This is a genomic window from Microcystis sp. M144S2 (genome assembly GCF_020246065.1).
Classification (GTDB): domain Bacteria; phylum Cyanobacteriota; class Cyanobacteriia; order Cyanobacteriales; family Microcystaceae; genus Microcystis; species Microcystis ichthyoblabe_A.
The window spans coordinates 57,672-173,014 of record NZ_JADBTR010000011.1 but is presented as its reverse complement, the minus strand read 5'-3'; the positions used below and the strand labels follow the sequence as shown (position 1 = coordinate 173,014).

Below are 115,343 nucleotides of genomic sequence, written 5' to 3'. Positions count from 1 at the left end.
TCCTAGCAATAATTGATGGTAAAGCTGCGATGAAAGCAGGGCTTCTCTCTTTCGGGTGTAGACTCCAAGCTCTAGGGTTGGTGAGGTTAATCCTCAGATAATCCGTCTGTTTGAGCTTCTCAGAAACCATAATTTCCCAAGAATCTAATTTTCCCTTTCCAGTCCAGATATTTAGGGCTGTTTTCATCCCTTCTGGCCAATTTTTTACAAACTGCTGCCGATATTCATTATACCAGATGATAGGCAGGGGTAATAACTCATCAAACCGGTTACATTTGAGCAAATATAGGCGACTTCCAAAATATTTAAATTCATAAAAACCTTGAGGATTTAATTTGCCCGTATCTGATTCAAAAAACTTACCATCAGAGGTGGGCGGTCCTGTCATAGGACGGACAAACATAATCCGAGGATTTGCTTCCATCAGATCAATTCCTTCAGCAATCCATTTGTAGCCTAGCTCTTGGTACATCATCATATCGCTATCAAAATGCAGCAGATAGTCACTCTGACATTCTTCTATCTTAAAAATCGAGCCAAGGATCGGATAGCCTTTATAGTTATGAGTAGGTTTTATGGCACTGCCGAAATGTTTTAGATATAGTCGTTCTTGATACTTGGCATCGTAATTAAAATCTACAATCCGGTCAACCACCCCCTTATGCAGCAAAGTTTGCGCACATTGGCGTAAATCTTCCATCGTACCAATACCAGGACGATCAACTTTTTCCCCACTTAAAGCAGCCGTGTCTATGGCTAACACTTTTTCTTGAAAGGGAAAATTACACATCTTAACTATATGGGGGATAGTAAGCATCATAAATGGTAAGTCGGTCCGCGCTACAAAAAACCAAAGCGAACAAGTGGGAGATGCCATTAATCTTGCCTCTAACCATTTAGATATGGGACGGGGCTTATTATAACATCTTCACAGCTTTTTTTACCCCTTTTGGCAGTTTAAACCCCACCCCAGTTCCTAGTCTTATAGAGTTAGTTGACAAGACTGGGGTTTATGAGGTAATTTTTTAGAAGATGCCCAACTCGGACGATTTATATCTAAGTATTTTATGACTTTCCCCTTTGTCTCGATTATTATTCCTGTTTTTAATGATGTAGAGCACCTGAAAACTTGCCTAGAAGCTCTTGAGCGGCAAATATATCCTACGGACGATTGGGAGATCGTTGTTGTCGATAACGGGCCCGATGATAGCATTAAAGATTGCGTGGCTCGATTTCCTCGATCTTCTTATCTGGTAGAAAGCATCCCCACGCAATTTGCTGCCCGCAACACGGGGATTAGGGAGTGCCGGGGTGAAATCATTGCTTTTACTGATGCTGACTGCCTTCCCGATGCCCACTGGCTGAGAGAGGGGGTAGAGGAGTTGGTCAATACTCCTAATTGTGGTTTGGTTGCAGGTCATATTGAGGTTTTTCCCGAAATCGAAGGCAAGGCCAATGCGGTTGAGCTTTTTGAGATGATCACAGCTTTATCCCAAGAAGAATTAGTTACGAAGATGAAATTTGGTGCAACTGCTAATATTTTTACTTTTAAACAGATTTTTGAAACCGTAGGATTTTTCAATCTCTCTCTTCCCTCGGGGGGAGATTTAGAATGGGGACGGCGAGTCAGTAGAGCAGGTTATCAAGTAGTTTATGCGCCAAAAGCCCTAGTCAAACATCCTGCTCGCAAAACTTGGCCTTCCTTAAGGTCTAGAACCATAAGGGTCATGGGGGGATTGCATCAGATCAATTTAATCAGTTACCCCCATCGGTCTAATTTAAACCGTTTCCGGGGCTTAATCCGTGATATTTGGCGAGATTGGCCTAACCTGAACGATTTTCTGGCTATCTACAAAGATGCCAGAATTCCCAACCAAAAGGATCGGATCAAGGTGGCCTTGGTTACTTTAGCAGTAAAGTGGACGAGGATTTCTGAGAAAGTTAGACTGTTTTTAGGGGGAGGATTAAAGACGGACTACAATAGGGATTTACAAGCAGTGGGTATTAAGTCAGAAAATATTTGATGTATAGGGGTTTTCCCTCGCCTGAAGTCAGTTCTTATACCCCCTCTTTAGGAATCGGCAGAGGAATTGTTTACGTCTTATTGGGGCTTGCCAGAGCTGATAACTTTTGTTTAATTTTAATCAGGATAGTTTTAATTTTATTCTTGAATAGATTAGAATTTTTGGTAGATATTTGAGTTTGGGTGATTAAATTTTCTGCTATCCTAATCCTCAACAACTTGGCGGTATCTTCAGAGATTTTATTTTCTAGGTAACTTAGCGCATTGCCTAAGGCATCATCTTGAAAATCTGGACAAAAAATGTTAGTATTTCCTTGCACTCGACTGACGAAAATGAGCCCCTTAATATAGGCAGTTGCTAGAGTTTCTAAATCTAAATCAGATGGCACAAAGTATTGCAAGATATCTTGGAGAGTCTCCTCACTTTCTGCCGCCGCTAAAGCGACACCATAGTTAAAAAAAACGGCTCGATTACGGAGCTGATTGTAGTAAGAAATATCAATGGGGGGATAGACGTTTTCTAGCTGAATCAGGCGCGGATCTTCCCTGGTTAAGCAATCCAAAACCTGTAAGATTCCTTTTAAGACCCTGAGTCCTTGCCGACTATGAGAGCTACAATTCTGACGGTATTGAGCTAAAAAATCAGGAATATGCAGTAATTTCTGACGGGATCTGGCGAAGCGAATCCAGATATCCCAGTCTTCACCCCCCGCAGTACCATCGAAATTGAACCAGCCTACTTTTTGCAGAGACTGCGAGCGCATCATGATGCCCGCAATCCCCCCCCAAGTATTGTGTTCCAGAATATTGGGCCAGCTAGGAACTTTACTTTGGTCGAGCTGGCCTAGTATAGTCTGGCCATCTTCCGCCATCATCCAAACGTTAGAGGCCACAGCGGCTGCTTCGGGGTTTTTACTCAAGCTTTCTACACACTTGGCCATCATTGACGGAGCCAGCAGATCATCGGCATCTAAAGTGATTAGAAATTCGCCCCTTATCAAAGCGCTGCCGTTTTTCCTGGCCGCTACTTGCCCCTGTCGCTCTTGATATAAATACTTAATCCGCTGGGGATATTTCTGGGCATATTGTTGGGCTACCTGATGGGTGTTATCGGTGGAGCCATCATTGATAATAATTATCTCATGGTTTTGATAAGATTGTCTCAAAACAGATTCCACTGCTTGAGCAAGTAGGTGTCCATGCTGATAACAGGGAATTAATACAGAAACTTTGCCAAGCTCAAAAGGGGAATCGTTCTCTAGCATATCTTGCACTTATAGGGGTTTAATCTCGGGTTTGCGTGATAAACCTTTGATTTTTTTGCTTAGCCTACTTTTCCAAGTGCGGAAAATTGTTGTCAGGTGATCGCGGATCACATATTGCCAGCGCCAGGGCCAAGATAAATTCTTCAGCCTGTACTTAAGAAACAGATCGCGATTGGGCATATTTGGCCCGTGACCAAAGCCTGCCCAGTGGGTATATAGTATTCTTTTCCCATTTACCTTGTGAGTATTATCGGCAAACTCTATCTTGAATTTTGCCCACTCGGAGCCTAGATCGGGGATAGCCTCAGTAATGGCTTGGGTTTTCAGCCCCTTAATATCCACACAGTAGTTGACAAAGGGCTGGACAATACAATGGTCGGCAAAATGCTGTCTGATTGTGGCTGCTTGTTCAGCCAACTCTTGAATATCATCTAGGCTAAAAGCCCCCCGGGAAGAGATAAAAGAGCCTGCGTTGAAACCGTTTGCCCTATACTCTCGGATCATTTTATCTCTAAACTCCCCCTCTTTATAGACCTGATCGAATATACCTCTATAGTAGTACATAAATTCGACTTCAGAGTTGATATAGGTTCGGAACAGCTCTTGTAAGCTATCTAAAACAATAATGTCAGAATCTAGAAAGATAAAATGCTCTAGGGGTCCCCAGAAGATGGAAAAAATACGAAATCTGTGATTATGTATATCCTCGATACCCCTTACTTTTGCTCCCACTCCATCTAATAGCTCCAAGTTTATATCGCGATAAAAATTGAAATTGTATTTCTGAGAAATTTTACTGAGTTGGGATATATTATCATTAAAAGGTATAATATACAGAGGGCATTCAGGATCATAAGTCCTGAGACTTTCTAAGAAAGGAATCATCCATTCCAAAACCTGATCATTAGCTAAACAGTATATACCTACTTGTCCAAGCGTCTTCATGGGTAAGATTTATCAACGAGTTTACGCTATTCTACTAAGGGAAACTTTTCTTGTCAATGTCAGGGGAAAGGAAAATCCTGAACGCTTACGGCCAAGTAAATTGTGGCCAGGGCTACAAGTCCGTCAAGATACAAAGTTAGTATTTTGTTCCTTCCCTGTTCCCTCCTTTCAAGCCACGAGGACTCTAAGGACAGGCAAGATTTCAACCTAATTCGTTGCTAGGTCTTGCCGGAGCCGGTCTCTAAATCGGTTAACTGTGATATAAGTATTTTTAGATGCGAGCATGAGAAACTTATGAGCAACGGAATCTGTACTTTGGCTAATGATCGGGTTTACGATCAGCTAGTGGCTTTGCTGAATAGCATTGAGGCGAATGGGGGAAAAGACTTACCAGTCTGTGTCTACCCCTACGATGACCAAACCGAGGAAATTGCCAAGTTAATCGCTCAACGCCCCCAAGTTGAACTGTATCGCGAGCGGGAGTCGATGGAGAGGTGGGATAATTTTGCCAAGGCAGCCTGGGATTCCCATCCTACTGCCCGCCTCAGGTGGCAGCAAGCGGGAAGCAATGGCTATCATCGTTTTGGTACCCATCGTCGCTACTGTGCCTTTGACGGACCCTTTGACCGATTCCTCTATATGGATGCGGATACCTTACTTTTGTCTCCCATAGACTATTTCTGGGAAAAGCTAGACGATTATGATTGTGTTGTCTACGACTATCAGTATAAAGATACCTCCCACGTCTATGAAGTTAGTTCGCCAAAGTTACTGAAAATATTCTCCGAAGAACGGATCAAAAAAGAGATTTTCTGTTCAGGAATCTATGCTTCTAAAAAAAACTTATTTGAGGAAGAAAAGAGAAATTGGATTTTGGAACAATTCCGTTCAGGAGAGTCAGAGGTTATTTATCCCATGGCCCCAGATCAGACCCTTCTCAACTATATGATGATGAGAACAGGTACTTCTATATACAATTATGCTTTGAATACTCCTCCAGAAAAGAGAGTAGGTAACTGCGTTACCGATCCCAAATTTGTCGAAAAAGATAATTTACTGTATGACAAAGGATATAGGTTGATTTACCTTCATTATATTGGGATTTCCAGCAGTTTATTTACTAGATGTTGCCAGGGAGAAAATATAGATTTTCCCTATCGTAGTTTATTTTTATATTATCGCTATCTCTACGAACCTGAAAATTATCCTCAATTTAAATCCAGTCCCGTGTGGTACAATCAACCTAAAAGTTTAGGAAAAAGAATGAAGGAAAAATTACAGAGAATAGCCCGTAAAGTTTTTTCTAACTAATAATAAGGGGTTAACTTGTGACAGAAAAAATAGTAGGTATGCTCAGCAGCTATCCCAATTTAAATCAGGGAGATTGGCTATGGAAACAAACTCCTTATCCAATGGGAGTTTGGGGTAATATTTCCCTACAAGCTAACGCTCCTGAGCCAGATTACTTGTTGCTTTATCAGTTTGATTTTCCGCAACCAAAGAAAGAGCAAGACGGCTGGAAAAATTGGCTCAAAAAACCAGCAAAGCCACAGCTGGCACTTCCATCTATTTTGGGGAGAGTTCCCAAGGAACGCATTATCTATCTCTTAAGAGAACCGCCCTTACCGGAAGTGTTATCGACCAATATGGAAAATTACCGCATCGCCAGCGAGTATTGTGGCTATGTATCAGGTCCGGATGATTACGCACCTCAACCATACTATATGCCTGCCGACTGGCACATAAGCAACAGCTTTCGGGATCTGGCCGATTTGCCCTGTCCGGAAAAAATTCGCCTCTGCTCTTGGATTACCTCTGGAACTACCCGCACAGCCAATCATCGCCACCGTTTGGCCTTTATGCAGCTAATCAAAGATAACGAACTTCCTTTCGATTTTTATGGGCGAGGTTTGCCGGACTGGACGGGTTCGAGAGGCTCGGTACAAAATAAATGGAATGTCCTAGCTCCCTACTACTACAATCTAGCCATAGAAAACTACGCACAGAGCAGGTGGTATATCAGCGAAAAGCTCTGGGACCCGCTATTAGCTTGGTGTTTACCTATTTATTACGGTGGAGCGGATGCAGAGAAACTATTGCCACCGAAAAGTTTCTTACGCCTGCCCAGTTTGGATCAAAAAGGAGTTGATTATTTGCGAGAGGTCACTTCTAGTTTGGATGCTTGGCACGAAGCGAAAGAAGCGATCGCCGAAGCGAGACAAGTTATCCTGTATGAGCTGAATCTACTTAACTGGCTCTCTAATTTCGTGGTATCCTAAATGCCAATGGTTCTCTTGGGTTCTGCTGGCAAATCGGGCGTTGCTGAGTTGAGATATGAATCTTCTCTTGTGGGATTTTTAAAACCTAGACCCAAACTAACTTTTGGATACGATGCACAGTTGGCATTCATACCTTCATTCAGCAACCCCAATCGTTCTATATGATACCTATTAGCCGCAACCATGAATGCTCCTAAATCAGGACGAAAACCGGGACGGTAGGGACAGAATCTATTTTGTCGAGTACAGGATAAACAAGAGAGCCAAGCAATTGTTAAAACAACTCTTTCGTATATTGGTGGTTAAAAAATGCTGAAAAAAACTATTGGAGTCTATATGCCCTATTTTATGGGAGGAGGTGCTGAAGCTGTGGCTCTCTGGATACTAGAAGCCTTAAAAGAAAAATATGACTTAACTCTTTTCACCTTTTACTATCCAGACTGGGAAAAGCTAAATAAGTTGTATGAAACATCCCTCAGTCCCAAGGAAGTTAACGTTGTTTCCGTATTACCAAAAAGTTGGCAAGGCATCTCAGAGTTTCTCATCAGTAATAATCCTCATTTTCGTCAGATATCCATTCATTTAAGCCTGCGTTATTTAAAAGAAAGAGCCAAAAATTATTCCTTGGTGCTATCAGCTTGTAATGCGGCCGATCTAGGCGTACCAGGAATCCAATATATCCATTGGGTTAAAGTCCTTGAAGGTGGTAAAATACACCAGAATATGCCCTACCTAAATATCTCCAATTTTTCTGTAGATAACCTCAAAAAGAATCTATCTATTTCTAACTCTTTTGATGTAGCCAAAGCAGTCAAGGAAGTTTACGGGCTTGATAGTACCGTTATCTATCCTCCAGTGGTGATTCCTGTTAAGGATATTGCTCGGGAGCAAAAAGAGAATGCTTTTGTAATTAGCGGTAGGTTAACAGTAGATAAAAGTACAGATTTCGGCATTAAAGTCTTAAAAGCAGTGCGGGAGAGAGGATTTTCCATCAAACTCCATATAACTGGGGGCGCTGGGGGAGCTTTTAATAAAAAGTATCAACACTATATTGAACAATTGGTAGCTGAAAATTCCGACTGGATTCAACTGTATAAGGATCTTCCCTATGCAGATTATTGTAATATACTGTACAAATGTAGGTATGGTATCCATCCCAAGAAAGACCAGTTTGGTATCTCCGTAGCCGAAATGGTGAGAGCAGATATCATTCCCTTTGTACAGAAAATAGGAGGTCAAACTGAAATCGTCGGTAAGCACAATACAGAATTGCAATTTAACAGTATGGAAGAAGCAGTAGAAAAGATTATTGCAGTAATTAGTAATGAAAAGAAACAGGAAGAGCTTTTAATGTCCCTCTCCCATCAAAAGTCTCTTTTTTCATCAGAGAAATTTCAAAGGGAAATCAGTCAATTTGTGGATAATTATTTCTCTGACAACGTTTCCGAAACCTAGGCAAGAGATTCTAACGCTTGCACATATATATTATGTGGCTACATCATCCCAAGTCCACAGGCGTTTCGTCGGGATCATCTCACTGGTGCAATGATTATTAATGCTTAGGGCTGTCAAAAACTATAAAACCTTGAACTTTAAACACCAACTAAGTTGAGACCCGTAGTTTTTCCTCCTCTATTTTAAGATGAGTTTTGCCCCATAAGTGATCGGCCAAAACGAGAGGCGCGCTATATTGATCACTATCCTAAAATGGAAGCAGGGGATTTTTGCTTGAATCTATGACTGTAACACTGCTCGCACCACCGGCTGAAATACTTCACCTGTCCGGGATTAGCTGGAAAACCTATGAAACGCTGCTCGCAGAAATGAGCAATCGCCGTCTCCGGCTGACCTACAATCGTGGCAATTTAGAAATCATGGCTCCTTCGACCGGACACGAAAGATTCAAGAAAGTGGCGGGGCGATTTGTTGAGACAATGGCTGAAGAATCAGCAGTCTCGATTTATCCCCTCGGTTCTACCACCTTTAAACGCCCTCAATTAAGCGGTGCAGAACCGGATGAATGTTTTTACATTGATAATATTGAGGCGGTTCGGGGAAAAAAGCGACTGGACTTAAATGAAGACCCGGCACCGGATTTAGTCATAGAAATTGATGTCACCAGCAGTTCTCAAAATCGCCTTCAGGTTTATGCAGATCTAGGCGTGGCAGAGGTTTGGGTTTATAATGGGGAATCTCTGGTTATCCAACAATTACAAAATGGCACTTATATCACCTCCCCAACCAGTCAGTTTTTTCCTAATTTACCCATCTTAGAAATTGCTATATTTTTACAACAAGCTGGCCAGACAGATTACCTAGAGTTAGTAAAAGCATTTCGGAATTGGGTAAGAAGTCAGCTGAAAAAATAAATCTGAACCGGAGTCTCAAAAATGGAAATTAACAAGTTTCCCCTTTTGGGTCGTCGGTCGTCAATACCAAATCAGGTTACACCTCATCGACCCGAAGGTTAATGCGGATGGAGGGACTCGAACCCACACATCGAAAAGATACTAGAACCTAAATCTAGCGCGTCTACCAATTCCGCCACATCCGCAAATATGTCACCCTACCCTATCATAGCATAAGATACTATAGGAAAGATAAAATTTTTTATTCTTAATAATTTTATGCTCTTAGGTTTTGTCTTTCAGTCTCCCGGCCCCGTCCTCTGGGAGATCGGACCAATTTCGGTGCGCTGGTATGGATTTCTCATCGCTATGGCGGTATTATTGGGTGTCACCCTCTCCCAGTACCTCGCCCAAAAAAGAGCGATCGATCCCGATCTAATCGCTGATTTGGCCATTTGGTTAGTAGTGGGGGCCATACCTGCAGCCCGTCTGTACTATGTTCTCTTTCAGTGGCAAGAATACGCGCAAAATCCTGCTGATATTATCGCCATTTGGAAGGGAGGTATCGCCATTCACGGGGCAATTATCGGGGGTTTGCTGGCGGCCCTAATCTTTGCTCGCATTAATCGGGTTTCTCTTTGGCAATTACTCGATCTGGTGGCACCTTCAGTTATTCTCGGTCAAGCGATCGGACGTTGGGGTAACTTTTTTAATTCGGAAGCTTTTGGCAGTCCGACTAATTTACCCTGGCGGTTGTTTATTCCTCCGGCTAGTCGTCCTTTAAAATATATCACCGTCGATTATTTTCACCCCACCTTTCTCTACGAATCTCTCTGGAATCTAGCAGTTTTTGCCCTACTTATCTATCTATTTTTCTGGGGGTTAAAACACCCTAGTAAATTAAAAATTGGCACCCTTACCCTAGTCTATTTTATCGCCTACAGTCTAGGTAGATTCTGGATCGAGGGACTACGCACCGATAGTTTAATGTTTGGGCTTTTGAAAATGGCGCAAATAATTAGTTTAGGAGCGATCGCTGTCGGTCTTTTCGGTTTATTCTGGTTATATAAACTGCAGCGTCCTTTACCGGATGTGGTGGCGACCGTCAGTTATAATCAAAAGTTACCCTAGCTAACCCCGACTATGGATCTAGTAACAATTTTTCAACAGGTTTTAAACGGTTTATCGATCGGTAGTGTCTATGCTATTTTTGCCCTCGGTTACACTTTGATTTTTTCCATTCTAGGAATTATCAATTTTGCCCATGGCGCAATTTTTACCCTCGGTGCCTATTTTACCTACGCTCTAGCGGGGGGAGTTTTCGGTTTTAATGGTTTATTAGCTAATGCCAAATTACCCTTTTCCCTGCCCTTTTTTTTGGCACTCTTGCTAGGCTGTATCCTTTCAGGTTTCACCTCGGTTCTTCTGGAAAGATTGGCCTTTAAACCCCTCCGGGTACGGGGTTCCGATTCTCTCTTAACTCTGGTTTCTAGCCTAGGGGCAGCCGTGGTGATTGTCAATGTCATTCAATACTTATTCGGGGCAGAAATTTATACTTTTCCCGATAGTATTTATGGCAATCTTCCCCCCGCAATTAATTTTGGTACAGCTGATCGCCCCGTGGCAATTCGCACAATTCAGATTATTATTTTTCTGGTTTCAGCAGTTATGGTGGCTTTGCTAACTTATTGGGTTAATTTCACCAAAATGGGCAAAGCTTTACAAGCGGTAGCTGAAGATGTCACCACGGCCAGTTTGTTGGGGATCAATCCCGAAAAATTTATCGTGATTACCTTTTTTATTAGTGGTGCCTTGGCAGGTTTAGCAGGAACTTTAGTCGGTTCTAGTGTTAGTATCGCTGGCCCCTATTTCGGTATTGCTTTCGGATTAAAAGGTTTAGGAGTGATCGTTTTAGGGGGATTGGGAAGTATCCCCGGAGCAGTAATCGGTGGTTTATTATTGGGTATTGCCGAAGCTTTTGTTCCCGCAGAATATTCCGGTTATCGAGAGGCGATCGCTTTTGCTATTCTCTTTATTATGTTGTTAGTTCGTCCCCAGGGTTTACTAGGCAGAAAGTTAATTCAAAAAGTCTAATTCGGTTTAATTAGCCCCGAGAAAAACTGTTTTTCCCGACAAGGAAGATTGATAGGCAGCGTATGCCACTTCTAGGGCATAAAGACTGGCTTGGGGAGTAACATAGAGATGAACCCGATCGAACAGATAATCTAGCACCATTGCGGTATCTTTGGCAAAAAGACCGCGACGGGTTTCCACTTCTAAAGCTTGGCTACCTTCACTATTAATTAACTGCCCTTTTTCCCCTTCAAAAATTAAGCTGCCCCCCTCCCCATGAATAGTGAAAGTTCGCTCATTTTGCCAAAAAACTTCGCCTTTGCCGTAGGTAACTTCAGCAATTAAGCCATTTTTAAATAATAACTGCGCCTCACACAAACAGGCTAGAAAATAATCGGATTCTGGAGCATTCCAATAACGACAATGACAGGATACGGACTCCACTTCCCCAAATAAATTAGTAAAGCGATGGATACGAGAAAGGGCAGCGATCAAAGGAAAACCGAATAAATCCCGATGAAATGTCCAGCGCCGGAGTGCTGGTCTGCCGGGGACGATCGTGGTATAACGGGCTAGGTGGATATTGCCGAGGCTGGCTAAATACTGCTGTTGGGTTTGATGCAGTCCCCCCAAAAGTTCAATATGTTCGACGTGCAGTAATTTGTTCTCGGTTTCGGCTAAGGTGATTAATTCTGCTGCCGCTGCCGGGTGAAAAGCCAGAGGATACTCGACGATAACGTGCTTGCCAGATTTTAAGGCAGTACGGGCGATCGAGGCATGGGCCTGATTAACGTTGGCAATGACAATCAGATCGAGATCGGGATGGCTGGCCAGGCTTACTGCCGAATCTAGGGCAGAAATTTGGTACTTTTGCGAGAAATTAGCGATCGATTCGGGACTATTACCACTAAAATACAGAAGCTGGGCGCGATCATCGGCTTGCAAGCTTTCAGCACGACGTTGAGCGGCGAACCCTGTGCCAACTATACCAATTTTTAAGGGACGATGAGAAGTCATCAGGGGCATTCTGGCGACATTAATTATTGGGAAGTGGGAATTATGAATTATGAATTATAAATTGGAGAGATGGTAGTCGGGAGACCCACTTCGTGTGCCTTGCGGAGGGAGATGGGGAGAATCATCTCCTGACTCCTGCCTCTCGCCTTTCCTAGCTTTATTTTGGCAATTAACTGCTCTATTATCTCAAAAATAGCACTCTAAAAGATGTGGGAGGGTGAATTCATATTTTTAATGGACAACGCCAATTTTTTGCTCCTGTTTAGGCCCCGGATCTTCTAAACTGCCGTCGGTTGTCGGGGAGCATGACGACTAGGGGAAACCACCACGGGAGTTGGCGACACTGTACAGGTTAATTCTAGAGACTGTTCTAAACTAACCACCCGATTGAGTTGTTGCCATTCATTACTAAAAGGAGGCATCGCTAGAGCGCAGGCTTTCCAATGAGCTTCGACGGGAACATCTAGTTGTTGACAAGTGCCACCGCGCCGACCTTGGGTTTGATAGTATCGGCAGTATCGACAGGAAGAAGTAAGAAAGTTTGCGGCTTGCATGGTTTGGCTTTAAAAGGAAGATGATTATAGGGAACTCAAGGGATGACTCTCTTTTCGCTCTGTGTAATATTGTCCTACCCTGTGCCAAGGGGATTTTCCTGACTACCACAGCTAGAACTGATATGCCATATAGTTTTTAGTGATCCCCAAAAAAAATTTTGTTTTTAGAATCTTTTAATAGTTACTTTGCAAAAAGCAGCACTGTCTCAAAACAGAGGAGTTAAACTCAGTTGTGGCCGAGGTTATTGGGTCTAGTATCAGCAATAACAGAACGGGGATCAAGCCTTAGCCGAATAGAATTGATGAATACAGGTTCAATTAAGACAGAAAAGATAGGCCTATTGATTCCCGACTCAAAACCACTCTTTCCACAATACTATAAAAAAATTGAATCTTTTACCCCGCCCGACTGGGCAAAACAAAAAGCACAACATTGCCAACGCTCAAGCTCTCCGGAGGGACTGGGAGACTGACAACGAGGACAAATCGGCCAAGATCGGGTTCTGTGAACTATTTTCTGGCTCCAACTCTCTAAACCGTCCGGTTGCTGGGGATTTTCTGGCGGTTTTTCTGGGGTGACATAACTAGGATGATCTCTGAGGGAATTAGGCGCGATCGCTTCTGGGGGAATTAACTGACTATCTTGCTGCCAACGGGCAGCAGAAAAGCGGATATCGCCCAAGGGAGTCTCTAACTGACTATTAAGCCGTTTTAATAAGCCATAGCGTTGTAAAGACAATTCCTGTGCTAAAGCGGCGCTACTGGTGGCCACCGATAAAACCCCGCGATTGAGGGAAAAAGGCCGGGTTTGCTCCAGCAGACGGGGATTAATAATTTTTGGCCATAATTGCAGCACTTGCTCATAGTGGCGATATTCTTCCCAACCCGCCTGTTGAGTGATAGCCGCCAAAATCTTGTCAAGAGAATGTAAAGACATCTGGAAAATCTAGAGAGTACCACGTTAGACTAGGACGAAAAAAACCCCTAACTTTTTAGCATAACCTTTAATACCCTCATGAAATCCGATCGATCCCCATCCTCCCAAGATTTGCCTCTCTCGATCGTCCATCAACCCAGTTCAGCCATCGATCCCGCTCAGGAACCAGAATACCTAGAAGCTTCTGTCATTAACGTCTATCCCCCAGCTAAAGATGTCTTTTTTACCCCTTGGGGTATCCGGGCAATGGTGATCTTTTTGATTGCTAATAGTCTCCTTAGTCTCAATCAATGGTTAACCAGCACCACCCCCACGCCGAGGAAAGCTGAGAATTCCCCCCGCGAGCCGCACCAAAATAACTCCCGCCACCTCGATCGATTGATAGCGATCGCTCGTCCAGTACAGAAAACTCCTCAAACCAGTCCGATCGCTAATATTCCCGCTCCTCCCGTTAAAACTAGCCCGATAACTAACATTCCCGCCCCACCAGTGGTTCAGAGTCCCCCCAGAGCTAGAAATCTGACTAACGCCCTCTTACCCCCGAATCCGCCGCCCTCCCTGATGCCGGCCCATCAATTGCCCGTCAGTAAGATCAAGCAATCTTTACCCGTCGCCCCCCCGGATCCCGCTACCCCGCCCGTATCTTCCCTAGTTTCGGCACCACCGCCACCACCGCCCCAAGTCACCCCCGCCCCTTCGACTGCGATCATTAACGAACGAATGTTAGAGGAATTGCGCCAAAGGGAAGAATCACCCGCTAATTTACCCTTTTTTCAACGGGAAAAAGCCCGTCGTCTGGCCGATCAAAACCGACAGGATGCGGCGGAGTTAATGAAACAGTTACCGCCAGAATTACAAGTAGCCCCTTCTCCCAGTAGTCTGGCACCTTCAGAAACAGCCGATCCCCCCCAGTCCCCCGTCCCTAGTTCTATCATTATTGATAGGAGCGGCACTTCGGTAAACTACTAGGGTTGGTATCGGGAGGACGGCAATGGGTTTGTTAGATCGCATGGGCCAAGCAATTCGCGCCCAAGTCAATAGTCTGATTCAGGAAAATCAAGATCCAGAAAAACTGCTGGAAAAGGCGATCTTGGAGATGGAAGGGGAATTGATCCAAATGCGACAAGCCCTGGCGGCAGCTGTCGCTACCCAGAAACGCACCGAGCGCCAACGACAACAACAGGAAAAAGCGGCCCAAACTTGGCACGAACGCGCCCAATTAGCCCTACATCACGGTAACGAAGAACTCGCCCGCCAAGCTCTCAGCCAATGGCAAACCTATCAAAGTCAGATCGCCCCCCTACAAACCTCCCTGCAACAACAGACGGCTATTATACAAAAGTTAAAGAAAGAACTCTTGACAATTGAACGCAAATATGCTGAGATGAAAGCACAGAAAAGCCTTTATGTGGCCAGATTGCGATCAGCGAGTGCCAGTCAAAAAGCCCAAGAAATTATGGGCAGTTTGAACAGCAGTCAGATGGGGACTATTTTCGAGAAATTAGAAGCAAAAGTCTTAGAAGCCGAATCCCAAGCCGATTTAATCCAGTATAAAGACCCCTTAGAGCGACAATTCCAAGATTTGGAGGGACAAAAACAAATTGAAGCGGAATTACTCAAGTTAAAACAAGAAAAGTTGGATGGGTGATGTGGGGTGTAGGGTGTAGGGTGTGGGGTGTGGGCTTCGGCCGTGAGCTCAGCGTTCGACCGAGCTCACGCCGAGGTCCGAACGGGTGTAGGGTGTGGGGTGTGGGGAGAAAAAAGCGTTCGACAAAAGCTCACGCCGAAGTCTGTCTCCTGTCTCTTGACTCCTAACTCCTATCGCCTATCCTAGCTCTCGTGGTTTATATTAGAGAATAAGCCGTTAGGCAAGATAGGAAGTTTTAAGAACAGTTAACTGATTTAGTACACACCGAGAGGAACAAGAGCGTCATGGGTTTATTCGATCGCCTTAGCCGAGTTGTCCGAGCTAACCTCAATGATATGGTGAGCAAGGCTGAAGATCCAGAAAAAATGCTGGAGCAAGCTGTCAGTGAGATGCAAGAGGATCTAGTACAGGTACGTCAAGCGGTCGCTAGAGCGATCGCCGAACAACGACAAACGGAACAAAAATACAGCAAAGACCAGTCAGAAGCCAATAAATGGGAACAAAGAGCCAAATTAGCCCTTGCTAAAGGGGATGAAAATCTCGCCAGGGAAGCTCTTAAACGCAAGAAAGATTGCACGGAAACCGCCGCCATTCTCAAAAATCAACTGGATCAGCAAACGGTACAGGTAGATAGTCTGAGAAAAAACTTGATCGCGCTCGAAAGTAAGATTTCTGAGGCAAAAACCAAGAAAAATATGTTAGTAGCTCGCTCCAGAGCCGCAAAAGCTAACGAAGAACTCCAAAAAACCCTCGGCAGTATCAATACCAGTAGTTCCGTGGGTGCTTTTGAGCGCATGGAAGCAAAAGTTATCGAGTTAGAAGCCAGTAGTCAAGCTTACGGTGAATTGGAGGGCATTGGCATCGAACATCAATTCGCTGCACTAGAAGCGGGTAGCGATGTGGAGGATGAATTAGCAATGCTGAAAGCACAAATGCCTGGCGGAGCATTACCCCCCAGCACAACTTCTAGTCAACCCACTTTACCCCAAGCAACCACCGTCAGGGATTCGGTAGTGGATGCAGAATTAGAGGAATTGCGATCGAAGTTAAAAGAACTGTAAAACTTTGAGAGCGTCGAGACGTACTATCTACGGTACGTCTCTATTTATTAATTTTGTTGTTGAGATAGGGAATATTAATTGCTAGTCATAATTAACCATCACTATTAGGCGGGATGATTTATCTAATTTACGTTCCTCAATTATCGAAGTAATTGCCTTACAAAAAAGAGCCGAACAACAGTACAACCAGGCACAAGCTGAGGTTTTAAAATGGCAAGAAATAGTTAAACTCGCTCTAGATAAAGGTGATAAGTCTCTGGCACAAGAAGCTAATATAAAGAAAAAACATCACATTAATACCGCAAATATTATTAAAAATCAACTGGAAAAACTGAATATCCAAGTTGATAAACTGAAAGAAAAATTGCCAATTTTAGAAAGAAAGATTAACGAAAAAAGTATCGGCAGTATAGATACTATTTACCCTTCAGCTTTTGAGCGCATGGAAGCAAAAAGTTAGAATCCAGTAGTCAAGCTGACGGTGAATTGGTTGACATCGGCATCGAACATCAATTCACGCTAGAAGCGAGTAGCGATGTGGATGATGAATTAGCACTGCTAAAAGCACAAATGTTACTGGGTAAAACTGCCTATCCACCTACCGTCAGGGATTCGGTAGTGGATGCAGAATTAGCGGAATTGCGATCGAAGTTAAAAGAAATGTAAAACTTTGAGATTGTCGAGACGTATTACAGCCCTTCTCATCAATATGAAGTATAGCCTAATCTGGTATCTAAGACCGAAGACTGTCTAATGTTAACCATTTCGGCGTTCCCCAGAACGAAAACTTCGTACCTCATCATTGTAAAAAAAATTCCCAAACAATGCCACTCAAAACCCTTTAATTCTGAAGATAATCCTAAGATTCAGCCCGAAAAAGAGCCAGAAAGGTGAGGATAGCTAGGATGGAAGTGAAAAGCAATTTTGACTCGAAATTATCCCAAGGGATCGATCGCATTTAACGAAACCCTTACCCCAACAGCATAAGACAAGAGAAGGACTTATTAAGGAGAAACCCAGCCATGAAAATCGGCGTAATCAAAGAAAGTGACCAAGGCGAGGCGCGGGTGGCGCTAGTGCCGGATACCGTCGCCCGTTTAGTCAAGGCGGGATTTGAGGTAATTGTCCAAAATGGGGCGGGAATTAGCGCTAACTTTGCCGATAGTGCCTATAGTGCCGTGGGAGCCGCCCTGAGCGAAAACAGCGAATATATCTATGAAACTGCTGATATTATTCTCAAAGTCGTCCCTCCTAGCGATAGCGAGATCGATCGCCTGAAAAATGGTGGTATCCTCATCGGCTTTCTCGATCCCCTGCGGCAACCCCGGCGCATTGCCAAATTAGCCGAGCGCGGGATTACAGCTTTGAGCATGGAATTAATTCCCCGCAGTAGTCGCGCCCAGAGTATGGATGCCCTCTCCTCTCAGGCTAACCTCGCCGGTTACAAAGCGGTACTCCTCGCCGCCGTTGAGCTGCCGAAAATGTTCCCGATGATGACTACCGCCGCCGGGACGATCGCCCCTGCCAAAGTGCTGGTATTGGGGGCAGGAGTTGCCGGATTGCAAGCTTGCGCTACCGCCCGCCGTTTGGGGGCAGTGGTGGAGGCTTTTGATATTCGTCCGCAAGTCAAAGAAGAAGTGCAGAGTGTCGGGGCGAAATTTATTGAAATGCCCCTAGAAGAAGATACCGTCGCCGATAACGGTTACGCCAAAGAGGTTTCTCTTAGCACACAGGAGCGCATTTGTCAAGCCCTAACCGAACCAATTAAGCGGGCTGATGTGGTGATCACCACGGCCCAAGTACCGGGGAAACAGGCTCCGCTGCTAGTCACCAAAGAAATGATCGCCACCATGAAACCGGGGTCGGTAATCGTTGATTTAGCGGCGGAACAGGGCGGAAATTGCGCCTACACCCAACCGGGACGAGAAATCATCGAAAATGGGGTAAAAATCGTCGGAGCCGTTAATCTTCCTGCCACAGTGGCCACCAATGCCAGCCAGATGTACGCCAAAAACCTGCAAATGCTGCTACAACTTCTAGTCAGCAAAGACGGCAGTTTAAACCTCGATTTTGCCGATGACATCATTGATAGTGCCTGTGTCACCCACGCCGGCGAAATCCGCAACCAACGCATTAAATCCGCCCTCAGTGAACAGTTATCCGCTTTTTAGCTATCAGGATTCAGGAGGCAAAAGGCAAAAGGCAAAAGGCAGAAGGCAGAAGGCAGAAGGCAGCTTTATTCTCCCCACACCCCACACCCCACACCCGTTCGGACCTCGGCGTGAGCTCGGTCGAACGCTGAGCTCACGGCCGAAGCCCACACCCCACACCCCACACCCCACACCCTATCCCCTATTTCTTTAACCAATGACTGCCCAACTTTTAACCGCTTTAGTGGTATTTGTCCTCGCTTCCTTTGTCGGTTTCGAGGTGATCAATAAAGTTCCTCCCACTCTCCATACACCCCTGATGTCGGGAGCGAATGCAATTTCAGGTATCGCCGTTGTTGGTGCGCTCCTCATCGCCGGAGGCACGGATTGGCACGAATTAACCGTAATTTTAGGGTTAATTGCCGTTATTTTGGCGATGGTTAACGTGGTCGGTGGTTTTGTCGTTACCGATCGAATGCTGCAAATGTTCAAGAAAAAAGAGGCTAAATCATGAATAATGCCCTTATCACAGGGATCGAGTTATCCTATCTACTTGCCGCCATTTTATTTATCATCGGTCTTAAACAATTATCTTCCCCCGCTACCGCCCGTCAAGGCAATTTTCTGGCTGCGATCGGGATGCTAATCGCCATTATTGCCACCTTAATCAATCAAGAAATCCTCAGCTATGGTTTAATCGCCGTGGCGTTGGTGATTGGCTCAATTATCGGCTTGGTTTCGGCGCAAAAAGTCCCGATGACAGCTATGCCCCAAATGGTGGCGATTTTTAACGGTTTAGGCGGTGCTGCCAGTGCTTTAATTGCCATGGGCGAATACTGGCGTTTACTGCAAAGTGGTGAAAATATTGCCTTTGACTCGATACTGATCGCTATTTTGGGTATATTGATCGGCGGTGTCACTTTTACCGGTAGTGTCCTCGCTTTTGCCAAATTACAGGAATTAATCAGTGGCGCACCCGTAACTTTTCCTTTCCAACAGCCCTTTAACATTCTCTTGCTACTCACCTTTTTAGGGGGTAGTGTCTATCTCTTTTTTGATCCCACCTCGATCGATGTTTTCCTGACCTTGGTGGCACTTTCCTTAATTTTCGGGGCTTTATTCGTGCTTCCCATCGGCGGCGGCGATATGCCCGTGGTTATCTCCCTCTTAAACTCTTTTTCGGGACTTGCCGCCAGCGTGGTCGGTTTTATCCTGATGAATAGTATGCTGATCATCGCCGGTGCTTTGGTGGGTGCGTCGGGGATTATCCTGACTCAGATCATGTGTAAAGCCATGAATAGATCCCTGGCTAGTGTACTATTTGGGGCATTTGGTACAGGTGCTAGTGCCGGAGGCGAAGCGAGCGCCACTTCTAGCCTTGATAAATCGGTTCATGCTATTGATTCAGAAGAAGGGGCTATGATGCTCGGTTATGCGCGTTCTGTGGTGATTGTACCAGGTTACGGCATGGCAGTGGCCCAAGCACAACACGCAGTGCGAGAATTGGCTGAACAGTTGGAAAAAAATGGCGTTGAGGTTAAATATGCTATTCACCCCGTGGCGGGAAGAATGCCCGGACACATGAATGTACTACTGGCCGAAGCTAATGTTCCCTATCCGCAGCTCTACGATATGGATGATATTAATCCTGAGTTTGAGCGCGTCGATGTGGCGTTAATTATTGGGGCGAATGATGTGGTTAACCCCGCTGCCCGTCACGATAAAGCTAGTCCGATTTATGGAATGCCGATTCTCGACGTGGATAAGGCACAGCACACGATCGTGATTAAGCGCAGTATGCGATCGGGTTTTGCCGGGGTAGAAAACGAATTATTCTACAATCCCAAAACCTTTATGCTCTTCGGTAGCGCTCAAGATGTGGTAGCACAATTAGTATCACAAGTCAAAGATTTGTCATAATTCTTAACAAATAGGACGGGGTTTTCACCCCGTCTTTTTTTGATCTGATTTTTCAGAGTTTAAAGATAATCAAGATCTAATTCCCCTTTGCTCACTTTTTCGGTAATTAAAGTTCTGACTAACTCTAATTCTTCCAGGGTTACTTTACCATCAGACCTCATAGCTAGGGCGATTCTTTCCCTTTCCCCTTGAGTGATCACGCCATCAACACTAGCCTGTTCGATAATAGCCCGCAACTTTTCTAGTTCCTGTTGTTCTTCTGCGGTTAACTCTACTTGATTAGGGCGAGATATTTCCATAAAAATTTCTCCTTGAGTGATCAATACAAACTTGATAATTTTTTTCTAAGTAGTAGAACCCATGGCAGTTATCCCCAGTCAGCATCAGGAATTACGGACGATGCCTAATCAGTTTACACTTCATATTTGCTCGGAAACCCTCTCAACAAATACGTTTGTATTAAGAAACATTAATAAAGCTGAGAGCCTTGACTATTGCCTCTGATCTATTCCCTTGCCTCACGGTTAACTTTAATTTTGTTCGACCACTTAGAGTTAGCGAATACATTATAGCAGTTATCTTAATGGTGAGAGAAAAGCTGTAGTATAACTTTGTGTCTTTGTGCTTGACGAAAAAGCTGCCTTGTCCGCTCCAGAAACTAGGTTAATTTAATCTAATTCTACCCCCAAGGCTCGCAATTTTGCCTCTAGCATTTGCCCTCGTTATTCAGCAGTTTCTGCCCGTTTTTGCACTTGCTTGAGTTTCTTTCCTAACTCTACAAAAGTCAAAAATCCCTCGCCATTCGGTTGATAAATCTGACAATCTTCTGGGGATAACTGGAAGCGAATCCCCAAAAGAGGACTAATACCAATTCTCCAAAGTCTGACTACAGAAGTTTAATCCCCCTAAATCCCCCTTAAAAAGGGTGACTTAAATTCGATGTGTAGTTTTCATTTAGAGAAATGGTATAACCCAATTATCGATCACTTCGATAATTTCTAGGTTAGACTTCCTCCCTTGCCAACCCCTAAGATGATTGTGAACGGGATGGAAATTAATTTTGCACGACTACAAAATGTGAGACGGGGAAGATCACGGAGTTACAGAACTGGTTAGGTCAAGATAAAATACCAGTGGTCGCTTTAATATCACCTAAATAGTCGGTTTTTTCTGTTTTTCCCCCGACTATCGGCTGCTACCACTGGTTTGCTGTTGTTTGTTGTTGTAATCCGAGGAAATATAGTTCTTGCGTTCCCAAGCGCCTGAACTGCATTTGTCTCTCTAGTAAAAATTGTAACAGACAATACCCATTTTGTGTAAAAAAAAGTAAACAATTTGGTAAAAAATTATTTTTTGCGGTAATCCTCAACCCTCTGAGGACAGCCCCAGATTACCGTTTCCTGTTTGTAAACCACCATACCTGGCTTTGCGCCCTTGGGTTTATAGACGTATTTGGGACGGGTATAGACGACGGGAACCTGTTCACTATGGCGAGCGCGGCTATAATAAGCGGCGTAATCGGCGGCAAATTGCAGATCGGCGGCTTCTGGAACTGTACCGGGAGTTAAACGGAGTAAAACGTGACTACCAGCGATTTCTTGACTATGAAACCAGATATCGTAATCGCTGGCGCTACGAAAAGTTAGCCGATCATTTTGACGGTTATTTCTGCCGATCCATAATTCTATTCCAGAGGGAGTAGTAAAGCGCATGGGTTCGGATTCTTTGTTATTCGTCCGATTACGCTGGTAATTGCTTTCTAGATACTTCTGTTGGATTAATTCTTCTTGTATCTCGTCTAATGCCTCTAAATCTTCGCCGCTGCTATAATTCTCTAGTTGACTTAAACTCGATCGCACTTGTTCGAGATAATTAATTTCACTGACCACTTCCTCTAATAAAGGTTCCACCGCTAACCGCGCTCTTTTTAATTTCTGATGTTGTTTATAAAAATATTGGGCATTCTGTACGGGATTTCTTTCGGGATCAAGAGGAATAATTACAGGGTTTCCTGTCTGGAAATCTGCCAAAGTAATGCTAGTCATACCCTGCTGTATTTGCTGCAGATTGGCCATTAATAAATCCCCTTGCTCTTTATAGCGATCAGCATGAGCAGATTCTGCTAGTCTTGTTTGAAATCCCGCCGCTTTAGTTTGCAGTTTAGTCAGTAAAGAGATGACTTTTTGGCTTAATTTTTGCTGTAGTTGTCGAAAGCTTTCTTGATTAATTTGGTCGCTATAATAACGGTTTAATAATTCTTGGACATTTTTAGCCGCTGCCAGTATCTCCCCACCGATAACTGTATAACCTTCTCTTGTCCATCCCGGTTGAAAGGTTTTATTTTCGAGCATTTTTAACCATTCTTGCCAAGCTGAAAAGAGCTTTTCCCAATCAGTATTATCTAACTGATCCGTGTTTAATTTCGGGTTAATCTTGGCTTTTTGCAACAGCGATCGAGCGATGACCGGACTAACACCACGATAGGTACTAACTAACTGTTTTTCGATAGTTTTAGGGATTAAACTAACCCTAGCTTGCCAACTGCGCAAGGATTCTTCTAAACTGGGATCTGTTGCCAATAAAACGGGGGGTAGTTGATAGATTTGTCCCGTTTGTACGGTGCGAACACTAGACTGGGTAGCATTGACTTGATGGGCAACGGTGACAATTTGATTGTCAGCCGCAGTTAAAATCACATTGCTATATTTGCCCATAATTTCTATATACAAATGCCACAGAGCCGGATCATCGGGACGTTGGGCAAATTGCAGATCGATGACTCTTTCCCACGGGGCAACAAATGCTAATTTTGTCAGGGCAAAACCATTGAGTTGATGACGCAATTGATCGCTAAAAGTGAAGGTATCGGGGACTTTCGGCGGTGGATCACCAATATGCAGCCGCGCTCCTTGGGGATGCCAAGAAATAATTAACCATCCCTTGCGATCGAAGGTTCGTAAATGGAGGGCGATCGTTTGGCGATCAATTTGATACACTTGTTCTAGTCTGGCTGGCAGCCAAGTGGCGGCAATTTCGGCACAAGTGGCACTGAGGGTGGTAAAGTCTAGGGATTGCATTTTCAGTTATCAGTTATCAGTCATCAGTTATCAGATTTGAGTTTTAAGTGGACAGTGTTATCTAGCAGTTGCCGTTTTCTCTTCACTGATTACTGATTACTGTTCACTGAAAAGCCACCTAACCTCGATCACCTTTTTACTTTTTACTTTTATAAAAGGGTTTTTTAACGACGGTAGCGGGGTAGGTGGTGCCGCGGATTTCCACTTCGATCGCCTGTCCGATCGAGGCGAAAGGTGTGGGAAGATAGGCTAAAGCGATCGCTGTGTTTAAAGTTGGTGATAAAGTGCCACTGGTGACTTTACCCACCACTTCCCCAGCGAATACTACCGGATAATCGTGACGGGCGATATGTTTGCCGGACATCTGCAATCCCACCAAGTGCCGATTCACACCATTAAGTTTTTGGTCTTCAAGGACATTGCGACCGATAAAATCGCCTTTTTCTGGCAGATGAACCAACCAATTTAAGCCAGCCTCTAGAGGACTCGTGCTATCGTCGATATCCTGTCCATAAAGGGCTAAAGCTGCCTCTAAACGCAGGGTATCCCTGGCCCCCAAACCGCAGGGAGTCACCCCTAAATTTAAGAATTCTGTCCAAAGTTGCTGCCCGATTTCAGGGGGGGCCATAATTTCAAAACCATCTTCTCCCGTGTAACCGGTCCTAGCGATAAAAACTTTTTCCCCGAAAAGCTGGCTTTCCCAGTGATTAAATAGCCCAAAATCGCTTAATTTTTCCCCGATCAAGGGCTGTAAAATTGTCGCCGCCTTGGGTCCTTGCAGGGCGATTAAGACTCTTTCTCGCGATAAATCCTTTAATTTGACCCCCGATCCCTCTAAATTGCCTAAAATCCATTCTCGATCTTTATCGGTGGTTGAGGCATTAACAATTAATACGCCTTGGCTTTCGCTTTGGTAGTAAAAGATAATATCATCGATGATGCCACCGTCCGGGTTGAGTAAAACGCTATACTGTGCCTTTCCTGCCCTTAAACGGGCTAAATTAGAGGGAACTAGGGTTTGGAGAGATTGAACCAGATTATCTCCAGTTAAGATAAATTTGCCCATGTGGGAAATGTCAAACATCCCGACACTATTGCGGACAGCATTATGTTCGATTTTTAGGCCGCTAAACTGTATCGGCATCTCCCAACCCGCAAAAGGGGTAAATTTGCTGGTTTGTTGGGCAATTAGGTCGTATAAGGGGGTACGAATAGCGGGGGAAGTTGCTTCTTGATTGGCCACGGTGTTCTCGATCAAATGGTTTTCTGCCTAGAGTAGCATAGCAGTTATCAGTTATCAGTGACCAGTTATCAGTTATCAGTGACCAGTAAACAGTTATCAGTAACCAGTAAACAGTAAATAAGTAGGTAGGCGTTAAAAATTATCAGACACCACCGTTATCAAGGGGGGACTAAGGGTAGGGTTGATTCATGAATCAACCCTACTATGAATCAACCCTAGGACTAAGGGGGGATCGAACCTAAAATCCATTTTTAATTTAATTATAACCAGCTACTTAGTAAACAGTAAACAGTGATAAATCATACTAAATCCGTTGAGTACAAGCTAGTTATGCGGAGAGGCAGTCATGCAAGAGGCACTCATGCAAACGGGAATAAATAATCAGTTTTTAATAACCGGATTTAGGATCACTATCCACTGATAACTAATAACAAAGGCCGAAACTAAAACCTAATTTGTTAAGCTAAAAGCTTTGATGTACTTAGTTTATAACCTTCTTGTTAGGTAGGAGAATTGCCAGATTCTTTCTTTTGCCTCTTGCCTTCAGAAGCTGATTACTGATTACTGTTCACTGATAACTGAAAAAGTTCCCCACTCCCCACTTCCCCACTTCCCAATTCATAATTGCCACTCCCTTAACCTTTCTCGCACTATGTCAATGGGAATTGCGAAACCGCAGCCCAATCTAACGGCATTTTCTAGGGGTTTGGGAGTAGAGGGATCATCACAAAATAAACTCGCTTTCGAAATCACTCCCACCACTTGATTTTTATCGTTTAAAACTGGACTTCCCGACTGTCCAGAAACGACAAACATGGATAAACTTAAGGATTTTTCGTTATTATCATTAACCGTGCCTTTGCTGACAGTCCAATCTTTTTGATTAAAAGGATTACCGATCGAGATTACTGGTTGATTAGGGGCAATTGGTAGCGGTGCTAAAGCTAAAGGTTTTAAGTCTGGGGGGGGATTTTTTACCTCTAATACTGCTAAATCGAGCCAGTCGTCAGGGGGGGTAGTGTGGAGAATTTTAGCTTTTGAACGCTTGCGTATTTTTCCCTGGGGTGGTTGGCTATAATACTCCACAAAAATGCGGGCCCCTGCATCGACTTCTTGACGGGAATTCGTGACCACATGGCGATTAGTCACGATCCAAGCTCTATCTTGATCTCGTTTTAATAACCAACCCGTGCCGATACCATTGTTATTTTTGCCGCGCACGATAATTTTAACAATTGAGCGTTTTAAATTCACCAGAGGATCACTCTTAACACTGGGAATTATCTCTGGCATTTTTAATAATTCGGGATTGTCGTGAATTAATCTTCCCCGTTGGATTTCCTGTAAAATAAATCTAACTTCTGATAAATTGGGATCAATTTCTACGGCCTGCCGACACCAATTTAGACCCTCATCGATCTGACCGCTATTGATATAGGTATAACAGAGATTCTCGTAAATATTGGCATTTTTGGGGCTAATTTGGCGTGCCTGTTGAAAAACTGCCATCGCTTCCCCTAGTTTTCCCTGTTCCGCTAAAGCTTTACCTAAATAATTATAAATATCCCCATCTTTAGGGGCGTAAACTAAAGCCTGTCGATATATTTGCTCTGCTTGCTGCCATTTTCCCTGTTTTCCTAGTACTTCTCCTAATTTTTTGTAGATTTCACCCTGACTAGGTGTCAATTCTAGAGCTTGCTCATAGGCATAACTGGCCTCTTGCCAGAGTTGCTGTTCACTGTAGGCATTTCCCAGATAAAAATAGGCTTTTCCCTGACTAGGATCGAGAAAAACCGCTGCTTGCAGAGCTTTCGCCGCCTCATCCCAACGTTGTAAACTATAGAGGGCTTTTCCTAGCTGAAATTGCGCTTTAAAAGTTGGTTTAATGATAATTGCTTTTTGGTAGGCATCGATCGCCTCTGACCATTTTTCCTCTTGGGCGAAGATATCTCCCAAAGCGACTAAATAATTACTTTGGGAGGGTTCCATCGCTGGTTTATCATTAATGATAAAACCACGATCATAGGCTTCTAAGGCTTCAGAATAGCGTTTTTGACTTTGCAAGACCTGAGCGATTTTTATATGGGCTTGGACTGAATTTTCGTGAAAAGATAAAACTGTTTGGTAAGCAGACAGAGCCGATTCCTTCTCCCCCGCGGCCAAAAGTCGATCGCCTTGCCAAAGATAAGCCAAGGCAATAAGATAAAAAATAGCAAAGGGAGCGGCGACGATGAAGGCAATAATTAAAAATATTTGCAGGGGTTTGCTAGAATAGCGGCGACCGATTTTAATGTCTTTTCTTTTCATTTCTTGGTTAGGATAGACAACAGGCTAGAGGTGGTTCGATAATCGACCTAGACCAATTTAGATGCGCGGGCCGCTTATACATATTTTTCCCCTTTCCTGTTGCCCTTTCCGCAATTCTAGCCCTCCTTCTTTCTAGGGTATAAATGTAATTTTGTCCAACTACTTACCGATTACTGCTGCGAGCGCTGGGTAGGATTAACATAGCGTCACCGAAGGAATAGAAACGGAAACGCTCTTGGATAGCTGCTTGATACAATGCCAGTAGTCTTTCCCGTCCGACTAAGGCACTGACTAACATCATCAAACTGGACTTGGGTAGGTGAAAATTAGTGATCATGCCGTCGATAACTCGCCATTGATAACCCGGATAGACAAATAAATTGGTTTTTCCCTGAAAAGCGGTTAATTTATCGCTCTTACTTTCTTTAATTGCCCCTTCCAAGGCGCGAGCTACCGTGGTCCCCACGGCGATAACCCGGCCACCTCTAGCCTTTGTTTGGGCGATTTTTTCGGCAGTTTCGGCGGAAATCTGCAAAAATTCTTGGTGCATTAGGTGTTCTGTAATATTTTCTACCTCCACGGGACGAAAGGTTCCCACTCCCACATGAAGAGTGATATAGGCGGTATCTATACCCTTCTGGGCGAGCTTATGGAATAATTCGGGAGTAAAATGTAATCCAGCCGTGGGAGCGGCCACAGAACCCTGTTTATCAGCGTAAACTGTTTGATAACGGTCTTCTTCCGCCTCCGATTCGGTGACGTAGGGGGGGAAAGGAATATGACCGTACTCCTCCAACATATCCCAAAAACTGCGTCCGGGATGACGTTGAAATTCTAGCAGACGACCACTGGTGTTCAGATCTCGCTCGATTACTTTCGCTAGCCATAATTTTTCTTTGTCTTCCGTTCGCCCTGTTTTCGGATAAAAAAGGACTTCTGAACCGACTTTAAAGCGTTTTCCTGGTTTCACTAGGGATAACCAACGATGGTCATCCTGTTCTTCCAATAGTAATATTTCTATGGGTGCGCCCGTGGTTTTACGGCCAAATAAACGGGCCGGAATCACGCGAGTGTCGTTGAAAACCAGCAAATCCCCCGGCTCTAAGCAAGTGGGTAAATCCCGAAAAATAGCCAAATTATGACTATTAGGAGAATCTACTACCAAAAGACGGGAACTGTCTCGGGGTTCTGCGGGATTTTGGGCAATTAACTCCGGAGGAAGGTGATAGTCGTAGCTGGAGAGTGATTGGTCAGGGATCATCGTCGTTATCATCATAAAGATCTTCGCAAAAGTTGGGTAATCCTACCCAGGCGAACTTCACTAAATCGGGGATTTCTCCCCTTGGTATCTGGAACGGTTTATCGTCAGACTAGAGATATAACACTAATCGTGACTTTTAGCCAACATCCCAGCGGCCACTATGGACTATCTCTATTTTCTTGCTAACGCTAGTTTAACGCTACGAGTCACCGAATACCTGCGATCGATGACTCATCTACCCTCCTCCGTCATGACGGTTATCCATCAGATTAATGGTTGGGTGGTCAAGGTCAAGTTTAATCAAATGCTTACTCCTTGCCAACACGGGGATTTTCGCGCCTACATGAATGAGTTAGGGATTCCCTATCAACCGGAAATGCGGCTCCAGATGGTTTTTTGGAGTTTGGAAACAGGACAATCCCCCATTGATGTCATGCGTCGTTACCAAGTGGCGATCGTGTCCCATGGTACCCCGGATCAGCAAGATATAGAGGCTTTTCGGCAACAATTTACTAAGGGTTTAGGATACTGTCCGGAAACTCTGGCCTAGAGTTTATTTTCTCTCGGGATGCTCTTCGAGGGTCACTACAGGACTTAAATCGTTGATGTGATCTATTAATTGATACAAGCGTCCGTAACTCTTGCCGTTAAAGTAAAAAACTAGACGGGGTAAATGGTGGCTGGAATCCCGATTCTCTCGTTCTAGAATTTGACTGGGTTCGATTTTGCCCTTAACTACGATATCGCCGAAGTTTTGGTTAATTTGTTCGATCTGTTCCCCGCTTAGTTCGTGATTAAGACGAATAACAAAGGATTCTCCCACAAAACGGCTGGAGTGATACACCCGATAGAAGTGGCGAATTGTTTGACAAGCGTGGTCTAGATCGTTGGTAATAGTATAAAAATTCCGATCTTCGGCGGATATCAGTCCTCTTTTTTGCAGATTTTCACTAATTTGTTCTTGCCAAGTTTGCCAGTAATCCCCATCAGGCTCATCAATTAATACTAGGGGTGCAGGTCCGTATTTACCGGTTTGACAGAGGGTAAGCGTCTCAAAGGCCTCATCTTGGGTGCCGAAACCACCGGGGAATAAAGCTACTGCGTCACTTTCCCGCAGAAAAAATAGTTTTCTGGTAAAGAAATATTTAAAATCGATTAATTTGGCATCATTTATGATATAAGGATTAGCCCCCTGTTCAAAGGGTAGCTGAATATTTAATCCGAAGGAATTTTCCCGGCCGGCGCCTTCATTCCCTGCCTGCATGATGCCACCCCCAGCGCCGGTTAACACCATAAAACCGTATTGACTAATACAACGTGCGAATTCTACTGCGAGACGGTATTCACTGCTCTCGGGTTTGATGCGTGCCGAGCCAAAAATGGTCAGTTTACGAATGTGACGGTAGGGGTAAAATACCTGAAATCCCTTTTCTAGATCTTCGATCGCATAGGTTAAAATTTTCCAATCGAGGCGATCGATTTCCTCCTCGGCAATTCTGACTATTGCTTCCAGAGATCTTTGAATCCATTTGCCATCTTTTAAGTGGGGCAAATGTTGCACCAATTTCAGCAAGTCTTCGGTTAATTGAGAATAGGAGTTGTCCATTTATCAGTTATCAGTTTTGCAGCAATCCAGATATGAATGCTAATTGTACAAAGTATCCACAAGTTAACTTGGTTTGGAGTTTGAAGAATTGCTCAGAAGACAATTCATAATTAAAATCAGCAACGCCGAATCATCTAAGGACTAATATGAATTTGACTGAGAATATAACGCAAGCGATCATAATCATCTTTAAGTAAAACACTTAACTGTCTGCCCACATTCACTAACCATTGTCGATCGGCTTGACGCAATTGATACATCTGACGGATAGAAGCAGCTGCCAAAGCTTCCACGGGAGTATTTTTGACCTGTAATAAAATTCTTAAAAAGTCTAATTGTTCACTAAAATAAACCACTTCTAACGACTCACATTGATAAACTGCCTGATGAATTTGTGGGGGGCGGGGAGGAATATATTGATAGATATAACCTCGACCGGAACCATTGCCATTAAATTGTCCTGATAGGGTTTCAAAACCGACAATAGTTGCCCGAAATTCCGTTTTTAACATAGCGAAAATCTGCGGCTGTTGTTCCCGCAATTCAGCCAAAGATAACCCCAAAGCTCTAGCACGATGTACCGAATCGATCGGGGCAGTGGTGGCAAAGGTGACAATCCCAAAAATCTTATTACCCGTTTCTTCATCGTAGGCTTTTACCCAACTACCAAAAGCAGGCATAAAAGGGAAGTTTAACTCCTCCGGTTCCAAACATTGCGCTAAAAACTCGGTGGTCGTCGTCTCGATAACTTCGGCGATATGATCGGGATGGCGGTTATCCGTGGCCAATTGCGGTAAGGGTGGACGCATGGTTATTTTTTGCCTTTAGCTGGGGCAATAATTAGTTCTTCTAATTCCGAGAGATTAAAGGTGACTAACTTATCCCAGTTGCCCCCCTCAAAAAGAACGGCCACTTTCCCATCGCTTAAACGCTGGGCTAAACCTTCAAATTTATAGTAGGTATCATCGGGATTGGTGACTCGAACGGTACTACCTGGCAAAATCATAGGATTGACGACGAAATTATAATTACTGTCTCTTAGCTTATCAAAAATTAGTTATCGCTCGTCGAGTGTCGGCTGGCAATAAAATGAAATATGATGACGGGATTTGGCATCATCCCCAGAGGACAGACTACTGTTCCCCGCAAATAGCCTTAACTGTGTTGGTAGTATAGTGATGGCCGCCTTAGCCTAAGGAAGACTGCGGCAAAAACAGGATTTGCTGGTAGAAGCACTCTCTGGTCGGGTGCGTCCCGGTCAGCAATTTATTCTCGCCCAGTTACTAAGTCTGATTGACAGTATTGACGAGACGATTGCCCAGTTTGACCGAGAAATTTGTGAAAAAACGTCTGGTTAAACGTTTAGAGAAGCTTGGTTATCAAGTTACTCTTGAGCCTGTTCTGGTTGTCTCTTAAATTGGTCTAGAATATTTCCGAGTTGGGCTGTCGCCTTTTCCTGACTTCAGCCATCTACTGCCGTGGTTTTGTGACCACATTGTCATTTTCAAGTCAGTCAGGAGACAGGAGACAGGTTTTAGGTGTTGGGGGTTGGGGTTTTGGGGTTTTAGTTCAATTCCCCCACTTCCCCATTCCCCCACTTCCCCACACCCGTTCGGCTGAGCTCACGGCCGAAGCCCACACCCCACACCCCTAATTCTTATGAGAGATTCCCTATCGAGCCGTCTAAGAGTACAACAACACTGCCTCAATCAAGTTAAATTAGCCGTGAGAAAGCAGGGCTTTAGCAGTCAACGCTCCTTAGCGAAAGAAGCTGAATTTAGTCTGGCTACTGTCAGCAACTTCCTGACCGGTAAACCGGTAGAACAAGCCACTTTTGAACAAATTTGTCGTCGATTATCCCTCGACTGGCAAGAAATCGCCGCCCTGAATTTTGAGCTAAAAACACCCCCTCAAGACAAAATTCCGGTTAATTCTGCATCCAAGAGCGAAAAATTGGACACATTGCCCCCCTATCCTAATGGGGCTGTTCCCCTTGGTTCCCCATTTTATTTAGAACGTCTTCCCCTCGAAGAACAGATAAGGCAGGAAATCAAGAAACCGGGGGCTTTAGTGCGGATAAAGGCCCCGAAAGAAATGGGCAAAACCTCCCTACTTTTGAGAATGCTCGATTTTGCTAAACAGCAAGGCTACCGCACGGTGAGTTTGAACTTAGAACAGGTGGACCAGGCGATTTTGGCTGATTTAAACCAATTTTTGCGCTGGTTGTGTGCCAATGCCGCCCGTCAACTACAGTTAAAACCGCAATTAGATGAGTATTGGGATGAGGATTTAGGCAGCAAGATTAGCTGTACGGTTTACATTCAAGACTATCTCCTGGAATCGATTACCGCGCCCATTGTTCTCGCTCTTGATGAACTTAATCAGATTTTTGAACATCCCCAAGTGGCCAAGGATTTTTTACCGCTGCTGCGTTCTTGGTACGAAGAATCCAAAACCCTACCTATCTGGCAAAAACTCCGTCTTATCGTCGTCCATTCCACAGAAATTTATGTTCCCCTGCAGCTCAATCAATCCCCCTTTAACGTCGGATTCCCCGCACAGCTAAGTCATTTTAGTCTGGAGGAGGTATTAAAATTAGCCCAACGTTATCAACTCACCTGGGAAAATCAGGAAAAAGTCCAACAATTGATGGAGTTAGTGGGAGGACACCCAGCTTTGGTGCAAACCGCCCTCTACTATCTCAGTCGGGAGGAAATAACCATGACGCAAATATTAACCGGTGCCACCTCCGTCACGGGGATCTATGCCCATCACCTGCGGCGCCATTGGGCAGTATTAGAACAACAGCCTGAACTAGCAAAAGCCCTCGATCGGGTGATGAGCGCCGTGGAACCAGTACAATTAGACCCAATTCTCGCTTACAAACTCAGCAGTATGGGGCTACTCAAACAATCGGGAGATAAAGTAGTACCAGGCTATGAATTGTATCGACGCTATTTTTTAGAGGTGAAATCCTCTATCAGTTATCAGTAAACAGTAATCAATTATCAGTGAGGGTGTGGGGTGTGGGGTGTGGGGGGAATAAATAAAATAATCTCCTGACGACCGGCTCCTATCTCCTGACTCCTAACCCCACCAACAAACTTTTTGCCGCAAACCCTACTTATGAATATGTCAATCAAAGATACTGTCCAAAATACTGTCAACGTTAGTAATTTTAGTCGCTCGCAACTCGGTCAACCGGATGAGAACAATTTATATAAAGCAGTCGCCACAGTTACCGAGGGACATTGGCCGGAAAATCTGTCGGGATACGTTTTTATCGTCTGTCCTTTTCATAGAAAAAATGACCGTCATTTGTTCTCCGGCGAAGGTGTAATTATTAAATGGGACTTGCAAGGCAAAAATAATCAAGTTAACGTTCACAGTAAAAAACTAAAAACTTGGGATAGTTTTTGGCGAAAAGTTTTACCGATATTTAATATTAGTCAAGCAACTTTTCCCGCAGTGGTCAGCATTTTAGGTTCTTCGGAAATAGCGAATACTGCTATGGTTAAACTAGAAAAAGTTGCCGAAGATAAACAACTAGAAGAAACCAGATTAATTCTCACCGCCGATGCTGGACGTTACTGGGAAGTGGACCCCGTTTCCCTGGATACTATCACTCCGATTGGTTATTTTGACCAACATATTGTTTCCGTGCCTTTGTCTGTTTTCCCAGTCCTAGAAAATACCGCTCACCCCTTCTACGACAAAAAGACCCAAGAATTTATCACCTGTGAATTAAAGCTAAAACTTATATCGGGAGGTATGTTAAAAGATTTAGATAAATCGGTGTATATTGTTCTTTGGGATCAACAAAAAAAACTTAAACCCTGGAAACTACAGGGAACTATCCTCGATGGTAGTCCCCATTCGGTCATCGTCACCGAAGATTATATCATGATTCCCGATATGCCTTTTCAGATGGGAGTAGCCAAACTATTAGGTATCAGAATTAAGCCTGAAGAAACCTATCCAAAAACTCAAATTTATCTGGTTAACCGTCAAGATCTCAAGGAAGAAGAAACCACCGTTCCCTCGCGATTAATTACCTTCAATGGCGACAGTTATCACTTCCTTTGTCATTACCATAGTATCAACGGTCAAATTCAGCTTGTGGCCATCCAAAATGCCACTATTAGTTTAACCGAAGCGATCGAAAAAGACGATATCCAACATTTTACCGGTCAGGGTTATCCTCCCGAATACCACGGCATTCCCTGGATGTTTTCCTTTGACGTCGGAGTGCTGCGCAAAGTGGTTATCGAAGATGCCAGGGTGATGAGCGAACAAGCTTTCATCCATCCGGGTTGGTTCTGTACCAGTCTCTACACCGCCGACCCCCGGGAATCGGAACAGGGATACAGTGCCGTTTATCAAATTTATCTCGGTTATGTGCGCGAATTAATTTGTCGTCGTCAGTATATGGATTGTCGCGACCAAAGTAATCGCATCCTCAGCGATGCCGAACTTCCCTGTCATGACTTGCCCTCGGTATTAGCCAAGGTTCCCTTCGATAAGGATTGGAATCAGTTAACTGAACAGATTAGGCAAGAAAAAAATGCCAGTGATACTCATGTATCACATTTAGGTCGGGAACTACTGGATTTTTATGTTTGTCCCGATGGCTATATTTTGGATAGCATTCAGTTTATTCCCCAAGAACAGGGCTATCTATTGACGACGGTTTTAACCCCGACCAAAGTATTAGAAGCTTGGTTATTTAACCCTGACAATCTCAAGGACGGACCGATTGCTAAACTGAGTTTGCCGGAAGATGTTCACTTTGGTTTGACCTTGCATTCCGAGTATTTCGAGCAGGTGGTCCCTTCTCCCCGTCCTTCCGTCTCACAGGTAAATCGATTTCTGTCAGCCTTGCGAAGTCTTGTCTTGGTTCCCGTAGAATTTTTCTTGGGGAGACCCGCAGCCGTTTACAATCGCCAAGTAAAAAAATGATTGTTCTCAAAGGATACGACATTCTTGCCCAGGTTTACGAAAGCGTTAACTCAGAAGTCTATCGGGCCATTCGCACCGCCGATAATCAACCGGTTATCCTCAAAATCCTCAAGCAAGAATATCCCACCGCCCAAGAACTAACCCATTACAAACAGGAGTATAAAACCATCTGCGGCCTGAACTTCGAGGAGGCGATTAAAGCCTATGGTTTAGAAACCTACCGCAGAACTCCCGTGATTATTTTGGAAGATTTCGGCGGTATATCCTTAAAAAAATGGCTAGAGGGCAAAAAAACTCTAGCCTTAAGGGACTTTTTAAGCCTTGCACTCCGAATAGTGGCTAATTTAGAGAAAATTCACAACGCCAAGGTTATTCACAAAGATATTAATCCTGCCAATATAGTTCTTAACCCCGAAACCGGACAGATTAAAATCATCGATTTTGGCATTGCCAGCGTCCTGCGGCGGGAAAATCCCGGGCTAAAAAATCCCAACGTCCTGGAGGGGACTTTAGCCTATATTTCTCCCGAACAAACCGGACGGATGAATCGCAGTCTCGATTACCGCACGGATTTTTATTCTTTGGGCGTTAGCTTCTATGAACTTCTCACCGGACAATTACCTTTTCGGGCTAAAGATGCTTTGGAATTAGTTCACTGTCATCTGGCTAAACAACCTTTGGAGATTAATAGTCTCGTCAGGGAGGAAATTCCCCCGGTGGTGGAAGCAATCATCAGGAAACTGATGGCTAAAACCCCCGAGGAACGATACCAAAGTGCCTACGGTATTCGGGCAGATTTAGAAGAATGTTTAAGACAACTAGAAAAAACGGGTAAAATTGATGATTTTGTTATCGCTAGGCAAGATCTAGCCAATCAGTTCCAAATTCCCCAAAAACTCTACGGTAGGGAGGCAGAAATCGCCACTCTTCTCGCCGCTTTTCAACGGGTAGCCACGGCGGATAAAAACTCCTCTCACACCGAACTGATGCTAGTTACGGGTTATTCTGGCATGGGTAAAACCACCCTAGTTAAGGAAATTTATCAGCCAATTACTGAAAAACGCGGCTTTTTTATCTCTGGTAAATTTGACCAGTTTCAGCGCGATATTCCCTATGCTGCCGTGATTAGCGCTCTGACTCATCTCGTCAAGCAACTTTTGGGGGAAAGTCAGCCACAACTGCAACTATGGCGACAAAAACTCCTCAAGTCTTTGGGGGCGAATGCACGGGTTATTATTGATGTGATTCCCGAATTAGAATTAATTATCGGTCCACAACCAGAGGTGTTACAATTAGGAGCGATCGCTACTCAAAATCGCTTTAATTTAGTCTTTAAAAATTTTATTCGGGTCTTTTGTTCCCCAGAACATCCCTTAGTCATCTTTCTCGATGATTTGCAATGGGCAGACTTGGCTAGTCTCCAGTTAATAGAATTAATTATGCTCGATGGCGATATGGACTATTTATTTTTAATTGGTTCCTATCGCAGTAACGAAATTAATTCCACCCATCCCCTAAGTGCTACCCTCGATAAATTAGAGCAGGGGGGCATAATTATCAATCAAGTTATTTTAAGACCTCTGGAGCTTGAACAGGTCAATCAGTTAATTGCAGAGACATTAAATCATTCACCGGAATATGTGCAATCTTTGGCCGCTTTAGTCTGGCAAAAAACCCACGGTAATCCTTTTTTTGTCAATGAATTTCTCAAAACTATCTACTGGGAAAATTTGCTATTTTTCCAACCAGGGCAGCAAACAACCACTAAAACCGATAATAATAGGGGCTATTGGCAATGGCATCTCGGCCAAATTCAAAGGATTGGCAGTACCGACAATCTGATTCAATTTATGATGGGTAAAATGCAGAAATTACCTCCCGAAACCCAGGAAATTTTAAGTTTAGCAGCTTGTCTTGGCTCAGAATTTAATTTAAATATTCTGGCAGTAATCTCTGAAAAATTACCTCCAGAACTTTTACCAATTTTAACTTCTAGTAGCGAAGCTGGTTTAATTATTCCCCTCTCAGAATTAGATGAACAATTACTGATTCAAGAATATAAATTTGCTCATGATCGTATTCAACAAGGGGCCTACGCTCTCATTGAAGACAGCCAAAAATCTTTAATTCATCTAAAAATTGGTCGCCTACTTTGGCAGCATAGTTCTGTCAACGAATTATCGGAAAAGATTTTTAAAATAGTCGATCATCTCAATCTTGGTTATCAACTAATTAGCGATGAAAAAGAACGGGAGTTAGTGGCTAACTTGAATTTACTAGCAGCCCGAAAAGCCAAAGCGGCTAATGCCCAAACTGGAGCCTTAAAATATATTAAAATCGCTCAAAAACTTCTCAAAAAAGCAAGCTGGAAGAATAACTATCAACTGACTTTAGATATTTATTCTGAAGCCACAGAAATCGCCTATTTAAGTGGGGATTTTGAGCAGATGCAGTGTTGGGCTAATCTCGTATTAAAACAGGCAAAAACCACCCTAGATAAAATCAAAGTTTATGAAGTAATCATCGAAGCTTATCACTCCCAAAATCACGAACTAAAAGCGGTACAAATTGGCTTATCTGTCCTCAAAAGCTTAGATTTCGAGATTCCTGAATCCTTACAATCATCAGCTATCCAGGAAGAACTCACTAAAACTCGACAAAAATTAGCGGGTAAAAATATCGAAGATTTAATTAATTTACCGCAGATAAATGAAGAAGAAAAATTAGCAGTAATGAAGATAGCAAGTGCTATATTTTCTCCTGTTTTTATTGCCGCTCCTCATCTTTTACCCATCCTAGTATCAAAACAGGTTAACTTATCAATTGAGTACGGCAATAGTTATCTAGCGGCTTTTACTTATGTTAATTATGGCTTAATTCTTTGTGGTCTTTTAGAAGATTGGGAAACGGGTTATCAATTTGGAAAATTGGCTTTAAACATTGCCGATAAATTTCATGCCAAAGCCCTGATGCCGAAAATAATTGCCGTCTTTTCCACCACTATTAGTATCTGGAAAGAACCGATTAAAAATTCCCTGTCCTTGTTAAAATCTTCCTATCAAACCGGTTTAGAAATGGGGGATCTCTACTACGGAACGATCTGCGCCTATCTTTACTGTTTTCATTCCGCTTTTATCGGACAAGAATTAACAGAATTAGCTGGAGAAATAGCTAACTATGATCTGGCTTTTGTTAAGCTCAAACAAGAAAACCCCCGCAACTATCTAAAAATCTACGGACAAACAGTTTTAAATCTGCTGGGGCGCTCGGAAAATCCCAGCCGTTTAGAAGGACAATACTATCAAGAAACTCTTATGTTACCGTACCATCTAGAGGCTAATGATCTTTACGGTCTCTGTGCTTTATTTGTCAATAAATTATACCTTTGTTATCTATTTGGACAGTACAAACAAGCCATTGAAAATGCTAATCAAGCCCAAAATTATCTAGGAGGAGCTACCGCCACTTTCTTGATTTCTCTGCATAATTTCTATGATTCCCTCGCCCATTTAGCTATTTATAATCATCTGGACAATGACCAACAACAGCAAGTATTAGAACGGGTGACGAATAATCAGAAAAAGCTGTGGGAATGGGCTAATCAAGCACCCCCTAACTATCTCCATAAATTTTATCTAGTGCAAGCGGAAAAGGATCGGGTGCAGCAATCCTATCTAGAAGCCATAGAAAACTACGATCTAGCCATCGCTAAAGCCAAGGAAAATGAATACATTAATGAAGAGGCACTAGCTAACGAACTAGCGGCGAAATTCTATCTCGATTGGGGTAAAGTAAAAATTGCCAAAACCTACATCAATGAAGCTGCTTATCTCTATTCTCTTTGGGGAGCAACAGCTAAAGTCAAAGATATAGAAAGCCGCTATTCTCAGTTAATAGTCCATAATTATGGTTCCAATTCCCCGACCGAAACTAGGAGAACTACCACCAGAAAAAATTCAGTTAGTCATTCGGGAGATCTGTTAGATTTAGCCACGATTATGAAGGCATCCCAAGCCATTTCTAGCGAGATAGTTTTAGATCAATTACTTGCCACCCTGATGAAAATTCTCATCGAAAATGCTGGGGCGCAGCTGGGCTATCTTATCCTAGAAAGCGGCGGACAACTATCGATCAAGGCCTCTGGTTCAGTGCAGCAAGATGGGGTGACAGTCTTTAAATCTAATGCGATCGAAGAACATCTTCCCGTCTCAATTGTTAACTATGTAGCCCGGAGCGGTCAAACCGTGCTTAATGACGATGCTGCCCATCAGGGCAGTTTCAGCAACGATCCCTATATTAAAACCCATCAAACCAAATCGCTGCTCTGTTCCCCCCTCCTCGACCAAGGACAACTGCGGGGAATTGTCTATCTAGAAAATAATCTCACCGTTGGGGCTTTTACCCAAGAAAGATTGGAAGTGCTGCAACTGCTCTCCAGCCAAGCGGCGATCGCAATTACTAACGCCAAACTCTACGCCGAAATCAAAGCCAAACAGAGACAACTAGCGCAATTTTTAGAAGCCATGCCGGTGGGGGTATTCGTCCTCGATGCTGGCAGTCAACCCTATTATGCCAATCAAACCGCCCAAGAGATTTTGGGAAAAGGGATAGTTAATATCACCACGGCTAATCAGTTGGGGGAAACCTATCAGTTATATCAAGCTGGAACCAATCGATTGTATCCCACCGAAGACCAGCCGATTGTCCGAGCTTTAAAGGGGGAAAAAAACACGGTGGATGATCTAGAAATTCACCAAGGAGAGAAGATTATTCCCCTAGAAGTGTATGCCACGCCCGTTTTTGACGAAAAAGGAGAAATTATATATGCGATCGCCGCTTTTACCGATATTACCGAACGAAAACAGGCGGAAGCGGAACGGATTCGCTTTACCGAAGAATTAGCCGAGTATAGCCGCACCCTAGAACAGAAAGTGCAGGAGCGCACCCTAGAACTCAGCCAAACCCTAGAAATTCTCAAGGCCACCCAAGCAGAATTACTGTTTGAAAATGAACTGCTCAGAAGTACCGAAGAATCTAGCACCTTTGACTACCAAGTGGGGGGCAGTTTACCCATGGATGCCCCCACCTACGTGGTCCGCGCCGCCGACCGTTATCTCTATAAAGCCCTCAAACGCGGCGATTTTTGCTATGTCCTCAATCCCCGTCAAATGGGTAAGTCTAGTTTAATGGTACGCATGATCGATCACCTCCAACACGAGGGCATCTGTTGCGCTCCCATTGATTTAACCCGCATCGGCAGTGAAAATGTCACTCCCGACCAATGGTACAAGGGGATAGCCTTCGAGTTAGGACGACGTTTTGGCCTGCTCAAAAGGGTCAATCTCAAAGCTTGGTGGCAAGAACGGGAAGATGTCTCGGCAGTACAGCGCTTGGGCGAATTTATCGAAGAGGTGTTATTGCTGGAAGTAGGGATAGTAGAAGGTTCTCCCCCGAAACCGATCACGATTTTTATCGATGAAATCGATAGCGTTTTAGGCTTAAATTTTGCGGTTAATGACTTTTTTGCCCTGATTCGTTCCTGCTATAACCAGCGTGGTTTTAACCCGCTCTATCGGCGTTTGACCTTCGCTTTCTTCGGTGTTGTCACCCCCTCCGATTTAATTACTGACCACCAAATCACTCCTTTTAATATCGGTCATTCGATTCAATTGGAGGGTTTTAAGGAACACGAAGCCCAGCCTTTACTGCGCGGATTGGCCGAGAAAGTCAGTAACCCGCAAACTGTCTTAAAAGAAGTCTTTGCCTGGACAAACGGTCAACCTTTTCTGACCCAAAAACTCTGTCAGTTAATTCGCACCGCCACCTCGCCGATTCCCCCCAATAGTGAGGCCTCCTGGATTGAGGACTTAGTACAGAAGAAGATCATTGACAATTGGGAGGCTCAGGATGAACCGGAACATCTACGGACTATTCGCGATCGGCTCCTCAACAGTCGTCGCTCCCAGTTGCTCCTAAGACTCTATGAACGGATTTTAAGGGAAAAAGAGGTGATTGCCGAGGATAGCCCCCCAGAAAAAGAGTTACTTTTATCGGGGTTAGTGATCAAAGACCGGGGCTGCCTGCAAGTCCATAATCCCATCTATCAAGCAATCTTTAACCTCCATTGGCTGGCCCTGGCAAAATCAACCTAATACTAAATCCTGTTTAATAAGTTATAGGATAGTGGGAAGTTAAAGTTAGATTGGGAGTTATCAAACTATTAAAAGCCGATTCGTTATTACACTCTAAGCAGTCGCTGATTTAGCAGCACTCGCTCCTATCATTCGAGAGATCAAAACCCTGGAAGTCCCCAAAAACTCCAAAATCTGAATCGCTAGTTGGTGAGAGGAATGTCAAGATTTATTAAATATAGAGAAATTGCGGCATGGGATATAATATACATGGTTGCCTATTAGTCTAAGTCAAATGAACATTAGACCTCTTGCAAAAATCAAAAATCTTCCGTTAGGTGAGGAGTCAGGCTTCGGCCGTGAGACTTCGGAGTGAGACTTCGATGGATCAGATAGTGATGCCATTCAGACTTAAATTGACCTTTTAAATACAGCAACTTTTTCTGGAATGTAGTGATTAGGAAAAATTTAAGAATACTTTCTCACCTAGCCCGAGCTTTTATTTAACTAATTCCGAGGATAATTACCGTGAAAACAGCGAAATATCCCGAAAAAATTGCCGCTCTCTGGACAACATTCCTCTTGGGAACCCTATTTCACACCCAACTGGGTTTAATGCCGCTCTTCCATGGTCAATCGATCGTCGAGAGTCATCAAACTAGCAATCTCGATCCGATTTTCTGGGGAATGTTGCTCTTTTTTTTGTTGCCAATGTTAGCGATTATCGGGGTCAATTTTAGCGAAAGTCGCTCCTTGAGAAAAACCCATTTCTGGCTAACAATTCTCTATTCTATCTTAAATTTAGCCCATCTCATCGCTGATCTTCTGGTCAGACCGATCGCTTGGTATCAAATCGCTCTCATGGCAATTTTATTGATCATCGGACTGATTTTAAATCTAGTTTCCTACCAATGGCTGCGGTTAGCGATCGCCCATCCGCACCATCTCTCGGAAAGTCATTAGCAGTGCCAAGATCAAGAGGATGCCTTTTGATCTTAAGTTGGTGCTTATTAGGGCAAAAGCAAGCTTAAATCAGAGCTAAAGCGATTTTTTCGGATAATTTAGCTTAAAAAATCTAATTAATCCCTATTATTCCCTAGATCAGCCCATAAATTGCCCCTGTTTCTGGTCTGCTGCTGCCACCTCATCTCACCAAGTATGGATCTTTTTAGCTATGATAGTTCAGAACCAAGCCAATAAAGGGAACTTTCGTGGCTGGTTATTCATCAGAAAACTCCTGATCAGAGGAGTCAAATAGGCTATATAGTTCAGATTAACGGCAAATATTGGTTAATAGTAATAACGAGGTAATTATTTTGATGAAATCTCTCATTCGTTGGACGGCAACTCTTAGTTTAGTGGGAACGACAATGTTGACTTCGCTGCTGGGCAGCTATTCTAAAGCACTCGCTTTACCGGAAGAACAAATCGTCAAAACCTTGCAGTCTGTACCTGTCTTCGCTATTGCCGATGATCAAGGAGTCCCCTTAATTGCCGTGGGAGAAAAAGAACAGAAATTCACGGGGGTTTTTATTAGTAAGCAGGACGCACAAAACTTTTTTGAACGACTGAAAAAAGAGAATCCTGAAGTGGCCAGCAAAGTTAAAGTTCAGGCTGTTTCTTTGGCACAAGTCTATAAAATGCAAGCCAGTCAAACCGAACAAAATCGTTTAATTATCGATTTTGTTCCCAAAGAGTCGGAAGTAGAATCGGCGAAAAAACTGCTCAGTGAAAGAGGTCAACAGTATCAAGGTGGTGTACCTTTATTTGTGCCGAAAGCGGGAAAAGAGAGTAATTTTCTGGTAATCAGTCGCAATAATCAGGATTTTATTCCTTTCTTCTTTGAAAAAGCCGCCGCTTTGCAAATGGTAGAACAATATAAAAAAGCTAATCCCGCCGAAGCAGCCACGGTGAAAATTGATGTTATTCCCTTAGAAAGTGTCATCGCCACCCTACAACAAAGTAACGATGAAGCTTTAACTAAAATTCTCCTCTATCCTAGCCAAGAAACGATTGATTTTATCCGAGCAAATAGCAACCAAAATGCTCCCAACCAAGCGCCGGCAAATCAGCCACGCCCTAATAATAATACCAATAATCCCCCCGCCCCCAATCGTTAAGCCTTGTGTCTGCTAGTATTTCCGGTCAAGAATTAAGTCAATGGCGCCAACAGGCGATCGCTGATTTAGAGCAAGCGCAACTATCTCCGAAGGAAGTGGATATCTTTCTGCAAGCAGTGACAGATTTAGATTATCTTTCCCTGCGCTTACAATCCTTTCGGGAACGAGAAAAAATCCCCTTGAGTTATTCTTGGTCGGAAATTACTAAACGCTGGCAAAAACGCCTGCAATCAAGGGTTCCCTTGCAGTATTTGCTCGAATCGGTGGTCTGGCGTAATTTTACCCTAAAAGTCTCCCCGGCGGTCTTAATTCCTCGTCCCGAAACCGAGTTATTAATCGATATTGTTGGAGAAACCGTCAGAGGAGACGACGGGGGAATCTGGGTAGATATGGGAACCGGTAGCGGTGCGATCGCTATTGGTTTAGCCAGTATCTTGACAAAAGCAGAGATATATGCTATTGATTACAGTCAAACGGCTTTAGCGATCGCCAAAGAAAATATCATCAAGACGGGTTTTGCCGACAGAATTATCTTAAAACAGGGTTCTTGGTGGACACCCTTAGAAAAGTGGAAAGGACAGATTAGCGGTATGGTGTCCAATCCTCCCTATATTCCCAGTGCAGAAATCCTCGACTTACAAATTGAAGTGCGGGAACATGAACCCCGTTTGGCCCTGGATGGAGGTGAAGACGGATTGACCGCGCTGCGCTATCTAGTGGCCACTGCTCCCGATTATCTGCGATCAGGAGGCCTTTGGCTAGTGGAAATGAGAGCCGGTCAAGGGGAAAAAGTAGCGCAAATGCTGGAAAATCAGGGCAATTATCGACAAATTCAGATTATTAACGACCTAGCAGGTTTTGATCGCTTTGTTTTGGCCGAGCGAATTTAGCGCAATGCACCCGCTTCGCAGTCCCGCAGCCAGAGACGCACCGCTTGGCCGATGGTGCCTTGACTGGTTTCTAGGGGAGGTAAGGGGACTTGAGCGGGTTCCAGGGAAGCTAATTGACTGTAAACCGTCACTAATCGCCATCCTTCCCCAGTTTTAGTTAAGAATAACCAGTGATAATTCTGGAGGCTGACAGAGCGATTTTTGCTATACTGACGCTCTAAAGTCGTAAAAAAAACCTGTTGAGTGTCATCGGCAATTTGACCGGAATATTGACTAGCAGTTAAAGGTAGGGGTGCAAATTCGGGACGACCGGCAATAATCACAAAAACCGGTGTAGATAATTCTTGATCGATTTGGGAGCGGGTAATAACTCGATTAGCATAACCGGGTAAATCTGACAAGAGGCGATCGACTAAAAGATTTAAATCCTCCGGACAGCTAGAAAGAGGACGACTAACTGCTGGGAAGTTAATCCCGAAAATAACCAGTAATACAGCTAAATGTCGGCTAATTCTTGACAAATTTTTGCCCATGCTATTTTTGGCTCCTCCGCACCGGTGATCGGTCGTCCAATTACTAGATAATCAGCCCCAGCTTTAAGCGCTTGGGCCGGAGTCATCACCCGACTTTGATCCCCTTTACTTGACCAGGAGGGACGAACTCCGGGACAAACTAAGAGAAAATCCTCTCCACAGACGCGACGCAATTGCGCCACTTCTTGGGGAGAACAAACCGCCCCATCAATTCCCGATTCTTTGCCCAATAATGCCAGATTTAAGGCATATTCCGATAGTTCTAGGGGAATTTTGAGGTCGAGGGCTAATTCGCGGGCGTTAAGGCTGGTTAAAACGGTGATAGCGAGAAGTTTTGGCGGCGATAGCAGGTCAGAAATTGCCTCCTTAGCCGCCGTCAGCGCTTGCCGTCCGGCCGTAGCGTGCAGGGTGAGTAAATCCACTTGATAGCGACTGGCGGAACGACAGGCCCCGGCGACCGTATTGGGAATATCATGGAATTTTAGGTCGAGAAAGCTCTTTTTTTGTCTTTCTTGCAGAATCGCCAGAATTTCTGCACCGCTACTGACAAATAATTCTAGTCCCACTTTCCAAAAATTGACTTCCGGCAACAGATCGAGCAGTGCGATCGCTGATTCTAAATCCGGCACATCGAGAGGAACAATAATTCGGTCTGAGTTGGTCATATTGGGGCGATACAGTGGGGGTGTGGGGTGTGGGCTTCGGCCGTGAGCTCAGCCGAACGGGTGTGGGGTGTGGGGAGAGGGAAGCGGGGAGAGGGAAGTGGGGAAGTGGGGAAGTGGGGAAGTGGGGAAGTGGGGACGGAGTTTAAAGGCAGTACAGCTTAAATCAGAGAAAAATCCAATCAGCAAAAGTGGCAGCCTGTCCGCAATAAATGCCATCACGATCGATGATATTCCAAACGATCGCTTTTTCGATGCGAAATAGTTGACCATTTTTCGTGATCCTTACCCCGTGATAATCGTTGATATAGCCCTGTTTTTTGACTAAATCTAGCATTTTTTGGCGTTCTTGGGCGGGTTCCTCCCCCTTTACCGTCGCTCGCGAAGGAGTTGCTAATAATTCTTGCCAAGTTAAACCCCAAAGATCGAGGGCCCCGCGATTACCATAATTGAAGATCGGATTAGTTTGTGTACCGTGGGAAACTAGCACAAAAGGGGCATAAAAGAGCATTTTACTCTGTTCTTTGCCAGTACCGATCCAGGGTAAAAGCGATCGCCCGATTAACTGTTCATAACTATCCAGCAGCAATTCTGTCCAAGCTATAATAGCTAAATCTTCCCAAATTTCCATAAAATTATCTTGAAAAACTGGTTTAATCTTCCCTTTGCCAATATTTATAGGCCGCGTAGGCTAAAGTAATCACTCCCGTCAGAATTGCCGACTCATCCACTAAAAATTCCGGATGGTGAAGGGGGGGATTGAGGAGGTTAGTAGAACCCACTCCCAGACGGAACATTGTCCCCGGGGCCTGTTGCAAATAAAGGGAAAAATCCTCGGCCCCCATGGAGGGTTCCGAGAGAATTAAAACCCGATCCTGTCCCCAAGCTTCTAAACCAGCTTCTTCCACCAAACGGGTTAAAAATTGGTCATTTTGCACCGATGGCACACCCCGGCGATATTTTACTTGACATTTTGCGTTATAGGTGCTACAGACATTCGTGACCAAACTCTCGATCCATTCCGGGAGATGGGCGTGGGTTTCTGGGTGCAGCGATCGCACTGTTCCCGCCATGCGTACCTGATCGGCGATGACGTTGGGGGCGCGACCACCGCTAATCTGCCCGATGGTGAGGACAATGGGACGCAAAGGGTTTTGAGTCCGACTAATTGCCTGTTGCAAAGTGGTGATTACTTGCGAGGCGATCCAGATAGCATCGATCGCCTCGTGGGGCCGGGCCCCGTGGCCGGATTCCCCTTGAATAAAAATCTCCAGATCGTCGGCAGCCGCAGTTAAGGCCCCGTAACGAACCCCGATTGATCGGGCCGGAATCGAGGGGAAAACGTGCAGCCCGAAAACGGCGCTGACATCCCGCATCACCCCCTCCCGGATCATCCAACTGGCCCCCTGGGCGATTTCCTCTGCTGGTTGAAAGAGAAAGCGTATTTTTCCCCCCAAAGGTTCCGAGAGACGGGAAAGCACCATCGCCACCCCTAAACCGACGGTAGCATGAACATCGTGACCGCAGGCGTGCATAATCCCCGGTTTGCGGGAAGCAAAGTCTAAATCGGTTCTTTCTTGGATTGGTAGGGCATCCATATCGGCCCGGATGGCTAAAATCCTTCGATCACTGCCTTTTCCTGCCAATTCTCCCTTAACTCCCGTTTTTCCCACCGCTTCCTGCACCGATAGACCACAGGAAGACAAAACCCCGGCAATATAGGCGGCAGTTTGATATTCTTGCCCGCTTAACTCTGGATTCGCATGAATGTGGCGGCGAATCTCCACTAATCGGGGTGCGAGACTCTCGGCTATGTTTTTAATCTCGGAGAGCATGAAACCAGTTTTACAGTATCTTTAGGGTTAATCATAGATCATTTTTTACCTGAAAAGTTGGGTTTGGCTGATTTTCAGTCTCAACTGTCTTCTCGGCATTCTTTCAACCTAGTACTAAGCTAATTTGTCAAGAGGATGCAGGAGTTACTATTCATCTCTTGATTCGGCAACGCCTCTTGAGAGAAAATTCCAGCTATGATAGGAAACATTGTCTAGTTAGGAAAAAAACATGGTTCAGTCTTCCGAAAAAATTGAAGTTAAGTACGGGGAAAGAGAAATTGCCGAAGGAACATTAATTACTTTTCCCAATCCACGCCCTGGCAGAAATTACGATATTCATATTACTCTGCCGGAATATACCTGTAAGTGTCCCTTTTCCGGTTATCCCGATTTTGCCACTATTTATCTTAGCTACGTTCCCGATCAAAAGGTGATGGAATTAAAGGCGATTAAACTTTATATTAATAGTTATCGCGATCGTTATATTTCCCACGAAGAAGCAATTAACCAAATTTTAGATGATTTGGTGGCCGCTTGCGAACCCTTGCAGATGAAAGTTAAGGGGGATTTTCATCCCAGGGGTAACGTACATACCGAGGTGGAGGTGATGTATAAAAAAGAATAGCATAATGGTCTAGTTTGGGGATGGGTTAGCCCCCATCTCTAGCTGTTCTAGTTTTTATTGTCTGAATGGAGATATTAACTCAGAAAGCGATTATACTCAATGATTGAAGACTATTGGCCGGCGATCGATGAACCAAGACAACGAGATTAGTCATTTACTAGACCTCATGCCTGCTTCGGGACGGATGATGACGCGCATTGTCAGCAAACCCGAAAGCAGCAAGGTAATCGAAACTAATTTTCCCCTACCCTGGCAAAGAGGAGTCAGACCGATTCCAATTAATTTTGACCTCTGGCGGCAATTATCAAGATCCCAACGGGATTTAGTCTTGTTAAGGGCCGTCTGTGTTTTAACGGCAGTAAAATGGTTTAAACCCGATCTCGATCGAGTAATTGCTCTGGCTGGTATCATCGGTTTAACCGTGGAAACCCTACAAACCGATGCCGTGGGTATGGCAGTGGCGGGGGGTTTAACTGCCTTGGCAATTAACCGGATTTGGCGGGAAAAACGCAGCCCCCAACGGGAATTAGACGCGGATGAAGCCGCCCTAAAAGTGGCCGTTAGACGCGGTTACACGGAAACCGAGGCTGCTAAAAGTTTATTATCGGCTATTGAGACTATAGCTGAAATTGAGGGGCGATCGAGTCTCAATTTTAACGAGTTATTGCGCTGTCAAAATCTGAAAAAATTAGCCAATCTCTCCTTTGTTGGTGTTCCCGATCAGGTGAGACAATCTTAAGGTTAGTTGTTTTGGCTACTGGCTTTCTTTTTACCGATTACCGATCACTGATCACTTAAATCCCTAACCATAAAATAACTACTATAAAAATATTTTTCCCCTTGCTCAATGGCTGCAATTGACTCTTTAGAAAAAGCCTTAAAATATTACTTTGGCTACGATCAATTTAGACCGAATCAACGCCAAATAATTGAGGCTGCTTTAAATAATCAGGATTTATTAGTAATTATGCCCACTGGAGGCGGTAAATCTCTCTGTTTTCAGCTACCTGCTTTAATCAAAAAAGGGGTGACGGTGGTGGTTTCTCCCCTAATTGCCTTAATGCAGGATCAAGTAACTGCTTTAGCTGATAATGGCATCGGGGCAACATTTCTCAATAGCACTTTAAACGCTAAACAAGTCAGAGAAAGAGAATCTTTAATTCTGCAAGGAAAAATTAAACTATTATATGTCGCCCCAGAAAGATTATTATCGCCTAGTTTTTTAGATTTTTTAGCTGTTATTGATAATTACCTCGGTTTAGCCTGTTTAGCTGTGGATGAAGCTCACTGTGTCTCCGATTGGGGTCATGATTTTCGCCCTGAATATCGACAAATTAAACAAGTTCGTCAACGCTTTCCCTCCGCACCAATTCTCGCTTTAACTGCCACCGCCACCCAACAGGTGAGGCAAGATATTATCCAACAATTAGGATTGCGAGATACTTCCATTCATATTGCTAGTTTTAATCGTCCTAATCTTTATTATGAAGTTCAACCTAAAACCAGTAAATCTTATCAGCAATTGTATCAATATATTAAAGGACAAAAAGGATCAGGAATTGTTTACTGTATCAGTCGCAAAACCGTCGATCAAGTTGCCGAACAGTTACAAAAAGATGGTATTAATGCCCTACCCTATCACGCGGGTATGGAGGATCGGGAAAGAAGCGAAAATCAAACCCGTTTTATTCGGGATGATGTGCAGATTATGGTGGCGACAATTGCCTTTGGTATGGGGATTAATAAACCGGATGTGCGCTTTGTCGTTCATTACGATTTACCCCGCAATTTAGAGGGATATTATCAAGAATCGGGCCGTGCGGGTAGGGACGGAGAACCGGCTAAATGTACCCTCTTTTTTAGCTTTGCCGATGCCAGAAAAATTGAGTATTTTATTAACCAAAAAACCGAGCAAAATGAACAACAGAAAGCTCGTCAACAATTGCGACAGGTGTTAGATTATGCCGAAGGGACTGAATGCAGAAGATCGAGTGTACTAGGCTACTTTGGAGAAAGTTTTGCGGGTAACTGTGGTAACTGTGATAACTGTCGGAATGGGAACAATTCTGAGGATTGGACAATCGAGGCACAAAAATTTTTATCCTGTGTAGCGCGGACGGGACAAAAATTCGGTATGATGCACATAATCAACGTACTCAGGGGAGGAAAAGGTGAAAGAATCACCCAATATCAACATCATTTATTATCCACTTATGGCATCGGTAAGGATAAAACTCTCGGGGAGTGGAAACGTTTAAGTCGTTCCCTTGTCCAGCAAAATATATTAGTAGAAACTGAAGACGATTTTAGAATCTTGAAACTTAATCAACACAGTTGGGAAGTGATGCGGAAAGAACGTTCCGTGTTTATTGCCGTCCCCCAAAAAGCTAACGGTCAAATCTTGGGAGACGACAATCCCAATATGGTGGAAAGTGATTTATTATTCGAGCGCTTGCGGCAACTGCGGAAGAAAATTGCTGATAGTCAAGGGGTTCCTCCCTACGTTATTTTCCATGATTCTAGTCTGCGTTTGATGGCCCAATCAAAACCCCGGAGTTTAGAGCAGTTTCGTCAAATTTCTGGAGTAGTACAAAGCAAAGTTCAACAGTATGGGGATATATTTATAGCGGCAATTAATGATTTTTGTCAGGATAGTCTTCCCTCTACTCAATTCCTCACTCTCCAATACTATCAAGATGGTTTGAATGTGGAAGAAATCGCTCGCAAAAGAAGCTTAAAAGTCTCAACCATCTATGAACATTTAGCTAAATTGCTGGAAGCTGGTTACGAAATTGATATTAATCAGTTAGTTTCTAAGAATAAACAGGAATATATTCGTTTAGCGATTAAAAAAGTTGGCGTTCAATCCCTGAAAACTCTCAAAGAAAATCTGGGAGATAATTATAGTTATGAGGAAATTAAATTAGTTGTTGCTTGGCAAAGAAGACTTTAAAAACTATAGGAGAGGGGGAATTATGAATTATGAATTATGAAGTGGGGAAGTGAACTGATAAATGACCACTGATCACTGATAACTGATCACTGATAACTGAATTAAGCAAACCCTATTTAGGGGACAAGCGTTCTTGTATTTTATTAATTGCCCAGCTTAAAATCGCCCCCGCAATTAAAATACTAATAGCAGGATTGAATAGGGGCAGCCAAAGACGCTGAAAAAGTTTAAATCCTAGGGGAATTCCCGTGGATTCACCGATAACAGCCACGGCAAACCAGAGAAAACCCGCTATCACTAAAAACACATCAAATATTAAGATTCTATTCAACCACTTGACAAATTGCTCTTTCATTGCGGCAAAAACTCAGGTTATTTATACAGTTTATTCACGAAAAAGTATAGCACTGTCACCTTAATCCCAAGCTCTCGAGAGCCAAGCTAGTCCGGCAGTAATAATTAAAACTTTAGTTAACCAATCTCCCCAGCGCACATATAAAGTTCTCGTATCCCGTCGATAAATTGTTTCGCTATGGATTTGATATTTATCCAGATCCGATAGCCAAAGGTGATTACCGTGGGGATCGACAAAAGCAGAATAACCTGTATTGGTGGCCCGGGCCATCCATCGATCGGTTTCGATCGCTCGCATGGTATCCTGAGCATGGTGTTGAGCGGGCATGGCGTGGCTATAATGGGCGTTATTAGAAGCAGTAATAATAAATTCGCCTCCCCTAGCAGTTTGACGGCGAAAATGTTCGGAAAAAGCCGACTCGTAACAAATGCCCACAATGATTTTACCGAAAGGACTGTCAATAATTTGATCAGGATTTCCCTGGATTAAATGCGCTTGCAAGGGAGAAAGGCGATCAACAATTCCGCCCAAAATTTCCTGAAAAGGAACGTATTCGCCTAAAGGCACGAGAATTACTTTATCATACCGACTAATCACCTGTCCCTCGCCATCAATGGTCAAGAGACTATTATTATAACCCTTGTCCACCTTGCCAAATGCACCCAACCAGATCGGCGTTTTTTTGGCTAAAATTGCCGAATAAATCGAGCTATTATTGACTAAGTTCTCCCAATAGTAGGGTAAGGCGGTTTCAGGAGTTAAGACGGCATCTACTCCTTGATCGGCGAGAATTTGATAACCAGAGGTGTAACCTTCGATCGCCTTTTGAAATCCTAGGGGCGAAAGTTTAATTGTGTTGGGAATATTGCCCTGAATTACGCCAATTTTTATCCCTAAATCCCTTGACTTTTCGATCGGTTTATGGTATGTGTTCCATCCCCAGAGATGGAGGCTAAAACAAATGAGGAGGGGTAAAGAGAGAAAAGCGAGATTTTGCCGCGATTGACGGATTAGGAGCAAGCTTTCGGCAATTAAACCGTTAACTGCCACAATTGCCGCCGTTACCGTCGTAAAACCCGATAATTTGCCCAATTGCAGAATCAATAAATTATGGGGACTTTGACTATAAGCAAGGGTAGTCCACCAGAGGGGGGATTGACTCCAGAGAGATTCTAACCCACACCAGAGGGCAGTGCCGATGAAAACCCGTAGGAGGGCATCGCGAAAAGATGACCGATTAACACTTTTGTTGACATAAAACATAACTAACGTCCAAGTTAGCACGATCGCCGTTCCCCAAAAAGTGATAAACAACCAACAAAACAGGGCAATTGACAAACTGGCTAACCAGGGGACACCCATCCACGTCATCGGGTGAATTCCCGTGATCCAGAATAAAGCCAGACCATGGTAGGCAAAACCCCAGCCAAAACCGTATAAAAGCTGTTTTTTTAGGGATTTTTCCGCTAATCTCACAACCATCCACAGGGGGACGAGAGAAATCCAAGCGAGTAACCACCAAGAAACTGGCGCTACTGTTAACCCCATCCCCACACCGGCCAAAATTGCCCAGAGAAAACGCACCATTTTTCACTCCAGTCAGGTTAAACTGGTCTGACCCACTAGATCTCAGAGTAGCTAGAGGGAAGACAAAAAACAAGAGACAGACAGAAGTTTTGGCTACATCTACAATAGAGCAGTTAGTGAGTAAAAAAGCCCCTCGATCAGATGCGATGGCACGCTATAGACTCAGATAAACAGGGAGATGGGGAATGTTACCCTCACCCTGAAAGTCTAAACCCAGACTAAATAAGTGATTGAATAGATGGATAATTTTAACCCCAAAATAACAGCCCTGGCTCTTGTCTTGAATGTCGAGGAAAATCTCGAAGATATTTTTCGGAAAATAGCTAGTATGAGCGCTCATCAATTGCAAGCGCGGCACTGTTCAATTATGTTAAGCTCTCCACAGGAATTAAAAGGGGAAATTACCGATTATCTAGAAGTTTTTGCCCATGATGATGAGCTATCACCTTTAGCTGATCAAGAAATAATTAAACTTGATCAACTTATTGCCGGCACTGTAGCGGCGACGGGGAAACCTTTACTAATTAAGGATATCACTCGATCGCCATTTGCCAGTGCAGCCCCTTATTCCAAAAAATCAAATAATAATAGTTTTATAGCCGTACCGATTATCCTCAATCAGCAGGTAATCGGAGTAATTAATCTCAGTTTTCCCCTAGACAAAAAACATTTTGAACTATTAGATTTAGAAATCTTGCAGTTATTCGCTCAACAGGCTGCCCAATCCCTGCAAATTTTTCATTTGCAAGGGATGTTAAAATCTCGTTTTGTGGCCATGGCAGTGACTAGAGAAATAGCAGAAATTCAGTCCGAACATTCGATCGCTGTCCATCCTTATCCCCCGAAATTAGCCAAAATTGTCGCTAAGGCTTTTTTTAAAGAATTAACTCAGGCCGGTTTTGGCACCCATGAAGTTATTGAGATTGCCAATGAGGTTTTGAGTTTACTACAAAAGACTCTTAATAAACATAAAAATCGTCTGGAAGCAAAAGATTGAGCGCTAGTCAGGGGTTAAAATCTACTAACTTGCCACTCCCGTGCAGTCCCAAGTAATAATTGAGATGGTTAACAGCTTAATTTACTGATCACCGCTGCCGTCCTGCCGTCCTAATTCATAAACACCGGAGGCAACACAAGCGAGAATACCGACACTAATCGGCCAACTTTTTCCTAAACTAATCTCGATTAACCAATCGGATAAACCGCCGAGAATGAGAAAGGGAATAATACTAAAGATAGAGGCATAAAAAGCATTTTGGGATTCTCTGGCGACGCGAGTTTTTTCAAACTCCTCTAGGGAAGTATAGAGGAAACGCTCGGCAAAATTAAACCAGCGATCAAAAATTTCTATAAACCAATTTCGCACCCCGGCTAACCCCAAATATAATGCTAAAGACCAGAGACAGCTACCGGCAATAAAAGCCGGAGAAATATTGATAGTGAAGGGCAGAAAGTCGATTACCATAAATGAGAGCCACAGAAGTGGTAAATTTGAGCGAACGGCTTGATCGATCTTAACAAGTCTTGACCCTTGCACCAAAAAGATGAAAATTCTTCAGATTGTTCCTTCGATTTCCCTTGTTTACGGGGGTCCTAGTCAAATGGTACTCGGTTTGTCAGCAGCCTTAGCCCAACTGGGCCAAGATGTGACTATTATCACCACCGATTCCAATGGTGACACGGGACAAGCACCCCTAGATGTGCCTTTGGGGGTCCCTGTTAGTCAAAATGGCTATCAAATCTATTATTTTCCCTGTTCTCCCTTTCGGCGCTATAAATTTTCCCTTGATCTGTTTACTTGGTTGGCTAATAGGGCAAAAGATTACGATATCGCCCACATTCACGCTTTATTCTCCCCGGTAAGCAGTATATCAGCTTCGATCGCTCGTTATCATCAACTGCCCTATATTCTCCGTCCCCTAGGCACCCTCGATCCGGCAGATTTGCAAAAAAAACGGCAACTTAAACAAATATATGCCAATTTTCTGGAAAAACCCAATTTAGCGGCGGCGGCGGCGGTTCATTTTACCAGTCAGCAGGAGTGTCAAACTGCCGAAAGATTTAATATAAAAACTAAGGATATTATCATCCCCCTAGGGGTAGATTTTTTTAACCCACAAGCTTTACCAGTAAAGGGTTTTGAGCTTCCCGAAAATAAACCGATCATTCTCTATATGTCCCGTCTTGATCCGAAAAAAGGTCTAGATTTATTGCTGCCCAGTTTAGAAAGGTTGTTAGAAAAAGGCCTAGATTTTCATTTTGTCTTAGCAGGAGGTAATCCCCAGGACAGGGAGTACGAAAATCGGATTAAAAATCAGATCGAGCGGTCAATATTGGGCAAAAATACGACAATTACCGGATTTGTCACTGGAGAAGTGAAAAATAGCCTCCTCGCTAGGGCCGATTTATTTGTTTTACCTTCCTACTATGAAAATTTTGGCATTGCGGTTGCAGAAGCCATGGCCGCCGGAATTCCCGTGGTGATCTCGGATCGGGTGGATCTGCATCCTGCGGTGGCAGCAGCGGCCGCGGGATGGGTGACAGCTTGTCAGCTTGAGGATTTAACTAATACTTTGGAAGCGGCTATCACTAATCCTGAAATTCGCCAACAACGAGGGAAAAATGCCAGGGATTTAGTCTTAAATCAATACAGTTGGTCAGCGATCGCTGAACAGCTGTTAACTGTCTATCAAGATTTAGTCTGCGCTATCGATCGTCCCCTGCTCGATCGAAGTCACAGACGGATTAAGATTTAGGCCATCAGGATAACCAGCACTAAAAATGCCAGTAGGGTTAAACCTGATTGCAGAAAGACGGGGAGTGCAAAAGAATTCATAACAGTGGCTCACTTTCTAGGGACGGCTCTATTCCCAATATACGCTTTCATCTCCGCTAATTCCTCATATTTTTGGGCGCAATGTCATCATCCCATCATTTATTCATCCCATAGGGAAAATTTGAGGCAAATTGTACCTCATTCAAACTGGGTAGGGAACATTTTAATACAAATGTACGAAACTTAGTCACTCCCCACCCCGTTAAGTAGCTAAGTAGTTAGGTGTTAAAAACTATCGGATCCCCCCTTAATCCCCCCTTATCAAGGGGGGATTAAGGGGGTATCGAACCCAAAATCTATCTTCAATTTAATTATAACCAGCTACTTAACTTAAGTTTCAGCGTCGTGATTATAATTAGGGAATGATAGAAATTCTTAGGCAATAGGATCACATCAGTGTTGATAAATCATCTTTTCTTCGGCGCTTTCCTACCCCTTGATACTCTCCTGTCCACTCAGGGGATTATGGTTATGCTCCTGGCCGCTTATGCTTTAGCCATGTGGATGTTTCTAACTAGCGCCCCAAAAGTTCATACAATCATGGTGACAGATTTGGAGACAGCCCGACAATTTTATGAAGGACTTTTAAATTTACCCACCGCCGATGTCCCCCTCCATTACTATTACAATTATGAGCAGACGATGGGCAATAATATGATTGACCCATTTTATATGTCTAGTAATCCGGCTGTGACTACTGCCAACCCTTCTTTGGGAGATCAACCCCAGGGTTTATGGTATCAGTTAAAGAAAAATACCCAACTGCACATCGTTGGTGGGGCAACCGCAGGTTATAAGGATCGTCATCGTCACGTTTGTTTTGATCACGATTGTTTAGAACAAATTCTGATGCGGGTGGAATCACGACGCTTAAAGTATAAAGTTCGTCGCAATAAACCTTTAAATTTTTTGGTCAAAGATAATGCTGATCGCGTGATTGAAATGGCCGAAGTCTCGAATTAGTTAACAATTAGATTGGGGGCAACCATAACGGTAAATAACTAAACTATGAATGCTCAACTGCTCACAATCGTTTTAATTTCTTTAGGGGTAGGTATTGGTTTGGCCATTCTACTCCTGATTTTAGTCAAGTTAAGACGCTGCAACCAACAGGTAAATAGTATCGTCGATTATCACTCTCTCATCGGTTTAATCGGAGTTGTTCAAATCCCCTTCGATAAAAATAGCAAGGGGAAAGTGCGAGTTAATGTCGGGGATAGTCTGATCGATATAGTAGCGATAACGGAAGGGGAAGAACAATTTAATGTCGGGGATCAAGCATTTATCCTCAATTTCCAGGATAATAAAGTTTTAGTCATTGCGGAAAAGTATATCAGAGGCGATTTGTAATTTCTTCTAGACCAAAGGGTAACTAACTATGAATAGTCAAAATAATTCCTATCTCATCCAAATTAATCCCAACCAATACGACAACAATAACAATAACAGTGCTGGCAATTTATTATTGAATAGTGTTCCCATTGCTTTATTGATATTTCTGGGGATCGGTGCGATTTGGTTTATCAATTCTTTTTTGTGTATTTGTAAACCCAATGAAGTAGTCATCCTGAGTGGGATGAAACGCAAATCAAAAGATAGACAAGATGCAGGTTATCGAGTTATATCGGGGGGTCGGGCGATTCGTATTCCAATTTTAGAAACCGTTAAACGCATGGATGTCACCACAACCCCGATCAGAATTGAGATTAAAAATGCCTATTCTAAGGGCAATATTCCCCTGAATATAGTGGCAATTGCTAACGTGAAAGTTAGTTCTAAACCTGAAATAGTCGGCAATGCGATCGAACGTTTTTTAGATCGAGATCGAGAAGAAATTATTCGCGTAGCTAAAGAAACTTTAGAAGGAAACTTGCGGGGTGTAGTCGCAACAATGACCCCCGAACAAGTGAACGAAGATCGCCTAAAATTTGCCGAAAGTATTACCAGTAACGTTAGTAAAGACCTGTTTAAACTCGGTTTAGAAATTGATACTCTCAAAATTCAAAATGTTGCCGATGACGTGGATTATCTTAACTCCCTCGGACGGGAAAGAATCGCTTTAGTCATGCGTGATGCTGAAATTGCTGAATCAAATGCCCTCAATGAAGCTGAACAAATAGTCGCGGAATGTGAGGAACAGGCAACCGTAGCTAAAACCCGCGATCAAATTATCATTTTAGAGCAAGAAAACGAGTTGAGAAAGTTAAAGGCAAAACTGGAACAACAGGCTAAATCGGAAGAAGAAATAACTATCGCCGCCGCTAAGGAAAAACGTGCTATAGTTGAAGAAAAATTTCAACAGGTCAGGGCAGAATTGGAAAGATTACGTCTCCAAGCAGATCAAGTTTTACCCGCAGAAGCGCAGCAGGAAGCTGAAACTTTCCGCGCTAGAGGAGAAGCGGCAATTTTTGAAGAAAATGCCAAAGCTGAAGCCTTGGTTAACGAATTATTCGCGGAAGTCTGGCAAAACACCGGCAGCGAAGCAGAAGCAATTTTCTTGATTCAACAGTTAGAAACTATCCTGGAAGAAGCGATTAAAATTCCTAAACGATTACACCTCGAGCGAGTTAATATCGTTGATAATGGTGATGGTAAATCCCTGGCTACCCTGATCAAAGTCTATCCCGAAATCGTTAATCAATTCCTCGCCAGTGTCCATCAAACCCTCGGTATTGATGTCGTGGGAACTCTCACCAATAAAATTGAAAAATAGCAGTCAGAAAACCTACTAGACAGGCCTTCTAAAATAGATTGTAACCGAGATCGAGCAGGGTTAAAACCGCACTCGATCTCACCGATAATAATCCCCGTCTTTTGCAAGCGGGGAGATGTCAACTCATCAATACTTGGGACCCTATCAATCAATTTTCCCGGTCGAAGCAGCATTGACTATAAACTTGCTAAAACCTCCTTAGCGGCGGCCAAAGTCCGTTCGATATCGGCCTCTGTGTGAGCTAAAGAAGTAAAACCAGCTTCAAACTGGGAAGGAGCTAGATAAACGCCTCTTTCCAACATTCCCCGGTGAAAACGACCAAATTTAGCCACATCGGCCTTTTTGGCATCTTCATAGTTATGCACGGGGTTGCCAGTGAAAAACATTCCGAACATGGCGCTAATATAACCTCCAGAAACGCTATGACCAGCATCTCTAGCCACTTTCAGCAGCCCTTCAGTTAAGGATTTGGTCACTTTATCGAGATATTCGTAGGTGCCGGGGCGCTGGAGTAACTCGAGGGTTTTAATTCCTGCTGTCATGGCCAAAGGGTTGCCGGATAAGGTTCCCGCTTGGTACATCGGGCCGGCCGGAGCCACCATCGCCATAATATCGGCCCGACCACCGTAGGCCCCCACCGGCAGCCCACCGCCGATAACTTTGCCGAGGGTGGTTAAATCAGGGGTAATGCCGAATTTTTCCTGAGCGCCACCGTAGGCGATGCGGAATCCGGTCATTACCTCATCAAACATTAATAAGGCTCCGTATTCCTTGGTTAATTCCCGCAATCCTTCTAAAAAGCCTGCATCCGGCACGATAAAGCCAGCATTACCCACCACTGGCTCTAAAATCACCCCGGCGATAGAGTCGGGATTTTCGACAAAGAGGGCTTTTACCGCTTCCAGGTCATTGTAGGGGGCGGTTAAAGTGTTGTTAGTGGTGGTTTTGGGAACCCCCGGCGAGTCGGGTAGGCCCAGGGTGGCTACACCAGAGCCAGCTTTAACCAGGAACATATCGGCATGACCGTGGTAACAGCCCTCGAATTTGATGATTTTATCCCGGCCGGTAAAAGCCCGCATTAAGCGCAGGACGGACATACAGGCTTCGGTGCCGGAATTGACAAAACGCACCATTTCAATGCTGGGAACGGCATCAATCACCATTTCAGCGAGAATATTTTCCTGGACACAGGGAGCGCCAAAACTGGTCCCTTTGTCCAGGGCCTGGTGTAGGGCGGCAATCACTTCGGGATGGGCATGACCACAGATAGCCGGCCCCCAAGTTCCCACATAGTCGATGTATTCGTTACCGTCCACGTCGCGAATATAGGCCCCTTTGACGCTTTCAAAAACGATGGGTTGACCACCGACGGATTTAAAGGCCCGCACGGGGGAACTGACACCCCCCGGCATTAATTTTTGAGCGGCTGTAAAGATTTCTTTCGATTTTGTTGTTTGATACGAAGATGTGCTAACCAATCCTGTCTCCTTGTCTATTTGAGTCTATCGGTTTCGGGGAATGCCCGGAGCTTTGTTTTGTTAATTTCCTGCTGCTTGTTCCATTTTAAAGATCACCAGCCTACATTTTACGCAATTTTTTCCCTAAGAAAGATGCTGGTCGGCTCAAGTCTCGCTCTTCTTGACTTGTAGCTTGATCCTTAACAACTTAAGTAGCTGGTTATAATTAAATTAAAAATGGATTTTAGGTTTGATCCCCCCTGCCCCCCTTGATAAGGGGGGTGCCGATCCCCCCTTAATCCCCCCTTAATAAGGGGGGCATCTGACAACTTTTAACGCCTACCTACTTATGTAATTGGCTGAGAAGGGGCGAAAATTTCACTTTTGACCATTTTTCCACAATCTTTTTAGAATTGCCAGAAAAACCTAGCAATGGGCGAAGTTATTGCTATTGATAGATTTTAGACCAGAAAGAGCGATCGAAAAAAGCTCGGGTTTTCCACAGATTTTCCACAGGGGAATTCTTGCTATTATTTCTTAGCGTACAAAAAAACTATTCCTGCTATGAAATTTACCAGTAGTCAAAGCGAACTCAACAGCAATTTATCCCTAGTTAGTCGGGCCGTTGCCAGTCGTCCTACCCATCCGGTGTTGGGAAATGTTCTCTTTTGTGCCGATGAGGAAAAGGGCGAAATTAGCCTGACTGCTTTTGATTTGAGTTTAGGGATTCGCAGCAGTTTTCGGGCCGAGGTGGTGGAAGGGGGTAAGATTACCCTGCCGGCAAAATTACTTAACGATATTGTCTCTCGTTTGGGAGAGGGGGAAATCACCATCTCTGTGGAAGAAAACGAGAATGATGAGGAGCATAGTCTCGCTTTCCTGAAAACTGCCTCGGCACAGTTCCAAATTCGCGGCATGAAGGCCGATGAGTTCCCAGAATTGCCCACGGTGGCCGATGGGGAAATTGTTAATTTACCTATAGTTGCCTTGACAGAGGGACTAAAAGGTGCATTGTTTGCCGCTAGTGGCGATGAAACTAAACAGGTGTTGACGGGGGTGCATTTAACTAAAACCGTCGATTGTCTAGAATTTGCCGCTACAGACGGTCATCGTTTAGCGGTGGTACAAACTCCCCTAGAGGAGGTGGAAAGTGCCTCTGGTGGCTTTAATGTCACCATTCCGGCCCGGGCCCTGCGAGAATTGGAAAGAATGATGGCAACAAAACAAAATATCGAGACTATTACTCTGCACGTGGATGATTCTCAAGTCATCTTTGAAATGGGGGAACAGAGGTTAACCAGTCGTAAGTTAGAAGGGGCCTATCCCACTTATAATCAGTTAATTCCTAAATCCTTCGAGCGCTCTTTGGTTTTAGACCGCAAACAATTAATCCGTTGTTTGGAATTAGTGGCGGTTTTATCGGACCAAAAGAATAACTTAGTCAAGTTTAGTCTCGATAGCGAAAATGACCGTTTATCCCTAGCGGTGGAATCTCCTGATTTAGGTAGTGCTAAAGAGTCCATGGCGGCGGAAATTCAGGGAGAAAGTGGCGATATTGCCTTTAATGTGAAGTATTTAATGGACGGTTTGAAGGCTTTACCCAATAATGATATCCAAATGCAGTTAAATGCTAGTACCCAACCGGTTATTTTTACCCCCTTGGGAGGTTTAAAGATGACCTATTTGGTGATGCCGGTACAAATTCGTCAGTAGTTCTGACTTAATTGGAATTGTGGGATCTGTTTTTAACCTATCCCATTTTTGATTGTAAGTAGCTGGTTATAATTAAATTGAAGATAGATTTTGGGTTCGATCCCCCCTTAATCCCCCCTTGATAAGGGGGGTGTCGATCCCCCCTTATTCCCCCCTTGATAAGGGGGGTGTCGATCCCCCCTTAATCCCCCCTTGATAAGGGGGGTGTCTGATAGTTTTTAACGCCTAACTACTTATTAACTCAATCCTATTTTCTCGCCAAAGGATTGGGTTTCTTCTCTCTATTTTGGCGATATACTGTTGATCATTGAACAAGTTAACGGATTGAATTGATATGTTATTATCTACTCCTGAAACAATTCAGCATATTCTTTGGCAAGGGCCACTAGAATTGGACAACGAACAAATTGCGGAAGAAAATTTTAGATTTATCTCACCTCCCTCACGGCCCAGCTATGTACCAATTGTTAGCATCGGACAACCAGAAGTTTGGCCATTAGCTGAACTTTATTCTGGTGCAATTCCCTCTTGGTTGCAGATAAAACAGAATGAGGCACAGTTTTTTTTAGTCCGTTTTGCCTGTTCTCTTCGTAATAGTGGAGAAGATAAATTTCAAATTACTCAAGCTAAATTTTCTGTTGATTTACTGCCCGATAATCAACAAAACCGGGCTATTGCTTTTGATCTATATCCGTTGGAAATCAATCAGGAAATCAAGCGTAACTGTAAAGTTAGTCTGTCCCCCAATATCAAGTTTAAGGAAGCTCAGGCAAGTTTAGGAGGAACAGATTTTGCCCTAGAATACCCCGAATTACAACCAACAATTATAGCCACAGGAGTTGGGGAATATAAGGCTGATTGGGAATATCGAAAAGCACAGGGAAAAGGAGTTCAAGGAAGTAAATTTATGCACATGATTGTCAAAGTCCCTAATAATATGCAATTGGTGAGGACTAAGTTAAATTTAACTGCCCGCTTGGAACAAAATGGTAATCCCTTGGTTAAATGGCTTTTTAAAACTGACATTAAAAAAGTGCCAAGCGATTGCTTAATAGTCAATTTAGTTAGCTAATATTTACTCAATTCCCACATTCCCACATCAGTAAATGCTTGGGAAATAGCATCTAATTGGCGAGGAGAAGCTTTAAGTGATTTTTTGGCTCTTTCTTTAAATACTCTACGACTCTCAGAGAAACTATCGAGCGTGGAAATATCTTCTACAACTTCACGGAATAGCTTAAGAGCAAATTCGCCATTAAAAAGAGGCTGTCCATTGATGACAGTGTTATGAATTGTCATCAATCGATAAAAAGCATGACTATGAATCAAGGAAAGTTCGTGATAATTCTTGGCAGTATTCCAATCAATTTGTCCATAGACAGACCCTGCATCTGTAAACCTTAAAGAAAGTAATGTATCTAATCGTCTCAGGGATCCAGTTCCTTCTTGAAAGTTTTCTCCCACATCCCACAGCCAATTATGAGGATTATTCCGATAACAACCATCATCCCTATGATAGTTACGCACTAAAACCGCAAATATATCACAAAAAGATTCTTCAAGTGCTTTTTTTTCTGTAAACTCATTATCTCCTTCCTCAATTTGCTGAATTAAACCATGACAAAATTCATGCGCTACTACTGTGATATCGGTTCCATAGGAAAGGTTTCTACCATTAATTTCTCTTTGTCCAAATAAAGCCCGTCTAGTTTTACGTCCCCATCCAGCAGGCTCATAGGAACCATTTATTCTGCCAACATTAATGATAGCTTCATATCTATCTAGTGGTTTGTTGAAGTTATCATCGATAAACTGGGCAACGGTTTCAACATTATCGCGAGCTTGTTGGCAAAAATCGTGACAAGGATCATCGACTAATCGGTGGTCAGTGAGAGTGATCTTAGAGGAATAATTCTCATATCTCAAATTATAAGTTCGTGAAAGCCCGAAGTTGCCATTATATGGTGCGCCATGGCATTCTGTGCAGAACATAAGTTTTTGCCCCCGATAAATTCATAAGTTCCAGTCAGTGGTTAAGTAATTAATCTTGTTAGAAAGTCGCCCAATGTGTCAAGATGGTAAAATTTCCAGAATTTAGGCAAAGCAAAGCCACAAAAAGTCGATCCCCCCTTAATAAGGGTGGTGTCTGAAAGTTTTTAACACCTGCCTACTTATTTCCTGTTAAAAAGTGAGTTATATTTGAATAATGCAAAAAAAGCTCACCAAAACCAGCCCAACAGTTAGGGATATTCTGGCAAATATCTCCAAACGATAGACAGTTTGGCAGTAGGTTATGGACAGAACCCTTTTAGCAGAAGGTTCTCAAATTTGAGAGTTCGAGCATTATCTCCCCTGTGTGGGCATCTATCACATAATCAGTTAATTCCAGTGATGTTCCAACAGATTTTCCGCCACTGGTTGGAGCCATAACTTTAATGTTCGTAACATAAACAAGTCTCCACTCACCTAGCTTGTGACTGGAGCCATTAGAAAAGTGTTTGAAATAATAGTAAAGCTGGGGATTAACATCACAATGCTCTAGGGCTTCTGGGGAAATAGGCTCACCCTTCTTAAGACAATATTTGCTTATCGAATCTTTTAGATCTTTTTCAGTAACTTTCGGATTTTTGTCAGGAAATCCTTTTTTTACAGCTTCATCTTGAGCAACTTCAGACGAGTTTGCAAACAAAAATTTATTGTCTTCGTCTAAATCAACAATGATCGAGGAGCCGTATAAAGGGATACCTTGGTATCGGAGGCGATATTTGAATTTGAATGCTTGAGTAAATTTCGATTGATACTTATCTACAAGTTCAAGTTCAACCAGCAAACCCGTGGACAATAGGACTTGCCGAGTGTCCCCCGGCTCGGGTTTGGGCTGAGGGCTTTTGGGCTGAGAGTCAGCTAAGCTGCGAAGCTCCTCTCCTGCGCCACCGGGCGAATCCGAGCGGGAAAACTCAATTGCTCCATGTTCTAATTCAGTTGTTTTTTTCTTTTCTAACTGTTTTGGCATTGTGTTACAAAAACGAGATAAAATAACTTTGTATGTACATTTACATTAAAAAAATTGATCGAACTATGTCAAGTCTGTACAGATAGATTTTTGTTTCGCAATGTGTACATACACTGACAGCGTTATGTGTATGTACAGTAACAGCGTCATGTGTATGTACAGTGACAGCGTTAAAAAATTTTCATGTATTGTGGTACAAAACGCACATATAAAAACAGCCCTCACCAGTTCAGTGATCGATACCCCATCGGTCTCTTCGGTCATCAGCAACCTCTTTCCTACAATCATCTACAGGGTTGCACTACAAAGGCTAACAAACCAATTACTGATAATTTTCACAAGGTTTACAAAAATTAATGCAGATTTTTTATGCACATCCCCCAGATTAGCCTGTATTATATGAACATAACTATTGAATTGATCAAAACGGGCATCTAGGGCTAAATCATCAGAGTAACATCTAAACCTATGAGCGATCTGGACACAGAAAATCAAAGACAAAGCGATGAAGACCGACAAAGAGATGCTGCGGTGTATTTGCATCTCCTCAACAATTTGACCGATTTGGACATTAGTGAGGATAGTCCCAAACCGAATGAGTACAAAATAGCCAAACAATGGGGACAAAATCGCATTTTTGTCCGGCGAGTGCTGCGTTCGGTGATGGGAGAGCGTTACCAAGAAAAGGAACGCGAGGAGCGGGTACCCAGTTTAAGCTTGGGGAAATTAGTTACTATTCTTAGCTCACTGGAGGCTTATTGGCAAGGAGAGTCAGCCAAAAATAAGGATAGTTTAGCCCAGAAAATGATCAATAAGTTTACCCAACAAGAAAAACAACGAGTTCTCAAAAAATATGCACAGTTATCTCTGGATGAAAGAGATAAATTGAAATTACTTGTTCATCCCGAAGCTGGTTTACTTGAGCAGTTAAAAGAGATCATTACCGATGAAATACAGCCGGATTCCCTAGACGTTGTTAGCTTTTATAAACAGGCCATTAATCTATACAGTTCCCAAAAACAACAACACAGTTACCTAAAATCTCTTGATCGAAATGATAATCAAAATCTAGATGAATCTTTAATTAATCAGATTATAGAGTATATTCAACCCCGATTAAAAAAATATTATCAGCATTTATCAACAGGCTCGGAGCAGGAAATTATCAAGGATTTGGTTGATAAGATTTTAAGAGAAGTGAGCCGGACAGAATTTCAAGCTGGACTCAGACAAATTAAAACTGTTGTCGGGCAATGTCCAGATTTTGTTCAGAATAATTTAACTAGCGATTCCATATCCAATCTCTTTTTGGAAAGCCTGAGCAATTCAATTATCAAAAATAATTTATTAGGAGATAAATTTCCCGTTTATATCGACTATTTAGAAATTGAGAAGGTCAAACCTCTGCCTCTAAAATTATACCGAGGCAAAACAGGTTTAATCAATACCGATTTTCTCGATGATCCTGAAGACGAAAATGAGTATTATGCTCAAGGATTAGAAAAACAGATAGCTTATAGGGTGCGAGTGTATTTTTATGTCTATCCCCCAGAGAACTGGAAACCAAAACCAACCTTAGAAGAAAAAGAAATCAGCCAATTTTTCAAGCAAGAAGAATCAAACAGTCGATTAGAATTTTGTGAAGAAGTGGTAGGTGTGGGCAGTCCTATCGCTCATATCACCACCGCAATTAATCGATTTTTGTTTGAGGGGATAGATATTTTGAAAAAGCAAGGATATCTGCCTGTCACCCAAAAAATAGTCAGTGAAGATAAAGTGATTGGCAATACAAGAAATAGTGCTGTTTGGTCTTATTCTCTGGTTAAGTTATGCAAACAGGAAGATGTGAAAAAATCTCTAGAAGGTGAAATTAATTATAATCAAATTGTCGCCGATCAAGAATTAGCAACAGGAGAATTTTATGGATTCGATCTTCTAGAATCTGCCGCTAAGTCTGCCCTTCACGCTCGACTGAGAGCCATTGAAAAAACGGCAATTGATTCTCAGCAATATCTACAACAACTTTGTCAGAGAATTGAGGAAAAATATATACTAGAAAAAGCAGAAAAATGGATAAAATTCTACCCTTTCTCTCTCAGGGCTATGCAAGATTATTTAGAAAAAAAGCTGTTTAAGGATAAATATCGCAATTGGGATGAGAGAAATTTCAAGGAAGTTAATAATAATCAAGCTTGGAGTATGGTGGCCTATGAAGCACATTTGGCAATTATTCAAGTATATCTTCAAGAGGGGCTCTATCGTATTGCCCAAAAATATCTTGAGGTTATTAAACCCCATATCGAAAAGGGACGACTAGACGATAAACTATTAGTTAGTCTCTACTATCTCTGTCTATTTGATTATCATTTTTATACAGACCTTGAAGATGAGGAACGTGACCATCAAGAAAGGGGTTCTGCAATTCGTAAAGCTGAAGAATATTTGAACACTGCTGAAGAATATTTGCAGAAATATTTGAAAGAATACGCAATCATTGGTGAATACTCTCAAACTAATGCTCATCCTTTTTTCTATTATTTATCTCGTATCTATTCTCACCGCGCTAAAATTTATATCTTTTTCCCTTACATTGCTCAATTACCCAATCCCAAAACTCATTTATTAATTGAACCTCTTCGTCTCTTAGAAAAAGCTCGTATTTATGCGGCTAGAGACGGTGATGCTAATTACTATGCTTACTGGACAGTGTATCAAATTTGGTCTTATTTAATCACCGCCTATGTCGGAGACACCAAGCTATTAAAGGGAAAATTTAGCCGCCAAAATTGTCTAGAATGGGCCGAACGTTTAATTAAAAATGCTCTTGATTGTTATGGAGAGCGAGGCAGAAAATCTTATCAACAGATAAAAAATTATAGTGGTAAACAGAAAACAGAGTTTAGTGGATTAAAACCGGATTCGACTATTATATTTTATGAGCAATACAATGATATTTATGTGCAAACCATTCCCCCAATTATTGAAATCGGAAAGGGTAGCAGCCACTTAGATGAGTTTTATCAAGGAATATTTAAATCTTCTAGTCAATCTCAAGAAAAAATTATACAGCTACCCATGTCAGCATTAACTTACCTTGACTCAAATTCAGATAATAAAGTTTATTTATTTGGTATTCACGCTAGTCTTCTTTTATTTGGGTTGGGACTGGTGGAACTTTGTAAAGATAATCAGGAAGAAGGATTAGAAGAACGTATTCGTATGGCGATGAAAAGGTTTACTTTAGGAGCGGCAATTGCATCTGAGGGAACAGTGGATGAAAAAAGAGGAGAAAAAACCTATCTTCAGCGAATATTTACCGAGCAAAAGCCAAATAAAGATCAAAAAATGCCCGAAGATTTTCAAATTAGAGGCTTATATCCTCACCGGTTAACTCAGTTTACCGCTAAAGGGAAAATTTTTGCAGCAACCTGTCGAGTAATTCTCTTTTTGTATAACTACGAAAAATATAGTAGCTATTGGCCAGAGGTCGCCTATCTTTTGAATGATTTACACGATGCTCAAACTATTATAAGATCGAATAATCCTGATTATTCTTTGGGACAAAATCGCTATAGTGGTCATCTAGAACAACAATTTAAAGGGGTTAAAAGTTACTTGGAAAGTCAGAAAAATTCTGGCAAATCAGGTTCTTTAGAGGAAATTAGAAACAGAATTGTCACTGATATATTCAAAATACTTCGCGGCGACAAAGTGTAAGCTGCCAGCAAAAATAAATTCAGAACGATTTTGCGCCGTTTCAGCGATCACTAAAATTGTTAAGAATTGTACAACCCTCTTGTTATAAGGCTTTTTATGTCATGAAACCTTAAAATGAGAATTGCTGGTAAGCTGCCCACCCACTTAAATTACTTGTTGAGATGAGGCACTCTTGCAACAGTAAAGGGATTGGGGGAGATTCAGCCAATCTAAGGATAGGGGGGTGAAAATGCGTCTTAGCTTAAAACCCCAGACCCTGCACCCTAACCCCACCAACAAACTTTTTCAGCAGACCCTAATTAATACCAATTATCCATCGACCGGAAAATTGAGGCATCGGGGAACACAGTGGGATTACCACTAGCGTCGATTTTTTGCCGTAATTCTCGCAGTTGTTGATTGCCGATGAGAAAATCACTTTCTACTAATTGATAGGGCAGTACATTATTATCTAAAGCATACACTGCCGTGATGCCAGCAGCTACCCCAGAGGACCACTCGAAGGAATGGACACGATAGGCGGCCGCGGCAATATGACTGAGAGCGATACTTTTACCCGCTATCAGTAAATTATCGATTTTTTGGGGAATTATAGCCCTTAAAGGGATCTCGAAGGGGTAAGCTTGGCCCTGTCCCTGTCTTTCTCCTGCTTTTTCTGTATTACCCGGTTTTTCGGGGGGATGTTCCGTCATGCAGGGATGAAAATCAATCGCATAGTGACCGATACCGACGGAATCGGGGTAAATAGTCGATCGCTTGCGTTTAACGGCCTGATCGGGGGATAATGTGCCATCAAGCACGGAAAATCCCTCTAATCCTGCCAAGGTGGCAATTAAGCGCCGATATTCTGCCGGAGAAAGATTTTGACGATAGAAATCGCTTTGAAAATTTTGTCGGGAAATATCGATTTCTGTGACGGTAAAACCAGTGGGGAAAGTCAGGGAAGGACGACCGATAATCCGTCTTGCTTCCCGAATATAGGGATATTTTGACAAACCGTGGGCAGTTCCCATGGGAGAATCAAAACCGGACAGATAACGGTTATTCAAATGGGGAACTTTTACCCCGTCCCCTAACTGGGAATCGGTGGTTCCTTCTACTAGCCAATAATAGTAGGAAATGGCGTGTTCTTCGCCCCTGGCGAGGGTTTCTGTGCGTAATCCTCCCATCCATCCCCCCGGAGATAACTGTCCTAACTCTTGCAACTGTTCACGGGTGTAGATAAAGTTATCCTTTGCAGTCCCCGGACGATAATCATTTCCCCAAGTCCAATTCTGCATGGAGATATCCCCCGGGACGGGTTCGGTAAAAGTAATTCCCCCAAAGGTTTTCTCTTTACCCAGTTGTGGACTCCAAATACGACGATAGGTGAAAACTAGGTCAAAATCGGCTAATCGCGGCAATTCATAGCTAAAATAGGGGGCATAGCGTTCATAATAAACGGGTTTCTCGTGGGTTTGTGGTTTTTCTGTTTCCTCCATGGCGAAGGTATAGGTAAAGCCTTGGGTACAGTAGGGGTCGCCAGTGACGCTAGAGGAAGAAGGTTCGAGATAACTGCGCTTATCGACACCTAAACGGTAGGGAATATCTGATAATCCGATGATTTCCCCGGTTTCGGTCGCTTCAATCACATACCAATCTGCTAATTGATTCGGTTGGGAGGATTTGGAGACAAAACGGAGGATTTTTTTATCAAAACGGGGAGAATTTTCGTAGCGATAGATATCCTCCATTTTTTGCGATAAAAACTCGGTATTTAGGGGAGGAGTACCTTTTGCGGGACTATGTTGAATGGCAATTACACTGGTAATCTGTTGACCGGTGCCGCGATTGGGTAAAGTTTCAATATTTAATTCTTTGACTACCGTGGAGGGAAACCATTTCAGGGTTCCTTTACCTTTTTTGGCAGCGTCTTCTAACTGTTGAAATAATAATTTATGTCCGTCAAAAGGGAAAAAACAAGACCCACTTACCCAACATTCCCCGGGGTTTTGTTTGCCGTAATGTTTTCTAATTCTTTCCCTAAATTCTAGATAACCTTTCGGGAAAAATAATTTTTCTCTTTGTGTCCGTCTTTCATCTAACGCTGAGGTTCCTTGAGAAGATATCTGTCCCCCCACCCAGTCGGTAATCTCGGTTAAACAGACGGTTTTTCCTAATAATAAGGCTTCGTAGGCCGCACCGGCACCGGCTAAACCACCACCCACCACCAGAATATCACAGCCGACGCTTTGATCCGGTTCTCGTGGGGGGGCTGCTAGGGTAAGGGGAGTGAAAGCTTGTAGGAGAAATAATCCCAGAGAGAGGGATTTAAGAGGAGTAAAGTGATGATTGAAAATTTTAGGGGACATTATTGACAAATATCAATGTTGTGGCTGAGAGTTTCCTCTTTCTTTGAAGAAGTAGCCAGGGCATCTGTTCCTGAAATCCTGATGTTTTTTTTGGGCGATATTGAGAACTTTGTAGCTTGATGCTGGCTTTTGAGAGATTATACACCTTCAAGCTGACAATCGATCGCTTTTCTGGAAATGTTTTGACAAAATAGAGACATTCTGACTCGGTGTCATTCCCTTTGTTATTCCCTGTCATCCTTCCTAGGTTAAATGCAAAACAAACCCGGGTAAGACATCTTCCCCAGATAAAATCGCAGGTAAATTAATAATTTCCACACCGCTATTTAGTCGGTAGATTTCCACCTGCTGCTGTTGAGGATTAATCAACCAACCCAAACGTAAACCACTGGCTAAATATTCGCGCATCTTTTCGCGTAAAGAGGTTAAGGAATCAGTACGAGAACGTAATTCAATCACAAAATCTGGGCATAAAGGTGGGAACTTTTCTCGCTCTTCTGCGCTCAAAGCTTCCCATCTTTCCCGTTTTATCCAAGCAACATCAGGAGAACGATATCCTCCCTTTGGTAAACGAAAAATTGTCGAAGAACTAAAGACTTTACCAGAATTACTTTGACGATTCCAAATCGTTACATCAGCAATTAAATCAGCTTCTCGATTACCACTATTTCCACCCACGGGAGGCATAATTAACAATTCTCCTTTTTGATTACGTTCTAAATTCCATGTTTGATTAGCCTGACAGAGATGATAAAATTGTTCATCGGTCAGATTAACTGTCTCGATATTTAACACTACCGTTTCCATAATCACTTCTCCTTTTTGCTACTTTATAAGAATGGCTATATCGGTGATTCATCTCAACCTATTTACCTAATTGACTCTCTAAAAATTCTCGCCAATCGGGATTAGTAGTGTCTAGGGAAATTAGATAGGGTTGTTCTTTTTCATGAAAAGGTTCTGTTTTCTCAATTTGGGCATTTAAAACCTCGATAGTAGCATCAGAAATATCGCCTTTTCTAGCGGCAATCCGTTGTTTTAAAACTTCTATAGGTGCGTGACAATGGACAATATGAAAAGGAATCTGTAAATTTTGGGCATAGGTTAATAAGGGTTCTCGCCAAGCAAATTTATCGTAGCGTGCATCGAGAATAACTGGATAACCTAAAGTTATTAAAATTCGGGCTAATTCCGCTAGTCTAGCGAAGGTTTTTTGACTCATTTCGAGACTATATATATCTAGACTTCCTGTTTGATTTAAGTCAATTCCAGCCAAATGTTTGCGAACTGCATCGGAACGAATCTGAATAGCATTAAGATTTTTAGCAATTACTTTCCCTATGGTACTCTTACCCGATGCAGAAAATCCCGACATCAGAATTAATCTCGGTTTCTGCGGTTGGGTGTACTGCCAAGCTAATTGATAATAATCCTGTGCATTGGCTTTAATTTTCTCAGAAAAACTGTCACCATCAAGCAGAAAACTATTGACTTTTGCCCTCACATACGCTTGTCTAGTCAGGTAGAGAGGCAAGACTTTTAAACCCTCCCAGTCGGCGGTTTGTTCTAGATAAGTATTGACAAATAAATTAGCGAAATCTTCTCTCCCCCTAGCGGTTAAATCCATCGCTGTAAAAGCAATATCATACATGACATCAACGAAGCGAAAAGATTCATTAAATTCTATGCGATCAAATAATTGTATTTCTCCCTGCCACTGACAGATATTATTTAAATGTAAGTCGCCGTGACATTCGCGAATCATCCCTTTTATTTGTCTTTCCTCTAACCAATCTCGGTGTTCTGCGAAGAATTTATCTGTATAAGCTTTTGTTTCATCGTATTGTTTTTGGGTTTGGACAAAATTAATATATTTCTCGGTTTGTTGGTAGTTTTCATCAAAAGCTTGTTTAACAATTTCCAAATTGCCAAACTGAGTAATATAGGAATTAGTCACAGCTTGCCGATGAAATTGCGCCACTTTTTCAGCCAAAGACTCGATCGCTTTTTCCGTTATTTCTCCCCGTTCAAAAATTTTACTCAGTAAACATTCTTGGGGAAACTGATTCATTTTTAAAATGTATTCTATCACTTTTCCTTTGCCATTTAAACTTATGCTACCCTGTTCTTCATTAATTGACAAAACTTCCAGATAGATATTAGCGGCAACTTTTTTATTTAACTCTAGTTCCTGTTCTAGATAATATTTTCTCTTTTCTAAAGTGGAGAAATCCAAAAAATTATAATTAACTGGTTTCTTGACTTTATAGGCATAATCTCCTGTCAAGAATATAATTGAAGCATGGGTTTGGATAATTTCAACGGGAATTTTGACAGAATGAGAATAAAAGTCGGGATTTTTTAATTCTTCGATTAATCGGTTGCTATCCATAGGGAGAATTCCTCCGGGGTACATCTCATTTTTGTCAATTTACTAAGTTAGAATTTTTAAAGGGAAAATCTCTGCTAAAATCGGGGTTTATTTCTGATTTTATCACTCAATCTAGTCCCTTGAGGCTTTCTACTCCCCAAACCCCTTGGGGAGTACAGGACTTCGCGACCCACGCGCGTGGTTTTAGATGTCCGTGGAGAAAGTGCCTCCCCTAAAGGTCAGAAAGCATTAGCTTTGCAAGTAGGATGCTTATAGACGGTTGCCCGTACATTTGTATTAGTTTGTTGCTGATAGTCGGTATTTCTGCAAATGTGAGATGCAGCAGGTCTAAATTAATGAAAACTGCATCATGCAGGATGAGAGCTTTGCCAACTCAGCTTTAAGGGACTTGCGGGAATTAGGGATGCAGTTGGTTTTAGATAATTTTGATGCCGGCTATTCCTGATTAAGTTATATTTATAAATACACCTTCGACAGTTTGAAGATCGATCGATCAAACCTTTATCCAATCTTTACCATCAAAAACCAAGCATTTAGCCATGTTATCGACTATGATCAGCCTAGAGCAGAATTTGAATTTACGAGTTATTGTCGTTATTGCCGTCGGAGGAGAAAGTTTACAACAGTTGGACACTTGCCCACGTCTCGATTGTTAAGAAGTACAATGGTTTTGGCTGACTCGGACTTTGAACCCCGAAGATGTGACACAATTGCTGTTAAGTAACTGTTCCGAATTACCCCCAACACTTTATTGAGAAAATAAATTAACTTAAAGACGAATAAGCCATAGCTTTTGAAAGAACATATTAACTTATATTTTTAGTTTTGTCGAGGTGCTGAAAAAATGATTAATGGTTCATCCAATTCCCGTTATCTCCTGATTGTGGAAGATCCTCAAGGTAGAAGAACAATTACCCTAGAGGACATGAAATATTCTCTTGGTCGTAAGTCTGATAATCAAATTGTTCTTCGCTCCAAACACGCGTCTCGCTATCATGCGACTTTAATTAAAAAGAGTATTGATAGCCAAAAATTTTCCTATTGGATTCTTGATGGTGATTTAGAGGGAAATAAAAGTCATAATGGCATTTATGTAAATGGGTCTAAATGCTTAATTCATGAATTAAAAGATGGTGATTTAATTAACTTTGGCTGTGATATAAATGCCAGTTTTCATTTAATAGCCAGTCAAGCAAAAATAGAGCGAGAATCAGTTGAAAGTCTAGGACAGTTACAAGGGAACCCTACGGAAAATGAAACCCATTCTAGCGATAATGACCCCCATGCAAAAAGTACCTTAATTCTCCATCAAGCTCCATCGCAAATCATAAGTTTTAATAGCAAGATTCAAGAGGAATATTCTTCGGTTGTTTTCACGGATTTACCTAACCGTTCTCTCTTTAATGAATACCTCTCAAGTGCTATTAATAATGCCCAGAAAAATAATAAACTGATCGGGCTGTTATTATTGGATGTAGGTTGGCTAAAAAATTTCAACAATCAACTAGGTTATCGACTGGGAGATAAACTATTAAAAATCTTAATTGAACGTTTAAGAAAAAGTTTGCGATCAGAGGATATGGTCGCCCATTGGAGAGGGTACGAATTTATTATCCTGCTGCCACAAATTAATGCTGCTAATGATCTAGGAAAAGTTAGTCAAAGAATTATTAAAACCCTAGAAAGTAATTACGAAATCGACAATCACTCCCTGGCCGTGCGACTAAGTTTAGGTTCAGTTATCTATCCCCCCGACGGCACAGACAGGAAAGAAATATTACAGAAACTGGAGGAAAATTTAGTAGCAGTCAAAAATAATATAAATAATAACTCCCAGATAGATTCAGTTAATGTTCCCCCTAAAAATACTCGTAGTTCTAAAGTTGAATATTTTCTCTATCAGGCAATCAGAAATAATGAATTAGCTCTTTACTATCAACCGCAAGTTAATATCACTCAGGGGCAAGTGGAAGGATTGGAGGTATTATTGCGCTGGTTACACCCTCAATTCGGATTAATCCCCCCTAGTCGTTTTTTACCCTTAGTCGAAGAAAGCGAGTTAATGCTTGAGCTTAATCGTTGGGTGCTAAAAAATGCCTGTCAACAGGCACAAATATGGCAGCAGCGGGGATTATTATACACTCCCATCTCGATCAATCTGTCCCCGCACCAATTGCGCGATCCCCAGTTGCTCACCACCCTCAAAGAAGTCTTGACTGAAACCAAAATCGGGCCTTTCTTTCTGGAGGTGGAAATAACCGAGACAAGTTTACTGGAAAATAGCCGCGAAACTGGTCGAATTCTTGGGGATTTGCAGAAATTGGGTGTTAGTATTACCCTCGATGATTTTGGCAGCGGTTACGCTTCGATCGCCTATCTCGGTCAATTTCCCGTCAAAAAACTGAAAATAGAGCAGTCTTTAACAAAAAAACTGACTGATGCTCCCCAAGATACCCGTTTTATCTCGTCATTGCTGGCGATAGCGAAAAGTTTTAACTTAATAGCGATCGCCAAGGGAGTAGAAACCCAACAACAATTAGAAATCCTGCAAGAATTAGGTTGTGAGAGAATGCAAGGCAATCGCATCAGTTCTCCTCTAGCAGTGGAGGAAATGACTAAATTTCTCCACACCCACCGCACCCTCTCAGTTGGGGATTAGGAGTTAGTCCTGATGAAAAAATTTTCACCAGCACAGATGAAAGAGGTTTCTTTCCCCACACCCTCTTTCCAGTCAGGAGACAGGAGACAGCTTTTGTGTATTCTCCCCACTTGCCACTTTCCACTGATAACTGATAACTGATAACTGATAACTGATAACTGATAACTGATTTTGGCCACTGATTCCGGTATGATCTGAACAGAATATCTAGTATCAAATACCTACTCATTCTAGCGTAAGGCTCTCGCCGAACCTGTCAGCAGCAGAAATTTGTGGCGGCGGGGTACTGCTGGATCCAGAGTCTGGTTTAATTACATACTATAGGGTTAACAATTAGTTGTGTATTTAGAGGGAAACTATGGCCAATAAGCCAGAGCGCGTGGTTCTAATCGGTGTAGCTGGGGACTCCGGTTGTGGGAAATCTACTTTTTTACGTCGTTTGACCGATTTATTCGGGGCCGAGTTTATGACAGTGATCTGTTTAGATGACTACCATTGCCTCGATCGCAAACAGAGAAAAGAGGTGGGTGTCACCGCACTCAATCCGAAAGCGAATAACTTTGACCTAATGTATGAGCAGATTAAAGCTCTCAAGGAAGGTCAAGCCATTAATAAACCTATTTATAATCATGAAACGGGGATGATCGATCCCCCCGAAATCATCGAACCGAATAAGGTAATCGTGATCGAGGGACTGCACCCCTTATATGATGAACGAGTCCGGGCCCTATTAGATTTCAGCGTTTATCTCGATATTAGCGATGAAGTCAAAGTTAACTGGAAAATTCAACGGGATATGGCCGAGCGCGGTCACACCTATGATGATGTGATGGCGGCCATTAATTCTAGAAAACCCGATTTCAGTGCCTATATCGATCCCCAAAGACAGTACGCTGACGTGGTGATTCAAGTGCTGCCCACCAAATTACTTGAAGATCACGAAAGTAAATTACTGCGGGTCCGTTTAATCCAGAAAGAAGGGGTAGAAAACTTTGAACCCGCTTATCTGTTTGATGAAGGTTCCACCATCGATTGGCGGCCCTGTGGTCGTAAATTGACCTGCACTTATCCCGGTATTAAACTCTACTATGGTCCAGATGGCTTCTTGGGCAATGAAGTGTCGATTCTGGAACTAGATGGTCAATTCGATAACCTGGAAGAAATGATCTACATCGAAAGCCATTTGAGCAAAACTGGCACTAAATACTACGGTGAAATGACGGAATTACTGCTCAAACACAAGGATTATCCCGGTTCCACCAATGGTACGGGTTTATTCCAAGTATTGGTCGGTCTCAAAATGCGTGAAACCTACGAAAAACTAATGGCAGCCGAAGCAAAAGTGGCAGCGTCAGTCTAGTTTCTAGTTTTGACCGAACCGGCATCCTATATGGTTAGGGTGCCGGTTTTTTTTAATCTACTAATCCCGATCGCAGGGCCAGCACTGCCGCTTGAGTGCGATCATCCACAGAGAGTTTATTTAAGATATTGCGGACATGGGTTTTCACCGTGCCGATGGTGATATAGAGTCGGCTGGCAATCTGGGCATTACTACAACCCGCAACAATCAGATCGAGAATTTCTAGCTCTCGTTGCGTTAGGGGCGCATTTTCCAATAATTGACGATATTCTGGGTCAAGGCCGTGAATTGCCACTGTTTTCGACCTGGCAGCCCCACCCACGGGAACTGTTTGGCGCACTTGTTGCAGGATAATATTGGCGATCGCAGGATCGATCCAGGGATTGCCTTCCCAGGTGCAATAAATCGCCTCGATTAATTTGTCGACGCTGGTATCCTTCATACAGTAGGAATCAGCCCCAGCAGCAAAAGCCGCTAAAACCTGTTCTGGGGTTTTGTGCATGGTTAGGATCAGGATTTTCGTGGCCAAGCTGTCTTCGCCCCGATTTTGTTGGAAGCGTCGCACTAACTCGATCCCATCGATCATGGGTAAACCTATATCGATGATCGCTACATGGGGTTTGGTCTCCTCTAGCAGTTTCAGTCCCTGTAATCCACTGATCGCTTCCCCTACGACTTGAATTCCCTCCCGATGCTGGAGAGCCGCCACTAACCCCATGCGAGTTAAATCGTGATCCTCTACAACGACAACCCGCACTATATTCATATTTTTTGACGAGTTTTGCCGAATTGGACGTTGCTTTGCTAATTTTGAATTTTGGATTATTAGAGTCCCCCCCAACATTGACTTCACTCCGTTCTCCCTTTCTTGAATTCCACTTTCTTATCTTCATCCGGCAATTTCCTTTTTCCAGTTGATTTTATTTCTACTTACGAAAAGTAAGGCCTGCCAAGATACTTAAATCCCCCTCAAATCTACCTAAATCTACACTTTACCGTTCGGAGCTTGGTCTTTACCCTTCCATTATAACATCGTTTAAATCTCGATTAGGTAAAGATTTAACAGGAATAAATTTTCGAGCTGCTTGGGTTTTAAGAGAATAAAACCAAGCTCTGGTTCATTTAGTTTTTTTAGACTATCTCAACACAAATCTTTTAAGTAAACAAAAAGATCTATCTGGGGATTAACTAAGATTAATTAAGCTGAATAATAGCATTTAACTATATAGCGTTTCCTAAGCTAGTGAGGTACACCTGTTTTTCTTCCCCTTTGCCTTTTGCCTCTTGCCTTTTGCCTAAAACCCATAACTTTTGTACCTCAGCAGACTGAAAAACGCTATAGATAAGCTAAGACGCATTTAACCCGCTTATTCTTAGATTAGCCGAACCTCCCCCAATCCCTTGACTGTTGCCTTTTGCCGTTCGGCTGAGCTCACGGCCGAAGCCTCTTGCCTCGTCTCAACAAGCAATTTAAATTAGGAACAGCTTAAAAGCAAATCCTAATCATTGTCTTCCTTGATGTTATGCCCATATGCCATTTCGGTCTATTTGTCAATAGTGATCTTACCCATTTTCCCCTTGGCCGTCACCTCCAATTAGATTGAGGCGGAATTTTTCCCCACTGTGGCAATCCAGATAAAAATGGTGTCAGTGGGGAAAAAGCTCACCCCTAGTATTCCTGTAAAAAAATTAATTCAGCTGGCGTTACCGCTCCTTTTTCCGTAATGATAGCGGTGATTAAAGCGGCCGGAGTAACATCGAAGGCAGGGTTATAAAAGTTAACATTTCTAGGGCAAAGGGTAGTGGTTCCCACCTGATAAATTTCGGCACTATCGCGCTGTTCGATCGGGATACCCGTACCATCCTTAAGGGAAAAATCCACCGTCGATAGGGGGGCAGCCACATAAAAAGGCAGATTATGAGCTTTTGCCACCACTGCGAGGGAATAGGTGCCGATTTTGTTGGCCGTGTCCCCATTGGCCGCAATGCGATCGGCCCCAACGATCACCGCATCGATCAGTTTTTGCTGCATACAGTGGGCCGCCATGCTATCGGTGATCACGGTGACGGGAATTCCCTCCCGCGCACATTCCCAAGCGGTTAATTTTGCCCCTTGCAACCTTGGCCGGGTTTCGTCTGCATACACTTGTATTAATCTTCCCGCCGTCCAAGCGGAACGAATTACCCCTAAAGCAGTACCATAACTGGCCGTGGCCAGGGAACCAGTATTACAGTGGGTTAAAATTGTCAGTTTTTCCGGTTGCTCCGGCAGCGTCAATAAACCATGGCGACCGATCGCCCGACAGGTTTCCACGTCTTCTTTTTGAATATTGTGGGCAGTTTCCAGGAGATTTTTGGTAATTACTGCCACTTCTGGGCCACTTTCCCGGGCCACTTTTAGCATTCGCTCGATCGCCCAGAATAAATTCACCGCCGTGGGCCGGGTTTGCGCTAATCGATCGGCTATTCTAGTTAAATCAGCCAGAAATTCCTCTTTCTGGTTGGTTTTAATTTCCTGCGCTCCTAAAACCATACCGTATGCAGCCGCTACCCCGATCGCCGGAGCACCACGGACAATCATCGTTTCGATCGCCCGGGCCATGGCTTCACTGCTGGTGATCTCAACTTCCCCATACTCCATGGGTAAACGGGTTTGATCGATCAGCCAAACTTTGTTATCTTGCCAACGCACGGGATAGATTGAGTTATTCTCGGCATTGTTTGTGGTCATAATTAGTAATCTCCGTAATAGTTGCAAAATTTTGGTTTTTTTGAAGAGGTCTAGTCTCGTGCGCTCTAGTTACTTTAAGCGATCGAGCTTGGATTCTGGTCATAGCTAGATTCGGGTTTAATCTTATACATCCCGAATTTTATCCTTTATATTCTTGTCTAAGTTTTTGGACTCTTTCTATCTATTTTTCGGTCGGTTGTAGAGTTTTTTTTGCGGGTGATTCTCAAGCGTTCGGCTATTCTTGCCACTGTGGCCACACTTAACACTATACCGGTTCTTTCTAGGAATAGTTTCGATAGTTCGGCTAGAGTTGCGTCATTATTTTCCTCAATCAAATCACCGAGGGCGATCATCTGTTCTGGCGTAAGTTTTAAATGACGGCCACATCGATAAGTCTTCGGTCGAATATCTCCCGTTTCTCGAGATTGCTTCAAAAGCTTTTGTACGAAACTTAAGGTTACGCAGAATCTTTTCGCTAATTGTCTTTGAGAGATGGGTTCGTTATAATAACAGTCTAGGATTTTCTGACGGAACTCTACTGGATAGGGTTTCATTTTTTTTACAATTTAGCTATCGATAACATTATACTCATTGAAGACATTATGCTGCTGGGTCGATTGTACCCAGTAATCAGTAGTTCAAAAGTCAATACAAGTGCTTTAGGGTAAAGGTTTACTGATTTTTTTGGGCAGGAAGTTCGGGAATAAATAAAAATAATTTCCTGTCTCCTGACGGCGGACAATTGATGTTTAAGTACCTAAGCAAAATTAATTACACATATCTAACCACCTCTTGCCTCTTGCCTTTTGCCTTTTGCCTTTCTTCACTAGGAAATTTATTTTACACGACTACTTACTTTTCCGCTTGTCTTCTTGCTGCTAATTGGTCTAAAATTTCGGCGTGAACTTGGCGAGTAATTGGATAAAAATAAGCAAGAATTAAGCTAATGATCAGAAAAAATGCCGGTAAAGGCGCAATTGCTAGGCGAATTGCTATTAAAGCACTATCCGGCTGCAGGGGAATTGCTTCTCCTGGTATTCTTGGTTTAAAACCCGATGTTTCTAGAGCAATACCGACAAGAAATAACCCCAAAGCTAAACCAATTTTTTGTAAAAGTACCATAAAAGCATAAAAAATACCTTCTCGACGTTTTCCTGTTTCTAATTCGTCTAATTCAATCACATCAGGAACCATTGACCAAGGAATTAAATAGGCCACAGATACGCCAAATCCCGCCAAAACTGCCAAAATATACATTAAAGTTATTTCTCCTGGTTGGAGCAAAAATAAACCAATTTGGGCGATAATCCAGACAGTCATCCCTAAAAAATAGACTATCTTTTTGTCTAATTTCTGACTAACTGCTTGCCAGAAAAATAACATCACTAAAGCTGTTCCCTGTACTGCTAAAGCGACTAAACCCGATTCTGCTTCCGATAGCCTCATGTAGCTGACGACGTAGTAAACCAAAATTGAGGCGGTTAATTGTACTCCTAACCAAGCACAAAGATAGATGCCAATAACGTATAAAAAGGGACGATTACCAAAAACTATTTTTAATTGTTCTTTCAGGGGAATAGTTTCAGTATTATTATCCGCTTCTCTCTGTTTAATTGCTGCGCTATCCTTGAGATGATTTTCAGTTTTACCATAGTAAATAGTTAAACCAGAAACTATCCCTTGTATTCCTAATAAAATTGTGGAAATAGCGATAAAGTCTCTGGGATTTCCCCCAATTTTTCCTACTCCATAGACCAAGGAAAGCGCACCAATAACTATAAAAGCAATTGCCAAAACTTTTTTCTGAGCGGGATTGAGAATCGCTTTTGCTCCTCGTTCTTGTAAAACTAAAGCGCACCAAATAACTGCTATAATTGAGATTAAAGCACAAACTACACCTAACAATAAAAAAGCTTTATGGAGATCATTGGCATAGGAGGATGAGACGAGAATATAGAGAATTAATGAGAGAATGCTACCCCCGATCGAAAAGGCAAAACGAAAACTATTTAAGCGGGTTCTCTCATTATAATCATAAGTTAATTCAGGGGTGAGCGCCTGGTAGGGAAGATTGACTACCGTGTAGGTTAAATTAAAAATAATGCCGATAAAAATATAATATAAAAATAACCATAATTGGTTATTGGTCGGGATTAACCACAGTAAAAAATAGCTAATTCCGAAGGGAATCGACCCCAATAACATCCATGGTAAGCGACGACCCCAGATAGTACGAGTTTGATCGCTCCACATACCAATGATCGGATCGTTAATAGCGTCGAAAATTCTCACCACCATCAGCACACTACCGGCTAATCCTGCCGATAATCCTGCCACATCAGTGAGGAAAAATAGCAGGTAAAATACTGAGATATTGGCAGTGATAGCTGGTCCTAAATCGCCAGCACCATAGGCGATTTTTGTGGTTAAATTGAGTTTTTCATAACTTAAATGAGCCATAAACGCAATTACAGAGATTAAAATAAGCTTAACTGTTCTGGGGGCATTGTCAACCTTTTTCACCCAATATCCAAGAGGTCTAATTATTTTAAGGCCATGGTAATTAAACCCTGTTGACCGAGAAGAATTTCCCGCAGCAGCGTACAAATTCCCACCCAAATAATCGGAGAAATGTCAACTCCTCCCAAGGGGGGTATGAGTTTACGCACGGGGATTAAAAAAGGTTCTGTTGGCCAAGCAATAATATTAAAGGGAAAGCTATTTAAATCTACCTGTGGATTCCAAGTCAGCACGATCCGTAAGATAAACAAAAGGGTCATCAACCCTAAGATAATTCCCAATGTCCAAATTAATGCGATCGCTGTGTCCATAGTCTCCAATCCCGTCTTTTTTACCGATTATTTTCCCTACAATATAACAGTTTTTGTCTCATAATCGCCCCAGCACCCTGCCAGTTATTCTTGTCAACCTCCCAGGTAAAAATGCCGCCAATAAAAAGTCCCCATAGGGCTTGACAAATCAGCCAGACTTGACTTATACTTTTCTTATAATGGGAATCCGTGCCGACTTGGAGACCCTCTCTTTTCAGTCCAGATAACGACCATCTTTTGCTGACCTCAGAAGTAACTTAAAGATGACAGAATTTCGCATCGAGAAAGACAGCATGGGAGAAATTCCCGTACCTACCGATAAACTTTGGGGAGCGCAGACCCAAAGATCCCTACAATACTTTAGTATCGGTGATAATCTCATGCCCCGGGAGATGATCGGGTCCTATGCCATTCTCAAAAAAGCCTGTGCGATTGTCAATCAGCAAAAAAATCGTCTCAGTCAGGAGAGAAAAAACCTTATCTGTCAAGTCTGCGATGAAATTTTAGCCGGACAACACGCAGATAACTTTCCCCTCTACGTTTGGATGACGGGAAGTGGCACTCAGTTTAACATGAACATCAACGAAGTCATCTCCAATCGTTGTAGTCAACTGACGGGGAATCCTCTGGGGAGCAAAACCCCCGTGGATCCTAACGATCATGTTAATATGTCCCAATCGACTAATGATTCCTTTCCCTCGGCCATGTATATTGCCGTTGCCTTGGCAGTCAAGGAAAAATTAATTCCCAGTCTGCAACTATTACGGAATAGTCTCGATGAAAAGGCGCAATTATGGGCAAATATAGTTAAAATTGGTCGCACTCACCTACAGGATGCCACCCCTTTAACCCTCGGACAAGAATTCTCCGGTTATGTGGGTTTATTGGATGATGGCAGCGATTGGCTAGAAAAATGTCTAGAAAAAGTCTATCGTTTATCCTTGGGAGGAACTGCCGTCGGTACGGGAATTAATGCTCCCCCAGATTTTGATCGAGATGTGGCTGCCGAAATCGCTAATCTGACCAAATTACCCTTTATTACGGCTCCTAATAAGTTTACCGTGCAAGGTTCCCACGATGCTCTGGTTTTCTTGAGCGGGGGACTGAAAACTATCGCTAGTTCCCTCTATAAAATTGCTAATGATATCCGTTTACTTAGCTGTGGTCCCCGTTGTGGAATCGGAGAATTACAGCTGCCGGAAAATGAACCGGGTTCTTCAATTATGCCGGGGAAAGTTAATCCCACCCAATGCGAAGCTTTATCGATGATAGCAGTGCAGGTGATGGCTAATGATTTAGCGGTGACGATGGGAGGCGCCGGAGGACATCTGGAAATGAATGTCTATAAACCGCTGTTGATTCATAATCTCATGCAGTCTATCCGGCTGCTCACTGATGGTTGCAGTAATTTCTGTCAGTTTTTGGTTAAGGGGATGACTGCTAATCAAAAACAAATTGAGACTTTTTTAAATCAATCCTTGATGCTGGTGACTGCCTTAAGTCCCGTGATTGGCTACCAAAAGGCTGCCTACGTCGCTCATTATGCCCTAGAAAAGGATTTAACTCTGAAAGTGGCAGCCTTGCAACTAGGATACATCGAGGAAGCGGATTTTGATCGCATTGTTGACCCCGCTAAGATGGTCAATCCCTACGTTGCCGATGGTTAATTCTCTGAAGGGATAACTGCCACAAAAATCAGAGGTCGCAGGAAGGCACAGATTCCCACTATACATATAAGTATATGGCAAGCGGCGGGATTTGTCAAGCCCCGCCGGTCAAAATTTCCGCTAAACTTGGCTAATGATAGCGAAGAAAACAAAGAGAAAAACCATAAATGCCCCTGCCATGCGGAAGAAGGATTTAGGAAGATTAATAACTTTCTCCAGTTTCAAGAAACCCACCAGAAAATAAGCGGCGATTGCCAGGAGAATCGGGATAACTAAGCGCAAGATTGTGCCAAGGGGACCAGAGAAAAATTCACCGATTTTATAGCGGGGTGTATTTTCTTCCGCGTGAGGAGGAATAGTTACACTTGTCCAAGTTTCTCCCCCATCGGTGGAACGAAAAACTGTAGTTTTAGCGCCACCAAAACCGAATAAAGTTCGATCTTGAGCGTAATTAGGAGAAAACTGGACGGAAATACCAGAAGAAGGGATACTATGAATTTTCACTAGAGGTATTTTAGGATCACCAATTGATTTAAAAGTTTCTCCTCCATCGGTAGATTTAAACAAACCATCTCCCTGTAAACTAACTATTACCGTGCGATCATTGGCATAATCAGGAGAGATAGCAATGGTTTCTACTGATGCCTGAGGATTAAACCCCGGTTTCTCTAATTTTGTCCAACTTTTAGCCCCATCTTTGGTGACAAACAAACCAGAAATTGTCCCAGCAAAAATAGTTCCATCACTGGGATAATTGGGAGACATTGCCAACTGCACATTAGAGGTTTTTGATAGGGGTGTTCCTTGGCTGACATTTTTCCAAGTTAGTCCACCATCAACACTTTGATAAATACCCTCTTTTCCCGTGACAAACAAAGTTTTATCCTTAGCAAAATCAGGGGAAGCTACCATGGCAGGGGCATAATTACCGGAAATTCTGCCCACTTCACTGATATTTTTAACCGTATTTCCTCCATCAGTAGAACGAAATATTCTACCCTGCTGATTGGTGAGAAAAAGAGTTTTATCCTTGGCAAAATCTGGGGAAGGAACTATCCTCGGACCGCGGACTTTCTGATCGATTTCGATAATTTTCCAGAAATCACCACTGTTATCGGATTTGGCAAATTTATTGCGTAAAAACCCCGCAAAAATAGTTCTATCTTCTCCATAGTTAGGAGAAAAGGCAATGTCAAAGAAACGCCGGGGATCTTGTCCTGATTCTTCGGGATCTTTACCAAGTCGATAAACCTCTAAACCGCGATTAATTGGAGTCCAAGTTTCCCCTTTATCCCGACTGATGAAGATATTGCCTACATAATTAGCCATGACGACAGTGGCATCCTGGGCATAATTAGGAGAAACCGCCATGGCGATAACTGTTGCCCGGGCTAACGTTTCTATTTCCTGCCATTGTTTGCCGCTATCTGTGGTTTTAAATAAGCCATTAAATCCCCCTAAAAACATCGTATCTTGAACTATTTTTAAATCCATAAAATGGGGAACCTTATAATCATCAGCCTGTTTATCTTTGGTTAAACCCTCGCTCATTTTTGTCCAACTTTTGCCCCCATCTTGAGAAACATACATTCCGTCATACCAAGTGATGGCATAAAGGCTTGAATTTTGGGCATACTGGGGAGAAATAACGATGTCTTCGATGATTTTATCCTTAATTCCTTCGTTAACAGCTTGGAAGGTTTTACCATCATCAACGGTTTTAAAAATACCTGCTTCTTTTGTGCCGACAAAAAAGGTTTTATCCCTGTCTAAATTAGGAGAAAAAGCAATTGTATCTACTGCCCCCATATTAGCAGGTAAGGGGAGATTCTGCCAAGTTTTTCCCCCATCGGAGGAACTGTATAATTTACCCTGTTCATCCCCGAAAAAAATGCGATCAGGATTGCTGGGAGTAATAGCTAGAGAGGTTATCAGTGCCGTGGTGGGGAAAATATTTGACCAATTTTTACCACCATCTTCGGTTAAATAAACTCCTTTTTCTAATCCCACTGCTGCTGCTATATTGGGATCGGAAGGGGCAATTTCTACGAAGTTAATAAAGTTAGTTTCTAAACCCTGATTAACTTTCTGCCAAGATTCCCCCGCATCTTCACTTTTATAAATACCATTGGACTTTGAAGCTAAATAGAGAATATTTTTATTGAGGGGAGATAGGGATAGGGAACTTAATTCCCCCGTATAATCTAAACCTTGAATTAATCTTGTCCAGTTGCTGCCTCCATCCCTAGACTTATAAAAGTTATTTCGCACTAATATATATACCGTATTATCTGTCTGGAAATCGGGAGAAACTTCCAATTGACTAATCACATCATGGGGACGATGGGCAAAAGCGGGATTACCCCAAAGACAAAAAACTGTAGCGATTATCAATAAAATGAGATTAAACTTGTGGGCGCATCTCAGCAAACTTTGGCGATTAATCATAGTTAAACTGCTAATATCGAGGATAAAAATTGACCTAATCTAGCAAAGGGCGATCAAAATTTGACCAAGGGTTCTGTAAGAGTATAGACGAAAATGGCGATTATAACCATTACTAAAATCGGGCTTATTTGCTATCAGCATAGATCAGAACCAATCTCTACACTTTGATTATTGTAGAGACTCATTGCCTTTTGTAACCCTTGTTTGAGACCAAGTTCGATCGCTTTTCTGGACAAGTCTAACACTTTCAAGATCACTTGGTTTTCTTGGGGGGTGAATCGGCCTAAAACGTGGGAAATTGTCGCTTTTTCGGTTGATTTACCGATTCCTATGCGTAAACGAGCGAAGTTTTCCGTGCCAACGTGGGCAATCATTGATTTAATACCGTTGTGTCCGCCAGCCGATCCCGATAGACGGATTCTCAACCGGCCTAGGGGCAGATCCATATCATCGTAAATGACTAAAATCGACTCTGGGGCTAGTTTATACCAGTCCAGAACCGATCGCACCGATTGCCCAGATCGATTCATATAGGTTTGGGGTTTCAAGAGACGAATTTTGCCCGGGAGAGAACCGTCACCCTCGGCAATAAAACCTTGAAATCGCTTGTTTTCCTGCCAAGATAGCCCCCAATCCTGTGCTAATGAGTCCACAGCTTCAAAACCGATATTATGACGGGTGCGATCATATTTGGGTTCGGGATTGCCCAAACCGATAATTAGTTGAGGAATGATTAAATTAGGGGTTTTATCGGAATTCATAGGGAGAAATCGGGCTTTTAACCATGACCCGACTCTTATTATCCCCGAATTAGCACTCCGAGCGCTGGAACAAAGTTTCTAGATAAACCTTGGCACAGCTATTTTGCTCCTCAAAATTCATCCTTTCGGAGGATTGACAATTAAGTAGAAAAAATGATAAAGCCGCCGTAAACACACCATCTTGATCCCAACCGGGGTGGGTTTCTAGATATTGTTGTAGGGATTGGTGGAGGATTTCGGGGATTTCTGCCAAGATACTGACTGATGTATTCATATCGTTTACCTCTGAATCTGAAGTGGGGAAATCCCTGACTGGTGCAGTGGACAGTAAGGACTATTGTGAGCCAAGTTGGGGGGAGTTGCAATATTACCAGATGTAAAGGAATGCTTTAGAAAAACTTAATATTTACGATCAAATAAGGGTTAGAGCTAGATTTTATTTACTCAACTTAACAGTAACTCAGTATCTATCGATGGGAATTTTGACAATCAAGATTAATTTTTTCTCGAAGCAAGTGCCGATTCTATCGCTGTTGCCTGTGGAAAAGTCTGGGTAAACTGTGGAAAACGTGGGATTGAGTGGGGAAATACTGGGGAATGTATGGGGGAAAACATTGGGGAAAAATAAGATTTGCAAATTTTAGTCAGCAGTGCTGCTCAAGACTACTTAGGGTTTGCGGCAAAAAGTTTTTCGTGGGTGCAGGGTGTGGGGTGTGGGGTGTAGGCTTCGGCCGTGAGCTCAGCGTTCGACCGAGCTCACGCCGAGGTCCGAACGGGTGTAGGGTTTTACCGATTTTGAGGTAGTCAGTTACCTAATTTTCAGGGAAAAAGTCCAGGAATTTTACCCCCGATCACTCCAATGGTCAGCACTTTTTGAGGTCAAAAAAGTCTAAAAGCCTTATCTAACAAGGTTTTTAGATTTATTCAGCCAACCCTACTTAGGCGCTCTTGCCAGAGTACCTTTTCTAGCTGAATGCTGGCTGCTATGCTTTCACCACCAATACTGAACAGGTAGCTTCTGCCACCACGAGACTACTAACAGAATCTTCGATCACCCGTTGAACTCCCGTTAATCCCCGGCTGCCGATCACGATCAGATCAGCATGATAGATATTAGCTAAACGAATAATTTCCTCCGCTGGATCGCCAAAGATGACCTCGATTTCACTAGGGGTAGCAATCTGGGATTGATAGCAGCGCAATTGATCTTCAATGATCTCACGGGAGGGGTGAGGGCGATCCACTGCCGATTCATCTCCCTTCTTACCAAGAATATGGGTGATGATGATGGAAGAATTTGCCGTTAGAGAGAGGGAATTCAAAGCATGAAGGACTCGATGGGATGATTCCCCACAATCTAAGGCAACAACGATATTTTTAAACATTTTGACTAAATCCTGCCACTAAATAAATTTTCAATTAAGATTCCGGAGCAAAAAATCTATAGACAATTTTATAGGTTATTGCGATCAGTTAAGATTTCGTAACCTGTGGCGGTTACTAAGACGGTATGCTCAAATTGAGCGGAGAGAGCATTATCCATCGTCACCACCGTCCAACGATCGCGCAAAGTTCTGGTATGTTTGGATCCCGCGTTGACAATTGGTTCAATTGCCAGAGTCATCCCGGCGCGGAGTTTGACATTGGGTAACTGATTAGTGCGAAAATTAAACACCGAGGGTTCTTCGTGGAGATTTCTGCCGACTCCATGGCCGGTAAAATCTTCTACCACTTGGAAACCGTTAGCTTGAACGTGATCTTCGATCGCTCCTGCAATATCGAGCAGATAATTGCCAGCTTTTACCTGATTTATGCCTTTATATAAAGCTTCTTCCGCTACGCGGATTAATTTTTCGGCTTTGGGAGAGACGGAACCGATCGCGATCGTGATACAGGAATCCCCATGATAACCTTGGTAGTAGGTCCCCGTATCTACCTTTAACACAGAACCGGCTTTGAGGCGTTTTTTCGGGCTAGGGATACCGTGAACGACTTCGTTATCGACGGAGGCACAAATCGAGGCAGGAAAGCCATAATAACCTTTAAAACTGGGAGTAGCACCCATTGCGCGGATACGTTTTTCCGCATGAGCATCCAAATCCGCCGTCGTCATCCCGGGTTGAGCGATCTGGGCAATTTCTTTGAGGACTGTAGCGGCAATTTTACCCGCTTGTCGCATAATCACGATTTCTGCGGCGGATTTGGTTTCGATTCCCCGGCGGCTTTTCTGTACTCGCGGTGAACCTACTTGCTCTGGGGTTTTAGTTTCGGGAAAAAGCAGCTTGGTTAGGATGTTCATGGAGATTTGGCTGTCGAGTCTTTACCTAACTTAGCATTTTCCCGGCGATCGATGACCACTCTGGAGAAATCAAGGGACATCTAGAAAAGCTATAGTAGGAAAAAGGCTATTTTTCCGGCGAGGTGACAATTTATGGCAGTCAAAAAAGAGTTTTCCAGTTTTGAGGAACTGTTGCAAACCACTAATCTTCCCGTGTTAGTGGATTTCTATGCCACTTGGTGCGGTCCTTGTCAAATGATGGCTCCGATTCTAGAACAAACGGGAATGTATTTCAAAAATCGCCTACAAATTGTCAAAATTGATACAGACAAATATCCTAATTTAGCTACTAAGTACGGTATTCAAGCTTTACCGACTTTAGTAGTCTTTAAAAATGGTCAACCGATCGATCGAATCGAGGGAGTGGTGCAGGTTAACCAACTGGTTCAACATTTACAAACTCTGTTGTAAGATAATTTTGAACCAGAACTAGGAGTTAGTGTCATGGCAAAGGCGATTTGGAATGGTGCAGTGGTAGCGGAAAGCGATAACTGTGAAATTGTCGAGGGAAACTACTATTTTCCCCCCGATACCATCAAAGCTGAATATTTTCAATCCAGTAACACCCATACCATTTGTTCTTGGAAGGGAGAGGCTAGTTACTATACTCTCAGGGTAAATGGACAAGACAATAAAGATGCCGCTTGGTATTATCCCGATCCTAAGCCAAAAGCCCAAAATATTAAAGGATATATCGCTTTTTGGCGAGGTGTGCAGGTTGAGAAATGATCGCCATCTACCCCGGCAGCTTCGATCCAGTTACACTCGGTCATTTAGATATTATCGAACGCAGTGTCCCACTATTCGAGCGAGTAATCGTGGCAGTTCTCTGCAATCCCCATAAAAACCCCTTATTTAGCGTCGAAAAACGCATAGAACAGATCAGCTACTGTACAAAACACCTGAAAAACGTTGAGATAGACAGTTTTTCAGGATTAACGGTTGAATATGCCAGATTAAAAGGTGCTAAGGTACTTTTGCGGGGGTTGCGAGTCCTCTCAGACTTTGAAAAAGAACTGCAAATGGCACACACCAATAAAACTCTCTGGGAAGGAATCGAAACGGTTTTTTTGGCCACCACTAAAGAATATAGTTTTTTAAGTAGTAGCGTGGTTAAAGAAATCGCTCAATTCGGTGGCTCTGTCACCCATCTAGTCCCGGAAAACGTTTCTAGGGATATTTACTCATACTACAGTTAACATACTAAAATACAGTAATGAGGACGATCTGAACCTATGGCGCGCCGAGAACCTAATGATCCCAGAAAAGCAGTACCTAACACTTCTAATAGTGGGGTTCCCAGTCCACCCGTCGATTTCGATATCTATCAGGATTTGGCGCGTCTGCAAGAGATGATTTTTGATAGTTTCCATATCCCCCTCACCCGTTGGACAATGATCGATGAGGGACAGATATCCGAACAAATCGATCTTATCTATGAAACCGTGCCACCAGCAGTACAGAAAGCTTTAGCAATTTTGCAGGAAGAACAGGAAATTATCACTAAAGCGGAGGAATACGCTCAACAAGTGCTTCGTTCCGCTCAACAAAGAGCCGCCCAAATTCTCGACGAGTCTGGTATTATTCAACAAGCAGAACGGCAAGCGGCCCAAATTCGTCAACGGGTTCAGCAGGAGTGTGAATCCTTGCAACAACAAACCCTCGATGAAATCGAACAGATGCGTCACAGCACCTTGCAGGAAGTGCAACAGTTACGACAAAAAACCCAAGCTGAATGTCATGAAATTCAAAAAGGCGCTGACGACTATGCTGAAGCGGTTTTAGAACATCTCGATCGAGAATTAGGGGAAATGTTACAAGTTATTCGCAACGGTCGTCAACAGGTAAGATCGAAACCAACATCGTCAAAAAATCTACCCGGAGAACGTCCTTAATCAGTTATCAGTTATCAGTTATCAGTTATCAGATGTAAGTTTTAAGTTAATTAGTTAGTTATCTTTATCCCTGATTACTGTTTACTATTTACCGATCACTACTGATAAATGATAACGGAATTTCATGAATAACTCCTCCTCGAATTCCCATCTATTCGGACGCTTTCTTAGCGGGTTATTCAGCTGGAAAATTTGGTTATTTGCCCAGATATTTCAAGGTAGTAAAAGCTTTTATCGATTCCTGTATCATTATTTATATCGTCGTCCTAAAATTGATCGCATTCTCGGTAGTGATGTCATCTATATTCCCGATAAAAAACTTTATAGTATTCCCCTTGATGTCCTGAAAATGGAGCAGCAAATGGTTAATAGTGATCGCCAACAATTGACTTCTGTTACCACTTGGAAAGTTAAAACAATTCATCCCACCATCACTGAAACCGAGATACAATTCCACGATATTACCGTCGATTTACAACAGGTACACCTGATTAAATCAGACTTTAATAACTACGATTATACTAACACTCGCCGCTTGGCTCCTCTGGTGAAAACCTTGCTTTTTGAAATTAACCCCAAAATTGCCAGTTTAGTAGAAAAGAAAAATCAATTACATAGACTGCGAAATCTGGCCGCATCTTCCGAAATTTTTCATTCACAAACTCCATTATATGATCGAGCAATTAATCAAGTCCAGCTAATTATCGATCAAGCGGAAACTTTGAGACAAGAATGTTTAAAGTTTATCCGAGAAACTCTGATCGAACGGGAATTAGTGCAATCCGATATCGATACCAATCTCGTTGATTTGCCCCTCGATTTTGCCAGTCAATATCAACTAATTCAAGAAAAATTTCAACTCTGGAAAGAAGAAGTACAAGCTTATTTTGAATTAAAAGATTCTTCTCTACCTAAAAATTAACTATCACCGTTAGTAATCAGTTATCAGTTATCAGTTATCAGGAGATTATTTTGATTTATTCTCCCCACTTCATAATTCATAATTCATCTACTTTTTCAGCAGGATTTAGTATTATGTCTAATTTAACGGTAATTCGTGAACATATTTTTGCTTGGGGAAAACGCACCTATATCATGGGTGTTTTGAACGTTACTCCCGATAGTTTTAGTGATGGGGGAGAATTTGACAATGTTGAAAATGCCCTGCTACAGGCGATGAAAATGATCGAGGCTGGGGCTGATATAATCGATATCGGTGGTCAATCCACCCGTCCAGGAGCGCAAGAAATTAGCCTAGAAGCAGAATTATCGCGAGTTATCCCCGTAATCACCGCTATTCGACAACAAAGTTCTATTCCTATCTCTCTCGATACCACTAGGGCGATCGTGGCAGCCCAAGGTATCGCCGCCGGGGCCGATTTGATCAATGATATTTCTGGGGGAACCTTCGATCGCCTATTATTGCCTACGGTGGCTAAATTGGCTGTTCCCATCATCCTCATGCACCTGCGGGGCAATCCGCAAACGATGCAATCCTTAACACATTATGATGATTTAGTCAAGGAAATTAAAGAATTTTTACAGAATCGCGTTAAGGAAGCTTTACAGTGGGGTATTGCTAGGGAAAATATTATCATCGATCCGGGGATTGGTTTCGCCAAAACTGGACGACAAAATCTTGAGTTATTGCGAGAATTAGGGCAATTTCGGGATTTAGGTTTACCTATTTTAATTGGATTGTCGAGAAAACGCTTTATCGGCGAGATTACAGGCAAAGATGACCCAAAAGAACGAGTTTTCGGAACGGCGGCGGCCTGTGCCATAGCGATCGCTAAGGGGTCCGATATCCTGCGCGTCCATGATGTGGCCGCGATCGTAGATGTGAGTAAAGTGGTGGACGCAATCGAGCGAAGTTGAAAATTTTTGCTAGTCTTAGAATCATCCACAGTTCGATCGAAATTAGCGATGAATAGCCAACTAACCAGCGATCATTGTATGTTACCCGTGATTCGATCTCCCCGGGATTATAAAGTTTTTCGCATTAGCGCTGGGGATACGAATCGTTTAGCGATCGTCTTCGATTCTACCGTAGCGGGGGATTCCTTGACCGTCTGTGTGGAAATTTTCGATCCCCACGGTTGCACCCCTACCCATCGTCATCATTTTGCCGTAGAAATGTTTTTTATCCTCAAAGGGGAGGGAATGGCTATCTGTGATGGTAAACCGATTCCCCTCGGTCCAGGGGATAGTTTATTAGTTCGTCCCACGGGTATTCACGAGATTAGAAATGTGGGGGACGGAAGACTTTATGCACTATGTTTTATGGTTCCCAATGAGGATTTTTCGGAATTAATTCGCAATGGTATCCCAGAGGAGTTAGACGCAGAAGATTTAGAGGTGTTGATGGGAACTATTAAAGGATAATCAAGCCATATTATCCCTTAAATTTTGGTATTTTTTTTCAGGAAAAGAGCGATAAAAAAGGTAAAGGTTCCTCCCAGAAGTCCGAAGATTAGCCAATTTAATCTGGGATAGCCTTTATTGATAGCGATGACTGTAGCAATGCCACCGATGAGACAATGCCAGAAAAAAAGCAACAAGAATAAATCCAAACTCGGGGAAATATCACCAATTAGTTTCATATTTTATCAGTAGAGCGATCGAGTTAATTTTTTAGATAGCAAATCTCGAGAATTTTTCCAATGACCGAATCCCTTAGCCTGTGTTATGTTTACTCACATCGATTAAGTATTTCTCTTATTTTTTTGTCCAAGGCCATTTTGTTCCCATCTCGGTTAAAGCTGAAAAAACTAGATAGAGAATGAGAAAAGCAACACAAAAGAAGAAAGTCAATAAGTCGTTATTCATCGAGTTATCCCTGATAGCTTAAAGGTCACTGATTCACTACTATCCATTCTACTTAGCAATTACTGCTTTTCTAGATTGTTGAAACAGGTTTGATTATTGTTGCTGTTGTGCCAAATAGTTAAGCACTGTTTCCAGATTCAAGTCTAAGCGTTCTGAGATTTGTTGTGGGGTTAAACCGAGGTCTTGCAGTAGAGGAATTGTTTTCAATTTTTGCAAGTTTATTCCCCGTTCAATTCCCTGTTCAATTCCCTGTTCAATTCCCTGTTCAATTCCCTGTTCAATTCCCTGTTCAATTCCCTGTTCAATACCATCTCCAAAAGCTTCTTGATAGAAACGAGTTTGTTTTAGGTCTTGTAGTTCCAACATAGCTTCAATTTCCTCTCGACTTTTTTGGGGTAATTTATAAATGATTATCGTTTCGATTAAATCAATGACATTTTTCTGTACTAAGCGATCGCTCACTTCTCTTTGAGCCTGTTTAATTAGAATCTTAGCAGAATTGACAGCTTGACTCTCACTTTCCGTGACCAATTTGATCATGGCGATCGCTAAAGAAGGAGTCTCGTCATTTGGCAATTCATCCAGATAGATTCGTTTAATCCTAGCCAAGGATAACAAATCTGCAAATTGCTGGGGATGTTCTCGCTCAATTTCTCGACTAGGATAAATAACAACTATCTGCCAGGGTGACAAAGGTTTATACTGTCTAAGATACAAGAAAAGTTCCGAAAATAATCGATAATATAGGTCTTCATCCTTTTGAAACTGCACTTCTACCAGATAAAAGGGCAAATTTTCCAGATTATCGAGCGGCAAAAATAAACCATCCAATCGAAAAGCTAGTTGTTTAACTTCTTGGGAAGTAAATCGATAATTGCTAACGATAGCATCGGGTCGTTCGATTAATTCAAAGAACGAATCGGGAAAATCGAGAAACATTCGATAGAATATGCTGTCAGTTTTCATGCTGTCACAAAATTACCTGTAATTTCCGCTTAATCCGCCAACAAAAGAGAATTAACCTATGATCATCCCATCGTTTCTGCAACCCGGTGCTAAAGTTTCTCTGGTGGCCACCAGTGGTGCCGTCAAGGAATTAGCCGCCCTCGAAAAAAGCGTAGAAATCTGGCGATCGAGGGGTTATCAAGTGGAATTTAGCGAGAATTGGGGCAATCGTCTCGGTTATCTCGCCGGTAGCGACGAGCAACGTCGTCAAGCTTTAGCCCAGGCATGGCAAGATCCCGATTGTCAAGCAATTCTCTGCGCTAGGGGGGGTTACGGTAGCGCTCGCCTCTTAGAAAATTGGACATGGGCAAAAACTAACCCGAAATGGTTAATCGGTTTTTCCGACGTGACGGGGATTTTATGGAGTTTAGCGAAACAGGGCATCTGTAGCGTTCACGGTCCAGTTTTAACCACCTTAGCCCAAGAAAGTCCCCAATCAATTGATCGCCTCTTTTCTCTCCTAGAAGGTCGTCCTTTAGCCCCTCTTATCGGTCAAGGTTGGGGTGGGGGCAAAGTGCGGGGACGCTTATTACCAGCTAATTTAACCGTAGCCACCCACCTCCTCGGAACCTCGGTTCAACCCACCCTAGAGGGGGTAATTTTAGCCCTAGAGGACGTAACCGAGGCCCCCTACCGGATCGATCGAATGTTAACTCAGTGGCGAATGCTGGGCATTTTCTCCCAAATTAAAGGCATTGCCCTCGGTCGTTTTAGCCGTTGTCTGGCAGCTCCCGGCAGTGATAGTCAAACCGTAGAGGAAGTCTTAAAAGAGCGTTTGGGCGATTTAGGCATTGCGGTTATTGCTGAGTTACCCTTCGGTCATGATGGCGATAATGCCGCTTTACCGGTGGGAACAATGGTAGAACTGGACGGGGATCGGGGAATCTTAGAATTTTTCTATCCCTAATGATCCACTTTTTTGATAGTATCTTAGAGAAGTGTTAACAAATGTAACAAAAAATTAATTATAGATGAAAGTATTAGTTGTCGGTGCGACGGGAACCCTAGGGCGACAGATCGTGCGTCATGCCATCGATCAGGGACATCAAGTGCGTTGTTTGGTACGCAGTCAGAGAAAAGGGGCTTTTTTGAAGGAATGGGGCGCGGAATTAGTCGGGGGAACCCTGCGGGATAAAAGCACCATTATTACCGCTTTAGAGGGAATGGACGCGGTGATCGATGCCGCTACTGCCCGGGCGACGGACTCGGCCAGCATTAAACAGGTGGATTGGGATGGTAAAGTTAATCTGATTCAAGCGGCCAAAACTGCGGGAGTTGATCGCTTTATTTTCTTCTCGATTCTCAATGCCGAAAAATATCCCAACGTGCCTTTAATGGAGATAAAACGCTGTACCGAGAAATTTCTAGCAGAATCGGGTTTAAAATATACAATTCTGCGTCCCTGTGGCTTTATGCAGGGTTTAATCGGTCAATACGCCATCCCGATGTTAGATAATCAAACGGTCTGGATCACGGGGGAAAGTACGGCGATCGCCTACATGGACACCCAAGATATCGCTAAATTCGCCGTTCGCGCCCTAGAAGTCCCCGAAACCGTCGGTCAATCCTATCCCGTGGTGGGCAGCAAAGCTTGGAAAGCTGAAGAAATTATCGAAGTTTGCGAACGCTTATCGGGTAAAGAGGGGAAAATTTGGCGTTTACCCATGGGATTACTGCGTTTTATGCGGGGAATAAGCCGTTGTTTCCAATGGACCTATAATATATCCGACCGACTAGCTTTTGCGGAAGTTCTCGCTAGTGGTCAAGCTCTTGATGCTCCAATGAAAGAAGTTTATCAAGTATTTGGCCTTGATCCGAGTCAAACAACTACTTTAGAATCCTATTTACAAGAATACTTTAGCCGCATTCTCAAGAAGCTCAAGGAAATCGACTTCGAGAAACAAAAAGCTCAGAAGAAGAAGAAAACTCCTTTCAAAAAGAAAGCGTGATTCAGCAGTAGGAAAATTTGTCAATGCCCAAAATCGGCATTATTTACAACGATATTAAGCCTATCGCTTGTAAAACAGCCCATCAGATACAAGATCAGCTACTTTCCCTAGGTTGGCAGGTGTTTATGGCTACCGGCAGCGGTGGCCTGCTAGGCCATTCTAAACCCTCTCGTCCGGTTTGTTTTACCCCGATCGATCAGTTAGTCCCCCCCCACTTCGAGCAAGATTTAAGTTTTGCGATCGTGTTGGGGGGCGATGGTACAGTCCTATCGGCGGCCCGGCAGTTGGCCACCCTCAATTTGCCCCTGTTAACGGTCAATACGGGACACATGGGCTTTTTGACCGAAATTTACCTAAATCAGCTTGAACCTGCCTTAGAACTGGTTTTAGAGGGGAAATACACCATCGAAAATCGCTCGATGATCACGGTGCGACTATTTCGCGAAGATACCCTCCTCTGGGAGGCACTTTCTCTCAATGAGGTGGTCGTCCACCGGGAACCCCTCACCAGTATGTGTCATTTTGAGATTCAAATTGGTGAACACGCACCCGTCGATATCGCTGCCGATGGGGTGATTCTCTCCACTCCCACCGGTTCTACTGCCTATGCTCTCAGCGCCGGCGGCCCGGTAATAACTCCCGATGTGCCGGTATTACAATTAGCTCCCATTTGTCCCCATTCTTTAGCTTCCAGATCCTTGGTATTTTCTGACAAGGAAACGGTGAATATTTTCCCAGCAACTGCTAACAGGATGGTGATGGTGGTGGACGGTAATGGCGGTTCTTATATCTTGCCAGAAGATCGAATTAATGTGCAGAAATCGCCCCACCAAGCTCATTTTATTCGTCTGCAATCGACGGAATTCTTCCGCATCCTCCGGGAAAAATTGGGTTGGGGTTTGCCTCATATTGCTAAACCAACTTCGGTGGAATTACCTTAATCAGTTATCAGTTATCAGTTATCAGTTATCAGTTATCAGTTATTAGTTATTAGTTATCAGATATAATTTTTCAGTTCACTGATTACTGGTTACTGTTTACTGAAAAATCTCCTGACTCCTAAATGGCTGATAGCTGAATTTATGCTCTCTTTTCGTGCCAAGATAGCTTTTTATTTAGAGGATGTCACCACGGCGATCGGACTGACGGTAAATCTGCTTATCTTAGCATTAATTTTACTCTCGTTGGGGATTTATGTGGCTCAAACCTATCCCTTATCCGCCACTTGGCAAATGTGGTTACGTCAGCTTGATGGGGGAATTTTAAGCTTATTTTCCCTAGAGTATTTAATTCGGTTTTGGTGTGCGGAATCAAAACTAGGCTTTGTTTTTAATATTTTTTCCATCCTAGATTTATTATCAATCCTGCCTCTATTTTTTGGTTTTTTTGATATTAGGTTTTTTAGAATTTTTCGCTGGTTTAGAATTTTGCGAGTGATTCGTTTTTTTGGTTCCGATCTTTCTATTTTTCAAATTAAAACTTCCGATCAGATAGTATTTATTCGCATATTACTAACTCTATTTTCGATTATTTTTGTTTATGCTGGTTTAATTTATCAGATCGAACACCCAATTAATCCCCAAGTTTATCGGACATTTTTTGATGCTTTTTACTTTGCTGTCGTGACTATGACTACCGTGGGATTTGGGGATGTGACTCCCCTTTCTGATGGGGGCAAAATGGTGACAGTTTTAATGATTTTAACGGGAGTTTTGTTAATTCCCTTGCAAATTAGCACTCTGACTAAACAAATATTAAAATCTGGCACTCAAATTGATTATCCTTGTCCAGATTGTGGTTTACCCCGTCACGATATAGATGCCAATTTTTGTAAAAACTGTGGCGCAAAACTCTTAAAAAGACCTGATTGAGACTAATTCTGGCGAAATGGGGAAATGGGGAAATGGGGAAGTGGGGATAATCAAAAAAAGTAATCTCCTGTCTCCTGACTCCTAACGACCGACGACCGACGACCGACGACCGACGGAATCATGACAATTTACAATTGCTTAATAATTGTTGCCACTGCCGTGATAATATGTCTTGTGGCTCACCTGAGCGTCATAGCTCGGAAAGCAATCCAGATATTGAGATTAGTCTATCGCTGATTTAGGTGTACCTTGTCTGACCCATCGATCGCATCTCCCCCAACCCCAGAAACCAACCCGCCGTCAGATCCGATGCGGGAATACTATCAACTACAAAACACCTTATTGATCACCACCCTGATCTTAAGCGGTCTGATCTTTATACCCGTGTGGCTGTTTTATTCCCTCAATACCGCCCTTAATTACCTATTAGGGGCAATGGTGGGAGTTGTTTACCTAAAACTCCTGGCCGGGGAAGTGGAAAAATTGGGGGTAACGAAAAATCGCGTGGGCAAAAAAGGATTAGCCCTATTCGCTGGATTAATCATCATCGCCAGTCGTTGGCAAGAACTGCACATAGTGCCAGTTTTTTTGGGGTTTTTGACCTATAAAGGGGCGATCATCGTCTATACCCTGCAAACCATCTTCAAGCTGGAGCAGAAAGCCGATTCCTAAACCCTTTGACCGTTAAAAATAACCCTGATTTGCGAACCCGAATCTCTCTAAGGTAGAAATGTTAGACAGTTTAAGTGTGCTTAATTTTTATAGCCTCGCTTCCCTGGAAGTGGGACAACACTGGTACTGGCACATCGGCGGACTAAAAATTCACGGGCAAGTGATCGCGGTCTCCTGGATCGTCTTCGCTATCTTAATCATCGCCTCGATCGCCGCTACCCGCAAAATCCAGAAAGTCCCTAGCGGTATTCAAAACCTCATGGAGTACGTTCTCGAATTTCTGCGCGATTTAGCCAAAAACCAGCTAGGAGAAAAGGAATATCGACCCTGGTTGCCCTTCATCGGCACCCTATTTTTATTTATTTTCGTTTCTAACTGGTTAGGGGCCTTGATTCCTTGGAAGTTAATCGAACTGCCCGAAGGGGAATTAGCCGCCCCCACTAACGACATCAATACCACGGTGGCGTTAGCCCTACTGACTTCCCTCGCTTACTTCTACGCGGGCATCAGTAAAAAAGGACTCGGTTACTTCGCTCACTACCTAGAGCCGATTCCCGTGCTATTACCGATCAAAATTTTAGAAGACTTTACCAAACCCCTCTCCCTCAGCTTCCGTCTTTTCGGAAACATCCTCGCAGACGAGTTGGTAGTAGCCGTATTAGTCTTCCTCGTCCCCCTAGTCGTACCCCTACCCCTGATGGCTCTCGGTTTATTTACCAGCGCTATTCAGGCCCTTGTCTTCGCCACCCTTGCCGGGGCCTATATCCATGAGGCCCTGGAATCGGAACACGAAGAAGAACACGCTTAAAAGCGAGGGACGAAAACAGAAAAATTTCTTAGGGAAAAGTGTCCAAATAATAGGATAATAACTAAGAAATTATTGGTCGAATTCAGGATGAGCAACTGAATTCCAGGATCGTTCTTTCCCAAAAACTCTTTCGGGAGTTTTGAGCAGAAAACCAGCCATTTTTTGAGGCTGAGAACGCGCTCTGTAAACAACAGATTGAAATTGATTAGTAAATAGAGGAAAAAATCACCATGAACCCCACAGTAGCTGCCGCTTCCGTTATCGCCGCCGCCCTCGCCGTTGGTTTAGCCGCTATCGGCCCCGGTGTTGGTCAAGGTACCGCTTCTGGAGAAGCTGTTTCCGGTATCGCCCGTCAACCCGAAGCTGAAGGAAGAATTCGTGGTACCCTTCTCCTCAGCTTGGCATTCATGGAATCCTTAACCATCTACGGTTTGGTTATCGCTCTCGTTTTACTGTTCGCTAACCCCTTCGCCTAATTAAAAAAGCAGTGGGCTATCAGCCCCCAGTCCCCAGCTTGGCAGCAGAGTTTTAAAAACTCTCAAAAAACGCCAAAGCAGCTAACTAAAAAGTCTGGTTTTTGGGACGGAAGGCTGATAGCTAATTAAGGGAATTTTAGTGATTCCCCCTGACTGTTTATTGTTAAAGCAGGGGGATCATCTTCCTTTTTTGAACCTGTCTATAGCTTCTATTTATCAGGAATAAATCAATGTTTGATTTCGATGCCACCCTGCCAGTGATGGCACTACAGTTTATTCTTTTGGCAGTGATCCTGAACGCCGTTTTTTATAAACCCCTCAGTAAAGTTTTAGATGAACGGGCGGAGTATATTCGGCAAACCGAAGGCGGAGCCAAAGAACAACTAGCCAAAACCGAAGCACTGGTACAAGAGTACGAATTGCAATTAAGTTCGGCTCGTAAACAATCCCAAGAGATTATCGCCCAAGCGCAAGCCGAGGCCCAAAAACTAGCCAGCGAACGAGTTGCCGCAGCCCAAAAAGAAGCGATCGCCCGTAAGGAAGCCGTCGCCGCCGAAATTGCCCAACAGAAAGAAGAAGCCTTTCGTTCTCTAGAAGGACAAGTGGCCTCTCTTTCCCGTCAAATTCTCGAAAAACTCCTCGGCCCCGAACTCGTTCGCTAAACCCCAGCCCTTGGTTAATAAAAGTGATCAGTAAAAAGATAGAAGTCAGTCGTCAGAAGTTAGAAGACTGATAACTTACCTCTGATAACTGATAACTGAATAACCTACTCCCCGCCCTCAATAATCATGATCATCGACACAGTTTTATTATTAGCCACGGAGGCGAAGGAAGCGGCAGCAGAAGGATTCGGCATCAACACCGATATCCTAGGAACTAACCTATTTAACCTCTCGATTCTGCTCGGTTTAGTCATATTCTACGGCCGCAAAGTTCTCGGACAAATCCTCGGAGAACGTCAGTCGAAGATTGCTGAAGCTTTAGCCGAAGCTGAAAACCGGAAAAATATTGCCGCTACCGCCCTCGCCGAAGAACAGAAAAAACTCGCCCTGGCAAAACAAGAGGCGGAAAAAATTATCGATAACTCTCGATCTAGAGCTAAAGCTGTCACCGCCGACATCGCCGCCCAAGCCGAACTCGATATTCAAAGAATGCGCGAAAGTGCCGCTAAAGATCTCTCGGCGGAACAGGATCGCGTTTTAGTAGAATTACGCCAAAGAATTACCGCTTTAGCCTTAGCTAATGTGGAATCGCAATTAAGCGCCGGCCTGGAAGAATCGGTACAACAAACCCTAATTGATCGCAGTTTGGCCAACCTAGGAGGTAAATAGATGCAGGGAAGTTTAATCAGTTCAGAAATCGCCGAACCCTACGCCCAAGCATTACTTTCCGTCGCCCAAAGCAGCGGACAATTAGAAGCGATTGGCGGCGAAATTAAATCCCTCTTAGAATTGTTGGAAAATGCTCCCGATCTAAGAGCTTTTATTGGCAATCCCGTCATCAAAGAAGAAGCTAAAAAAGCCGTTCTTTCCCAAGTAATGGGGAGCAGTGCCAATCCCTATTTAACTAACTTCATGATGTTATTGGTCGATAAACGTCGGATTCAATTTTTAGAACCCGTTTGTCAACAATATCTCACCCTGGCTAGAGTGCTGACTAACACCGTTTTAGCGGAAGTTTCCTCGGCCACCGAATTGAACGATAGCCAAAAACAAATCGTCATCGACAAAGTGAAAACCCTGACTGGGGCAAATGTGGTCGAACTGAAAACCAAAGTTGATGGCAGCCTCATCGGTGGTGTGGTGATCAAAGTCGGTTCTCAGGTCTTTGATGCCAGCATTCGCGGTCAACTACAACGCCTCAGCCTCTCCCTGCGCTAAGGTCATCTAATCTCTCTTTTTTGCCGTTTTTTCACCTTCTAATTTTTTACTTTTTCCCAGATTAAACTATGGTAGCTATCAGACCCGACGAAATTAGCACGATTATTCGTCAACAGATCGAATCCTATAACCAAGAAGTACAGGTCTCCAACGTGGGAACCGTCCTGCAAGTGGGTGACGGTACTGCCCGCATCTACGGCCTACAACAAGCCATGTCGGGAGAACTATTAGAATTTGAAGATGGAACCGTCGGCATCGCCCTTAACCTCGAAGAAGATAACGTCGGTGCAGTGTTAATGGGTGACGGTTTCGGGATTAAAGAAGGCGGTACGGTGAAAGCTACCGGTAAAATCGCTCAGGTTCCCGTGGGTGAAGCCTTAGTCGGCCGCGTGGTTGATGCTCTCGGTCGTCCCATCGACGGTAAAGGGGACATCCTCGCCAGCGAAACCCGTCTGGTGGAATCCCCTGCCCCCGGTATTGTCGCTCGCAAATCCGTCTGTGAACCGATGCAAACCGGCATTACCGCTATCGATGCCATGATTCCCGTCGGTCGTGGTCAACGGGAGTTAATTATCGGTGACAGAAAAACTGGTAAAACAGCGATCGCCATTGACACGATCATTAACCAGAAAAGCGAAGACGTGATCTGTGTCTATGTCGCCATCGGTCAAAAAGCCTCCACCGTCGCCCAAGTAATCGACACCCTCACCCAAAGAGGCGCCATGGATTACACCGTAGTGGTGGCCGCTAACGCTAACGACCCCGCCACCCTCCAGTATATCGCCCCCTATACCGGAGCTTCGATCGCCGAATACTTCATGTATAAAGGCAAAGCGACCCTAGTTATCTACGATGACCTCACCAAACAGGCTCAAGCTTATCGTCAGCTATCCCTGCTCATGCGTCGTCCTCCCGGTCGGGAAGCTTACCCCGGTGACGTTTTCTATCTCCACTCCCGTTTACTAGAGCGCGCCGCTAAACTCAGCGATGCCCTCGGTGGTGGTAGCATGACCGCCCTGCCGATTATCGAAACCCAAGCCGGTGACGTTTCTGCCTACATTCCCACCAACGTAATTTCGATCACTGACGGTCAGATATTCCTCTCCACCGACCTCTTTAACGCTGGTTTCCGTCCCGCTATTAACGCTGGTATTTCCGTATCCCGGGTGGGTTCGGCGGCCCAAACGAAAGCGATGAAGAAAGTTGCCGGTAAATTAAAACTCGAATTAGCCCAGTTTGACGAATTAGAAGCTTTTGCTCAATTCGCTTCTGACCTTGATGCGGCAACCCAAGCACAACTGGCTCGCGGTCAACGTCTGCGTCAAATCCTCAAACAACCCCAAAACTTCCCCCTCTCCGTTTGGGAACAGGTGGCGGTGGTTTATGCCGGTTTAAACGGTTATCTCGACGATATCGCCACCGATAAAGTTATCGATTTCTGCGCCGGTTTACGCGAATACCTGAAAACCAGCAAACCTCGCTACGTTGAGATCGTCAGCACTGAAAAACAACTCAACGACGAAGCGGAAGGCCTGCTCAAAGATGGCATCAATGAGTACAAACAGGCTTTCAAGTAAACTTCTGTGAGCTTTAAGCTGTCAGCCTTTTCAGTTATCAGTGATCAGTAAACAGTGATCAGTAAACAGTGAAAAGATGGCCAGAAACTGCTATTTAGTACTGCTCACTTAACACATACTGCTCACTTAAAACTCCAATCTGATAACTGATAACTGATGACTGATAACTGATAACTGATAACTGATAACTGAATTATGCCTAATCTCAAAGCGATTCGCGACCAAATTCAATCGGTCAAAAATACCAAAAAAATTACCGAGGCCATGCGTCTGGTGGCGGCAGCAAAAGTGCGTCGCGCCCAAGAACAAGTTCTCTGTACCCGTCCTTTTGCCGATGCCCTCGCTCAGGTACTTTATAATCTGCAAGGTCGTTTAGCCTTTAGTGATGTTAATTTACCCCTACTGGCCCAACGGGAAGTAAAAACCGTGGCTCTGTTAGTAGTCACAGGCGATCGAGGTCTTTGTGGCGGTTATAATACTAACGTCATCCGTCGTGCCGAACAACGGATGAATGAATTAAAAGAGCAAGGGATTAAGTATCAATTAGTGGTTGCTGGCCGGAAAGCGGCACAGTATTTCGAGCGCCGCAATGCTCCCATTGCCGCTAAATTTATTAACCTCGAACAGATTCCCACTGCTGACGAAGCTGGCACTATTGGGGATGAATTGCTTTCCTTGTTTTTATCGGAAACAGTCGATCGAGTCGAGTTAATTTATACTCGTTTTATCTCCCTGATCAGTGCCACTCCGGTGATTCAAACCCTGTTACCTTTAACTACCCAAGGTTTAGCGGTACAGGATGACGAGATTTTCCGTTTGGTGACTAAAGAGGGAAAATTTAAGGTACAACGGGAAAAAATGGCCAGCCAACCGGCGCAGGTTTTTCCCCAAGACATGATTTTTGAGCAGAATCCCGTTCAAATTCTCGATTCTCTCCTACCTTTGTACTTAAATAACCAATTACTGCGCGCCCTCCAGGAATCGGCAGCGAGTGAATTAGCAGCCCGGATGACGGCGATGAGTAACGCCAGCGAGAACGCCAGCGAGTTAATCGGGACTTTGAGCCGGACTTACAACAAAGCGCGTCAAGCCGCTATTACGCAAGAATTGTTAGAAGTAGTAGCGGGGGCGAACGCGCTCTAGATTTAAGCCTGTTTTTCTTTTGATTATCAGTGGGAGTGATTATTTTCACTCCTTTTTTTTCGTTTAGATAGCGGTAAACTATTAGCCTTAGTTACCAGAAGGCGGCTCCCCTATCATATTTGTAAGATATTGTCAAGGAATTTTTGTTAATGTTAAAGGTCACATTTTTTCAGACATTTGTAGCAATAATTTACAAAAAAATTAGATGATCTATATTGATCGTCACTTAGAATTTTAAGAGTGGCTTGTCTGGAGTAAAACTACCAGCATTTTCTTCCCTAACCCATTCAAAAATTTCGATCGAGTTGTTACTTCTTAATTGTTTTTTTGGGATCGGTCGGATCTACGGCTCTCCCACAATTATGAAATTATGTAACAAGTTTTCTGGCCACTGCATAAAAATCAAGCCTCCTCCGAAACAAGTAATAGAGGCCAAACAAAAAGGAGTTTTTACCATGACTAGCGCAGCTAATTCTGGCAATATCTTGATGGGATTGGGACTAGAAGCCATTCTTGCTAAATTTGCCAATTCAGAAACCTATTATCAAAACTTAACAGCAATTTTCGGCAATCAGTACGACACCAGCAAAGCGGAAACCCTACGCATTCAATGGCAAGAGGGAGATTTTAGCAACTTACCAGCGATCTTAGTCCTCCCAGCTGATCGCTTAGCAGGCGCGCGCGGAGCTTACTCGATCACCACCGATACTATTTATATCGCTGATCGCCAGACGAGTTTCGAGGGATTGGTGAACCTTCTTCTCGAAGAAATCGGTCACGCGATTGATCGCTCTTTGAACCCGATCGATACAAAAGGAGACGAGGGCGCGATTTTTGCCGCTTTCGTACTCGGACAGGAGCTATCGCCCGAAATTCTGAACCGATGGCGGGAAGAAGACGATCGCGCGACGATCGTGGTGGACGGACGAGGGCTAGTGGTCGAAAAGCAGGATATCGTCGGTACGAACAATGACGATAATCTACAGGGAACCGCGAGCGCAGATATCATTGAGGGATTAGCCGGAAACGACACAATTTTCGGCGGGGGGGGTGACGACACCCTGTACGGAGACAACGGATTCGACTTCTTCTTTACCGAGGCGGGGAACGACATCATCGACGGTGGGGGGGGAACCGATACCTTCATCGGCAATTATCGGAACGCGATCAGCAACGTCATCATGACCTACAGTATCGCGACCGGGAGCGGGACGATCCAAGTGGGGGGAGAAAGAGATGCCTTTACCTCGATCGAGAGTTTTAGCGGTTTTCTGGGTTCCGCATTTGACGATTATCTATTCGGCGGAACCGCCAACGATAACAATATCGACGGGGGCGCAGGCAACGATAAGGTTTTCACCAACGGCGGCGATGACTCGGTGTACGGTAAGAACGGGAACGATTACCTCGACGGGGGAAGCGACAACGACGAACTCTACGGCAACGAGGGAAACGATTCCCTCTACGGAGGCGATGGAAACGATTTTCTCATCGGCGGTAACGGGAACGATCTCGTTGACGGCGGCGCAGGGGGCGATATTCTCTACCAAGACGCGGGAAACGATTATCTCTACGGCGGTAACGGGAACGATACCTACCGCGCCGACTATAACGCCTCCGCAGCGCGGGTAGTGATGACCTACTCGATCACGTCGAGTAACGGGACGATCACCGTCGGGAGCGAACGGGACTTTTTCTACTCGATCGAGAAATTCGATAACTTCATCGGTAGTTCCTTCAACGATGTCCTCTTCGGAGGGTCGGGCAACGACTTCAATATTCAAGGTGGTGCGGGCAACGATACCATCTCCGGCAATCAGGGCAACGATACCCTCTCCGGCGATAGTGGCGATGATATCCTCAACGGCGGTTCCGATAACGATTATCTCCTCGGTGGGATCGGGAACGATGTCGTGAACGGCGATGGCGGCGATGATATCCTCGTCGGCGGTAGCGGCAATGACATCCTAAACGGGGGTTTAGGAACCGATCTCTACGACACTACTTACAATAGTCTGCCGACGGCGATAACGATGGACTACGGCGGTACTGGGGGAAATCCGCGGATTATCGTCGGGAATCAAACAGATTTATTAATCTCTGTAGAACGCCTCCTTCTCATCGGCACGGAATTTAACGATTCCCTCCTCGGTGGCGGTGGTAACGACCCCAACGTAAGCGGGGGAAAAGGAAACGATACCGTTGTCGGTAACGGCGGCGATGACGTTCTCTACGGGGATGACGATAACGATCTCCTCTACGGGGGCGAGGGAAGAGATACGGTATACGGCGGCGATGGGGTCGATACCCTCTACGGCGACCCTGGCAATAATGTTCTCTACGGTGGCGAGGATAAAGATCTACTCTACGGGGGGAACAATGCTGATAACCTCTACGGCGAGAATCACGACGACACCCTCTACGGCAACGGGGGAAACGATGATCTCTTCGGCGGCAATGGAGCCGATAACCTTGACGGGGGTGACGGGGACGATGATCTTGACAGTGGGGAGGGCAATGATTACCTCTTCGGTGGCGCAGGAAACGATCGATTGTTCTCGTCGAATGGAAACGATACCGTCGATGGCGGTGCGGGAACCGATACCTACTCGATCGATTTTTCCGGTAGCCCAGTTTTCATGACCTACGATACCGTGACAGGTAACGGTATGGTAATTAGTGGCAATAAAGTCGATACGCTGATCTCGATCGAGCGTTGCAATCTATTCGGTACGGAGGATAACGATTTTATTCTCGGCGGTTGGGGATCGGATAGTTTTCTTTTTAGCTTGACCTTCTGGGATGGCGGCCTCCGCGGCAACGGCGGCGATGATACCATCGACGGTAATAGCGGGAACGATTCGCTTTTCGGGGAGGACGGGAACGATTTTCTGATCGGCGGTTGGGGATGGGATACCCTCGTCGGGGGAGATGATAACGATCGCCTGATCGGGGTCAACCCCAACGCATCCACCCCCGGACGGAACGAACAGGACGATCTCTACGGGGGAGCGGGGGCGGATCTGTTCATCCTCGGTGACGCGAACTGGAGCGGCTACGATGACGGTAGTACCAGTAGTTCGGGCAGTGGAGATTACGCCGATATCGAAGATGCTAATTTCTCCGAGGGCGATCGGATTCAACTACGCGGTTCGCGAGCGGACTATCTCGTCCAGAAGGCCCCTTTCAGCAATGACGTGGAAATTTACCTGATTAAACCTTTGGGGGAACCCGATGAACTGATCGCTCGGGTCAGAGGCTATATCAGTCTAGGCGACGAGGTTTTTGTCTTCGTTCCTGCCGGTCCCGTAACCACGATCACCGTGGCTGTTAGCGATGGCAGTGCGGGGGAACCGGCCAACGCGGGCGTTTTTACCCTCACCCGAAGCGGGAATATAGGGAACGCGCTGACCGTGAACTATCTCCTTGCTGGGTCGGCTACCAACGGGGTAGATTACAGTAATCTCACCAGAAGAGTTACTTTCGCGGCGGGAAGTAGTACCGCCACCGTCACGATTAACCCGCTCGAGGATACGGCAATCGAGGGGAACGAAGTCGTGCTTTTACAGATCGTCGAGGGAACTGGCTACACCCTCGGAGCCACGAGCGGCGCGGTTATCACCCTCACCGATAACGATGTTTACACAGCGATCGAACCTGCGAGTCTCGGCAGTAATATCACCCTCGTCCGCGATTCGGCCAATCGTCTCTACGCGGGATCAAGCGAAGAAACCCTACCGCTTTATAGCCTAGAGGATACACCGCTCCGGATCGGTCAATATCCCGATTGGCAAGCACTCGCAGTCGAGCGGATCGACGGACTCAACCAGATTTTATGGAAAAATACCCGCAATAACTATCTTCAGGTTTGGTACACCGATACGAATTGGCGCTGGCTCGGCGGGGATAGTACAAACGGATTAAATACCCTAGATGCGTACAATCTAGAGAAAAAATTCCAGTTCGATGCCAACGGGGACGGCCGGATCGGTATGACCTTCAGCAACCTTGAAGCGGCGGGATCGGTCGCGATCGTCCGGGATACCCTGAACCGACTCTACGCCCGAACGAGCTTAGGAGATACGGCGATCGGGGCGATTAACGGTACACCCCTGACGGAAACCTCGAATCCTGGACGACAGATTCTCGGCGCGGAAACGCTAAACGGGATCAATCAGATCGTCTGGCGAAACAGGACGACGAACGCGCTCGAACTTTGGACGATGGACGGGGACTGGCAGTTTGCGGGAAATGACGCTCCGATCGCCCCCACCTCCCCGACGGCATTACAATTAGAGCGGGATTTCGAGATGGATCTCAACGGCGACACCGTGATCGGTCGTTTACCGAACCTATCGGATATTACCCTAACCCTCACCCCAGCTACTGTCACCGAGAACGGTACACCGAACCTCGTTTATACCTTCACCCGTCGCGGCCCGCTCACCAATCCCCTCGCGGTGAACTTCAGTGTCTCGGGAACCGCAACCTTGACCACCGACTATACCCAAACTGGGGCGCTCACTTTTACCGCGACTGGGGGAACGGTACGCTTTAACGCGGGCGCAAGTACGGCGATCATCACCATCGATCCCGTCGGCGACGCGCTCATCGAACCCAATGAAACCGTCTCTCTCGCGATCACGCCAGGAGTCGATTATACCCGCGGGACGACGGAAGCCATCACGGGAACGATCGCCAACGACGATCTACCGACCCTGACGATCGATAACCTGATCTTCCTGGAGGGATTGGAAGCGAACGCATTGATCCCCGTCCGTCTTAACGGCCCTTTCGGTGAACCGATCCGCGTCAACTACACCACCGCCAACGGCACGGCGATCGCGGTCGCAGATTACACCGCGTCCTCAGGAATTTTGACGATTCCGGCCAATACAACCACCGCTTTTATTCGCATCCCGATCGCTAACGATACCCTCAACGAAGCGGACGAAACCTTTACCGTTACCCTGTCCAACCCAGTCAACGCCACGATCGCCCGTGCGATGGCGACGATCACCATCACCGATACTCTCGAAAGCGATGTCAGCACCGTCCTCACAAATGGGTTAGAAAACCTACAACTGACTGGCACGAATCCGATTAACGGCACTGGTAACGCAGGTAATAATCGCATCACAGGTAATAGTGGCAATAATATCCTCAATGGTGGTTTAGGGAATGACACTCTCGCGGGTAATGCGGGTAACGATACCCTCACCGGTGCAGCGGGAGTGGACAGATTTGAATTCCGGTCTATCCGTGCTTTTGTTGCCAGCGATTTTGGGGTAAATACGATCAGCGATTTCGTAGTTAATCAAGATAAAATTGTCTTGAGTAAAACTACTTTTGCCGCTTTAACCAGTGGGGTTGGTAACGGTTTTAGTCAAGCTAGTAATTTCGCCGTCGTTGCGAATAATAGTTTAGTTGCCGCTAGTAATGCTTTCATTGTTTATAGTCGTGGCACTGGTCATCTATTCTATAACCAAAATGGTGGCGCAGCGGGTTTGGGAACCGGTGCTAATTTTGCAGTTTTCACTGGTAATCCTAGCCTAACAGCCAACGATTTCCTCTTAGTCGCTTAATCGAAAACAGTAGTCAGTTATCAGTTTTTGTCAAATTTACAGTTTTAGGAAGGCAGGATCGATCACCAGTTTAATAGTTGAATATTCCTAGCATTATCGGGGAAAATCTTAGCCAAGTTTTTCGGCAGCGAAAGCCCAAAATTAACCGCAACATGGACTTGCGTTAAAATAATCTACCAAGTCTTAAGGCGGACTAGATTAAGCCCAAAAGAGTATAGACTCAAGTACATATACTCTAATACACTTAGTCCCAATATATACCGTTTCCTAAGCTAGTGAGGTACACCTATTTTTCTTCCCTTTTGCCTCTTGCCTTTTGCCTAAAACCCATAACTTTTGTACCTCAGCAGACTGAAAAACGCTATAGTTTAAGCGAAGTGCTGTTGAGGGAATTTTCCTTGATTAACCCGAAAATAGAAGCCCTACAAGTTTTTCAAGCCCTAGAGACGAGGATTTTCATAGTCATTGGCTAATCGATATCTAGAGACCTAAGATTTGGACTTCTCCGGCAAGAATTAGGTTCAAATAGAGTCGGGCCAATCATTAGACCTCTTGTAAAAATCAAAAATTGTCGAGGTTGATTAGGAGTCAGTGGCCAGTAGTCGTTCGTCCGGAGAACTAAGAACGAATAATAATCGATTAAATGGTCTATTTACATACTTTATGCCACTTAATCCTTATTTTTGACGTTTTTGAACCACTAAAAATTGATTATGCCAGAGGTTTACTGAAATCGTTAATATTAATTTTACTCTTGCCTTTTTAGATCTTCTGGCCCCTTGAAAAGCCCCATCTCATCCTGTATTCTGAGTCAGCGTAAGAACCATAAATGTCAAATCTCAATTGATCGACTTAAATCTTAAACTATAATCATCACCCGATCGCCCGGTATTGGAGGGACAAAACAACTCGTGAGTATAACTGATTTAATCCAAAAAGGCGGAGTGGCTATGTGGCCGCTGCTTTTTCTGTCTATTTTAGCTCTTAGCACTATTATCGAACGAATTTGGTTTTGGAGTCGCACCCTCCTCAGTGAAGGCCAGATTTTAAACCGGATTATGGAATCGGCCACCCGTAACTGGGATCTAGCCACGAAAGTCGCCAGAGATTCCCGCAATCACCCCATCGGGAGTTATCTTTATGCTCCCCTGCGCTTAGAAAATCCAGATCCAGAGGTTTTTCACTTTGCCCTCGAATCGGCTGCCGATGAACAGTTATCCTTAATGAAACGGGGCGATAAAATCCTTGAAGCAGTCATCGCCCTTTCCCCCCTGCTAGGATTATTAGGGACGGTACTCGGTTTAATTACCTCTTTGGCCAATATTCAACTGAGTGACCTGGGAACTTCCTCCACAGCCGGAGTAACTTTAGGTATTAGTGAAGCTTTAATTTCCACCGCTACCGGCTTAATTGTCGCTATCTTTAGCCTCGCTTTCTATCGCATTTTTCAGGGACTCTGGTTCAATCAAGCTAGAATTTTTCGCAAGGCTGGCAGTGATTTAGAAATTATCTACCGTCAACGTTGGCTAGATGGGGAAGACCAACAATACGCCCTCAGTGCTAACCTAGAAAAACCTCTCGAACGCTAAATCTCTCCCTTATCAGCCATGGCCGAAACTAAATCTCTTAACCACAAAAAGCCAAAAAGTAGCCATATTACGGCTCGTCCGCTCAAATTATGGCATGAGCAACACCGCATTCAAGAGGATGTGCAGGTTAATATTATTCCCCTGATCGATGTAATTTTCTGTATTCTCACCTTCTTTATTCTCGGTGCAGTGGGATTATCTCGCCAACAGGCTATCAGTCTTGATTTACCGAAAGCTAGTACCGCTACCACCCCGATGCGGGAAATGTTGGTGGTTAGTCTCGATGATTTCGGACAACTCTACGTCGAAAAACAGATGGTGACTCGCCTCCAGTTATTCGAGGCAATCAAGAATTATCATCAATATAGTCCCAATGGACTGATGGTACTGAATGCCTCCAGAAATGCCAGTTATAACGAAGTGGTTGGGGTTTTAGACCTACTGCGACAGGTAGGCGGCGATCGCGTGGCTTTAGCGACTCTATCGGGGGAGGCTAACAATCCCACAATAGAAAATAGCAATCCTTTGCCCAATTTGCCGACTAATCCCACCTCACCCGGTTTAACCAATCCTCTGGGCAGAAATTAACTAGGAATGGATGCGATAGCTGAGTAATTGTTCTTCGAGAGCTGCAATGCGATTGTAAGCCGCCGTCAATTGTGCCGTCAATCGGCGAATTTGGATTTCATCGGCAAAAGAATTTTCTCCATTGACAGCCGGGGCCTGTTTGCCACCGTGATCTCGGAGAATATCTTTATGATCGTAGAGGCTATTATCGGATAACTCGGAAAAACCGACCATTTCCAGTGATTCTCGCGGGGAACGACTCGATTTATCCCCAGCTAGGATAGCAATTTGCTGGCTGAGGCTTTCGACAATATCCTGTAGATGATCGACTTTCCGATCAAGACTGATAATCTGTTGTTGTAGTCCATTCATACAATTACCTAGAGATTAAGGGGGCTTCCCCTCTATGCTAGGCTCTAGAGGAGATGGACTATAACAATTTATGATTGATTTAACGATCCCTTTACTGCCCTTAACTAATCTTAATATATTGCCAGAGTCAACCAGCTGCCCCCGATAGCACTTCTATTAGAAATTAAGGTAAGCTGTTGAGCGGTAAGCCTCGATTTTAAGGAACTAAATTATGTTTAAAAATTGGTCTTTCGATGATTGGATGAATCATATCCTTTTTCTGGCTACAATTGTGGCTTTGCTGACGATTTGGCTGGGCAGATAATTAAACTATGATTGCCAATCTAATTTTAGGGATGTCAAGATAACTGGAGTCATTGCACCGAGAATCCCCGTCCATTTTAGGGCAGGGAGTGTCAAAATAAGAAACAAAACCCTCAGCGATCGATATGACTGACTCAAGCCCAAAAATTTGTATTCTCGGTGGTGGTTTTGGTGGACTCTATACTGCTTTACGTTTGAGTCAATTGCCTTGGACCGATCAACACCCTCCCAAAATTACCTTAATTGATAAAAACGATCGCTTTTTATTTTCTCCCCTTCTCTACGAATTAGTCACCTCAGAACTGCAATCCTGGGAAATTGCCCCCCCTTTCAGCGAATTGCTCGCTAATACCCCCGTTGACTTCCAACAGGGAACCGTCACGGCGATAGATGTTAATAATCATAAAATAACCCTTGACAATCAAAACGATATATGCTATGACCGCCTCGTGATCGCCCTCGGTGGTCAATCCTCCCTTGAATTCCTACCCGGGGCCAAAACCCACGCTATCCCTTTTCGTAGTCTAGAGGATGCCTATCGTCTTCGGGATCGACTTAAAACCCTAGAACAATCCGATCGCGATAAAATTCGGGTCGCCATTATCGGGGGCGGTTATAGCGGCGTAGAATTAGCCTGTAAGCTGGCCGATCGCCTCGGAGAAAGGGGAAGAATTCGTCTGATCGAAAGAAATAGCGATATACTTGGCCCTTCAACCCAATTTAACCGCGACACCGCCAAAAAAGCCCTAGAAAAACGTCTAGTTTGGTTAGACCTCGAAACCACCGTCGCCGACATCCAAGCGGATCGCCTCTCCCTTGACTACAAAGGACAGATCGACAATATCCCCGTTGATCTAATTCTCTGGACCGTTAGCCCGATCGCCTCCCCACTGCTCGCTAATTTGCCCATAGCACATAATGAGCGCAAATTACTAAAAGTTAATCAATATTTACAAACTGTCGAAAACCCCAGCATCTACGCGATCGGCGATGCGGCCGATAGTCGCGACCAAGAGGATAAACCATACGCTGCCACGGCCCAAGTAGCCCTTCAACAGTCCGACTACTGCGCTTGGAATATTTGGGCGAGTTTCCACGATAAACCAGCTTTACCCTTCCGTTATCAACCTTTAGGCGAAATGTTGACCCTCGGAGTCGATGAAGCTACGATTAGCGGTTTAGGACTAGAATTAGCCGGTCCCCTTGCCCATCTTACCCGTCGCTTAGTCTATCTCTACCGTCTGCCTACCCTTAACCATCAAATCGCCGTAGCATTCAACTGGATTACCCAACCGCTTCTATCCCTCATCTCTGAGTAGCGAGTTCAGATATTCCTCCACTAATAAACTATCTCGATCGGTCAATTCCTGACCATCGAGACGATTTAAAAGCATTACTGCACCAAATAACCGATTATTAACCCTAATTGGCACAGCTAAAGCCGTTTTTATCCCCAAAGCCACCGCTATAT

101 protein-coding genes and 1 tRNA gene (2 of these 102 cut by a window edge) are annotated in these 115,343 nt (G+C 43.7%); 60 read left to right on the top strand and 42 right to left on the bottom strand.

Going from position 1 to position 115,343, the window contains the following annotated elements; translation table 11 throughout:
• Positions 1–877: the 5' portion of a hypothetical protein gene (locus tag IM462_RS02280; RefSeq protein WP_287700450.1), read on the bottom strand. 68 nt of this gene lie to the left of the window's left edge; the window shows 877 of its 945 coding nt (coding positions 1–877); it begins with the start codon at positions 875–877; the stop codon falls past the left edge of the window.
• 190 nt (positions 878–1,067) lie between these two features.
• Here IM462_RS02280 and IM462_RS02275 point away from each other — a divergent pair, with 190 nt between their 5' ends.
• Positions 1,068–2,024, top strand: a complete 957-nt coding sequence (locus IM462_RS02275) for a glycosyltransferase family 2 protein (RefSeq protein ID WP_287700448.1) — start codon at positions 1,068–1,070, stop codon at positions 2,022–2,024.
• Positions 2,025–2,094: 70 nt separating this feature from the next.
• On the opposite strand, the gene IM462_RS02270 is transcribed toward IM462_RS02275, so the two are convergent.
• Complete coding sequence (locus IM462_RS02270) at positions 2,095–3,288, bottom strand: glycosyltransferase family 2 protein (RefSeq protein WP_287700446.1); 1,194 nt, start codon at positions 3,286–3,288, stop codon at positions 2,095–2,097.
• A 9-nt stretch (positions 3,289–3,297) separates the two neighbouring features.
• The gene (locus IM462_RS02265) at positions 3,298–4,233 is read right to left on the bottom strand and encodes a glycosyltransferase (protein ID WP_287700445.1); all 936 of its coding nucleotides are present in this window, start codon (positions 4,231–4,233) and stop codon (positions 3,298–3,300) included.
• 294 nt (positions 4,234–4,527) lie between these two features.
• On the opposite strand from IM462_RS02265, the gene IM462_RS02260 reads away from it, so the two are divergent.
• From IM462_RS02260 to IM462_RS02245, 4 genes are all read left to right on the top strand, one after another.
• The gene (locus IM462_RS02260) at positions 4,528–5,544 is read left to right on the top strand and encodes an Npun_R2821/Npun_R2822 family protein (RefSeq protein ID WP_287700443.1); all 1,017 of its coding nucleotides are present in this window, start codon (positions 4,528–4,530) and stop codon (positions 5,542–5,544) included.
• Positions 5,545–5,561: 17 nt separating this feature from the next.
• Positions 5,562–6,512, top strand: a complete 951-nt coding sequence (locus tag IM462_RS02255; protein ID WP_287700442.1) for a glycosyltransferase family 10 domain-containing protein — start codon at positions 5,562–5,564, stop codon at positions 6,510–6,512.
• A 309-nt stretch (positions 6,513–6,821) separates the two neighbouring features.
• Positions 6,822–7,967, top strand: coding sequence for a glycosyltransferase (locus tag IM462_RS02250; protein ID WP_287700441.1), 1,146 nt, complete (start codon positions 6,822–6,824; stop codon positions 7,965–7,967).
• 281 nt (positions 7,968–8,248) lie between these two features.
• Positions 8,249–8,881 carry a Uma2 family endonuclease gene (locus IM462_RS02245; protein WP_287700439.1) on the top strand — a complete coding sequence of 211 codons (633 nt, stop codon included), beginning with the start codon at positions 8,249–8,251 and terminating at the stop codon, positions 8,879–8,881.
• 102 nt (positions 8,882–8,983) lie between these two features.
• Here IM462_RS02245 and IM462_RS02240 read toward each other — a convergent pair.
• Positions 8,984–9,066: transfer RNA gene (locus tag IM462_RS02240), tRNA-Leu, on the bottom strand.
• Positions 9,067–9,139: 73 nt separating this feature from the next.
• Here IM462_RS02240 and lgt point away from each other — a divergent pair.
• Both lgt and IM462_RS02230 read left to right on the top strand, forming a co-directional pair.
• Entirely contained in the window at positions 9,140–9,991 is an 852-nt protein-coding gene (gene lgt, locus IM462_RS02235) for a prolipoprotein diacylglyceryl transferase (RefSeq protein ID WP_287700437.1), read from the top strand.
• A 12-nt stretch (positions 9,992–10,003) separates the two neighbouring features.
• Entirely contained in the window at positions 10,004–10,954 is a 951-nt protein-coding gene (locus tag IM462_RS02230) for a branched-chain amino acid ABC transporter permease (RefSeq protein ID WP_287700435.1), read from the top strand.
• A 6-nt stretch (positions 10,955–10,960) separates the two neighbouring features.
• Here the strand turns inward: IM462_RS02230 and IM462_RS02225 are convergent, their stop codons facing one another.
• The 3 genes from IM462_RS02225 to IM462_RS02215 form a co-directional block, all read right to left on the bottom strand.
• Complete coding sequence (locus IM462_RS02225) at positions 10,961–11,959, bottom strand: Gfo/Idh/MocA family protein (protein WP_287700433.1); 999 nt, start codon at positions 11,957–11,959, stop codon at positions 10,961–10,963.
• Positions 11,960–12,228: 269 nt separating this feature from the next.
• Positions 12,229–12,504 carry a hypothetical protein gene (locus tag IM462_RS02220; RefSeq protein ID WP_287700431.1) on the bottom strand — a complete coding sequence of 92 codons (276 nt, stop codon included), beginning with the start codon at positions 12,502–12,504 and terminating at the stop codon, positions 12,229–12,231.
• A gap of 376 nt (positions 12,505–12,880) precedes the next feature.
• Complete coding sequence (locus IM462_RS02215) at positions 12,881–13,441, bottom strand: DciA family protein (RefSeq protein WP_287700429.1); 561 nt, start codon at positions 13,439–13,441, stop codon at positions 12,881–12,883.
• Positions 13,442–13,519: 78 nt separating this feature from the next.
• Here IM462_RS02215 and IM462_RS02210 point away from each other — a divergent pair, with 78 nt between their 5' ends.
• The 8 genes from IM462_RS02210 to IM462_RS02175 all read left to right on the top strand — a co-directional run bounded on the left by IM462_RS02210 (position 13,520) and on the right by IM462_RS02175 (position 20,220).
• Entirely contained in the window at positions 13,520–14,410 is an 891-nt protein-coding gene (locus IM462_RS02210; RefSeq protein ID WP_287700427.1) for a hypothetical protein, read from the top strand.
• Positions 14,411–14,432: 22 nt separating this feature from the next.
• Positions 14,433–15,089, top strand: a complete 657-nt coding sequence (locus IM462_RS02205; RefSeq protein ID WP_287714783.1) for a PspA/IM30 family protein — start codon at positions 14,433–14,435, stop codon at positions 15,087–15,089.
• A 284-nt stretch (positions 15,090–15,373) separates the two neighbouring features.
• Complete coding sequence (locus IM462_RS02200; RefSeq protein WP_002794189.1) at positions 15,374–16,150, top strand: PspA/IM30 family protein; 777 nt, start codon at positions 15,374–15,376, stop codon at positions 16,148–16,150.
• A 97-nt stretch (positions 16,151–16,247) separates the two neighbouring features.
• Positions 16,248–16,610, top strand: coding sequence for a PspA/IM30 family protein (locus tag IM462_RS02195; protein WP_353737343.1), 363 nt, complete (start codon positions 16,248–16,250; stop codon positions 16,608–16,610).
• Positions 16,611–16,636: 26 nt separating this feature from the next.
• Positions 16,637–16,816, top strand: a complete 180-nt coding sequence (locus IM462_RS02190) for a hypothetical protein (protein WP_287700422.1) — start codon at positions 16,637–16,639, stop codon at positions 16,814–16,816.
• Positions 16,817–17,172: 356 nt separating this feature from the next.
• Entirely contained in the window at positions 17,173–18,321 is a 1,149-nt protein-coding gene (locus IM462_RS02185; RefSeq protein ID WP_287700420.1) for a Re/Si-specific NAD(P)(+) transhydrogenase subunit alpha, read from the top strand.
• Positions 18,322–18,517: 196 nt separating this feature from the next.
• Complete coding sequence (locus tag IM462_RS02180; RefSeq protein ID WP_002733247.1) at positions 18,518–18,814, top strand: NAD(P) transhydrogenase subunit alpha part 2; 297 nt, start codon at positions 18,518–18,520, stop codon at positions 18,812–18,814.
• Positions 18,811–20,220, top strand: coding sequence for an NAD(P)(+) transhydrogenase (Re/Si-specific) subunit beta (locus tag IM462_RS02175; protein ID WP_002801273.1), 1,410 nt, complete (start codon positions 18,811–18,813; stop codon positions 20,218–20,220). The genes IM462_RS02180 and IM462_RS02175 overlap by 4 nt, the downstream gene beginning before the upstream one ends.
• 59 nt (positions 20,221–20,279) lie before the next feature.
• Here the strand turns inward: IM462_RS02175 and IM462_RS02170 are convergent, their stop codons facing one another.
• The 5 genes from IM462_RS02170 to queA all read right to left on the bottom strand — a co-directional run bounded on the left by IM462_RS02170 (position 20,280) and on the right by queA (position 28,108).
• On the bottom strand, positions 20,280–20,519 hold the full coding sequence (locus IM462_RS02170; protein ID WP_287700418.1) for a hypothetical protein: 240 nt from the start codon (positions 20,517–20,519) through the stop codon (positions 20,280–20,282).
• A gap of 1,047 nt (positions 20,520–21,566) precedes the next feature.
• Entirely contained in the window at positions 21,567–23,297 is a 1,731-nt protein-coding gene (locus IM462_RS02165) for an Rqc2 family fibronectin-binding protein (RefSeq protein ID WP_287700414.1), read from the bottom strand.
• Between the two features lie 136 nt (positions 23,298–23,433).
• Positions 23,434–24,540 carry a glycine cleavage system aminomethyltransferase GcvT gene (gene gcvT / locus IM462_RS02160; RefSeq protein ID WP_287700476.1) on the bottom strand — a complete coding sequence of 369 codons (1,107 nt, stop codon included), beginning with the start codon at positions 24,538–24,540 and terminating at the stop codon, positions 23,434–23,436.
• A gap of 618 nt (positions 24,541–25,158) precedes the next feature.
• Positions 25,159–26,847, bottom strand: coding sequence for a serine protease (locus IM462_RS02155; protein ID WP_287700412.1), 1,689 nt, complete (start codon positions 26,845–26,847; stop codon positions 25,159–25,161).
• 163 nt (positions 26,848–27,010) lie between these two features.
• Positions 27,011–28,108, bottom strand: coding sequence for a tRNA preQ1(34) S-adenosylmethionine ribosyltransferase-isomerase QueA (gene queA, locus IM462_RS02150; protein WP_287700474.1), 1,098 nt, complete (start codon positions 28,106–28,108; stop codon positions 27,011–27,013).
• 160 nt (positions 28,109–28,268) lie between these two features.
• Between queA and IM462_RS02145 the strand changes: the two genes are divergently transcribed.
• Complete coding sequence (locus tag IM462_RS02145; protein ID WP_002733765.1) at positions 28,269–28,658, top strand: hypothetical protein; 390 nt, start codon at positions 28,269–28,271, stop codon at positions 28,656–28,658.
• 3 nt (positions 28,659–28,661) lie between these two features.
• On the opposite strand, the gene IM462_RS02140 is transcribed toward IM462_RS02145, so the two are convergent.
• The 3 genes from IM462_RS02140 to IM462_RS02130 all read right to left on the bottom strand — a co-directional run bounded on the left by IM462_RS02140 (position 28,662) and on the right by IM462_RS02130 (position 30,720).
• Entirely contained in the window at positions 28,662–29,714 is a 1,053-nt protein-coding gene (locus IM462_RS02140; protein WP_287700410.1) for an LOG family protein, read from the bottom strand.
• A gap of 134 nt (positions 29,715–29,848) precedes the next feature.
• On the bottom strand, positions 29,849–30,523 hold the full coding sequence (locus tag IM462_RS02135) for an HAS-barrel domain-containing protein (RefSeq protein WP_002740888.1): 675 nt from the start codon (positions 30,521–30,523) through the stop codon (positions 29,849–29,851).
• A 2-nt stretch (positions 30,524–30,525) separates the two neighbouring features.
• Positions 30,526–30,720: an NAD(P)H dehydrogenase subunit NdhS gene (locus IM462_RS02130; RefSeq protein ID WP_002732940.1), complete on the bottom strand. Its 195-nt coding sequence runs from the start codon at positions 30,718–30,720 to the stop codon at positions 30,526–30,528.
• A gap of 214 nt (positions 30,721–30,934) precedes the next feature.
• Between IM462_RS02130 and IM462_RS02125 the strand changes: the two genes are divergently transcribed.
• The 7 genes from IM462_RS02125 (at position 30,935) to prmC (ending at position 43,814) form a co-directional block, all read left to right on the top strand.
• Complete coding sequence (locus IM462_RS02125; protein WP_287700408.1) at positions 30,935–31,072, top strand: hypothetical protein; 138 nt, start codon at positions 30,935–30,937, stop codon at positions 31,070–31,072.
• Positions 31,073–31,373: 301 nt separating this feature from the next.
• Positions 31,374–32,708: an AAA-like domain-containing protein gene (locus IM462_RS02120; RefSeq protein WP_287700406.1), complete on the top strand. Its 1,335-nt coding sequence runs from the start codon at positions 31,374–31,376 to the stop codon at positions 32,706–32,708.
• Positions 32,709–32,840: 132 nt separating this feature from the next.
• Positions 32,841–34,673, top strand: a complete 1,833-nt coding sequence (locus IM462_RS02115) for a carotenoid oxygenase family protein (protein WP_287700404.1) — start codon at positions 32,841–32,843, stop codon at positions 34,671–34,673.
• Positions 34,670–40,825 (top strand): AAA family ATPase, encoded by a 6,156-nt coding sequence (locus tag IM462_RS02110; RefSeq protein ID WP_287700402.1) that lies wholly within the window; start codon positions 34,670–34,672, stop codon positions 40,823–40,825. Before IM462_RS02115 ends, IM462_RS02110 begins: the two co-directional genes overlap by 4 nt.
• Positions 40,826–41,332: 507 nt before the next feature.
• Positions 41,333–41,767 carry a hypothetical protein gene (locus tag IM462_RS02105; protein ID WP_287700400.1) on the top strand — a complete coding sequence of 145 codons (435 nt, stop codon included), beginning with the start codon at positions 41,333–41,335 and terminating at the stop codon, positions 41,765–41,767.
• 356 nt (positions 41,768–42,123) lie between these two features.
• Positions 42,124–42,924 carry a Tic22 family protein gene (locus IM462_RS02100; RefSeq protein WP_287700472.1) on the top strand — a complete coding sequence of 267 codons (801 nt, stop codon included), beginning with the start codon at positions 42,124–42,126 and terminating at the stop codon, positions 42,922–42,924.
• Between the two features lie 5 nt (positions 42,925–42,929).
• Positions 42,930–43,814, top strand: coding sequence for a peptide chain release factor N(5)-glutamine methyltransferase (gene prmC, locus IM462_RS02095; RefSeq protein WP_287700398.1), 885 nt, complete (start codon positions 42,930–42,932; stop codon positions 43,812–43,814).
• On the opposite strand, the gene IM462_RS02090 is transcribed toward prmC, so the two are convergent.
• The 4 genes from IM462_RS02090 to IM462_RS02075 form a co-directional block, all read right to left on the bottom strand.
• Positions 43,811–44,347, bottom strand: a complete 537-nt coding sequence (locus tag IM462_RS02090) for a hypothetical protein (RefSeq protein ID WP_287700396.1) — start codon at positions 44,345–44,347, stop codon at positions 43,811–43,813. The two genes, prmC and IM462_RS02090, sit on opposite strands and share 4 nt — an antisense overlap.
• Positions 44,311–45,012, bottom strand: coding sequence for an orotidine-5'-phosphate decarboxylase (gene pyrF / locus IM462_RS02085; protein WP_287700395.1), 702 nt, complete (start codon positions 45,010–45,012; stop codon positions 44,311–44,313). The genes IM462_RS02090 and pyrF overlap by 37 nt, the downstream gene beginning before the upstream one ends.
• A gap of 163 nt (positions 45,013–45,175) precedes the next feature.
• A complete protein-coding gene (locus tag IM462_RS02080) occupies positions 45,176–45,640 on the bottom strand; it encodes an MEKHLA domain-containing protein (RefSeq protein WP_287700394.1) in 465 nt (154 codons plus the stop codon).
• Between the two features lie 22 nt (positions 45,641–45,662).
• A complete protein-coding gene (locus tag IM462_RS02075; RefSeq protein ID WP_287700392.1) occupies positions 45,663–46,844 on the bottom strand; it encodes a M20 family metallopeptidase in 1,182 nt (393 codons plus the stop codon).
• Positions 46,845–47,073: 229 nt separating this feature from the next.
• Here IM462_RS02075 and queF point away from each other — a divergent pair, with 229 nt between their 5' ends.
• From queF to recQ, 3 genes are all read left to right on the top strand, one after another.
• Complete coding sequence (queF, locus tag IM462_RS02070) at positions 47,074–47,469, top strand: preQ(1) synthase (RefSeq protein WP_287700390.1); 396 nt, start codon at positions 47,074–47,076, stop codon at positions 47,467–47,469.
• 127 nt (positions 47,470–47,596) lie between these two features.
• Positions 47,597–48,208, top strand: coding sequence for a DUF3318 domain-containing protein (locus IM462_RS02065; RefSeq protein WP_104397241.1), 612 nt, complete (start codon positions 47,597–47,599; stop codon positions 48,206–48,208).
• 108 nt (positions 48,209–48,316) lie between these two features.
• Positions 48,317–50,422: a DNA helicase RecQ gene (recQ, locus tag IM462_RS02060; RefSeq protein WP_287700388.1), complete on the top strand. Its 2,106-nt coding sequence runs from the start codon at positions 48,317–48,319 to the stop codon at positions 50,420–50,422.
• 112 nt (positions 50,423–50,534) lie between these two features.
• On the opposite strand, the gene IM462_RS02055 is transcribed toward recQ, so the two are convergent.
• Together IM462_RS02055 and lnt are read right to left on the bottom strand one after the other, a co-directional pair.
• Positions 50,535–50,777, bottom strand: a complete 243-nt coding sequence (locus IM462_RS02055) for a DUF8620 family protein (RefSeq protein ID WP_002740130.1) — start codon at positions 50,775–50,777, stop codon at positions 50,535–50,537.
• 60 nt (positions 50,778–50,837) lie between these two features.
• On the bottom strand, positions 50,838–52,364 hold the full coding sequence (gene lnt / locus IM462_RS02050; protein WP_287700387.1) for an apolipoprotein N-acyltransferase: 1,527 nt from the start codon (positions 52,362–52,364) through the stop codon (positions 50,838–50,840).
• Positions 52,365–52,602: 238 nt separating this feature from the next.
• Here lnt and IM462_RS02045 point away from each other — a divergent pair, with 238 nt between their 5' ends.
• Positions 52,603–53,361 carry a GAF domain-containing protein gene (locus IM462_RS02045; RefSeq protein WP_287700385.1) on the top strand — a complete coding sequence of 253 codons (759 nt, stop codon included), beginning with the start codon at positions 52,603–52,605 and terminating at the stop codon, positions 53,359–53,361.
• Positions 53,362–53,442: 81 nt separating this feature from the next.
• Here IM462_RS02045 and IM462_RS02040 read toward each other — a convergent pair whose 3' ends face one another.
• Positions 53,443–53,829 carry a hypothetical protein gene (locus tag IM462_RS02040; protein ID WP_287700383.1) on the bottom strand — a complete coding sequence of 129 codons (387 nt, stop codon included), beginning with the start codon at positions 53,827–53,829 and terminating at the stop codon, positions 53,443–53,445.
• Positions 53,830–53,908: 79 nt separating this feature from the next.
• Here IM462_RS02040 and hpsP point away from each other — a divergent pair, with 79 nt between their 5' ends.
• From hpsP to IM462_RS02020, 4 genes are all read left to right on the top strand, one after another.
• Positions 53,909–55,120 (top strand): hormogonium polysaccharide biosynthesis glycosyltransferase HpsP, encoded by a 1,212-nt coding sequence (gene hpsP / locus IM462_RS02035; protein WP_287700382.1) that lies wholly within the window; start codon positions 53,909–53,911, stop codon positions 55,118–55,120.
• A 476-nt stretch (positions 55,121–55,596) separates the two neighbouring features.
• Positions 55,597–56,163: a glyoxalase-like domain protein gene (locus IM462_RS02030; protein ID WP_016517333.1), complete on the top strand. Its 567-nt coding sequence runs from the start codon at positions 55,597–55,599 to the stop codon at positions 56,161–56,163.
• A 45-nt stretch (positions 56,164–56,208) separates the two neighbouring features.
• Positions 56,209–56,550, top strand: a complete 342-nt coding sequence (locus tag IM462_RS02025) for a hypothetical protein (RefSeq protein WP_002757816.1) — start codon at positions 56,209–56,211, stop codon at positions 56,548–56,550.
• A 28-nt stretch (positions 56,551–56,578) separates the two neighbouring features.
• A complete protein-coding gene (locus IM462_RS02020; RefSeq protein WP_287700380.1) occupies positions 56,579–57,913 on the top strand; it encodes a flotillin family protein in 1,335 nt (444 codons plus the stop codon).
• A gap of 176 nt (positions 57,914–58,089) precedes the next feature.
• Here the strand turns inward: IM462_RS02020 and hemL are convergent, their stop codons facing one another.
• The gene (hemL, locus tag IM462_RS02015) at positions 58,090–59,391 is read right to left on the bottom strand and encodes a glutamate-1-semialdehyde 2,1-aminomutase (RefSeq protein WP_287700379.1); all 1,302 of its coding nucleotides are present in this window, start codon (positions 59,389–59,391) and stop codon (positions 58,090–58,092) included.
• Positions 59,392–59,934: 543 nt separating this feature from the next.
• Here hemL and dnaN point away from each other — a divergent pair.
• Both dnaN and IM462_RS02005 read left to right on the top strand, forming a co-directional pair.
• On the top strand, positions 59,935–61,083 hold the full coding sequence (gene dnaN, locus IM462_RS02010; RefSeq protein WP_287170164.1) for a DNA polymerase III subunit beta: 1,149 nt from the start codon (positions 59,935–59,937) through the stop codon (positions 61,081–61,083).
• Between the two features lie 334 nt (positions 61,084–61,417).
• Complete coding sequence (locus IM462_RS02005) at positions 61,418–62,155, top strand: hypothetical protein (RefSeq protein ID WP_287700377.1); 738 nt, start codon at positions 61,418–61,420, stop codon at positions 62,153–62,155.
• On the opposite strand, the gene IM462_RS02000 is transcribed toward IM462_RS02005, so the two are convergent.
• Both IM462_RS02000 and IM462_RS01995 read right to left on the bottom strand, forming a co-directional pair.
• Positions 62,152–63,075: a M4 family metallopeptidase gene (locus IM462_RS02000; protein WP_052277933.1), complete on the bottom strand. Its 924-nt coding sequence runs from the start codon at positions 63,073–63,075 to the stop codon at positions 62,152–62,154. The two genes, IM462_RS02005 and IM462_RS02000, sit on opposite strands and share 4 nt — an antisense overlap.
• 316 nt (positions 63,076–63,391) lie before the next feature.
• Entirely contained in the window at positions 63,392–64,096 is a 705-nt protein-coding gene (locus IM462_RS01995) for a hypothetical protein (RefSeq protein ID WP_287700374.1), read from the bottom strand.
• Positions 64,097–64,564: 468 nt separating this feature from the next.
• Between IM462_RS01995 and IM462_RS01990 the strand changes: the two genes are divergently transcribed.
• Positions 64,565–67,813 carry a HypX (modular protein) gene (locus IM462_RS01990; RefSeq protein ID WP_287700372.1) on the top strand — a complete coding sequence of 1,083 codons (3,249 nt, stop codon included), beginning with the start codon at positions 64,565–64,567 and terminating at the stop codon, positions 67,811–67,813.
• A 299-nt stretch (positions 67,814–68,112) separates the two neighbouring features.
• On the opposite strand, the gene IM462_RS01985 is transcribed toward IM462_RS01990, so the two are convergent.
• From IM462_RS01985 to IM462_RS01975, 3 genes are all read right to left on the bottom strand, one after another.
• Positions 68,113–70,164: an FAD-dependent oxidoreductase gene (locus IM462_RS01985; RefSeq protein WP_287700370.1), complete on the bottom strand. Its 2,052-nt coding sequence runs from the start codon at positions 70,162–70,164 to the stop codon at positions 68,113–68,115.
• A 243-nt stretch (positions 70,165–70,407) separates the two neighbouring features.
• A complete protein-coding gene (locus IM462_RS01980) occupies positions 70,408–70,971 on the bottom strand; it encodes a Uma2 family endonuclease (protein ID WP_287700368.1) in 564 nt (187 codons plus the stop codon).
• A gap of 58 nt (positions 70,972–71,029) precedes the next feature.
• Entirely contained in the window at positions 71,030–72,556 is a 1,527-nt protein-coding gene (locus tag IM462_RS01975) for a bifunctional aminoglycoside phosphotransferase/ATP-binding protein (protein WP_287700366.1), read from the bottom strand.
• An 844-nt stretch (positions 72,557–73,400) separates the two neighbouring features.
• On the opposite strand from IM462_RS01975, the gene IM462_RS01970 reads away from it, so the two are divergent.
• Entirely contained in the window at positions 73,401–75,215 is a 1,815-nt protein-coding gene (locus IM462_RS01970) for an EAL domain-containing protein (RefSeq protein ID WP_287700364.1), read from the top strand.
• Between the two features lie 358 nt (positions 75,216–75,573).
• Entirely contained in the window at positions 75,574–76,575 is a 1,002-nt protein-coding gene (locus tag IM462_RS01965) for a phosphoribulokinase (protein ID WP_287700363.1), read from the top strand.
• Between the two features lie 52 nt (positions 76,576–76,627).
• On the opposite strand, the gene IM462_RS01960 is transcribed toward IM462_RS01965, so the two are convergent.
• From IM462_RS01960 to IM462_RS01940, 5 genes are all read right to left on the bottom strand, one after another.
• Positions 76,628–77,341, bottom strand: a complete 714-nt coding sequence (locus IM462_RS01960; RefSeq protein ID WP_287700362.1) for a response regulator — start codon at positions 77,339–77,341, stop codon at positions 76,628–76,630.
• Positions 77,342–78,244: 903 nt separating this feature from the next.
• Complete coding sequence (mtnA, locus tag IM462_RS01955) at positions 78,245–79,306, bottom strand: S-methyl-5-thioribose-1-phosphate isomerase (RefSeq protein WP_287700360.1); 1,062 nt, start codon at positions 79,304–79,306, stop codon at positions 78,245–78,247.
• Between the two features lie 158 nt (positions 79,307–79,464).
• Positions 79,465–79,860, bottom strand: a complete 396-nt coding sequence (locus IM462_RS01950) for a helix-turn-helix domain-containing protein (protein WP_287700358.1) — start codon at positions 79,858–79,860, stop codon at positions 79,465–79,467.
• 298 nt (positions 79,861–80,158) lie between these two features.
• Positions 80,159–81,766, bottom strand: coding sequence for an MFS transporter (locus tag IM462_RS01945; protein ID WP_287700356.1), 1,608 nt, complete (start codon positions 81,764–81,766; stop codon positions 80,159–80,161).
• An 83-nt stretch (positions 81,767–81,849) separates the two neighbouring features.
• Positions 81,850–82,137, bottom strand: coding sequence for a YggT family protein (locus IM462_RS01940; RefSeq protein WP_287700355.1), 288 nt, complete (start codon positions 82,135–82,137; stop codon positions 81,850–81,852).
• A gap of 263 nt (positions 82,138–82,400) precedes the next feature.
• On the opposite strand from IM462_RS01940, the gene fumC reads away from it, so the two are divergent.
• Entirely contained in the window at positions 82,401–83,804 is a 1,404-nt protein-coding gene (fumC, locus tag IM462_RS01935) for a class II fumarate hydratase (RefSeq protein WP_287700353.1), read from the top strand.
• 120 nt (positions 83,805–83,924) lie between these two features.
• Here the strand turns inward: fumC and IM462_RS01930 are convergent, their stop codons facing one another.
• From IM462_RS01930 to map, 5 genes are all read right to left on the bottom strand, one after another.
• Positions 83,925–86,252: a WD40/YVTN/BNR-like repeat-containing protein gene (locus IM462_RS01930; protein WP_287700351.1), complete on the bottom strand. Its 2,328-nt coding sequence runs from the start codon at positions 86,250–86,252 to the stop codon at positions 83,925–83,927.
• Between the two features lie 134 nt (positions 86,253–86,386).
• Entirely contained in the window at positions 86,387–87,013 is a 627-nt protein-coding gene (pth, locus tag IM462_RS01925; RefSeq protein WP_287700349.1) for an aminoacyl-tRNA hydrolase, read from the bottom strand.
• 49 nt (positions 87,014–87,062) lie between these two features.
• Positions 87,063–87,287, bottom strand: coding sequence for a DUF2811 domain-containing protein (locus IM462_RS01920; protein WP_002800048.1), 225 nt, complete (start codon positions 87,285–87,287; stop codon positions 87,063–87,065).
• 709 nt (positions 87,288–87,996) lie between these two features.
• Positions 87,997–88,398, bottom strand: coding sequence for a universal stress protein (locus tag IM462_RS01915; protein WP_287700347.1), 402 nt, complete (start codon positions 88,396–88,398; stop codon positions 87,997–87,999).
• A gap of 68 nt (positions 88,399–88,466) precedes the next feature.
• Positions 88,467–89,312 carry a type I methionyl aminopeptidase gene (gene map / locus IM462_RS01910; RefSeq protein ID WP_287700346.1) on the bottom strand — a complete coding sequence of 282 codons (846 nt, stop codon included), beginning with the start codon at positions 89,310–89,312 and terminating at the stop codon, positions 88,467–88,469.
• Positions 89,313–89,444: 132 nt separating this feature from the next.
• On the opposite strand from map, the gene trxA reads away from it, so the two are divergent.
• The 7 genes from trxA to IM462_RS01875 all read left to right on the top strand — a co-directional run bounded on the left by trxA (position 89,445) and on the right by IM462_RS01875 (position 93,631).
• A complete protein-coding gene (trxA, locus tag IM462_RS01905; protein ID WP_002739627.1) occupies positions 89,445–89,762 on the top strand; it encodes a thioredoxin in 318 nt (105 codons plus the stop codon).
• A gap of 33 nt (positions 89,763–89,795) precedes the next feature.
• A complete protein-coding gene (locus IM462_RS01900; RefSeq protein WP_004163118.1) occupies positions 89,796–90,080 on the top strand; it encodes a DUF427 domain-containing protein in 285 nt (94 codons plus the stop codon).
• On the top strand, positions 90,077–90,550 hold the full coding sequence (gene coaD / locus IM462_RS01895) for a pantetheine-phosphate adenylyltransferase (RefSeq protein WP_002779868.1): 474 nt from the start codon (positions 90,077–90,079) through the stop codon (positions 90,548–90,550). Before IM462_RS01900 ends, coaD begins: the two co-directional genes overlap by 4 nt.
• Before the next feature lie 36 nt (positions 90,551–90,586).
• Complete coding sequence (locus IM462_RS01890; protein WP_002765349.1) at positions 90,587–91,246, top strand: ATP synthase subunit B family protein; 660 nt, start codon at positions 90,587–90,589, stop codon at positions 91,244–91,246.
• Between the two features lie 124 nt (positions 91,247–91,370).
• Complete coding sequence (locus IM462_RS01885; protein ID WP_287700345.1) at positions 91,371–92,168, top strand: hypothetical protein; 798 nt, start codon at positions 91,371–91,373, stop codon at positions 92,166–92,168.
• A gap of 113 nt (positions 92,169–92,281) precedes the next feature.
• Positions 92,282–93,124, top strand: a complete 843-nt coding sequence (gene folP, locus IM462_RS01880; protein WP_287700344.1) for a dihydropteroate synthase — start codon at positions 92,282–92,284, stop codon at positions 93,122–93,124.
• 48 nt (positions 93,125–93,172) lie between these two features.
• Positions 93,173–93,631 (top strand): cupin domain-containing protein, encoded by a 459-nt coding sequence (locus IM462_RS01875; RefSeq protein ID WP_287700343.1) that lies wholly within the window; start codon positions 93,173–93,175, stop codon positions 93,629–93,631.
• Positions 93,632–93,648: 17 nt separating this feature from the next.
• Here the strand turns inward: IM462_RS01875 and IM462_RS01870 are convergent, their stop codons facing one another.
• On the bottom strand, positions 93,649–93,849 hold the full coding sequence (locus tag IM462_RS01870) for a hypothetical protein (RefSeq protein WP_104397593.1): 201 nt from the start codon (positions 93,847–93,849) through the stop codon (positions 93,649–93,651).
• Positions 93,850–94,168: 319 nt separating this feature from the next.
• Complete coding sequence (locus IM462_RS01865; protein ID WP_287700340.1) at positions 94,169–95,041, bottom strand: Rpn family recombination-promoting nuclease/putative transposase; 873 nt, start codon at positions 95,039–95,041, stop codon at positions 94,169–94,171.
• Positions 95,042–95,099: 58 nt separating this feature from the next.
• On the opposite strand from IM462_RS01865, the gene IM462_RS01860 reads away from it, so the two are divergent.
• The 15 genes from IM462_RS01860 to IM462_RS01790 all read left to right on the top strand — a co-directional run bounded on the left by IM462_RS01860 (position 95,100) and on the right by IM462_RS01790 (position 113,218).
• Entirely contained in the window at positions 95,100–95,987 is an 888-nt protein-coding gene (locus IM462_RS01860) for a S66 peptidase family protein (RefSeq protein ID WP_287700338.1), read from the top strand.
• Between the two features lie 64 nt (positions 95,988–96,051).
• Entirely contained in the window at positions 96,052–97,029 is a 978-nt protein-coding gene (locus tag IM462_RS01855; protein WP_287700336.1) for an SDR family oxidoreductase, read from the top strand.
• A gap of 23 nt (positions 97,030–97,052) precedes the next feature.
• Entirely contained in the window at positions 97,053–97,970 is a 918-nt protein-coding gene (locus IM462_RS01850) for an NAD(+) kinase (RefSeq protein WP_008201585.1), read from the top strand.
• Between the two features lie 141 nt (positions 97,971–98,111).
• Positions 98,112–98,900 (top strand): ion transporter, encoded by a 789-nt coding sequence (locus IM462_RS01845; RefSeq protein ID WP_287700335.1) that lies wholly within the window; start codon positions 98,112–98,114, stop codon positions 98,898–98,900.
• A gap of 309 nt (positions 98,901–99,209) precedes the next feature.
• A complete protein-coding gene (locus tag IM462_RS01840) occupies positions 99,210–99,572 on the top strand; it encodes an ATP synthase subunit I (RefSeq protein ID WP_002739749.1) in 363 nt (120 codons plus the stop codon).
• Positions 99,573–99,630: 58 nt separating this feature from the next.
• Complete coding sequence (gene atpB, locus IM462_RS01835) at positions 99,631–100,380, top strand: F0F1 ATP synthase subunit A (RefSeq protein ID WP_002739857.1); 750 nt, start codon at positions 99,631–99,633, stop codon at positions 100,378–100,380.
• Positions 100,381–100,610: 230 nt separating this feature from the next.
• Entirely contained in the window at positions 100,611–100,856 is a 246-nt protein-coding gene (atpE, locus tag IM462_RS01830) for an ATP synthase F0 subunit C (protein WP_002740068.1), read from the top strand.
• A gap of 230 nt (positions 100,857–101,086) precedes the next feature.
• On the top strand, positions 101,087–101,518 hold the full coding sequence (locus tag IM462_RS01825; protein ID WP_002769600.1) for a F0F1 ATP synthase subunit B': 432 nt from the start codon (positions 101,087–101,089) through the stop codon (positions 101,516–101,518).
• Between the two features lie 126 nt (positions 101,519–101,644).
• Positions 101,645–102,187: a F0F1 ATP synthase subunit B gene (locus IM462_RS01820; protein WP_002784832.1), complete on the top strand. Its 543-nt coding sequence runs from the start codon at positions 101,645–101,647 to the stop codon at positions 102,185–102,187.
• A complete protein-coding gene (gene atpH / locus IM462_RS01815) occupies positions 102,188–102,736 on the top strand; it encodes an ATP synthase F1 subunit delta (RefSeq protein ID WP_002763366.1) in 549 nt (182 codons plus the stop codon).
• Positions 102,737–102,804: 68 nt separating this feature from the next.
• Positions 102,805–104,313 (top strand): F0F1 ATP synthase subunit alpha, encoded by a 1,509-nt coding sequence (gene atpA / locus IM462_RS01810; protein WP_002795849.1) that lies wholly within the window; start codon positions 102,805–102,807, stop codon positions 104,311–104,313.
• A 195-nt stretch (positions 104,314–104,508) separates the two neighbouring features.
• Positions 104,509–105,456 (top strand): F0F1 ATP synthase subunit gamma, encoded by a 948-nt coding sequence (locus IM462_RS01805; RefSeq protein WP_002763363.1) that lies wholly within the window; start codon positions 104,509–104,511, stop codon positions 105,454–105,456.
• A 455-nt stretch (positions 105,457–105,911) separates the two neighbouring features.
• A complete protein-coding gene (locus IM462_RS01800; RefSeq protein WP_287700333.1) occupies positions 105,912–111,041 on the top strand; it encodes a Calx-beta domain-containing protein in 5,130 nt (1,709 codons plus the stop codon).
• Between the two features lie 950 nt (positions 111,042–111,991).
• Positions 111,992–112,630 (top strand): MotA/TolQ/ExbB proton channel family protein, encoded by a 639-nt coding sequence (locus IM462_RS01795; RefSeq protein WP_287700467.1) that lies wholly within the window; start codon positions 111,992–111,994, stop codon positions 112,628–112,630.
• An 18-nt stretch (positions 112,631–112,648) separates the two neighbouring features.
• Positions 112,649–113,218: an ExbD/TolR family protein gene (locus IM462_RS01790; RefSeq protein ID WP_287700330.1), complete on the top strand. Its 570-nt coding sequence runs from the start codon at positions 112,649–112,651 to the stop codon at positions 113,216–113,218.
• Here the strand turns inward: IM462_RS01790 and IM462_RS01785 are convergent, their stop codons facing one another.
• The gene (locus tag IM462_RS01785) at positions 113,219–113,569 is read right to left on the bottom strand and encodes a hypothetical protein (RefSeq protein ID WP_287700329.1); all 351 of its coding nucleotides are present in this window, start codon (positions 113,567–113,569) and stop codon (positions 113,219–113,221) included.
• A gap of 428 nt (positions 113,570–113,997) precedes the next feature.
• On the opposite strand from IM462_RS01785, the gene IM462_RS01780 reads away from it, so the two are divergent.
• A complete protein-coding gene (locus IM462_RS01780; RefSeq protein WP_287700328.1) occupies positions 113,998–115,191 on the top strand; it encodes an NAD(P)/FAD-dependent oxidoreductase in 1,194 nt (397 codons plus the stop codon).
• Here IM462_RS01780 and IM462_RS01775 read toward each other — a convergent pair.
• Positions 115,171–115,343: the 3' portion of a GAF domain-containing protein gene (locus IM462_RS01775; RefSeq protein ID WP_287700327.1), read on the bottom strand. 247 nt of this gene lie beyond the right edge of the window; 173 of the gene's 420 nt are visible here — the last part of the coding sequence; its start codon lies beyond the right edge, outside the window — the gene reads right to left on this strand; its stop codon occupies positions 115,171–115,173. The two genes, IM462_RS01780 and IM462_RS01775, sit on opposite strands and share 21 nt — an antisense overlap.

What these genes read in the sequence shown, in the direction of transcription:
- IM462_RS01860 (WP_287700338.1), top strand. Translation starts at nt 95,100, where the DNA reads ATGATCATCCCATCGTTTCTGCAACCCGGTGCTAAAGTTTCTCTGGTG.
- IM462_RS02020 (WP_287700380.1), top strand. Translation starts at nt 56,579, where the DNA reads ATGAATAGTCAAAATAATTCCTATCTCATCCAAATTAATCCCAACCAA.
- IM462_RS02155 (WP_287700412.1), bottom strand. Translation starts at nt 26,847, where the DNA reads ATGAAAAGAAAAGACATTAAAATCGGTCGCCGCTATTCTAGCAAACCC.
- folP (WP_287700344.1), top strand. Translation starts at nt 92,282, where the DNA reads ATGTCTAATTTAACGGTAATTCGTGAACATATTTTTGCTTGGGGAAAA.
- IM462_RS02055 (WP_002740130.1), bottom strand. Translation starts at nt 50,777, where the DNA reads ATGAAAGAGCAATTTGTCAAGTGGTTGAATAGAATCTTAATATTTGAT.
- IM462_RS01805 (WP_002763363.1), top strand. Translation starts at nt 104,509, where the DNA reads ATGCCTAATCTCAAAGCGATTCGCGACCAAATTCAATCGGTCAAAAAT.
- IM462_RS02170 (WP_287700418.1), bottom strand. Translation starts at nt 20,519, where the DNA reads ATGGAAATATCTCGCCCTAATCAAGTAGAGTTAACCGCAGAAGAACAA.
- IM462_RS02065 (WP_104397241.1), top strand. Translation starts at nt 47,597, where the DNA reads ATGAACCAAGACAACGAGATTAGTCATTTACTAGACCTCATGCCTGCT.
- IM462_RS01990 (WP_287700372.1), top strand. Translation starts at nt 64,565, where the DNA reads ATGAGCGATCTGGACACAGAAAATCAAAGACAAAGCGATGAAGACCGA.
- lgt (WP_287700437.1), top strand. Translation starts at nt 9,140, where the DNA reads ATGCTCTTAGGTTTTGTCTTTCAGTCTCCCGGCCCCGTCCTCTGGGAG.
- IM462_RS01960 (WP_287700362.1), bottom strand. Translation starts at nt 77,341, where the DNA reads ATGAATATAGTGCGGGTTGTCGTTGTAGAGGATCACGATTTAACTCGC.
- IM462_RS01885 (WP_287700345.1), top strand. Translation starts at nt 91,371, where the DNA reads ATGAATAACTCCTCCTCGAATTCCCATCTATTCGGACGCTTTCTTAGC.
- IM462_RS02040 (WP_287700383.1), bottom strand. Translation starts at nt 53,829, where the DNA reads ATGGTAATCGACTTTCTGCCCTTCACTATCAATATTTCTCCGGCTTTT.
- IM462_RS01875 (WP_287700343.1), top strand. Translation starts at nt 93,173, where the DNA reads ATGAATAGCCAACTAACCAGCGATCATTGTATGTTACCCGTGATTCGA.
- IM462_RS01920 (WP_002800048.1), bottom strand. Translation starts at nt 87,287, where the DNA reads ATGAATACATCAGTCAGTATCTTGGCAGAAATCCCCGAAATCCTCCAC.
- IM462_RS02130 (WP_002732940.1), bottom strand. Translation starts at nt 30,720, where the DNA reads ATGATTTTGCCAGGTAGTACCGTTCGAGTCACCAATCCCGATGATACC.
- IM462_RS01795 (WP_287700467.1), top strand. Translation starts at nt 111,992, where the DNA reads ATGTGGCCGCTGCTTTTTCTGTCTATTTTAGCTCTTAGCACTATTATC.
- IM462_RS02025 (WP_002757816.1), top strand. Translation starts at nt 56,209, where the DNA reads ATGAATGCTCAACTGCTCACAATCGTTTTAATTTCTTTAGGGGTAGGT.
- IM462_RS02090 (WP_287700396.1), bottom strand. Translation starts at nt 44,347, where the DNA reads ATGGGCAAAAATTTGTCAAGAATTAGCCGACATTTAGCTGTATTACTG.
- atpH (WP_002763366.1), top strand. Translation starts at nt 102,188, where the DNA reads ATGCAGGGAAGTTTAATCAGTTCAGAAATCGCCGAACCCTACGCCCAA.
- IM462_RS02075 (WP_287700392.1), bottom strand. Translation starts at nt 46,844, where the DNA reads ATGCTCTCCGAGATTAAAAACATAGCCGAGAGTCTCGCACCCCGATTA.
- IM462_RS02005 (WP_287700377.1), top strand. Translation starts at nt 61,418, where the DNA reads ATGTTATTATCTACTCCTGAAACAATTCAGCATATTCTTTGGCAAGGG.
- IM462_RS02110 (WP_287700402.1), top strand. Translation starts at nt 34,670, where the DNA reads ATGATTGTTCTCAAAGGATACGACATTCTTGCCCAGGTTTACGAAAGC.
- IM462_RS02180 (WP_002733247.1), top strand. Translation starts at nt 18,518, where the DNA reads ATGACTGCCCAACTTTTAACCGCTTTAGTGGTATTTGTCCTCGCTTCC.
- recQ (WP_287700388.1), top strand. Translation starts at nt 48,317, where the DNA reads ATGGCTGCAATTGACTCTTTAGAAAAAGCCTTAAAATATTACTTTGGC.
- queF (WP_287700390.1), top strand. Translation starts at nt 47,074, where the DNA reads ATGGTTCAGTCTTCCGAAAAAATTGAAGTTAAGTACGGGGAAAGAGAA.
- IM462_RS01930 (WP_287700351.1), bottom strand. Translation starts at nt 86,252, where the DNA reads ATGATTAATCGCCAAAGTTTGCTGAGATGCGCCCACAAGTTTAATCTC.
- IM462_RS01825 (WP_002769600.1), top strand. Translation starts at nt 101,087, where the DNA reads ATGTTTGATTTCGATGCCACCCTGCCAGTGATGGCACTACAGTTTATT.
- IM462_RS02115 (WP_287700404.1), top strand. Translation starts at nt 32,841, where the DNA reads ATGAATATGTCAATCAAAGATACTGTCCAAAATACTGTCAACGTTAGT.
- pth (WP_287700349.1), bottom strand. Translation starts at nt 87,013, where the DNA reads ATGAATTCCGATAAAACCCCTAATTTAATCATTCCTCAACTAATTATC.
- IM462_RS02045 (WP_287700385.1), top strand. Translation starts at nt 52,603, where the DNA reads ATGGATAATTTTAACCCCAAAATAACAGCCCTGGCTCTTGTCTTGAAT.
- IM462_RS02265 (WP_287700445.1), bottom strand. Translation starts at nt 4,233, where the DNA reads ATGAAGACGCTTGGACAAGTAGGTATATACTGTTTAGCTAATGATCAG.
- IM462_RS02245 (WP_287700439.1), top strand. Translation starts at nt 8,249, where the DNA reads ATGACTGTAACACTGCTCGCACCACCGGCTGAAATACTTCACCTGTCC.
- pyrF (WP_287700395.1), bottom strand. Translation starts at nt 45,012, where the DNA reads ATGACCAACTCAGACCGAATTATTGTTCCTCTCGATGTGCCGGATTTA.
- IM462_RS02275 (WP_287700448.1), top strand. Translation starts at nt 1,068, where the DNA reads ATGACTTTCCCCTTTGTCTCGATTATTATTCCTGTTTTTAATGATGTA.
- IM462_RS01790 (WP_287700330.1), top strand. Translation starts at nt 112,649, where the DNA reads ATGGCCGAAACTAAATCTCTTAACCACAAAAAGCCAAAAAGTAGCCAT.
- IM462_RS02260 (WP_287700443.1), top strand. Translation starts at nt 4,528, where the DNA reads ATGAGCAACGGAATCTGTACTTTGGCTAATGATCGGGTTTACGATCAG.
- IM462_RS01780 (WP_287700328.1), top strand. Translation starts at nt 113,998, where the DNA reads ATGACTGACTCAAGCCCAAAAATTTGTATTCTCGGTGGTGGTTTTGGT.
- IM462_RS01970 (WP_287700364.1), top strand. Translation starts at nt 73,401, where the DNA reads ATGATTAATGGTTCATCCAATTCCCGTTATCTCCTGATTGTGGAAGAT.
- lnt (WP_287700387.1), bottom strand. Translation starts at nt 52,364, where the DNA reads ATGGTGCGTTTTCTCTGGGCAATTTTGGCCGGTGTGGGGATGGGGTTA.
- IM462_RS02120 (WP_287700406.1), top strand. Translation starts at nt 31,374, where the DNA reads ATGAGAGATTCCCTATCGAGCCGTCTAAGAGTACAACAACACTGCCTC.
- IM462_RS02185 (WP_287700420.1), top strand. Translation starts at nt 17,173, where the DNA reads ATGAAAATCGGCGTAATCAAAGAAAGTGACCAAGGCGAGGCGCGGGTG.
- coaD (WP_002779868.1), top strand. Translation starts at nt 90,077, where the DNA reads ATGATCGCCATCTACCCCGGCAGCTTCGATCCAGTTACACTCGGTCAT.
- IM462_RS01890 (WP_002765349.1), top strand. Translation starts at nt 90,587, where the DNA reads ATGGCGCGCCGAGAACCTAATGATCCCAGAAAAGCAGTACCTAACACT.
- IM462_RS02080 (WP_287700394.1), bottom strand. Translation starts at nt 45,640, where the DNA reads ATGGAAATTTGGGAAGATTTAGCTATTATAGCTTGGACAGAATTGCTG.
- IM462_RS01850 (WP_008201585.1), top strand. Translation starts at nt 97,053, where the DNA reads ATGCCCAAAATCGGCATTATTTACAACGATATTAAGCCTATCGCTTGT.
- IM462_RS02175 (WP_002801273.1), top strand. Translation starts at nt 18,811, where the DNA reads ATGAATAATGCCCTTATCACAGGGATCGAGTTATCCTATCTACTTGCC.
- IM462_RS01820 (WP_002784832.1), top strand. Translation starts at nt 101,645, where the DNA reads ATGATCATCGACACAGTTTTATTATTAGCCACGGAGGCGAAGGAAGCG.
- IM462_RS02140 (WP_287700410.1), bottom strand. Translation starts at nt 29,714, where the DNA reads ATGGACAACTCCTATTCTCAATTAACCGAAGACTTGCTGAAATTGGTG.
- IM462_RS02225 (WP_287700433.1), bottom strand. Translation starts at nt 11,959, where the DNA reads ATGCCCCTGATGACTTCTCATCGTCCCTTAAAAATTGGTATAGTTGGC.
- IM462_RS01915 (WP_287700347.1), bottom strand. Translation starts at nt 88,398, where the DNA reads ATGTTTAAAAATATCGTTGTTGCCTTAGATTGTGGGGAATCATCCCAT.
- IM462_RS02000 (WP_052277933.1), bottom strand. Translation starts at nt 63,075, where the DNA reads ATGTTCTGCACAGAATGCCATGGCGCACCATATAATGGCAACTTCGGG.
- IM462_RS01975 (WP_287700366.1), bottom strand. Translation starts at nt 72,556, where the DNA reads ATGGATAGCAACCGATTAATCGAAGAATTAAAAAATCCCGACTTTTAT.
- map (WP_287700346.1), bottom strand. Translation starts at nt 89,312, where the DNA reads ATGAACATCCTAACCAAGCTGCTTTTTCCCGAAACTAAAACCCCAGAG.
- IM462_RS02210 (WP_287700427.1), top strand. Translation starts at nt 13,520, where the DNA reads ATGAAATCCGATCGATCCCCATCCTCCCAAGATTTGCCTCTCTCGATC.
- atpA (WP_002795849.1), top strand. Translation starts at nt 102,805, where the DNA reads ATGGTAGCTATCAGACCCGACGAAATTAGCACGATTATTCGTCAACAG.
- queA (WP_287700474.1), bottom strand. Translation starts at nt 28,108, where the DNA reads ATGATCCCTGACCAATCACTCTCCAGCTACGACTATCACCTTCCTCCG.
- dnaN (WP_287170164.1), top strand. Translation starts at nt 59,935, where the DNA reads ATGAAATTTACCAGTAGTCAAAGCGAACTCAACAGCAATTTATCCCTA.
- IM462_RS01900 (WP_004163118.1), top strand. Translation starts at nt 89,796, where the DNA reads ATGGCAAAGGCGATTTGGAATGGTGCAGTGGTAGCGGAAAGCGATAAC.
- IM462_RS02250 (WP_287700441.1), top strand. Translation starts at nt 6,822, where the DNA reads ATGCTGAAAAAAACTATTGGAGTCTATATGCCCTATTTTATGGGAGGA.
- IM462_RS01950 (WP_287700358.1), bottom strand. Translation starts at nt 79,860, where the DNA reads ATGAAACCCTATCCAGTAGAGTTCCGTCAGAAAATCCTAGACTGTTAT.
- IM462_RS02215 (WP_287700429.1), bottom strand. Translation starts at nt 13,441, where the DNA reads ATGTCTTTACATTCTCTTGACAAGATTTTGGCGGCTATCACTCAACAG.
- IM462_RS02145 (WP_002733765.1), top strand. Translation starts at nt 28,269, where the DNA reads ATGGACTATCTCTATTTTCTTGCTAACGCTAGTTTAACGCTACGAGTC.
- IM462_RS02230 (WP_287700435.1), top strand. Translation starts at nt 10,004, where the DNA reads ATGGATCTAGTAACAATTTTTCAACAGGTTTTAAACGGTTTATCGATC.
- IM462_RS02270 (WP_287700446.1), bottom strand. Translation starts at nt 3,288, where the DNA reads ATGCTAGAGAACGATTCCCCTTTTGAGCTTGGCAAAGTTTCTGTATTA.
- IM462_RS02205 (WP_287714783.1), top strand. Translation starts at nt 14,433, where the DNA reads ATGGGTTTGTTAGATCGCATGGGCCAAGCAATTCGCGCCCAAGTCAAT.
- IM462_RS01945 (WP_287700356.1), bottom strand. Translation starts at nt 81,766, where the DNA reads ATGGCTCATTTAAGTTATGAAAAACTCAATTTAACCACAAAAATCGCC.
- IM462_RS01855 (WP_287700336.1), top strand. Translation starts at nt 96,052, where the DNA reads ATGAAAGTATTAGTTGTCGGTGCGACGGGAACCCTAGGGCGACAGATC.
- IM462_RS02165 (WP_287700414.1), bottom strand. Translation starts at nt 23,297, where the DNA reads ATGCAATCCCTAGACTTTACCACCCTCAGTGCCACTTGTGCCGAAATT.
- trxA (WP_002739627.1), top strand. Translation starts at nt 89,445, where the DNA reads ATGGCAGTCAAAAAAGAGTTTTCCAGTTTTGAGGAACTGTTGCAAACC.
- IM462_RS01985 (WP_287700370.1), bottom strand. Translation starts at nt 70,164, where the DNA reads ATGTCCCCTAAAATTTTCAATCATCACTTTACTCCTCTTAAATCCCTC.
- IM462_RS01865 (WP_287700340.1), bottom strand. Translation starts at nt 95,041, where the DNA reads ATGAAAACTGACAGCATATTCTATCGAATGTTTCTCGATTTTCCCGAT.
- IM462_RS02220 (WP_287700431.1), bottom strand. Translation starts at nt 12,504, where the DNA reads ATGCAAGCCGCAAACTTTCTTACTTCTTCCTGTCGATACTGCCGATAC.
- IM462_RS01965 (WP_287700363.1), top strand. Translation starts at nt 75,574, where the DNA reads ATGGCCAATAAGCCAGAGCGCGTGGTTCTAATCGGTGTAGCTGGGGAC.
- IM462_RS02135 (WP_002740888.1), bottom strand. Translation starts at nt 30,523, where the DNA reads ATGCGTCCACCCTTACCGCAATTGGCCACGGATAACCGCCATCCCGAT.
- mtnA (WP_287700360.1), bottom strand. Translation starts at nt 79,306, where the DNA reads ATGACCACAAACAATGCCGAGAATAACTCAATCTATCCCGTGCGTTGG.
- IM462_RS01840 (WP_002739749.1), top strand. Translation starts at nt 99,210, where the DNA reads ATGCGGGAATACTATCAACTACAAAACACCTTATTGATCACCACCCTG.
- IM462_RS01785 (WP_287700329.1), bottom strand. Translation starts at nt 113,569, where the DNA reads ATGAATGGACTACAACAACAGATTATCAGTCTTGATCGGAAAGTCGAT.
- IM462_RS01980 (WP_287700368.1), bottom strand. Translation starts at nt 70,971, where the DNA reads ATGGAAACGGTAGTGTTAAATATCGAGACAGTTAATCTGACCGATGAA.
- IM462_RS01940 (WP_287700355.1), bottom strand. Translation starts at nt 82,137, where the DNA reads ATGGACACAGCGATCGCATTAATTTGGACATTGGGAATTATCTTAGGG.
- IM462_RS01870 (WP_104397593.1), bottom strand. Translation starts at nt 93,849, where the DNA reads ATGAAACTAATTGGTGATATTTCCCCGAGTTTGGATTTATTCTTGTTG.
- IM462_RS01845 (WP_287700335.1), top strand. Translation starts at nt 98,112, where the DNA reads ATGCTCTCTTTTCGTGCCAAGATAGCTTTTTATTTAGAGGATGTCACC.
- fumC (WP_287700353.1), top strand. Translation starts at nt 82,401, where the DNA reads ATGACAGAATTTCGCATCGAGAAAGACAGCATGGGAGAAATTCCCGTA.
- atpB (WP_002739857.1), top strand. Translation starts at nt 99,631, where the DNA reads ATGTTAGACAGTTTAAGTGTGCTTAATTTTTATAGCCTCGCTTCCCTG.
- IM462_RS02200 (WP_002794189.1), top strand. Translation starts at nt 15,374, where the DNA reads ATGGGTTTATTCGATCGCCTTAGCCGAGTTGTCCGAGCTAACCTCAAT.
- IM462_RS01995 (WP_287700374.1), bottom strand. Translation starts at nt 64,096, where the DNA reads ATGCCAAAACAGTTAGAAAAGAAAAAAACAACTGAATTAGAACATGGA.
- atpE (WP_002740068.1), top strand. Translation starts at nt 100,611, where the DNA reads ATGAACCCCACAGTAGCTGCCGCTTCCGTTATCGCCGCCGCCCTCGCC.
- IM462_RS02100 (WP_287700472.1), top strand. Translation starts at nt 42,124, where the DNA reads ATGAAATCTCTCATTCGTTGGACGGCAACTCTTAGTTTAGTGGGAACG.
- hpsP (WP_287700382.1), top strand. Translation starts at nt 53,909, where the DNA reads ATGAAAATTCTTCAGATTGTTCCTTCGATTTCCCTTGTTTACGGGGGT.
- IM462_RS01800 (WP_287700333.1), top strand. Translation starts at nt 105,912, where the DNA reads ATGACTAGCGCAGCTAATTCTGGCAATATCTTGATGGGATTGGGACTA.